The sequence below is a fragment of the Methylobacterium brachiatum genome, assembly GCF_020523825.1.
Lineage (GTDB): Bacteria > Pseudomonadota > Alphaproteobacteria > Rhizobiales > Beijerinckiaceae > Methylobacterium > Methylobacterium brachiatum.
In genome coordinates, this window is sequence record NZ_JAJALK010000004.1 from 1 (window position 1) to 110528 (window position 110528).

Sequence of the window (110528 nt, forward strand, 5' to 3'; positions counted from 1 at the left end):
GGCGTTCCGCATGCGCAACCGCGACCTCGTCTACGTCTCCAACGCGCCCTTCACCGAAGTCTCGAAGGTGCTGTCCGCCTTCAGCGGCGTCACCGGACCGCTCAGCTCCGCCGCCACGGCTTACGCCTACGCGAAATAGAGAGGCCGACCCGCCGGTCTCAGGATCGGCGGTTTCGAGATCCCGGAAACGCAAACAGGGCGCGGATGCCATCCGCGCCCTGTTTGCGTTTTGAGCCCTGGACCGCGCCGGACCTCGGCGCAGTCCGAAAAGACCTCAGCCGCGCTTGGCCAGCAGCTGCTCGATCAGCGAGCCGCCCTTGTCGATCGCCGCCATCTCCTCGGCCACCGCGCTCACGGTGTCGCGGATCTGGTCGGCGGTATGCTCGGAGGTCAGGAAGAAGCGCAGGCGCGAGGCCCGCTCCGGCACCGCCGGGTGGATGATCGGCTGGACGTTGATGCCCCGGCGGAAGAGCCGGTCCGACAGGGTCACGGCCTTGAGCGAGTCGCCGACGATGATCGGCACCACGGCCAGGCCGAGGCTGAAGCCGGTATCGAGGCCGAGCTTCTTGGCGGTGGCGAGGAACAGGGTGCCGTTCTGGCGTAGGCGCTCGACCCGCTCCGGCTCGGCATGCATCACCGCCAGGGCCGCCTCGGCGGCGGCGGCGAGCGGCGGCGACATGCCGACGCTGTACACGAAGCCGCCGGCCGTGTGCTTGAGGTACTCGATCAGCGCGATCGGGCCGCAGATGTAGCCGCCGCAGGTCGAGAGCGTCTTGGACAGGGTGCCCATCCAGATGTCGACCTCGTTCGGGTCGACACCGCAATGCTCGAACAGGCCGGCGCCGGTCCGGCCGGTGACGCCGAGGCCGTGGGCCTCGTCGACCATCAGCCAGGCGTCGTAGCGCTTCTTGAGGGCGATGAGCCCGGCCAGGTCCGGCGCGTCGCCGTCCATGCTGTACAGCCCCTCGACCACGATCAGCGCCCGGCGGTGCTCGTGGCGGGTGTTCTGGAGCAGGCTCTCCAGGGCGTCGAGGTCGTTATGCGCGAAGGAGCGCCGCTGGGCGCCCGAGAGCTGCGCGCCGGTGACGATGCTGTTGTGGGACAGGGCGTCGTGGAAGATCACGTCGCCGGCTTCCAGCAGGGCGCCGATGGTCGTGACGTTGGTGGCGTGCCCGCTCACCATCACGATGCAGCCCTCGGTCCGGTAGTGCTTGGCCAGCGCCTGTTCGAGGCTGATATGGCCGGGCCGCTCGCCCGCCACCACGCGGCTCGCCGAGGCCGAGGTGCCGTAGGCCTCGATCGCCTCCCGGGCCGCGTTGCTCACCCGCGGATGGCCGTTCAGGCCGAGATAATCGTAGGACGAGAAGTTGGTGAAGCTCTTCTGGTCGATCCGCGTGGTCGCGCCGGCCTTGGCGTCGTGGACGCGGAAGAACGGGTTGCCCAAGCCGATCAGCTGCGCCGCCTGGCGCTGCAGCTGCAGCTCGCGGTAGCCGGGCAGGTTCTCGAAGTTCTGCGCGGCCGATTTCCCGGCCGGGGAGGCCGCCTTGACGGGGGCCGGGCGCGGGGTCGCGCGCCCGAGTCGGTTCGTCACGAAGCCGGCGAGCGCCGCGCGCCCGCCGTCAGGCCGTGCCGTATCGGTCATGAGTTGGTCTCTTTGATCTCGCTGGAGGTCTGCTCGATGAGTTCCCTGAGCGGCGCCATCATCTGGGCATCGATCTCACCGCCGATATGCTTCGAGACGAGGCTCATCGCGACACCGGCCGCCTCATCCATGGGGGCCGAAACCGCCTGAATTAAGGACTCCGACAGCTCGTTGACCGTCATGCCGGACGACAGGCCGGCGGGCGGCGCGTCGAGGGCGAAGCGCTCCTGCAGGCTGGCGCCCAGCTCGACGCCCATCAGCGAGTCGAGGCCGATCTCGGAGAGCTGGCGCACGCGGCTGATATCGTCCTTGGGCAGGCGCAGGATGCGGGCGATGTCCTCGACGATCGCGTCGGACACGGTCTTGCGGACCGCGTCGACGTCGCCCCCCTTAAGGAGCGCGCCGATATTGATCGCCTGGACGCCGCCGGCCTCCACCTGCTGGTCCGACCCGAGATCGGCGTAGCTCGGGGAGCGCATGGTGGCGAGCCGCTCGCGCGCCTTGCCCCAATGCATCGCCGCGATGGCGATCACCGCCTCGTCCGGCGAGGTCCCCTGGCCCTCCAGGGCGTCGGCCATCAGTTCGAGGCAGCGACGGGCCTCCATCGGGGTGACGCCGACGCGGCCGGCGAGACCTTCCATGACCGCCTTGTTGCGGGCGAGCATGCCGACATCGCCGATCGCACCCCAGGCGACCGCCAGAGCCGGCAGGCCGCGGCGGCGGCGCTGGCGCGCCAGGCCTTCCATGAAGCCGTTGGCGGCCACGTAGGAGCCCTGGCCGGGATTGCCGATGAACGTCGTCGCCGACGAGAACATCACGAAATAGTCGAGCGTCCGGTCCCGGGTGGCGGCGTCCAGGTGCTGGGCGCCGATCACCTTCGGGCCGATCACCGTGTCGAGCGCCGCGGCGTCGATGTTGGCGATCAGGCCGTCCTGCAGGACCGCGGCGGCATGGAGCACGCCGGCGAGCTTCTTGCCGCCCTGCTCGATCTCCGCCAGCAGCCGGTCGACCGCCGAGCGGCTGGTGATGTCCACCGCCTTGGCCTCGACCTTCACGCCGCGCCCGGTGAGCTCGGCGACGATCGCCTTGGCCTCGTCGGTGGTCGCGCCCTTGCGGCCGGCGAGCACGAGGTGCTTGGCCCCCTTGTCGACGAGCCAGCGCGCCGCCTCCAAGCCGAAGCCGCCGAGCCCGCCGGTGACGAGGTGGACGCCGCTCTCCGAGACCGTGAACGGACGGCGCGTATCCTTGATGATCGTGCCGGCCTTGGGCGGGCTAATCACGATCTTCCCGATATGCCCGGATTGCTGCATCAGCCGGAAGGCGTCCGAAGTCTCGGCCGCCGTGAACGGCTGGTAGGGCAGGGGCTTGAGGCCGCCGTCGTTGAACAGCGCCATCACCTCGCGGAACATCCGCGCACCGTCGTCGCCCTGGTGCTGGATCACCTGGTCGAGATCGACGCCGAAGTAGCTGAGGTTCCGCCGGAACGGGCGCAGGCCGATATGGGTGTTGGCGACGTAGTCGCGCTTGCCCAGCTCGACGAAGCGGCCGAACGGCCGCAGCGCGTTGAGCGAGCGCTCCATCGCCTCGCCGAACAGGCTGTTCAGCACGATGTCGACGCCGTCGCCGGTGATCGCGCGGACCTCGTCCACGAAGGCGAGGGAGCGGGAATCGAGCACGTGCTCGGCACCGAGCGCCTTCACCAGGGCCCGCTTCTCGCGGGAACCGGCGGTGGCGATGACCCGTGCGCCCTTCAGCTTGGCGATCTGCAGCGCGGCCAGGCCGACGCCGCCCGCGCCGCCATGGACCAGCACCCACTCGCCGCGCCGCATCCGGGCGCAGGAGACGAGGCCGTAATAGGCGGTGAGGAAGGCCACCGGCACGGTCGCCGCCGCCATCGGGTCGAGACCCTGCGGGCTCGGCGCGACCACGAGCTCGGGCACCACGATGTGGGTCGCGAAGCCCGACTGGGCGAAGGCGACGACGGGGTCGCCGACCTTGAAGCCCTTCACGCCCGGACCGACGGCCGTGACCCGGCCGGCGCATTCGAGGCCGAGCCGCGGGCCGGCGAAGCCGTCCTCCAGGATCTCCTCGGGCAGCATCGAGAGCGCCCACAGAACGTCGCGGAAGTTGAGGCCGGTGGCCTCGACCGCGATCTCCATCTCGCCCTTGCCGGGGGTGCGGCGCTCGGCCGGACCCCAGACCATCTCGTTAAGGCCGCCGGTGTTGCTGCGCTCCAGGCGCGCGGCCTCGGCCGGGACGGCATCCGCCGGATCCCGGTGCTTCGGCCGGCCGGCATGGAAGCGCACGACCTGCGTCCGCTCGTCGTCGAGCACGATCTCGGTCTCCGGCGTGCCGGACAGGATGAGGTCGCGCAGGCGCTCGGAGGCGCGCTTCGACGACATCTCGGGGGAGAGGTCGATCCGGCGCACGTCGAGGTTCGGCGCCTCGTTGGCCAGGGTGCGGGAGAAAGCCCAAACACCGGCCTCGATGTTGGTGGTCTGGGCGCCGCGATCACGGGTGGCACCGGGCGCCACGACCCAGAGGCGGGTCGGGCGGGCGCCGAGATGCTCGGCGCAGCGCTTCAGGCTGAGGCAGCGGTCGCGCAGCCGCTCGGCCGCCTCGCCGCCGCGGGTGAAGGCGCCGGCCAGGAACACCACCGTATCGGGGGTCTCCTTCTCCAGCTCCATCAGCGAGGTCTCGGAGTCGAGAATGATCGAGACATGCACGCCGCCCGCGACCAGCAGGGTCGCCAGGGAGGAGGCGGTCTCGGCCGCGAACTCGTCGTCCGACCCGATCACGAAGGCGAAGGTCTGGGCCGGGGCGGGGCCAGGACGGACCGGAGCCTCGGCGACCAGCAGCAGGTCGTCGCCGTTGGCGGAGGCCGCCCGCTCGACCGCGACCTTGACCAGGCCGTGGGCGCTGAGCGTGCGCTGCCAACCCTCGATATCCTCGAGGCGCCCGACCGGCATGCCGCCGACGGCTTCCTCGAACCAGCCGTTGGTGAGGCCGAATACGAGGTCGCGGAACAGGGACGCGCCCGGCTCCACGGCCACCAGCAGGCCGCCGGTGGCGAGCGCCCCGGCGAGCTGGCCCGGCAGGGCGCGCTCGCCGCGATGCAGGCTCCCGGCCGCCAGGATCAGGTCGAAGCTGCCGGGGGCGAGCTCGTCGGCCGCCTCGACCACGGCGGCGCCGTTGGTGAGCGACAGGCGGGCGCGCTCGGCGAGCCGGCGGTCGGCCTCGAACACGGTGAGACGGGCCTCGGCGGCAGCGACGAAGGCCGCGGCCTGGGCGGAGAGCGGGCCGAAACCGACCTGCAGGACCCGCAGCGCGCGCTCCTTCGGGAGCTGGCCGCGGCTCTTCTCGATCAGCTCGGCGACCACGTCGGCGGTGTGGCGCGCGGTGGCCGAGCGCATCACGAAGGCGTCGATCGCGCCCTGCGGCAGGGCCGGGGCCTCGGTCAGCTTGCCCGCGAGCAGGCGGTCGACCATGGCGCCGACATCGGCGATCAGCACCAGCTCGGCGGAGAGATCCGGATGGTCGCCGGCGATCCAGCGCATGATCTCGTCCGGCGCCGGCAGCGCCGAGCCGTCACCCAGGGTCCAGTTCTGGCCGGCACGCTCGGCCAGGCCGCTGCTCTCCAGGGCGTAAAGGGCGTTCAGCAGCCAGGGGCGAAGGGCCTCCGGCACGCGCCGGTCGGTGACCGAGACGGTCTCGCCTTCCGCCAGCCCGGAGGCGAGGCGGTAGGCCAGCGACGTCGCCCAGCCTTCGAGCAGCAGGTGACCCGGCGACAGGGCGGCATCGGCCGGCCCCTTCGCCTCGGCGGTGAGCGGACGCAGGCGCGCGGCCACGCTCGGACGGCGCTCCATCGGGATCGCGGTCGGCTCGGTGGCGAGTTCCGGCACCTGCGAGATCGCGAAGGCCGAGAGGTCGCCGCCGCCCTTGGCACGCAGGGCCTGGAAGCGGCCCTCGCGGATGGTCGCGACCACCGCGCCGTCGGCGTCGAGCAGGGTGAAGTCGGCCAGGATCGACCGCTCGTTGCAGCGGCGCGTCCGGATGATCGAGCGGGCGATCACGGCGCCGGGGCGCAGCAGACGCACCTCGCCGAAGCGCACCGGGATGTAGGCCTTGCCGGCATTCTCACCGAGCAGGTCGGCGAAGAGCAGGATCAGCCCGTGGAAGCAGGCGTCAAGCCGCTGCGGGACCAGGGCGAAGCGGGTGTCGGGCTCGGCCGGCAGGAGGTCGGAGACGATGGTGGCGTCATCCAGCCGGGCGCTCATCGCGACCTGCTGGAAGCTCGGGCCGAAGCCGAGGCCCGAAGCGCGGGCCCGGGCGTAGAGCGCCTCGCCGCTCAGCACCTGCTCGCCGGCGCTGTCGAAGTCGAACCCGTCCAGGTCGGGCGCCTTCGGGGCCGTGAACGTGCCGTCGACGATCTTGGCCTGGGCGTGGAGCTGCCAGGGGGTCTGGGTCAGGCGCGGGCGGCTGAGGACCTGGATGCCGTTGCCGGTGCCGGACAGGCGTACCGCGACCTCGCGCAGGGCCTCCTCGGCGAAGACCATCGGCGAGAGGATCTCGAAATCGGCCAGCACCACCTCGTCGTGGCGCATCGCCTCGCGAACGCAGGCCAGCGCCATCTCGACGAAGCCGGCGCCGGGCATGATCACTTGGCCGTCGACCCGGTGATCCTCCAGCTCGGGCAGGGTGGCCGGATCGACGAAGCCGTTCCACTCCAGGCCGTCGAAGGTGGTCCGCGAGCCGATTAGCGGGTGATAGGGGCGGGCGCTCATGGCGCCGACGCTCTCGGGGGTGTCGGCCAGGCGGAACGGGCGCCGCTGCCACGGATAGGTGGGCAGGCGGACATCGCCCCGGGGCGCGTCACCGAAGATCAGCGACTCGTCGACCTGTGCGCCCTGGACCAGGGCAGCGCTGACCGCCTTGGCGATCGGGTCGCCGCCCGACGCCTTGCGGTGCATCACGCCGACCGTGGCGGTCTCGATGCCGAGCGGCTCGACCGCGTCGCCGACATGGGACATCAGGGTCGCGCGCGGGCCGACCTCGACAAAGACGCGAGCGCCGCGACGGGTGGCGTCCTGCACGGCCTCGCTGAAGCGCACCGGCTCGCGGATGTTGCGCCACCAGTAGCCGGCGCCGAAATTGTCGCCCTCCAGCACGCTGCCGGTGACGGTGGAGACCATCGCGGTGGTGCCGGCGCGGGCCTTCAGCCCGGCGAGGTCGCGCAGCAGCGGCTTCTCGGTCGGGTCCATCAGCCTGCCGTGGAAGGCGTAGGCGAGGTCGAGCTTGCGGCCGCGGCGGCGCTTGCGCGACAGGGCCTTGAGGGCGGCCTCGATATCGGCGACCGGCCCGGCGACCGTGACGGCCTTGGGGCTGTTGTAGGCGGCGATGTCGAGCGACGGGTAATCCTTGAGGAAGGACTCGACCTCCTCGGCCGGCATCAGCAGCACCGCCATGGTGCCCTGGCCGTGCGTCGTCTCCTGATGGTGGCTGCGGTAGTAGATAACCCGGACCGCGTCCTCGAGGCTGAGGATGCCGGCGGCCTCGGCGGCAGCGATCTCGCCGACGCTGTGGCCGAGCACGTAGGAGGGGATCAGCCCCTTGGCCTTGAGGGCCGCCGTCGAGGCGCTCTCGATGGCGAAGATCAGCGGCTGCGAGACGCTGGTGAGCGCCAGGCGCTCGTCCAGATCCTCGGCGTAGAGGGCCTGCTTCAGCGACCAGTCGGCATAGGTCTGGAACAGGGTGTCGACCCGGTCGAAGGCGGCCCGGAAGGTCGGGTTCTCCTCGTAGGCCTCGCGGCCCATGCCGGCCCACTGGCTGCCGTTGCCGGAATAGACGAACGCCACCTCGGCGGCGCGGTCGACCGCGGTGCCGGTGAAGGCGTCCTGGGCGTCCTCGCCCTCGCCGACCGCGCGGAGAGCCGCGGCGACGTCGATCTTCCCGTCCAGCGCGATCGCCAGGCGGGCGGGCATGCGCTCGCGGCGATGCGCCACGGCGGCGGCCACCGTGGCGACCCGGTCGGGCTCGGCTTCGAGGCGCTCGGCGTAATCGAGGGCGAGCTCGTTCAGGGCGGCGCGGCTTTGGGCCGAAAGCAGCAGCACCTGCGCGGACGGCGCCGGCGCACCGGCCTCCGCCTGCGCGCCCGAATTTCCGTCGGTGATCACGACGTGCGCGTTGGTGCCGCCGAAGCCGAAGGAGTTCACGCCCGCATAGCGCTCGCGCGGACCGCGGGTGATCGGCAGTGCCTCGCGGACGACGCTCAGGTTAAGCTCGTCGAACGGGATGTCGGGATTGAGCTCGGCCGCGTGCAGCGACGGCGGCACGAGATCGTGCTCCAGCGCCAGCGTCGCCTTCATCAGGCCGGCGAGGCCGGAGACCGGCTCGGTATGGCCGATATTGGTCTTGATCGAGCCGATCGGCAGCGGCGCCTGGCGGCCGCGCCCGAGCTTGGTCCCGATGGCCGAGGCCTCGATCGGATCGCCCACCGGCGTGCCGGTGCCGTGCGCCTCCATGAAGGCGAGGTCGTCGAGACGGATGCCCGCGTCGCGGTACACGCGCTCCAGCAGGGCGCCCTGGGCGTAGCCCGACGGCAGCGAGATGCCGGTGGTGCGGCCGTCGGAATTGATGCCCGACGCCACGATGCGGGCGCGCACGGTGGCGCCGTTGCGCCGCGCGGCCTCGGCCGATTGCAGCACGAACACCACGCCGCCCTCCGAGCGCACGTAGCCGTCGGCATTCTTCGAGAACGCCTGGCACAGGCCGGTGCGCGAGAGCATCTGCGCGGTGGAGAAGCAGATGAAGTTGAACGGGCTCGCCAGCACGTTAACGCCGGCCACGACCGCGGTGTCCACGCGGCCGGACTGGATCGCCTGCACGGCGTTGTCGAAGGCGACGAGCGAGGACGAGCAGGCCGTGTCGACCGTGAAGCTCGGGCCCTTCAGGTCGAAGATGTACGAGATGCGGTTCGAGATGATCGAGAGCGTGTTGCCGGTGGCCGCGTAGGCGTCGCCCGAGGCCGCATCGAGGATGCGCAGGTTGCCGTAATCGAGCGAGGAGGCGCCGACGAATACGCCGATGTTGCTGCCGGCCACGCTCGACGGGCGCAGGCCCGCATCCTCGAGCGCTTCCCAGGTCAGCTCCAGCAGCATCCGCTGCTGCGGATCCATCTGCTCGGCCTCGCGGGGCGAGATGCCGAACACGGCCGGGTCGAACGACCAGATGTCGTCGATGATGCCGGCGGCCCAGGTGTAGCTCTTCCCGCGCTCCTGGGCGCGCGGATGCGCGAACCGGTCGAGGGAGAAGCGGTCACTCGGGACCTTGCTGACGGCGCAGCGGCCCTCGGACAGGAGTTGCCACAGCCCGTCGACGTTGGGGGCCCCGGGCAGTCGGCATGCGCGTCCGACGATCGCAATATCTGTACGTTGTGTCACGTTCGGTTCGCACACGCTCGTTATCGGAAGTCGGCTCGGCTCGCGACGAGTGAGTACCCTCTCACCCCTTACTGTGGCACCATTGCGGTGTCCAACCTGCCCCCAGGCAACGTCATCCCTGCTCGGGCAGATTGCGGTGGCCTGTGACATGTATTCATCAGAATGCAGTCCAGTGCCGACGCCCGAAATGCCAAGTTTGCATCGCTTCACCGCCTGTTGAGACGGTCACGCGACCATCGAAATGCCACAGTTGCGCGCCGGCAGGCGGGCCCCGTCTAGCGGTGCCGCCGGGGTTTTCCAAAGACATCTTTGCAGCAGCCTGCAGATCAGGCGCCGCAATGCGACGGCTCGACGCCGTCGGGCCGACGCTCAAGACGGGTCCGGACCGGCCTTATCCTTGGCGCTATCCTTGGATCGTCCGACGCCGCGATAGGTGAAACCGTGGCGCTCGGCCGTTTCGGGGTCGTAGATGTTGCGCAGGTCGACCAGCACCGGGGCGGGGCCGGCGGATGCCATGATCTGGCGCAGCCGGTCGAGGTCGAGCGCCCGGAAGGCGTTCCACTCGGTGACGATCACCAGCGCGTCCGCCCCCTCCGCGCAGGCATAGGCGTTCTCGGCATAATCCACATCCGGCATCAGGGCGCGCGCCTGCTCCATCCCTTCCGGATCGTAGGCGCGGACCTTGGCGCCGGCATCCTGCAGGCCCGCCACGATCGACAGGGACGGCGCCTCGCGCATGTCGTCGGTGTCGGGCTTGAAGGTCAGGCCGAGCAGCGACACGGTCTTGCCCCGGACGCTGCCGCCGCAGGCCTTGATCACCTTGCGGGCCATGGCGCGCTTGCGCTGGTCGTTGACCGCCACGACGGTCTCGACCAGCCGCAGGGGCGTGCCCGCATCCTGGGCGGTCTTGACCAGGGCGAGCGTGTCCTTGGGAAAGCACGAGCCGCCGTAGCCGGGGCCGGCATGCAGGAACTTGCCGCCGATCCGGTTGTCGAGCCCGATGCCGCGGGCGACCTGCTGGACGTCGGCACCGACCTCCTCGCACAGGTCCGCGATCTCGTTGATGAAGGTGATCTTGGCCGCCAGGAACGCGTTGGCGGCGTATTTCGTCAGCTCCGCGGTGCGCCGGCTCGTCACCACGATCGGCGCGGCGTTGAGGTAGAGCGGCCGGTAGACCTCGCGCATCACCGCCTCGGCCCGGGGATCCTCGGTGCCGACCACGATGCGGTCCGGGCGCTTGAAGTCGGAGATCGCCGCGCCTTCGCGCAGGAATTCCGGGTTCGACGCCACGGCGACGTCCGCCTCGGGCCGGATCTCGCGGATGATGCGCTCGACCTCGTCGCCGGTGCCCACCGGCACGGTCGACTTGGTCACCACCACGGTGAAGCCCGACAGAGCCGCGGCGATCTCGCGGGCGGCATCGAACACGAAGGAGAGGTCGGCGAAGCCGTCGCCCCGGCGCGAGGGCGTCCCCACGGCAATGAACACCGCATCCGCTTCAGCGACCGCCTCGCGCAGGCTCGTCCCGAAGGCGAGCCGGCCCTGGCGGACGTTCTCGGCGACCAGCGCATCGAGGCCGGGCTCGTAGATCGGCATGCGGCCGGCGTTCAGGCTGGCGATCTTGTCCGGGTCGCGGTCGATGCAGACCACGCTGTGGCCGAAATCGGCCAGGCACGCCCCGGATACCAGGCCGACATACCCGGCCCCAATCATCGCAATCCGCATCCGGCCCTCCCGGCAGCCCGCCGCGCGGCTTGCTGCAATGCAGCATGATCCGGGACCAGCGGCGATGCAACCCGGGCCGCGCGGCAGCGCCCGTTTCTGTCGCGACGATGCAACACCGCGGAAACACGACTGTTTTTTGACAGTGGACCCGAAGCCGGCTTGACGCCGGCCGGAGCTTGTCGCCGCCGCGGCCCCCGAACATATGTGTTCGCGGGTTCGCAGCGCGGGCGGTTTCCTGTAGAAGCGCGCCCGCCGGCCGGGCGAGGCCGGGCGCCGCCAAGCCCCCCTCCCAAGCCCCCTCCCAAGCCCCCTCCGAGGCTCATTCAAAGGATCGGCGAAGGACCGCGATGACCGAATTGCCGAACGTGCACGTGCGCGCCGAAGTCCTGTCTCAGGCGCTGCCCCATATGCAGCGCTACGACCAGGAGATCGTGGTCATCAAGTATGGCGGCCACGCCATGGGCGACCGCGCGGCGGCCGAGGATTTCGCCGAGGACATCGTCCTCTTGGAGCAATCCGGCGTGAAGCCGATCGTGGTGCATGGCGGCGGCCCGCAGATCGGCAAGATGCTTGATCGGCTCGGCATCCAGTCCGAGTTCCGCGGCGGCCTGCGGGTCACCGACGAGGCCACCGTCGAGGTGGTCGAGATGGTCCTGGCCGGCTCGATCAACAAGCAGATCGTCGGCTGGATCTCGGCCGAGGGCGGCCGGGCCATCGGCCTGTGCGGCAAGGACGGCAACATGGTCCGCGCCAAGCGGGCGATGAAGACCGTGATCGATCCCGAGAATCACACCGAGCAGGCCATCGATCTCGGCCTCGTCGGCGAGCCGGACCATGTCGAGCGCGGCGTGCTCGACGCGGTGCTGAAGGCGGAGCTGATCCCGGTCCTCGCCCCGGTGGCCTACGGGGCCGACGGGCTGACCTACAACGTCAACGCCGACACTTTCGCGGGCGCCATCGCGGGCGCGCTGCGGGCCAAGCGCCTGCTGCTGCTCACTGATGTCCCGGGCGTGCTCGACAAGAACAAGAAGCTGATTCCCGAGCTGACCGTGGAGGATTGCCGGCGCCTGATCGCCGACGGCACCATCACGGGCGGCATGATCCCCAAGATCGAGACCTGCATGTACGCGATCGAGCGCGGCGTGGAGGCGGTCGTGATCCTGGACGGGAAGGTCAACCACGCGGTGCTGCTGGAGCTGTTCACCGATTACGGTGCCGGCACGCTGATCCGGCGGGGCTGAGCCCGAGCCGCCGCGAAGCGGACGGCGATGGGCCAATCGGACGCGGAAACGCCCGCTCCGCCCGCGCATTGTCGTTGTCCGGGCTCAGGCTGGCGCAAGCCTGCGCTGCGAGCCTGACCATTCCCAGGCCGCCGATTCCGCGAGGAACGGCGGCCGGGTCCGCGCCGCACCGAGGGGTGAGGACCGCATCCGATTGCAACGCGATCGGGCATGGCCCTAGAATCCCGCCGGATCAGGATTTCAAAGGGACACGGTGCACCACCCGGAGAAAGCCCAGTTCACCACTCCCGCCGCCCGGGGGTTTTCCGATGTCGACACTTGGGTGTTCGACCTCGACAACACGCTGTATCCGAGCGACGCGCAGGTCTGGCCGCAGGTGGACGAGCGCATCACGCTCTACGTCATGCGTCTCTACGGGCTCGACGGGATCTCGGCCCGCGCCCTGCAGAAATACTTCTACCACCGCTACGGCACGACCCTGACGGCCCTGCTGACCGAGGACGGGGTCGATCCCCACGACTTCCTCGATTTCGCCCACGACATCGACCACTCGACGATCAAGCTCGACCAGAATCTCGGTGACGCGATCGAGCGGCTGCCCGGCCGCAAGCTGATCCTGACCAACGGCTCGCGCCGGCACGCCGAGAACGTCGCGGCCAAGCTCGGCATCCTCGACCATTTCGAGGACGTGTTCGACATCGCGGCCGCCAATTTCGTCCCCAAGCCCGAGCGCTCGACCTACGAGCGGTTCCTCGAGGCCCACGGGGTCGAGCCGACCCGGGCGGTGCTGTTCGAGGACATCGCCCGCAACCTCGCGGTGCCGCACGATCTCGGCATGGCCACCGTGCTGGTGGTGCCCAAGATTGTCGACCCCTACCGCGAAGCCTTCGAGCAGGAGGCGGTGCGCGAGCCGCATATCGACCACATCACCGACGATCTCGCGGCCTTCCTGTCCGCCTGCGTGCTGCCCGAGGTGACACGCACGTCGCTGGGGGCGGATCGCGCCTGACGCGGCGCCGCGCATCCCCAATCGACAAGCCGGCGGCGATCCTGTAGAGAGCCGCCCAACTCACAACAGGATCGCCGAAATCCTGGTGCCGGTTGCCCATGAGGGGCGGCACGGCGCAACGGCTGGAGCTATGCCATGAACATCATCGAGCAGCTGGAGCGCGAGGAAGTCGCGCGCCTCGCGAAGACCATTCCCGATTTCGAGCCGGGCGACACGCTCATCGTCAACGTCCGCGTCAAGGAAGGCGAGCGCACCCGCGTTCAGGCCTACGAGGGCGTCTGCATCGGTCGCCAGGGCGGCGGCCTCAACGAGAGCTTCACGGTTCGCAAGATCTCCTACGGCGAGGGCGTGGAGCGCGTCTTCCCGGTCCACTCGCCGATGATCGATTCGATCAAGGTCGCCCGCCGCGGCAAGGTCCGTCGCGCCAAGCTGTACTACCTGCGCGACCGTCGCGGGAAGTCGGCCCGCATCGTCGAGCGCACCGACCGCTACAAGGCCAAGGACGCCGCCAAGGAGGCTTCGGCCGCCGCGCCGGCTGCCGCCGAGTAAGATGTGGGACGCCCCCGGCGCGCAGCCGGGGGATTTCCGAAGGTTTCAACCGGTCCGGCTCTGCCGGGCCGGTTTTTTTTAGGCCCGCCGCTCAGGCGGCCCGGACCCGGTCGAGGAAGTGGGTGATCTCCGCGGAGAGCCGCCCGGATTTCTGCGCGAGCTCGGAGGCGGCGCCCAGAACCTGCTCGGCCGCCTTCCCGGATTCCTGGGCGGCGGTCGAGACGTCGGCGATGTTGCCCGTCACCGTGCTGGTGCCGTCGGCCGCCTGCGCGACGCTGCGCACGATCTCGCCGGTCGTCGCCTCCTGCTCCTCGATGGCGGCCGCGACGCTGGTGGCCAGCGTGTTGACCTCGGTGACCGTGCGGCCGATCTCCTGGATCGCCTCCACGGCCTGCCGTGTCGAGGCCTGCACCGCGCCGACCCGGGTCGCGATCTCCGCGGTCGCCTGCGCGGTCTGGCCGGCGAGTTCCTTCACCTCGGAGGCGACCACCGCGAAGCCGCGGCCGGCCTCGCCGGCCCGCGCCGCCTCGATCGTGGCGTTGAGCGCGAGCAGGTTCGTCTGGCTGGCGATCGCCGCGATCATGCTGGCGACGGCGCCGATCTTCTCCGCGCCCTCGGCGAGATCGCGCACGATCGCGTCGGTGCGCTGCGCCTCCGTCGCGGCCTGCCCGATCATGGCCGACGAGCGGGCCATCTGGCCGGAGATCTCCCGGATCGTCGTGGACATCTCTTCGGTCGCCGCAGCCACGGTCTGCACGCTGGCGGAGGTCTCCTGCGCGGCCTCGGCCACCTGCGCCGAGCGGGTGCTCGTCCGCGCCGCACTCTGCGCCATCGTGGCGGCGCTGGCCTGCATCTCCGTGGCGGCCGAGGTCAGGCCCTGCATCAGGGTCCCGGCATTGCCCTCGAACTGACGGGTCAGGGCGTCGAGGGCCTGCGCCCGCTCGATCTTGGCCTCGGCATCCCGCGCGGCGGCCACGTCCATCTCGCCCTTGGCGACCATGGCCTGACGGAACACCTCCACGGCCTCGGCCATCCGGCCGATCTCGTCGCCGCGCTCCGTATCGGAGACAGGGCTCGTGATGTCGCCCTCCGCGAGGGTCCGCATCCGCCGGTGCAGGCGCCCGAGCGGCCGGGTGATGCTGCGCCCGATCAGCAGGGAGCCGAGCACCGAGACCCCGACGATACCGACCAGCAGGGCCAGCACCGTGAAGGCCAGCGAGCGGAACGCCGCGGCGATGTCGTCGATATAGGCGCCGGTGACGATGAAGATGTCCCAGGGCGCGAACCGGGTCGCCACGGACACCTTCGGGAAGACCCCCTCCCGTCCGGGGCGGAGATATTCGTATTCCAGCATCGCCGTATCGGACGCTCTCAGGCGCTCGATGAACGCACGGATGATCGGCACGCCGTTGACGACGAGGTCCATCTGGTTCTTGCCGATATCCTTACGGTTCATCGCGGCGAGGGCGACGCCGTCCATCGTGTAGATCGCGATGTAGTTCGTCCCGCCGCTGTAGCGCATCGTCATGGTGGACTCGGCCAGCTCGGACAGGGCTGCATCCTTGGTCAGGGTCCCGGCCTTCACCCGTTCGTCGAGGGCCTGGGCGCGCGACTGCACCAGCTCGACGATGGTCCGCAGCGATTGCACGCGCTCGTCGCGCATTTCGCGATCGTATAGTTTCAATCCCACGCCGCCGATCAGCGCGATGATCAGACATGTCAGGAGCGTTTGAAGCGAAAGCTTGTGCGACAATGACAAATTTGCGAGCGAGATGTTCATTTTAATCTCAATTTAACGCGCGTCGGGAATAATATATCCCAGCAGACGCACGCAACTCAAGATTTAGATCTGAAAAAACGTATTGGTATTATAAATTTATTTAATATTTGACACCGCCGATATCTATAGTTCCAATCTCATACTATTTTTGCGTGCCGCACCTTTAACGGCATCGATGGATTTTGCGTATACATATATTGATGAATACGACAGTTCGGCTACAGAGCCGCCGATCCATCTCTTGATTGCATGGCAGATCCGCGATCGGGGACGGATTAATGCTCCGTCGCGCAGAAGCGCCTGCCGCCCACCCAGACCATCGCGGTCGCCGAGGTCCCGTCTCGGACCGGGTGGGCGGGTGCAAGCTGGAAGCGGGATCGGGATCAGCGTCCCGCGATCGCTGCGCCCGGCGGCCAGGTGCGCCGCCGGCCGCCGGATCACACCCATGCGCGACCGGGATCGGGCTCAGCTTCCGCGCAGGGCCTCGAGAACCTTGCCGCCGGGGCGGCCGGTGGGCGTCATGCCGAGCTTGCGCTCCACATCCTTGATCGCGTCGCGGGTCTTCTGGCCGACCTTGCCGTCGGGCTCGCCGACATCGTAGCCGCGGGCGGCCAGCCGGGTCTGGAGGTCGCGCCGCTCGGCCCGCGACAGGGGCGGATCGTCGGTGGGCCAGGCGGCCTGGACGCCGGCCCTGCCGCGGAGGCGGTCGGACAGGACCGCGATGGCAAGCCCGTAGGATTCGGCCGCGTTGTACGAATAGATCGCGTCGAAGTTCTTGGTCACCAAGAAGGCCGGCCCGTCGATGCCGGCGGGTGCGATGATGCCGGCCGGTCCCTCGCCCGAGAGCGGGCGGCCGTCGACCCGGGTCACGCCGAGGGAGGCCCAATGCGCGATCGGCTTCTTGTTCTTGCGCCCGGCCGCGCCGACGCTGAAGCCGCGGGGCAGCTTCACCTCGTAGCCCCAGACCTGGCCGTTCTGCCACTTGGCGACGCGCAGGAAGTTCGCCGTGGAGCCGACCGCATCGGCGACCGAATCGACGACGTCGCGCCGGCCGTCGCCGTCGCCATCGACCGCGAGCCGGTGATAGGTGGTCGGCATGAACTGGGTCTGGCCGAAGGCGCCGGCCCAGGAGCCGGTGAGCCGCTCCGGCGCGATGTCGCCGCGCTCGATGATCCGCAGGGTCGCGATCAGCTCGCCGCGGAAGAAGTCCCGGCGGCGGTTGTTCGAGCAGGCGAGCGTCGCCAGCGACTGCACCAGCGGCATCTTGCCGAGGTTCTTGCCGAAATTCGATTCGACGCCCCAGACCGCCGCGATCGTGTAGCGGTCGACCCCGTAGCGCGATTCGGCCTGGGCCAGGGCGGATGCGTGCTGCCGCATGGCCGCGCGCCCGTCCTCGACCCGCTCGTCGTCGACGAGCGCCGCCATGTAGTCCCAAATCGGCGTCTTGAACTCGGGCTGCGCTTGCGAGAGCTCGATCACCTTGTCGTCGAAGCTGATGCCGCGGGTGGCCGCCTGGAAGGTCTGGGCCGACACACCGGCCGAAGCCGCCTGACCCTGGAGGCCGGCGAGACAGGAGTCGAAATCGGCGCGCGCGGGCATCGAAGCCAGGCCTGCGAGCAGACCGAACCCGAGCGCGACGCCCGATCCGAGGGTGTGAATCCGCATCCTGGCGTTCCCGTTCGACGTCCGTTGTATGGTGTTCGAATCAGGCAATACGAGGGTTAAGGACCGGTTAGGTCGCGCATGATCGGCCGTCCGGCTTGGCGGCTCGCCGGCGTCCGGACGCCCGGCACCGGCAGGGCGGCATGCGCCCCCGGCTTCACGCAGCCGCATGACGGTCGATCCCTGCGCCGAGGCACAACCGCCCTCGGCAATGCGGCCCGCCCCCGTCGCGGGCGTTCGCCGGGCGCGCTGCAACGCACTGCAGTCTCGGGCGTGCGTGAAGCGTGATGATGGCCGGATAGTCCGGTATTCTCGCCTTTATGCGCCGAACGACAGACTTAGCCGCACACGCACTTTGCAATGCCTACAAATTCTAATATGAATATCGAAGACATGAGATGAATAGCTTTGTTTAATCATAAGCGGAAACAAGCTTCGCTGCGGCGCAGGATTTGCCGTCTCAAGCAAATTGTGGATATTCTTGACGGCAATTGATTCATTCTCGACCGTCCATAGAGTCGGAAATCGTCGCCGCCGCATCGGGAGAAACATCAGTCATGCGCCTGTCGGACCTCTCGATCGCGAAGAAAGTCGTGGGCGCATTCGCGATACTGATCTTTATCGCCATCGGCACCGGGCTCATCAATTTTCGGAAACTATCCTTCATCCAGACCTCGATCGGCTGGTCCGAGCACACCTACGACGTGCTGAACGTGAACGCGTCGCTGATCACCACGCTGATCGATCGCGAGACCGGTTTGCGCGGCTATCTGGTGGCGGGCGACCCGGTCTTCCTGGCGCCCTACCAGAGCGGCGCGAAGGCCTTCGACGCCGCCCTCCAGCGGCTGCGGACGCTGACGAGCGACAACCCTGAGCAGCAGACCCGCATCGCCGCGATCGAGACCCTGGCCAAGCGGTGGCAGGCCGACATCGCGGAGCCCGAGATCGCGCTGATGGGTCAGCCGGGCACGCAGGCCGAGGCGCGGGCGCGGGAGGCCAGCGGCGCCGGCAAGACGCTCATGGACGGGATCCGGGCCAAGGTCGCGGAGATCGATGCGCGCGAGCGCACGCTGCTGGCGAGCCGCCAAGCCGACGCCGCCGAAGCCTTCGCGACATCCTATCTGACGACGCTGATCTCCCTGGTCGCCCTGCTAGCCGCGGCCATCGCGGGCGCCGTCCTGCTGACCCGCCTGATCGCCGTCCCGACGCGCGCCATGACGCTGGTGATGGGTGAATTGTCCCGCAACAACCTCGACGTCGCCGTTCCGAGCAGCGACCGGCGCGACGAGATCGGCCGGATGGCCGCGGCGGTCGAGGTGTTCAAGCAGGCGTTGATCGCCAAGCGGGCCGGCGATGCGGCGGCGGCGCAGGAAGCCGACGCCAAGGCCCGCCGCGCCGCCCATCTCGACGCCGTGGTGCACCGTTTCGAGACCGAGGTCTCCGGCCTGACGCAGGCCCTGGCCGGCGCGGCCACCGAACTCGAGGCGACGGCGCAGTCGATGACCGGCATCGCCGAGGAGACCGACGCGCAGGCGCAGACGGTGGCCAGCGCCGCCGAGCAGGCCTCCTCGAACGTGAACACCGTGGCCGCGGCCACGGAGGAGCTGTCGATCTCGATCCGGGAGATCAACAGTCAGGTGACCCGGGCGGCCCAGGCCGCGAGCGCGGCCTCGGACGAGGCGATCCAGACCGACGGCGCCGTGCAGGTGCTGGCCGAGAGCGCGGAAAAGATCGGCAGCGTGATCGCCCTGATCTCGCAGATCGCCGGGCAGACCAACCTGCTGGCGCTCAACGCCACGATCGAGGCGGCCCGCGCCGGCGATGCGGGGCGCGGCTTCGCCGTCGTCGCGAGCGAGGTCAAGGAGCTGGCCGGGCAGACGACCCGCGCCACCGAGGAGATCGGGGCGCAGATCGGCGCGATCCAGACGGCGACCGGCGACGCGGTCTCGGCCATCCGGTCGATCGCCCGCATCGTCGGCGAGATCGCCACCAGCTCGACCGCGATCGCGGCGGCGATCGAGGAGCAGGGCGCGGCGACCCAGGAGATCGCCCGCAACGTCCAGCAGGCCGCCTCGGGGACGGATCGGGTGACCGGCAACATCGTCGAGGTCAAGCGCGCCGCCGGCGAGACCGGCTCGGCGGCGTCCCAGGTCCTCGGCGCAGCCCAGGGCCTCTCGCAGAACTCGAACGACCTCAGCCGCGCCGTCGCCACCTTCCTGGCGGACGTGAAGGCGGCCTGAGCGGAGGGCTCGTCACGACCTCAAGGCTGCGCCCGATCCCGTTGCGATCGGGCGCAGATCCGGCATTCCAGGAGCTGACCGATCAGGCCCATTCCCGCGCGGCGAGCTTCTGCTCGTAGGCGTCGATCGCGGCGCCGCGCTGCAGGGTGAGGCCGATCTCGTCGAGGCCGTTCAGCAGGCTGTGCTTGCGGCCGCTGTCGATGTCGAAATGCAGGGTGCCGCCGTCCGGCCCCTTGATGGTCTGGGCCTCGAGGTCCACCGACAGGGTCGCGTTCGAGCCGCGCTCGGCGTCTTCGAAGAGTTTCTCCAGATCCTCCGGCGAGACCGTGATCGCCAGGATGCCGTTCTTCGCGCAATTGTTGAAGAAGATGTCGGCGAAGCTCGTGGAGATCACGCAGCGGATGCCGAAATCGGCGAGCGCCCAGGGGGCGTGCTCCCGGGAGGAGCCGCAGCCGAAATTGTCGCCGCAGACCAGGATCTTGGCGTTCCGGTAGGCCGGCTTGTTGAGCACGAAATCCGGGTTCTCGGAGCCGTCGTCCTTGTAGCGCATCTCGGCGAACAGGCCCTTGCCGAGACCGGTGCGCTTGATCGTCTTCAGGTACTGCTTCGGGATGATCCGGTCGGTGTCGACGTTGATGATCCGCATGGGCGCCGCGACGCCCTCCAGCGTGGTGAATTTTTCCATCGTCTGCACGCTCTTGAAGGCTGGGTCTGGGGGCGGTTTAGCAGCCTCGGGGGCCGCCCGGAAGCGTCAGGCCAGGTCCCCGGCCTCGGCGTACCGCAGGGTGCCGTCGTGGAACGCGGAGGCGACCAGAGCTCCGGCGATCCCGGCCTTCCGCAACGCCCACAGATCGTCCGGCCCGCGCACGCCGCCGGCAGCGTAGACCCGGCGGCCCGGCGCACGCAGGGCCTGGAGGGCTTCGAGATCGGGACCGGCCCCGGCACCGACCCGGGCGAGGGTCATCGCGATCACGTCGGGCGGCCAGAGCGCAGGATCGTCGTGCAGCGCCGCCGGGCCGAGACGCTCGATCCCCCGGGTGTCGAGGGACAGCACGGCGCAATCGCCGAGGCGCGCCACGAGCCCGGCATCCGACTGGCTCTCGCTGCCGATCACCGGCCGTCCCAGGCCGGCGGCCAGGAACGCCGCAACGCCCTCGAACGCGGCGAAGCCCGCATCAACCCACAGGCCGATCCCCGGGCAGGCCCGGGCGATGGCGTCCAGGGCGCCGAGATCCGGGGCGGCGCCGTCGATGATCGCGTCGAGATCGGCCACGTAGAGGGTCCGGGCCGGCCACGCATCGAGCAGCCCGTGCGCCACGGCGGCGGGTTCGGAGCCCTTTGCCAAGGGCGTCTCGATCGGGGCATAGGAGGAGCGCTCGCCCCGGCGCGCCCGCACCACGCGGCCGCCGCGCAGGTCGAGCACCGGGATCACCGCGAAGCCGGGATGCCCGAATCCATCATCCGTTGAGGCGCGCGTCGCGGTCATATGCCCATGCCAGTCGCAAAGCAGATCGGGTGGGACCTCGGCGGGGTCCACGTCAAGGCCGCCCTGGTCGAGGCGGGCCGGGTGGTCGCGGCGTCCCAGGTCCCGTGCCCGCTCTGGCAGGGCGTCGCGGCCCTCGACGGCTCCCTGGCGGCCTTGCCCGACTGGGCCCGCGGCGAGGCGCGTCACGCCGTGACCATGACCGGGGAGCTGACGGATTGCTTCGCCGACCGGCGCGAGGGCGTCGCGGCGCTGTCGAACTGGGCGGGCAAGCACCTGTCCGGCCGCGTGCGGATCTATGCCGGGCGCTCCGGCCTGGTCGCCCCGGAGGCGGCGGCCGACCTGTTCGCCGACGTGGCCTCGGCCAATTGGCACGCCACCGCGGCCTTGGCCGGGCGGCACGCCCCGGACGCGCTCCTCGTCGATATCGGCTCCACCACCGCCGACCTGATCCCCATCGTCGGCGGCCGCCCGGCCGCCGCCGGCTACAGCGACGCCGAGCGGCTGGAGACGGGGGAACTCGTCTATACCGGGATCGTCCGCACCCCGGTGATCGCGCTCGCCCACGATGCCCCGTTCGCGGGCCGCCGCACCCGGCTGATGACCGAGACCTTCGCCCATATGGCGGACGTGTACCGGATCCTCGGCCTGCTCCCCGAAGGCGCCGACCAGCAGGCCAGCGGCGACCGCAAGGGCAAGTCCATCCCCGAGAGCGAGACCCGGCTCGCCCGGATCGTCGGGCGCGACCGGGGGGAGGGCACGCCCGAGGCCTGGGCGCTGCTGGCGGCGCATTTCGCCGAGGCGCAGCTGCGGCTGCTGCACGATGCGGCCGCGACCCTGCTCTCCCGGCCGGACCTGCCGGCGGATGCACCCCTGATCGTCTGCGGCGCCGGTGCGTTCCTCGGACCACGCCTGGCCGAGCGGCTCGCGCGGCCGGCCCGCCTGCTGGTGGACCTGCTGCGCGAGCGCGTCGCCGGCGAGCCCGACTGGATCTCGACCTGCGGGCCGGCCGTCGCGGTCGGCCTCATCGCCTCGGAGGATACATTCGCATGAGCGCCATCAAGATCCTAGCCCGGGTCCTGACGACCCGGGTCGGGCCGCATATCGAGCTGGCCGTGGAGACCGAATCCGGCGAGGTCCTGAAGGTGCTCGCCACCGAGGATCAGATCGACCGGCTGGTGGACGAGCTGGAGGATATCTTGAATTCGCCGGCCGTGCCGGACGATGGGGAGCCGCCGGACGCGGCGTGAGCGGGGCGGGCGCCGGGAGCCCGCGATGAGCCTGATCGCCGCCAAGATCGCCATCACCCCGACGCTGATGTGGGCCGTGTCGGCGGCGTCACGCCGCTGGGGCAGCCTGGTCGGCGGGTTGCTGTCCGGCCTGCCGCTCACCTCGGCGCCGATCTCGATCTACCTCGCGCTCGAGCAGGGCGCGGGCTTCGCCGCCGAGGCCGCGATCGGCTCGGTGGAGGGGCTCGGGGCGGTGACGCTCTGCTATCTCGCCTACGCCGTGTGCGCCCCGCGGATGGGGCCGGTCGCCTCCCTCTGCGCCGCCCTGTCGGCCTTCATACTCGGCGGCCTCCTGCTGCACGGGCTGATCCGGCCCGGTCTATGGCTCGCAACCGCGATCGACGTGCCGATCATGGCGCTCGTGGTGGCGCTGTGCCCGCAGGCGGCAGGGCCAGATGCGCCGACCTGCCGTCCGCGGCCGCCGCGCTGGGACATGCCGGCGCGCTTGGCTGCGGCGACCGCGCTGGTGCTGCTTGTCTCGACGCTCGCGCCCTATCTCGGCTCCGGCCTGAGCGGCCTGCTGGCGCCGATCCCGATCATCTCCTGGCCGCTCATCGCCTTCGCCCGCTTTCAGGACGGCGTGCGCGCCTCCCTCGACGTGGTCCGCGGCAGCGCCCAGGGGGCGTTCGGAGTGCTGGCCTTCTACGTCTGCATCCACCTGCTGCTCGGCCGGACCGACATGGTCACCGCCTACGCGGTCTCGATCGCCCTGTCGGCGGCCTGCGTGCTGCCGTGGCTGTTCGTCGGACGCCGCATTCGGGCGGCAGGCTGAGGCCAGCGGGGGCAGGGCGATTCCCCCCGCTGCGTCCCCCGCTCACCACTGATAGCGCAGGCCCACCGTCACGCCGTGGCCGATACCGGCGCGCGTGCCGACCGAGGCGAGGTAGTCGACGCGCCAGCCCAGCTGCTCGGTCAGGCTGCCCTGCAGGCCGGCCCCGGCACTCACGAAATCGTCGCGCAGGAACGGCACCGGGATCGAGGCCCCGGCCAGCGGGTTCTGGACGCTGGCGAGCCGGGCGAAGCCGGTGCTGCCCTGCGGGCCGGTGGCGAGGTTGTAGGCGACCCGCAGCGACGGGATCACGTCGCCGAAGCCGTAGAAGGCCAGTTCGGCCCCGAGCCGGGTGGTGGTCTGGAAGACGTTGAGGCCGCGATAGGCGACGTTGTTGCCGGCCGCGCCGGTCTCGGTGAAGCCGTCGACGTGACCGGCCAGATGGGTCAGCCCGACGAACGGCGTCAGGCCGAAATCGCCGATCCGGAACGGGCGTCCCGCCTCGATGTCGAGCGCGAGGGCGCTGGCGGAGGTCCGGGCGCTGGCGGTCAGCCCGTAAGCCGCCGGGCGGGTGATCCGGTCGAGGGCGATATCGGGGGCGCCGCCGACGATGCCCTGCACGTAGAAGTCGGGCTCGTAATAGCCGGCATAGCCCGAGACCGTGAAGGCGCTGTGCTCCTGCCGGAACCCGCCCGGACGGCTGAGCGTGCCGCCGCCGCCGCCCAGGGCGACGCCCGCCCGCCAGGGGCCGTCGAGGGGCAGGTCGAGACCGGCGCTGCCCTGGAGGATCGTCCGGTCGAGGGTGAGATCGCCGTTCCGCGGCTGATCGGCGAACAGGAAGTTGCCGCCGACCCAGACGCCGCCGGCCTGGCTCCACGGGCCGGCGAGGCCGGTGCCCCGGCGCAGGGCGGAGAGATGGTCCTGGACGCCCTGCGTCGCCGACGCCGCGTAGCCCAGCGTCGCGCTGCCCAGCCCCTGCAGGACGATCGGTGCGGTCCGCTTCATCACCGCGAGGGAGTAGGGATCCACATAGGTCGGGAGCGTCAGCCGGTAGGCGAGGAGGATCGAATCGTTCTCGATCCCGGCATCGTAGGCTTCGCCGTTCACGACGCCCCGGCGGGTGAGGAAGTCGTTGTCGTTGCCGACCAGCAGGAAGTAATCGTTGGGGGCCAGCTCGCTGAGGACCGGGACGAGGCCCATCGCCTCGATCTTCTCCGACAGGGTCGTGCGCGTCGCCGGGTTGCTGTTAAGGTTCATGCCGAACCGGCCGAGCTCGACCGGGTTCAGCATGTTCACCAGCTCGGTCGCCTGGGCCGGCCGGATGTCGGAGCGCAGGACGCCGCCGGGCGCCATCGGGGTCGTCCCGTCGAAGACCGTGCCCGTGAGGTTGGTCGCCCCGCCGATATCGACGAGCAGCACGCTCTTGAACACGATCGGCGTGGTGTTGCCGGTGCCGAGGCCGTTCGCGTCGCGCGAGAGGACGAGGAACTGGGTGTCGTTGAGGGCGAGCATCTCGCTCTGCGCCGCCGTGCGGTTCGGCGCGCCGCCATCGCCGTTGTCCCGATAGACCGGCAATTGCAGGGCGTAGCCCCGCACCGGCGCCGCCGGGGTCGGATTGGTCGAGATGTCGTAGACCAGGATCCGGGTGTTGGCGCGCTGCTGCTGGCCCGGCCCCGAATCCTGCAGCGTGGCGCTCTGCAGGATGGTGACGAGGCTGCGGCCGTCCGGCGTCAGCGAGAGCGCCTCGAATCCCTGGTTGTTGCGCCGCCCCGTATCGGGCGGGGTCACGGAATTGAAGTTCACCTGACCGTTCGTGACCGGCCGGAACGCGTCGGGAATGCCGAGCACGCCCTGAAGCCGGCCGCTCGCGTTGAAATAGTAGATGTTCGGGCCGTACTCGTCGCTGACGTAGAACGATCCGTCGAGCCGCCGGGCCAGGCCCTCGGCGTCCAGGCTGATCCGGCCGGCGCTCGGACCGGTGGCGGCCGAAGGCAGGACCCGGCCGAGCTGCACGGTGGTGCCCGTGCTCGGGTCGAGCCCGCTGAAGCGCTGACCGTTGGCGTCGGTCAGCACGATCCCACCGCTCGGCGTCAGCGTGATCTGCCGTTGGGAGGCCGTCGATTGCGGGAGATTCACGCCCGGCTCGGGCACGAGGGTGAGCGTGAACCGGTTCAGGCGGCCGGCATAGTCGGAGAACAGGCCACCGCTCGGGTCGTTGTAGCCCCGGTCCGGCAATGTGTAGAGCGTGCCGCTATAGCCGGCGCCGGTGCGCCGCCACGTGCTCGGATCGATCGCGAGCGACGAGAACGAGCCGAGCGTGTCGCCCAGGAAGTCGCGCGTCGAGGCGGAGATCCGCCCGACACCCTGAAGACCGTGATTGACGAAGGTCGAACCGTTGAGATCGACCGCGACCGGGCCGTCGGCATAGATCAAGTTCGGCGTCCTGACCGCCTGCGACTGAGCGGCGGCTGAACTGGCCGCTGCCACGAACAGTCCGATCGCCTCCGCAACCTGCGCCGCGCGCGTTCCTCGTGCCATCATCTCGCCCCCAAGCTTGGCCGCAGCTAGGAAACTCGGATGACACCTGTATGTCTGCTTTGACCGGTCATTCCGCTGGTGGGCGGCACGAACGAAAAAGGCCGCCGCGGAACCCCGCGGCGGCCTCTTGAACGCGATAGTGCGTGCCGATCAGGCGGCCGTGCGCTTGCGGGCTTCCTGCTTGGTGTCCACGCCGGCCGCTTTGATCTCGGAGAGCTTCTGGGCGACGTTGCGCGAGAACACGAACTCGGCGGGGCGCTGGTTCTCCAGGCTGACCTCCGGCGCCATGGCGCCGTCGGTCTTGATGCCGCGGATCGCGTGCACCAGCGGCTTCCAGGGCTTGCGGACCGAATCGACCACCGAGGAGGCCTCGTAGCCCGAATGGACCATGCAGTCGGCGCACTTCTCGTAGTTGCCGGTGCCGTAGGCGTCCCAGTCGGTCTCTTCCATCAGCTCCTTGAAGGTCGCCGCGTAGCCCTCGCCGAGCAGGTAGCAGGGCTTCTGCCAGCCGAACACGGTGCGGGTCGGGTTACCCCAGGGGGTGCAATGGTAGGTCTGGTTGCCGGCCAGGAAGTCGAGGAACAGGCCCGACTGCTGGAAGGTCCACTTCTCGCGGCCCTTCTCCTTGCCGTGCCGGAACACGCCGCGGAACAGCTCCTTGGTCGCCTTGCGGTTCAGGAAGTGCTTCTGGTCGGGGGCGCGCTCGTAGGCGTAGCCGGGGGAGACGGTGATGCCGTCGATACCCATCCGGGTCACGCTGTCGAAGAAGTCGGCGATCTTCTCGGGCGAGGAATTGTTGAAGAAGGTGCAGTTGATGGTGACCCGGAAGCCCATCTCCTTCGCCTTGGCGATGGCCGAGACCGCCTTGTCGTAGACGCCGCGCTGGCACACCGACTGGTCGTGCATCTCCTTGTCGCCATCCAGATGGATCGACCAGGTGAAGTACGGGCTCGGCTTGTAGTCCTTGATCTTCTTCTCGAGCAGAAGCGCGTTCGTGCAGACGATCGCGAACTTCTTCTGATCGATGATGCCCTGGACGATCTGCGGCAGATCCTTGTGCAGCAGCGGCTCGCCACCGGCGATCACCACCACGGGGGCGCCGCACTCACGCACGGATTCGAGCGCGTCGGCGACCGGAAGCCGCTTGTTCAGAATCTCGTCCGGGTAATCGATCTTACCGCAGCCGGCGCAGGCGAGATTGCAGCGGAACAGGGGTTCCATCATCATCACCAGCGGGTAGCGCTTGCGGCCCGTGAGGTGCTGCTTGAGGATGTAGCCGCCGATCTTCGCGACGTACCGGAGGGGGATACCCAAGATTGCGGCTCCTTACTGCGTCGGCCCCGGGGCGTCGGGGTGCTTACCGCGAAAAAAACTCGAATTCCAGCGATGTAGCTTGGAACTAATCTGAAACGACCCCGTTTCGGCGAGGCCATAACGACTTATTCTGCTCCTGACGCAACCGAGCCACACGCGCTTGACGCGGTGGCATCGGCGGGTCGGGTCGCCTGACGGTTGAGGACAGCACGTGCATTGCGTCGGCAATGCGACCGTAATCCCAAGATTCTTGTCCCCATCCCAGGATTGCAGTGCGCTACCGCACATCGGCCGAGGCAAGGACCGCGCCGCGGCGATCGCGTTGCAATCTGGGGACGCCCTCTTTACTGAGCCCTGTGGCCGCGTTGCAAGGGGTGGCCCGCGGCGAGCGGCTGCGCAGCGTCCCGTCCGGGACAGGCCCGGCTTGCACCCGCGCGTCGCGCGACCAGATTGGGCGGTGCGGCGTCCCCCGAATGCGAAGGGCGTTCGCGCGGATCGCGCGGCGGCCTTCATGTGGGCGCTCGAACCCGGCAGGGCCGGTCGCGCCGATCCGGCCGGGACGGTTGTGAATAGCCGGTCGCGCATGGGGCGCGTCCGGGGCGAACAGGCAGGGTGCTCGTGATCGAAGGTCTCGTCGCGTTCTCGGTGCGGTATCGGTGGATCGTGATCGCCCTGATGGCGTTGATCACGGTCGCGAGCCTGGGAGTCGCGGCGCATCTGTTCCGCATCAACACCGATGTCGAGCGGCTGATCGACCCGAAGGAGCCCTGGCGCCAGGACGAGATCAATTTCGAGAAGGCGTTCCCGCAGCGCGGCAACACCATCGTGGCGGTCATCAACGGCGAGACGCCCGAGGAGACCGAAGAGGCGGCCGCCAACCTGGCCAAGGCGCTGACCGCCCACAAAAACCTGATCGAGACCGTGTACCGGCCCGATGGCGGCCCGTTCTTCGACAAGAACGGCCTGCTGCTGATGCCCCAGGCCCAGCTCGACAAGACGCTGGAGGAGCTGACCCAGCAGCAGGGGCTGCTCGGGCCGCTGGCTGCCGACCCGTCCCTACGCGGCGTCATGCGGGTGCTGTCGCTCGGCGCGCGCGGCGTGAAGTCCGGCGACGCCAAGCTCGAAGACCTCGACAAGCCCATGGGCCAGATCGACGCCACCCTGCAGAAGGTGCTGGCGGGCAAGCCCGCGCGGATGTCGTGGCAGGAGCTGCTGGCCAACGGCCAGAGCAGCGTCACGGACAAGATGAAGTTCGTGATCATCCAGCCGGTGCTGGACTTCAACGCCCTGGAGCCCGGCTACCAGGCGACCAAGCTGATCCGCAACGTCGCGCAGGATCTCAAGATCGATTCCGAGCACGGCCTGCGCATGCGGCTGACCGGCACGGTCGCGGTGGCGGACGAGGAATTCGCCACGCTCTCGGAGGATGCGGCCCTCAACAACAGCATCATCGTCGGCGCGATCGTCCTGTTCCTGTGGCTCGCGCTGCGCTCCGGCAAGCTCGTCGGCGCGGTGCTGATCACCACCTTCGCGGGCCTCATTGTCACCGCCGCCCTCGGCCTGATCATGGTCAAGGAGCTGAACCCGATCTCGGTGGCCTTCGCGGCCCTGTTCGTCGGTCTCGGCATCGATTTCGGCATCCAGTTCTCGGTGCGCTACCGGGCGGACCGCTACGAGCAGCCCACACTCCAGAGCGCGATCCGGGCCGCCGCCCGCGGGGTCGGCTGGTCGCTGACGCTGGCCGCCGTGTCGCTGGTCGCCGGCTTCTTCGCCTTCCTGCCCACCGCCTTCCGGGGCGTCTCGGAGCTGGGCCTGATCGCCGGCGTCGGCATGGTCGTGGCCTACCTGTTCTCCCTGACCTTGCTGCCGGCGCTGATCGCGGTGTTCGAGCCCAAGGGCGAGAAGGAAGCGGTGCAGACCGCGTGGCTGGTCGGCGTCGACCCGTGGATCATCCGCAAGCGCAAGCCGATCCTGATCGCGGTCGGCGTCGTGACCCTGGCCGGGGCGCCGCTGCTCTGGCACCTGCCCTTCGATTCCAACCCGATGCACCTGCGCAGCGCGAAGACGGAATCGATCGCGACCTATCTCGACCTGATCAAGAACCCCGAGACCAGCCCGAACCTGATCGACGTGCTGGCCCCGAACGTCGACGCGGTCCCGGCCCTGTCGAAGACGCTGGCGGCGCTGCCGGTGACCTCGTCGGTCAACAGCATCGACACCTTCGTGCCGCGGGACCAGGACAAGAAGCTCGCGGCGATCGCCGACACGGCGCAGCTCCTGGATCCGGTGCTCAATCCCGGCCGCAAGCCGCCGCCGCCGACCGATGCCGAGAACGTCAAGGCGCTCAAGGACGCCGCCGCGGCGCTCAACGGCGTCGCAGGCGACGGCAAGGAGGCCGCGGGCGCCCAGAATGCCAAGCAGCTCGCCGGCACCCTCGACACGCTCGCCGGCAGCCCGGTGCAGATGCGGGAGGCGGCCTCGGTCGCCCTGACCAAGGATCTCGTGCCGCTGCTCCAGCGCCTGCGCGACCTGCTCCATCCGGAGAAGATCACGCTGGACAACCTGCCGCCGCAGCTGAAGGCCGATTGGGTCGCGGCGGACGGACGCGCGCGCATCGAGGTTCACCCCAAGGGTGATTCGAACGACGACGAGGTGCTGCGCACCTTCTCGGACGAGGTGCTGAAGGTCGCCCCCCACGCCACCGGCGCCCCGGTGGCCACGACGCGGTCGACTTACACGATCCTGGGCGCCTTCGTGCAGGCCGCCATCACGGCGTTCGTGCTGATCTTCGTCATCCTGTCGGTGGCCCTGCGCAAGCCCTGGGACGTGGCGATGACCCTGGGCCCGCTGGTCATCGCGACCCTGTGGACCCTGATGGCCCTGCGCCTGATCGACATGCCGCTGAACTTCGCCAACATCATCGCCCTGCCGCTGATGCTCGCGGTCGGCGTCGCGTTCCACATCTATTACGTGATCGCGTGGCGGGCGGGCGTGACCGACATGCTGGCTTCCAGCCTGACCCGGGCGATCTTCTTCTCGGCGCTAACCACCGGCAGCGCCTTCGGCTCCCTGGTCCTGTCGAGCCATCCGGGCACGGCCAGCATGGGCAAGTTGCTGGCGCTGTCGCTGTTCTTCACCCTGATCGCGGCGTTCTTCGTGGTGCCGGCGACCCTGGGCGAGCCGCCCGCGCAGGGCGACGACGACCGCCCGGAGGGCGAGAAGGCCGCCGCAGCCGCGCTGCGCAAGAGCACCGCCCCGTCGGATCCGGTCCCGGCCAAGTAGGCCGGCACCGGAGCGCTCAGAGCGTCTTCTCGAAGAAGTGGTCGGGGTAGGGGTCGTCGTTGAAGCGATCGATCGCGACCCAGCCGGTCTTGCGGTAGAGCGCCAGGGCTTCCGGCAGCGCGCTGTTGGTGTCGAGGCGCAGCACCGCGACCGAGAGCTCGCGGGCTGCCGTCTCGACGGCCTGCATCAGCCGGCGGGCGAGGCCGAAGCCCCGGGCTGCGGGGTCGATCCAGAGCCGCTTGACCTCGGCGACCGGGCCGCCGCTGCCCTTCAGCCCGACGCATCCGACCGGCAGGTCGTCCGCCATCGCGAGCAGGAATGCCCCGCGCGGCCGGACCATCGCCTCGGCCTCGGGATCGCACGACAGCTTGACGTCGAACCCGGTCTCCAGCCGGCGCGCCAATTCGGCATAATACGCCTCCAGACAGGACCGGGCGGCCTCGCTGCGCGCGTCGGCTTCCGCGATGGTGATCCGGTCGCGGCCGAGCGTCAGGGCGACCAGATCCATCGCGCGCAGGAGCTCCTCGGCGCGCGGCGCGCGCTCCAGCAGGGCCGAGGCGCGCGCATCGGACAGGCCCTCGTAGGCCGAAAACTCGCGCCGCCCCGCCTCCGTCAGGCGCGCGACCCGGCGGCGGGCGTCGTCCGGATGCGGCTCGGTGGTGACCAGGCCCTCGTCCTCGAGGCTGCGCAGCAGGCGGCTCATCAGCCCGGAATCGAGATTCAGGTAGGCGCGGATCTCGGCCACGTCCATGCGCCCGGCGCCGATCGCGTTCACCACCCGGGCCGCCCCGAGGGGCCGGCCCCGGCCGAGGAACGAGCTGTCGAGGGCGCCGACCTCCGCGGTGACGGCACGGGCGAAGCGGCGAAAGCGGGCGATCGAATCGGACGTCATAATAGCTGACCTTAGTCAGACATTATAGTCCGTCAATCAGAGAGGGGCGAGCTGGCAGCACCGGAACGCGTCTGCGCGTCCGTTGAGGGCACGTTTAAACGAGCATCTTCCCAGCGAATGCGACGCGCTCTAACCTCGCTGCATGACGACGATCGCGTTGGAGAAAGCAGCAACGGCCCTGGTGGAGCTCGCCGCGCGCGTCGAAGGCGGCGAGACCATCGTCGTGACGCGGAACGGCAAGCCGGTGTTCGACCTGGTGCCCCATCGCCGGGGACGTGGGCTCGACATTGAGGCTGGCGAGGCGTTCTTGCGCGCCCACGGAATTGCACGCGGTCCAGGTTTCATCGCGGACGATTTCGACGATCCCTTGGCCGAGGATTTCCTCATCCAGCCCTCGTCCGGCTCGTGAGGCTGCTGCTCGATAGCCACATCCTTCTTGCCATCGCGCTGAAGCGGCTCGATGCAGTGAGTCCGTCGATCGCGGGCGCTTGCTCGACCTAATATGGATCTTGCGGCCAGCGCCGCGAGCCTCTGAGAGATCGCAATCAAGGCGCGTCTCGGTAAACTGGATCCCGGCATGCCGCTCGGGATGTTGGCAGAGTTCTTCGAGGCGGTCGGCATCGGTATGCTGCCAATCACGGCTTCGCACGCCGTCGCGGCCATCGAACCGATGCCGCCGACGCGTGACCCGTTCGACAGGATGTTGCTGGCGCAGTGCCTCATAGAAGGCCGACGCCTCGTTACGGTTGACCACGCCTTGCGCGACCACCCTCTAGCGGCTCGCTTCGCAGCAACTTCGGACGCCCCTAACCCGAAAAGTCCGAAAACCCGCCCCTGACCGCACCCGACGCATCCGCCGCCGCCCGGGAGGCGGGGGCGATCAGCGCGTCGCGCTCGGCGGCGTAGAGGTAGCCCGGCGCCTCGCCGGGGAAGCCGCCGGCCGTGGCCGGGTGCGTGTAGAGCTCGGTGAGGCCGTCCGGAAGCTGCGCCAGGAGCGCCGCCACGCGCAGCGGGGTCATGGCGCCGGACCAGGCGAGCCCGAGGGTCCGGTCGGGAATCAGCAGGCCGGCCTGACGGGCGCGCACGGCGAGCAGGGCCGACCAGGGGGCGATGTCGAGGGCCGGCCGGGGCCGGGCGCTGGCCTCGGCCCGACGGAGCAGCTGGCGCGGCTCCCGGGGGACGCGGATCGCCCGCATGTTGTAGTCGCGGCCGATGCGCAGCACCGCGCCGGCGATCAGCGGGTGGACGTGGAAGTGCTTGTGGGCGTTGACGTGGTCGAGGGGCAGGCCGGTCGCCCGGTAGGCCTCGAACTGCGCCGTGATCTCGGCGGCGAGCTGGCGCCGGGCGGCGGGCTTGCGGGCGAGGTCGAGGCCGACCCGGGCCATATCGGCGCGCATCAGGCCGTCGGCATCGGTCAGGTCGGGCAGCTGCGCCGCCGGCAGGGTCGGCCAAGCTTCGACGAGCACGAGGTGGAGGCCGACCCGCAGGGACGGCATCCGCTTCGCCCGGGCCACGGCATCGGCGGCGGCAGGCGCCGAGACCATCAGGCTCGCCGCGGTGAGGATCCCCTCCCGGTGAGCCTGCTCGACGGCCTCGTTGACCTCGAGACTCAGCCCGAAATCATCGGCCGTAACGACAAGACGCTTCACAACGACCTCGTAAGGGGTGTCGAGAGGGCGAGCCCTCTCGCGGGTCCAGGGCGGAGCCCTGGGTAGGGGCGGGGCTCCGCCCCGCTCCCCGCCGGGGCCGCAGGCCCCGGATCCCTGACTTACGCCGCCTTGGCGGTGCCCTGACGCTCCTTGAGGAAGCGGTAGAACTCCACGCCCTCGCGCAGGCGACGCTTCATCATGTCGGGGGAGCGCACCATCTCGCCGACGATCGAGGCGATCTTCGGGGCCCGGAAGTAGAACTTCTTGTAGAACTCCTCCACCGAGGTGAAGATCTCGGTGTGCGACAGGTGCGGGTAGTGCAGCGGCGCGACCTGCACGCCGTTCTCGTCGACGAGCTCGGCGTTCTCGATGTCGAGCCAGCCGTTCTCCACCGCCTGCTTGTACAGGAAGGTGCCCGGATAGGGCGCCGCCAGCGAGACCTGGATCGTGTGCGGGTTGATCCGCTTGGCGAAGGCGATCGTCTCCTGGATCGTCTCCTTGGTCTCGCCCGGCAGGCCGAGGATGAAGGTGCCGTGGATGGCGATGCCCAGCTCGTGGCAATCCTTGGTGAACTTCTCGGCGACCTCGACCCGCATGCCCTTCTTGATGTTGTGCAGGATGGTCTGGTTGCCGGACTCGTAACCGACCAGCAGCAGGCGCAGGCCGTTCTCCTTGAGCACCTTCAGGGTCTCACGCGGCACGTTCGCCTTGGCGTTGCACGACCAGGTGACGCCGAGCTTGCCGAGCTCGCGGGCGATCTCCTCCGCGCGCGGCAGGTTGTCGGTGAAGGTGTCGTCGTCGAAGAAGAACTCCTTGGTCTGGGGGAACTCCTTCAGGCAGTACTTGATCTCCTCGATCACGTGGGCGACCGAGCGGGTGCGGTAGGTGTGCCCGCCGACCGTCTGGGGCCACAGGCAGAAGGTGCAGCGGCTCTTGCAGCCGCGGCCCGAGTAGAACGAGATGTAGGGGTGCTTCAGGTAGCCGATGAAGTACTTCTCCATCTCCAGGTCGCGCTTGTAGACGCTGGTGACGAAGGGCAGCTGGTCCATGTCGGTCATGATCTCGCGGTCCTCGTTATGGACCACGACGCCGTTCGCATCGCGATAGGACAGACCCTTGATCTGAGCCATCGGGACGCCGTCGGCGACTTCCTTGACGGTGAAGTCGAACTCGTTGCGGGCGCAGAAATCGACCACCGGGGCCTGAGCCATCGCGCCGGCGGCGTCGACCGCGACCTTGGCGCCGATCAGGCCGGCGATCAGCTTCGGGTTCGCGGCCTTGAGCGCCTCGATCGTCTTCACGTCGGACTTGAACGACGGCACCGAGGTGTGGAGCACCACGAGGTCGAAATCCTTGGCCTGGGCCACGATCTCGGGAAGCTTGATGTTGTGCGGGGGGGCGTCGATCAGCTTCGAGTTCGGCACCAGGGCGGCCGGCTGGGCCAGCCAGGTCGGGTACCAGAACGACTTGATCTCGCGCTTGGCCTGGTAACGGGAGCCGGCACCGCCGTCGAAACCGTCGAAGGTGGGGGCCTGGAGGAAGAGCGTGCGCATGGGGTTCAAGGCCTCAGGGCGTTGCCGGGGGAGGGGTGAGGAAGCGAAAGCCGGGATCAGCGGGTGGGCGCGCCGGCGTCGTGACCGAGTTCGGCGTCCGGGATCAGAGTACCGTCCGCAACCACGTGATAATCATGACCTTTCCATGTCACCGCCCCCGACACGAAGGCCCAGGAGAAGTTCAGGAACGAGAGGATGTCGCGGATCGGCAACAGTCCGTAGGGGTGCGGGGCGAGGCCGAAGGCCCGCTCGAGTTGCCGGCATAGGACGATCCGGCCGGCGAGCGCCAAGCCCGCCACCACCAGCGCGCCGGTGCCGGCGCCGGGCAGCAGCGCGCCCACCAGGGCCAGCGGGAAGGCGTGGGTGACGATCGAGCCGGCATAGCCTGCCGGGTCGACGTTGCGGATCGTGCGGTTCCAGCGCAGCTCGTGCCGCCACAGGCCGGAGAGGTCGGTGTCGACGCTGGTATGGCCGATGGTGAAGCTCGGGATCACCACCCGGCCGCCGAGGCCGCGCAGGGCGGCGCCGATCGCGTAATCGTCGGCGAGGTCGTTGCGGAAGCGGCGGAAGCCGCCCACCGCTTCAAGGTTCTCCCGGGTGAACGCGATGGTCGAGCCGAAGCACGGCTTGGCGAGCCCGAGGCTCAGGCCCATCACCACGTTGGGCAGGAACTGGACGTCGATCGCCAGCGCCGAGAGCTGGTCGTAGAGGCCCCGGAAGGCCGGGACGCCGTGATACAGGCAGGTGACGCCGGAGACGCCGTCCTGCGACAGCTCGGCGACCAGCCGCTCGAGGTAGTCCGGCCGGACCACCATGTCGCTGTCGGCCAGAACGATCACGTCGTGGGCGATCCGCTCGGCCATGTTGATCAAGTTCGAGACCTTGCGGTTCGAGCCGTGCTGCCGGCCGTCGATCACCAGGTCGATGCGGGCGGCCGGATAGGCCTGCTTGAGCCGCTCGACCACGCCGATGGCCGGGTCCGCAGCCTTCTGCACACCGAACACCACCTGGACCGGGCCGGCATAATCCTGGCGCAGCACGGTCTCGAGATTCTCGTACAGGTTGGGCTCCAGGCCACAGAGCGGCTTGAGCACCGTCACGGACGGGCGGGGCGCGTCCGCCGCCAGCGCCGGCACGGGCCGGGCGGCGAAGCGGCCGGCCAGGTAGGCGGCCGCCAGAGCATAGAGGCAGCCCGCGATCGCCAACAGGAGGCAGAGCAGCGAGAGCCACGACAATGCGGTGAGCGCCAGGGCGGTGAAATCCATCCGGTCGGGTCCGTGCGGTCGTCCGGCCGCCTCAGGCGGCGATGGCCGCGTGCGGCCCGATCAGGGCGGCACGCACGGCGTCGGTAGTCACGGTGTCGGTTTTGCGGCGAGCATGCCGTCGGCGCGCTGACGGAGGAACTTCACCACCGCGTCGGCGCCGCCCGATTTCAACGGGGCGGACAGCGCGTTGCGCTGCGCGGCGATCTCGCTGACATCGCCGTTGAGCAGCACGTCCTGGATGCGGTTCTCGGCATTCACCACGAAATCGACCGCGGAATCGTCGCCGTCGGCCGCGGTGACCCGGGTCGGCACGACGCGCTGGCTGCCGCGTTCCTCGACCTTCGGGGTCACCTCGAACTTGCCACCGGCGGCCCGGGCGAGGCGATTGGCATAGGTGACGGTCAGGCTGCGCTTGAATGCGTCGGTGACCGCCGCCTGCTGTTCCGGGGTGAAGCCCGACCATTTCGAGCCGACCGCGACGCGGGTCATGGCCGGGAAGTCGAACGCCTTCTCGAGCGCCGGCCCCACGGCCGCGACCCGGGCGGGCAGGGGGCTCGGGCCGTCCTTCAAGGCGTCGGTGAAGGCGGCGTAGAGATCGCGCACGGTCTGCACCGCGGGATCGTCCGCGGCCCAGGCGCAGACGGGAGCGAGGAGGGGGGCGGCCAGCAAGGCAGCGGCCGCGAGCCGACGGGTCAGGCGCACTTCTTCAACTCCTCGCCATCGCCGATCCGCGAACCCATGCGGGGCGGGGCGTAGCTGTAGAACGGGCCGAGCGTCGCCGGCTGCGGCACCAGCTTGGCCGTGCGGCCGATGGCGACGTCCGGCTCGCGATCGGTCTCCACCGCGGTCTCGGCCGCGAGCTTGGCCTCGATCCGGTGCCAGAGCAGGAGGCCCGGCACGCCGACGCCGAGATCGGCGAAGCGCTTGACCAGCGACAGGGCCAGGGCCGCCTCGGCGGGAATGTTGAACAGGCCGCACAGGGCGATCAGGCCGCCCTCCTGGGCGCCGAGCGCGCCCGGCACCGCGAAGGCGGCGCCGCGGACCGCCTGAGCCAGGCTCTCGATCACCAGGGCCTGGGCGAAATCCACCGGGTAGCCCATGAAATGCAGGCAGACATAGACTTCGAGGGTGCCGATGACCCAGCCCACGAGGTGGATCGCCAGCGCGGCGACGAAGCGGCCGTGATTGCCGTACATCCGGCGCAGGCTGTCGTAGAGCTGGTCGATAGCGCCGAAGGCGCGCCACTCGCGGCCCGAGGCGAAGCGGCTCATCAGGCCCTGGATGATCCGGTGCCCGGCCCGCCGCTGGATGAGATAGAAGGCGCCCAGCGCCGGCACGGCCACGGCCAGGCCGCCCGCCACCGTCCGGGCGATCGGGCCGTCACCGGCGATCAGGACCAGCAGGCCGAGGCCGATGACGGTGAACAAGAGCTGCGTCAGCGCCTGCGTCATCAGGTCCACGAACATGCTGGCGCCGGCCATCGCGCCCGGGACGCCGCGCTTGGACATCAGCCGTGCGCCGACGAAATCGCCGCCCACGGTCGCCACCGGCAGCAGCGTGTTGATTCCCTCACGCACGAACCGCAGCGAGACGCAGTCGACCAGCCGGGCCGCGCCCGCCGGGAACACCACGTGCCAGCCGAGCCCCGCCCAGGCGACGGCCGCAAGGCGGGCGACCACCACGAGGGCGGCGCCCCAGCCGGCGCTCATGACCGCGGCCGACACGTCCTCCAGGCCGGAAGACATGAACAGGCCGACGACTGTGCAGAGACCGGCGATCGAGGCCAAGGTCGTCAGGCGCTTCATAATGGTCTTTCAAGCTCGCAAATGGCTTGATGCGGGAAATCGGTCACGGTCGCGGCAGAAATAGGTCCGGGCGACCAAGAACGTTTCTGCCACGTTGCAGCACGGATTACCGGTGTCTATCACCCGTTTGACACACCGGGAGCCAAAGCGGTGGCGGGGCGAAGGCGCCTACGCAGAAGACCGCGGCACGTCGCAGAAGGGGCACACGTCATGGAGCGCGAATCACCGATCACGGCCGTCGAGGCCGTGAGCGACGACACGCATGCCGGCGGTCCCCAGGGCGGAATGGCGCCGGGCGTGCCGGCGCCTCACTCCCCGGTCATGGCCTGGAACGAGTGGGACCCGCTGGAGGAGGTGATCGTCGGATCCCTCGACGGCGCCACCATCCCGACTCACCATCTCACGGTGATCTTCAACCTGCCGCGGGCGGCCCAGCCGTTCTACCGCTTCGCCAGCGGCTGGAAATATCCGAAGTTCATGAAGAAGCTGGCGCAGCAGGAGCTCGACAACTTCATCAAGATCCTGGCCGGCGAGGGCGTGAAGATCCGCCGCCCCGACGCGGTGGATTTCTCGCGCAAGTTCAAGGCGCCGCGCTGGACCTCCCGGGGCTTCTGCGTCGCCTGCCCGCGCGACCCGTATCTGGTCATCGGCGACGAGATCATCGAGAGCCCGATGTGCTGGCGCTCGCGCTACTTCGAGGGCGACGCCTACCGGTCGCTGTTCAAGGAATATTTCCGCGCCGGCGCCCGCTGGACCTCGGCCCCGCGGCCGCAGCTCACCGACGACCTCTACAATTACGATTACCGGGTGCCGAACCTGAAGGCCGGCGAGCCGATGCAGTTCACGGTCAACGAATTCGAGCCGGTCTTCGACGCCGCCGATTTCGTCCGCTGCGGCCGCGACCTGTTCGTGACCCGCTCGAACGTGACCAACCTAATGGGCATCGAGTGGCTGCGCCGCCATCTCGGCCCGGGCTTCCGCATCCACGAGATCGAGAGCCGCTGCCCGCAGCCGATGCACATCGACTCGTCGTTCATGCCGCTGGCGCCCGGCAAGGTGCTGGTGAACCCGGACTACATCGACGTCGAGAAGCTGCCCGCCGTGCTTAAGAAGTGGGACGTGCTGATCGCCCCGCGCCCCGACCCGGTCGAGGGCTTCATGAGCAAGATCTCGATGTGCTCGCCCTGGACCTCGATCAACGTGCTCGCGATCACCGAGAAGAAGATCGTCGTCGACCAGAGCCAGCCGACCCTGATCAAGGCTCTGAAGGATTGGGGCTTCGACCCGATCCCGGCGCCGTTCCTCAGCTACGGCCCGTTCGGCGGCTCGTTCCACTGCGCCACCCTCGACGTCCGCCGCCGCGGCGTGCTGAAGTCGTATTTCTAGGGTTAGGACCTGCTCGCTCCGACGACCGCCATCGCGGGTCGTCGGCGAACACCGGACATCCAAACCTCTCCCCTCATCCTGAGGTGCCGGGCGATCGAAGATCGCTCGGCCTCGGAAGGAGCCGTCCAGGATCCACCACGACTTCTGGAGGGCTCCTTCGAGGTCGACGCTGCGCGTCGCCACCTCAGGATGACGCCGAGGATGGGATAGACAAGTCGAGCACGCCTTCCGATGCGTCCGCTCCGGAAAGCAGACGACCGAACATTCACGGCACCGAAATCCCCGCGATCAGCGCCCTGTTGAACCCCTCGGGGTCGGACATCTGCGGCGCGTGGCCGAGCGCCGGGAACTCCATGAGCTTGGCGCCTGGAATCGCCTTCGCGGCCGCCTTGCCCAGCTCCGGGTAGTTCCCGAGCGAGGCCCGCATCTCCGGCGGGGCGAGGTCCTTGCCAATCGCCGTGTTGTCCTTCTGGCCGATCATCAGCAGGGTCGGCACCGCGATCTGCGGCAGCCGGTAGACCACCGGCTGGGTCAGGATCATGTCGTAGAGGAGCGCCGAGTCCCAGGCGACCGCCTCCTTGCCGGGGCCGGCGTTGAGCCCGGCCAGCATCGTCACCCAGGGCTCGTAGCGGGGCTCCCACTGGCCGGCGTAATAGGTCGCGGTCTCGTAGGCGCGGATCGACTCCGCCGAGACCTTCAGCTCGCGTTGGTACCATTGCTCCACCGAGGTCGGGGGCACGCCCTTGGCGCTCCAATCTTCCAGACCGATCGGGTTGACCAGCACCAGCTGGGCCACGTCCTTCGGGTAGAGCAGGGCGTAATGCGCGGCCAGCATGCCGCCGGTGGAGTGCCCGACCAGGATCGGCCGCGCGATCCCCAGCTTGTCCAGCAGGGCGCGGGTGTTCTCGGCGAGCTGGCGGAACGTGAACTGATAGGCGGCCGGCTTGCTCGATTTGCAGAACCCGACCTGATCCGGGGCGATCACCCGGTAGCCGGCCCCCGTGAGCGCCCGGATCTGGCTCTCCCAGGTCGCCGCGCAGAAGTTCTTGCCGTGGAGCAGCACGACGGTGCGCCCGTTCGGCTTTTCCGGTGCGACGTCGAGATAGGCCATCTGCAGGGGTTGGCGCTGCGACGTGAAGGCATAGCGCTCCACCGGGAACGGGTAGTCGAACCCTTCAAGTTCGGGCCCGTAGGCGGGCGCGGCCAGAGCGGCGCCGGGGAGCATCAAAGCCAAAAGGGCGGCGAGGACGGATCGGAGCATGGGCTGCCTGGATCTGCGACGGCGGGAGCGCGCGTTCGCCCGCCCAAATCGGGCATCGACGCCGTCCTGTCCAATCGCCGGCCCAGCGGATCTTCGCGGTTGCATGCGCCCGCGCTATCTCTCGGAGCGTCCCGCCGGCTCCTAGCCCGGCGCGCAGGAGCCCACACCGATGCGCCTCCCCATCCTGGCCGCCCTCGCCGGCGCCCTGGTCCTTGCCGCGGCGCCGGCCCTCGCCGCGGATGCCTGCGACGCTCTCGCGGCCAAGGTGATCCGGATCACGGGCGCCTCGCTCGCCGGGCGGGAAGGCCCGTTCGCGGTGTTCCGCGCGCAGGATGCCGAGCGGATGAGCCTCGATTGCCGGGCGCCGGCCCGGATCACGATCGCCTCCCGCGACCGGGAGCCGCCGCGCGCCTATTTCACCCTGGTGGGGCTCGCCGCCCGAGCCCTCACCGGGACGGACGTCCCCGGCGCCGAGGTGCTGGCGCTCAACCTCCATCAGGACAGCCTGCTCGCCGACGCGCCACAGCGGGGCGGCACCGCCCGGGCGGTGATGCTGTGCGAGCCCGGACCGCGGACGGACGGGCTCCGGGACGACCTCACGGTCTGCCGCGTCGCACCCCGGGCCGGGGTTTCGCGAATCCGCGGCGCGGGGTAGAGCGCAGCCCATGTCGACACGCGAAACACCCGGCCCCGTCGTCCAGGTCGGCGAAGCACGCTTCGCCAACCACCTGCCGCTCACGCTGATCGCCGGGCCCTGCCAGCTCGAAGGGCGCAACCACGCCCTGGAGATCGCCGCTGCGCTCAAGGAGATGGCGGCGGGCCTCGGGATCGGCCTCGTGTTCAAGACCTCGTTCGACAAGGCCAACCGGACCTCCGGCACCGCGGCAAGGGGCATCGGCCTCGAAGGCGCCCTGCCGGTCTTCGCTGAGATCCGCGAGACCTTGGGCCTGCCGGTCCTCACCGATGTGCACGCCGCCGAGCAATGCGCGCCGGCCGCCGAGGCGGTGGACGTTCTGCAGATCCCGGCCTTCCTGTGCCGCCAGACCGACCTGCTCCTGGCCGCCGCCTCCACCGGCCGGGCGGTCAACATCAAGAAGGGCCAGTTCCTGGCGCCCTGGGACATGAAGCACGTCGCCGCCAAGGTGACCGAGGCCGGCAACCCGAACGTCATCGTCACCGAGCGCGGCGCCTCCTTCGGCTACAACACCCTGGTCTCGGACATGCGCAGCCTGCCGATCATGGCGCAGGTGACCCACGGGGCGCCGGTGGTGTTCGACGCCACCCATTCTGTGCAGCAGCCGGGCGGGCAGGGCGCCAGCTCCGGCGGCCAGCGGGAATTCGTCGCCGTGCTGGCCCGGGCCGCGGTGGCGGTCGGCGTCGCCGGCGTGTTCATCGAGACCCACCCCGATCCGGACCGGGCCCCCTCGGACGGCCCCAACATGGTGGCCCTTCGGGACATGCCGGCGCTGCTCGAAGAGCTGATCGCCTTCGACCGGCTCGCCAAGAAGCGCCACGCCTGATCCGGCGTCAGGCCGGCTGGAGGACGTGGATGCGCAGGGGCTGGACCAGGGCGTAGCGCCCGTCGGCCTCACGCTCGGCCGCCTCGTGGAACGCCGCCTCCACCACCGGGCGCCGCGCCTCGATCGTCGCGAGCCGGGCCGGATCGACCGCGCTGACCCGCGCCAGGAAAGCGTCGAGGGAGACAAAGCTCTCGCGGCGCATCACCGTTACGTCCTGCCGGCACAGCAAGGCGCCGGCATCTAGCGCCGCCGCGATGGCGTCCTGCGCGGCGGCCCGGACTGCGGTCTCGTCCTCGATGGGGCGCAGGGCGTCGAAGAAGCTGCCCTCCGCCAGGGGCTCGACCACAACCAGCAGGCCGCCCGGCACCAGCACCCGCGCCGCCTCGGCAAGCGCCGCGGCCGGGTCCGGGACATGGTGCAGGGCGTTGAACATCACGGCCCCGTCGAAGTGCGCCACGGGAAAGGGCAGCGCCTCGGCCGAGGCGGCCTCGAACCGCGCCCCAGGCACGGCGGCCCGCGCCGTCTCCAGAGCCGCGGCGCCCGGATCGATGCCGGTCACCGCCGCACCGTCCGCGACGAGCCGTTTCGCCAGGGTCCCGGGCCCGCAGCCGATATCGAGGAGGCGCTTACCCGGGAGCGGCGCGAAGGTCTCGCGGATCAGCGTCAGGGCATCCATGGCGGGGCTCTCCGGACCGGCGCCGGTTAGGGGCGCGCATGCAGCTAAGCACAGTCCCGGTTGGAACGGGATGCGTCGCGCGGCGTCATTCCCGCTGGAAGACCGTCCGGCCCCACCAGCCCGCCCGAGGCGCGGCGACTCTGGGGGCGGGCGCCGCAACAGTGCGGAAACTATTCACAAGATCAGCGACGGACAGTTCTGCAAACCCGACCCTCGGAAACCGTCTCTGCCGCGGACCGCGCAGATGAACCGCTGTTCAGGCAGTCGACCTCCCTCTGAAATCGGTTCTGAAAACTTGGAACCGACCGCCGAGCGGCCACGTTAATGGGCATGTTCGATCGCGGATCGAGAAGGAACATTATGCGCAAGATTGGTATCATCGCCACCGCCGCCGCTCTGGCTCTCGGCAGCGTCGCTGCCACGACCAGCGCCGAAGCCCGTCCGTACGGCTTCCACGGCGGCTACGGCCATGGCTATGGTCACGGCTACGGCTACCGCGGCGGCCGTCGCGGCATCGGCACCGGTGCGGCCATCGGTCTCGGCATCGCCGGCCTCGCTGCCGGTGCGGTCGCCGCCGGTGCGGCCAACAACTACTACAACGGTGGCTACGGCGGCGGTTACGGCTACGCCCCGGCCTACGGCGCTCCGGCTTACGGCTACGGCGCCCCGGCCTATGGCTATTACGGCTCGCCCTACTAAGGGCAGCGATCCCACGGATCAGAGGGCGACCGGCGCGAGCCGGTCGCCCTTTTCGTATGCGCTTCAGCGCCCCCGATAGGGCGCGACGCCGGTCTCCGGCAGCCAGATGGTCTTGGGCGGCTCGCCGGTCTGCCAGAACACGTCGATCGGGATGCCGCCGCGCGGGTACCAGTAGCCGCCGATGCGCAGGTAGCGCGGCTCGAGCAGGTCGCGCAGCCGCTTGCCGATCGCCACCGTGCAATCCTCGTGGAACGCCCCGTGATTGCGGAACGCGCCGAGGTAGAGCTTCAGCGACTTCGACTCGACGAGCCAGTCGCCGGGCACGTAATCGATCACCAGGATCGCGAAATCCGGTTGGCCCGTGACCGGACAGATCGAAGTGAACTCGGGCGCGGTGAAGCGCGCCACGTAGTCGGTATCGGCATGGGGGTTCGGCACGCGGTCGAGGCGGGCGTCGCCCGGTGAAGCGGGCAGGGACGTGGCTTGGCCGAGTTGAAGCGTCTCAGATGCGGTCATGCGCGCACTATAAAGGCGCGCGCCGCGTAGCGCACCCGTCGCCGGCGCGACCAAATCTTTACCGTCCCCAGCCAGGATCCGGGTGATTGTCGGCACCGTCCGACCGAGGCCCGGCAACATGCGTCTCATCGCCGTCGCGTTCATCGGCTTGGTCACGGTCGCGACCGTACCGGCCCGGGCAAGCGGCGGCGACGCGGCCCAGCGCATGCTCGACGCCATGACCCGCCACGACCTCTGCGCGCGCGACGACGCACAGTTGCGCAAGCTGAACCGGTCCCTCGCCGCGACGCCGATCCGCCATCCGGCCGCCGGGACGCGAGCACGGTAGGGTTGAGGCTCGGACTGTCACGACACGTGCACAGGCGCGACCTACGCCGGTGCTTGCCGCCGAACGCGGCTTGACGGATAAGCCGCCGCGATGCGCCGCACCCCGGATCGGGGCTGCCGCCGCCGACAAGCGGCCCCGCGAGAGGACGTTCCATGACCGCGATCACCAATATCAGCGCCCGCGAGATCCTCGATAGCCGCGGCAACCCCACGGTCGAGGTCGATGTCCTGCTGGAGGACGGCTCCTTCGGCCGCGCCGCGGTCCCGTCGGGAGCGTCCACGGGCGCCCACGAGGCGGTCGAGTTGCGCGACGGCGACCAGAGCCGCTTCCTCGGCAAGGGCGTGCTGAAGGCGGTCGAGGCCGCGCAGACCGAGATCCTCGACGCGATCGGCGGCATGGAGGCCGAGGATCAGGTTGCCGTCGACGAGGCGATGATCGAGCTCGACGGCACGCCCAACAAGGCGCGCCTCGGGGCGAACGCGATCCTGGGCGTGTCGCTGGCGGTCGCCAAGGCGGCGGCCGAGGCCTCGGGCCTGCCGCTTTACCGCTATGTCGGCGGCGTTCAGGGCCGGGTCCTGCCGGTGCCGATGATGAACATCATCAACGGCGGGGCGCACGCCGACAACCCGATCGACTTCCAGGAATTCATGATCATGCCGGTGGGCGCGGACTCGCTCGCCGACGCCGTGCGCATGGGCTCCGAGGTGTTCCACACCCTCAAGGGCAAGCTGAAGAAGGCCGGCCACAACACCAATGTCGGCGACGAGGGCGGCTTCGCCCCGAACCTGCCCTCGGCCGAGGCCGCGCTCGACTTCGTGATGGACGCGATCAGCGCCGCGGGTTTCAAGCCGGGCCAGGAGATCGCGCTGGCGCTCGACTGCGCCGCCACCGAGTTCTTCAAGGACGGCGCCTACGCCTACGAGGGCGAGGGCACGAACCGGTCGATCGAGGCCCAGGTGGATTACCTGGCGCAGCTGGTGGCGAACTACCCGATCCTGTCGATCGAGGACGGCATGTCCGAGGACGATTGGGCCGGCTGGAAGCTGCTGACCGACAAGATCGGCGATCGCTGCCAGCTCGTGGGCGACGACCTGTTCGTCACCAATGTCGAGCGCCTGTCCCGGGGCATCGCCGAGCGCACCGCCAACTCGATCCTGATCAAGGTCAACCAGATCGGCTCGCTCACCGAGACCCTGGCGGCGGTCGATATGGCCCAGCGCGCCGGCTACACCGCGGTGATGTCCCACCGCTCCGGCGAGACCGAGGACTCGACCATCGCGGACCTCGCGGTCGCCACCAATTGCGGGCAGATCAAGACCGGCTCCCTCGCCCGCTCGGACAGACTGGCCAAGTACAACCAGCTGATCCGCATCGAGGAGGGTCTCGGCCCGCAGGCGCTCTACGCCGGCCCCTCGGCGATCAAGCACCTGGCTCGGGGCTGAGCCCCGTTTGCTCTCGCAAGGAAGACGATCGGTCAGAGGAGTCCGCGTGACGCCGCTGACCAATCCTTGGATCGGTACGGCGATTAGATAAATCGCCGTGTCATTCCGGGGCCGCGCAGCGGCGCCCCGGAATGACGGGGTGGGTATCCCGGCGCTCCTGCCCCAGCGCTTACCCCGCCGGCAGCGTCCAGACCTTCTGCGGTCGCGCCAGCCCGCGCAGCTCGATGACGCCCACCGGGTCCAGCGTCCGGCTGCATCGCTGGGCGAAGGAATCCGAGACCAGCAGCGTGTGGCCGAGGGCCTCGCACTGGCTCTCGATCCGGCTGGCCTCGTTCACCGCCCGCCCGATCACCGTGAAGTCGAGGCGGCGCTCGGTGCCGACATTGCCGTAGACCACCGTGCCGAAATGCACGACGCAATCGGCCGTCAGCTCCGGCAGCCCCGCCTCGCGGCGCCGGCGATTGAGCGCAGCGTTGGCCGCCAGCCCGTCCGCGGCTGCCTCGAGGGCGCTGCTGCAGACGGGGCAGGGCAGGGTGCCGGCATCGGCCACCGGGAAGATCGCCAGGAAGCCATCGCCCAAAAATTTCAGGATCTCGCCGCCGTGTCGCGCCACGGGATCGCCCAGCGCGTCGAAATGCTCATTGAGCCAAGTGACCATGTCGTAGGGGTCGGCCCGGTCGGACAGGGCCGTGAAGCCGCGCAGGTCGGTCAACAGGATCGCGGCCGGGATGGCCCGTCCCTGGCCGCGCCGGATCTGGCCGTCGAGGATCCGCTCGGCGGTGGAACGCCCGAGATAGGTCGCCGAGACCTCGCGCAGGGTGTGCCCGAGACCGAGCTTGGCCACCGCGAGCGCGAGGACCGGCAGGACCGCCGCGACCGCCGCGAGGTCTGTCCGGGAGAAGCCGGACCGGGCCCGGGTGCAGAACGAGATCGCGACGCCGCGCAGTGCGGTACCGGGCGCGAAGCCGACGATATGGACCGCATATTCGGTCCCGCCCTCGGCGCGCAGGTCGTGCAGGACCGGGTAGTCGGTCTCCGGGCCGGGGCGGTCGAGGCGCCAGCGCCCGAAAACCTCCTCCCGCTCCAGCATCGCGAAGATCGGGCTGCGCAGCCAATCCGCCTCCTGCTCGGCGCCATGCGGATTGGGCACGAAGCTGAGCCCCTGGCCGAGATGCCAGTTCAGGCTGACCCCGCGCACGAGCGGATCGATGGCCGGCGTCATGACGCTGACCCGCCAGAGCGGGACGCCGGCATCGCACAGGGCCTCGCAGACCCGCGCGAGCATCGTGTCGTGGTCATCGGTCGCGGTGGCGTGCTCGGCGATCCAGCGTGTCAGGTCGGTCATATCCATCTGCGCGGTTTCGCTCCACCTGTCCGGCCTGCCCACAATCATAATCGGCGGGCGCGATCCGCCAGCTCCGAAAAGCTCCGTTAACCTTTCCGCGCGAGGCTCCCGCCATGGTCGTCCGCCGCCGCGTCAGAATGGTCCTCTTGCCCCTGGGTCTCTGGACCCTGTCGGCGCTCGTGGTCGGCTTCTTCGTGTGGCAGGCCGAGAGCGGCAATCGCGGCCTCGAAGCCAAGAAGGTGCTCAAGATCCGCGCCTACGGCCTCACCCAGGAACTCGCCGCCGTGCGGGCGGAGCGCGCCACCTGGGAGCACCGGGTCGCGCTGCTAAAGAGCGACCAGATCGACCGCGACCTCCTCGAGGAGCGCGCCCGGATCGTGCTCGGCCGCGTCCACGCCAACGACGTGGTCATCATCACGCCCTGAGGTCACCGGGGGACCGGCGCGGCCGCGACCTGAGATCACCATCGTCGCATCCCGAAAGCCGGCAGCCACCGTTCGGGACGATGCCTGAGATCCCCTCTGACAAGAGCGGCGACCTGTCAGAGCGTCCACCCTCGCTTTCCAAACGGTGCTGTCCTACACCCCGTTCCAGTCGCGTGGAATCACGGGGAGAGCGCCGATGGACGCCGCCAAGGAGCCTGCGAAGGACGCTTCGTCCTCGCAACCGCAGGTCGCGAGCCCGGAGGCTGGAAGCTCCCAGGCCGTCGAGGCGCACAAGCCCGCGCCGAACATGCCGCAATTCACCCGCGAGGAAGACCTCCACGCCTATCACGAGATGCTGCTGATCCGGCGTTTCGAGGAGAAGGCCGGCCAGCTCTACGGCATGGGCCTGATCGGCGGCTTCTGCCACCTCTATATCGGCCAGGAAGCCGTGGTGATCGGCATGCAGATGGCCTCGATCGAGGGCGATCAGGTCATCACCGGCTACCGCGACCACGGCCACATGCTGGCCTGCGGCATGGACCCGAAGGGCGTCATGGCCGAGCTGACCGGCCGCCGGGGTGGCTACAGCCGCGGCAAGGGCGGCTCCATGCACATGTTCAGCCGCGAGAAGCAGTTCTTCGGCGGCCACGGCATCGTCGGCGCCCAGGTCTCGCTGGGCACCGGCCTCGCCTTCGCAGACCGTTACCGGGAGAACGGGAAGGTCAGCCTCACCTATATGGGCGACGGCGCGGCCAACCAGGGCCAGGTCTACGAGAGCTTCAACATGGCCGCGCTCTGGAAGCTGCCGGTCGTCTACGTCATCGAGAACAACCGCTACGCCATGGGCACCTCGGTGGCCCGGGCCTCGGCGCAGACCGACTTCTCCAAGCGCGGCCTCTCCTTCGGCATCCCGGGCGAGCAGGTCGACGGCATGGATGTCCGCACCGTGCGCGAGGCGGCGACCCGGGCGGTCGAGCACGCCCGCTCCGGCCAGGGCCCCTACATCCTCGAGATGCAGACCTACCGCTATCGCGGCCACTCCATGTCCGATCCGGCCAAGTACCGGACCAAGGACGAGGTCTCGAAGATGCGCGACGAGCACGACCCGATCGAGATGGTGCGCAAGCGCCTGCTCGAGCTGCACGGGGTGCCGGAGGCGGAGATCAAGGCGACCGACGCCAAGGTCCGCGAGACCGTGAACGCGGCGGCCGAGTTCGCCACCAACGATCCCGAGCCGGATCCCGCCGAGCTCTGGACCGACATCCTGCTGGATGCGCACGCCTAGCGCGTCCCCGAACCCCTGGCCGCCCCGACCGAAAAGACGACCGCAGAGCTGAGCATGGCGACCGACATCCTGATGCCCGCCCTCTCCCCGACCATGGAGGAGGGCAAGCTCGCCAAGTGGCTGAAGAAAGAGGGCGATCCGGTCAAATCCGGCGACGTTCTGGCCGAGATCGAGACCGACAAGGCGACCATGGAGGTCGAGGCGATCGACGAGGGCGTGCTCGCCAAGATCCTGATCGAGGAAGGCACCGAGGGCGTCGCGGTCAATACCCCGATCGCGATCATCGCCGGCGAGGGCGAGGACGTGTCGGAGGCCGCGGCCAGCGGCGGCAAGCCGAAGCCCAACGGCGCCGGCGGCCACCCGGCCCCGACCCCGGACATGCAGGCCGAGGGCATGGCCGAGAAGCCGGCCCCCGCCGCGAAGACCGGCTCCGATGCCCCGAAGGCGCCCGCGGCGCCGGCGATCATCACCAACAAGGCCGACGAGCCGGTGATGGAGGAGTTCCCCGCCAACACCCCGATGGTCACCACCACGGTGCGCGAGGCCCTGCGCGACGCCATGGCCGAGGAGATGCGCCGGGACGGCGACGTCTTCGTCATGGGCGAGGAGGTCGCCGAGTACCAGGGCGCCTACAAGATCACCCAGGGGCTGCTGCAGGAATTCGGCGCCAAGCGCGTGGTCGACACCCCGATCACCGAGCACGGCTTCGCCGGCATCGGCGTCGGCGCGGCGCTGTCCGGCCTGAAGCCGATCGTCGAGTTCATGACCTTTAACTTCGCCATGCAGGCGATCGACCACATCATCAACTCGGCGGCCAAGACCCTCTACATGTCCGGCGGCCAGCTCGGCTGCCCGATCGTGTTCCGCGGCCCCAACGGCGCCGCCGCCCGGGTCGGCGCCCAGCACAGCCACGATTACGCCGCCTGGTACTCGAACGTGCCGGGCCTGAAGGTGATCGCCCCCTACACGGCCTCGGACGCCAAGGGCCTGCTCAAGGCCGCGATCCGCGACCCGAACCCGACCATCTTCCTCGAGAACGAGATCCTCTACGGTCAGTCCTTCCCGGTACCGCAGCTCGACGACTTCGTGCTGCCGATCGGCAAGGCGCGGGTCCACCGCACCGGCAAGGACGTGACCATCGTGTCCTTCGCGATCGGCATGACCTACGCGCTCAAGGCCGCGCAGATCCTGGCCGAGGAGGGCATCGAGGCCGAGGTGATCGACTTGCGCACGATCCGGCCGATGGATTCGGAGACGGTGGTGCGCTCGGTCAAGAAGACCGGCCGCTGCATCACCGTGGAGGAGGGGTTCCCGCAATCCGGTATCGGCGCCGAGATCGTGGCCCGCCTGATGGTCGACGCCTTCGATTATCTCGACGCCCCGGTCCTGCGCATCACCGGCAAGGATGTGCCGATGCCCTACGCGGCGAACCTCGAGAAGCTCGCCCTGCCGAACGTGGCCGAGGTCGTCGAGGCGGCCAAGAGCGTCTGCTACAAGTGACGGGATTCGCGGGCGGCCCCGCAGCCCCGTCCCTCCGCCCCGTCCGGGTTCGGAAACCAGCCGGCGCGCCATGAGCCAGGATCCCAAACAGGACTTCGTCGAACTCGCCATCCCGCCGGACGCCCGCGCGCAGGGCGGCATCGAGGTGCTGCGCGCGGCCGTGGTGGACGGCGCCGTGAGCGTCGCCCTGCGCCGCTCCTTCGACGACCCCGCGACCTGGGGCCGGCTGCTGATCGATCTCGGCCGGCAGGCGGCCCGCGCCTACGCGCTGGAGACCGACATGTCGGAGGAGGAGGCGTTCGAGCGCATCCGCGCCGGCTGGGAGGCCGAGGGGCTCGACCCCGGCGGCTTCAACTAGCGATGGCGGCTTCCGACCATGGCTGAAGCGGCTGTCCGGCAGGCGACCTACGCGGATCTCGAAGCGGTCCCGGACCATCTCGTGGCCGAGATCATCGATGGGATTGTAGAGACGCACGGGCCCCTGCCACCCGTGCAGGGCGCAGCGGCCTTCTCGCTGGCGGCGATCCTGGGTTCGCACACGCCCCGCAGACGCGACGATCCGGATGCCTGGATTGACATGAGCAAGCCTGAGCTTCGCTTCGGCCCTCAGGTGGTGGTGCCCGATCTCGCCGGCTGGCGTCGCGAGCGAATGCCGACCGAACCCGCGGACGCCTTCATCGAGACGTCGCCGGACTGGGTGTGCGAGATCCTCTCGCCCTCCACAATCCGCCTCGATCGCGGCCGCAAGCGCCGCATCTATGGGGAGGCCGGGGTCAAGTTTCTCTGGCTGCTCGATTCGGCCGCGGGCGTCCTGGAAGGCTTCGCCCTCACGGACGGGCGCTGGCTGCTGCTGGACACCGTCCTGCGCGGGGAGACGGTAGCCATCCCGCCGTTCGACGCCGTCCCGTTCCCCCTCGACGACCTGTTTCCCTTCGCCGATCCGGCCGCCCCGGCCTTGCCCGAGACCTGATGCCATGCCGATCAACGTGCTCATGCCCGCCCTCTCGCCGACCATGGAGAAAGGCAACCTCGCCAAGTGGCTGAAGAAGGAGGGCGACGCCGTGAAATCCGGCGACGTGCTCGCCGAGATCGAGACCGACAAGGCGACCATGGAGGTCGAGGCCATCGACGAGGGCGTGCTCGCCAAGATCGTCGTGCCCGAGGGGACCGCGGACGTGCCGGTCAACGACCTGATCGCGGTGATCGCCGCGGAGGGCGAGGACCCGTCGAGCGTCCAGGCCGCGGGCGGCGGCGGCAAGGCTGCGCCGGAGGCCAAGGCCGAGGCGAAGTCCGAGCCGACATCCGCCGCGGCGCCGGCCCCGGCCGATCAGAACACCACGCCCGGCGGCGGGCACATGTCCTACGAGCGGGTGAACGAGGCGCCGGAGGGCGCCCAGCCCGGCGGGACCGCGCCGCAGCAGCAGGCCGGTGCGGGCGGCCGGGTGTTCGCCTCGCCGCTCGCGCGCCGGATCGCCAAGCAGGAGGGCGTCGACCTCGCCGCCGTAGAAGGCAGCGGGCCGCACGGCCGCATCATCGCCCGGGACGTCCAGGCCGCCAAGGCCTCCGGCGGCACCAAGGCGCCGGCGCCGCAGGCCGCCGCCGAGGCCCCCAAGGCGGCCGCCCCCGCGCCGAAGGCCGCGCCCGCCGGCGGCGCGCCGGCCGGCCTCACCCTCGATCAGGTCCGGGGCTTCTACGCCAAGGATTCCTACGAGGAGGTGCCGCTCGACGGCATGCGCAAGACCATCGCCAAGCGCCTCACCGAGGCGATGCAGGTGGCCCCCCACTTCTATCTCACGGTCGATTGCGAGCTCGACGCGCTGATGAAGCTGCGCGAGACGCTCAATGCCTCCGCGGGCAAGGACAAGGACGGCAAGCCGGCCTTCAAGCTCTCGGTGAACGACTTCGTCATCAAGGCGATGGGCCTGGCGCTCACCCGCGTGCCCGCCGCCAACGCGGTCTGGGCCGAGGACCGGGTGCTGCGCTTCAAGCAGGCCGAGGTCGGCGTCGCGGTGGCGATCGACGGCGGGCTGTTCACCCCGGTGATCCGCCGGGCCGACGAGAAGACGCTCTCCACCATCTCCAAGGAGATGAAGGACTTCGCGGCCCGCGCCCGGGCCAAGAAGCTAAAGCCCGAGGAGTACCAGGGCGGCGTCACCTCGGTGTCGAATCTCGGCATGTTCGGGATCAAGCACTTCACGGCGGTGATCAACCCGCCGCAATCGAGCATCCTGGCGGTGGGCGCCGGCGAGAAGCGCGTGGTCGTGAAGGACGGCGCGCCGGCCGTGGTCCAGGTGATGACCTGCACCCTGTCCTGCGACCACCGCGTCCTCGACGGCGCGCTCGGCGCGGAGCTGATCGCGGCCTTCAAGGGGCTGATCGAGAACCCGATGGGCATGTTGGTCTGAGCCGGAGCACGCAATGTCCGACACCTACGACATCCTCATCATCGGCGCCGGGCCCGGCGGCTACGTCACGGCGATCCGGGCGGCGCAGCTCGGCTACAAGACCGCCGTGGTCGATCGGGAACACCTGGGCGGCATCTGCCTGAACTGGGGCTGCATCCCCACCAAGGCGCTGCTGCGCTCGGCCGAAATCTATCACTACATGCAGCACGCCTCCGATTACGGCCTGTCGGCCAAGGAGGTGTCGTTCGACACCGCCGCCATCGTGAAGCGCTCGCGGGGCGTCTCGGGCCGGCTCAACGGCGGCGTCGGCATGCTGCTCAAGAAGAACAAGGTCGATGTGATCTGGGGCGAGGCCGCGGTCGACAGCGTGGCCAAGGGCAACCAGCCCGGTCAGGTCACCGTTAAGGAGTCCAAGCGCGCCGAGCCGCCCAAGGGCGCCAAGGGCGCCGGGACCTACCAGGCCAAGCACATCATCGTGGCCACCGGCGCCCGGCCCCGGGCGATCCCCGGGATCGAGCCCGACAAGAAGCAGATCTGGACCTATTACGAGGCCATGGTCCCCGAGACGATGCCCAAGAGCCTGCTCGTCATGGGCTCGGGCGCGATCGGGATCGAGTTCGCCTCGTTCTACCGGACCATGGGCGCCGAGGTGACCGTGGTGGAGCTGCTGCCGCAGATCCTGCCGGTGGAGGATGGCGAGATCGCCGGCATCGCCCGCAAGCGCTTCGAGAAACAGGGCATCAAGATCCTCACCGGCGCCAAGGTGACCAAGGTCGAGAAGGGCGCGGATTCGGTCACCGCCACGATCGAGGGCGGCGACGGCAAGACCCAGCAGATCACCGCGGAGAAGCTGATCTCGGCGGTGGGCGTGGTCGGCAACATCGAGAATATCGGCCTCGAAAAGCTCGGGGTGAAGATCGACCGGGGCATCGTCGTCACCGACGGGCTCGGCCGGACCAACGTGCCCGGCCTCTACGCGATCGGCGACGTCGCCGGCCCGCCGATGCTCGCCCACAAGGCCGAGCACGAGGGCGTCATCTGCGTCGAGACCATCAAGGGCCTGGACACCCACCCGATGGACAAAGCCAAGATCCCGGGCTGCACCTATTGCCAGCCGCAGATCGCCAGCGTCGGGCTCACCGAGGCCAAGGCCAAGGAGCTGGGCTTCGCCGTGAAGGTCGGCCGCTTCCCGTTCGCGGGCAACGGCAAGGCGATCGCGCTCGGCGAGCCGGACGGTCTGGTCAAGACCGTGTTCGACGCCAAGACCGGCCAGCTGCTCGGCGCCCACATGGTCGGCGCCGAGGTGACCGAGCTGATCCAGGGCTACGTTGTGGCGATGAACCTAGAGAGCACCGAGGAGGAGCTGATGCACACGGTGTTCCCGCACCCGACGCTCAGCGAGATGATGCACGAGAGCGTGCTCGACGCCTACGGCAAGGTGATCCACACCTGAGCGGGCATAAGGCGCGAGGCGGCCCGGGGATCGGCTTCAGGACGGGACTTGGGTCCGCTCCCCGGGTGGGCGGGCGGATTCAGACATCGTCGACTCAGTGAGGCACGGGTTCCCGCTCCCGTACGGGAGAAAAGGCATGTCGCGGCCTTCAGGCGCCGACGTGCGAACATGGTAGCGCGCAAGGGAAGAAGCGGTTTCGGCTCGTTCGGGGCCGGTTCTCCGGACGCTGCATCGTCCATCGGGGGGCGAGAACCCGGAAAACGTGCCGCTTTCGCCTTGCGAAAGCCCGTCACAAGAGCGCGGAAACGCCCCTATGTCGGCGACTCGGAATTCCCGTTCGACCGGGCGGTCAGGGCGAGGCTGATACCCTGGAACAGGGCGATCACGAACACGGTCGCCAGGCTGCCGCCGATGGGGATCAGCACGAGGGCCCAAAGGTCGAAGCCCCGGACCACGAGCAACGTCACACCGCTTCCGATCACGGACGCGATGATCATGCGAAAGATGCAGCATTCCGACGGTTGCATGAAACCTCCCGGTCGGCAGCCCCCCTGACCTATAATCGAAATCTTAAGGATTTTTGCAACCGTTAATAGTACGCACCGCGGGCATTCGCGGGATACGGGTAGTGCGACCGCTCGCGGTGACGCTATCCTCAAGGGGAGCGCGTTTTCCGCCCTCGCTTCGCATGCGATGCCGGCGGCCCCGTCGGCCGAGGCTGCGATCGCGGAAACGGGTTCTGCTCGCACAGCAAGGGGTCCCTGAACGCCGTAGTCCGCGATGCGATCCGGAGACGGACCGGGCCCACGCGCCCCGCACGGCTCAGCCGTTCCCGCGCTCCACCGGCTCGGCCTGGTCCTGCGACGGCACGTAGGCGCACCACTCGCAGATACCGCGCTCGGCGCCGCGGCTGGCATTGCGCTGCGAGCAGAGCGGGCAGACGAGCAGGATCAGCCGGCCGCCGGAGCGCAGGGCGAGCCCGCGGCCCCGGAACGTGACCTCTGTGGCCTCATCGCCGGCGCGTCGGTCGCGCGTCCTGTCGCTCATCGGACCTCCGCGAAAGCGCGCTTCAGGCCGGCCGGAGGGGCGATTCGGATCCTCGATTCCACGATCATGGCAACGCTACTCCCGAACCGGTCCGGAGATACAAGTGGCGGGCCAGCGAATGGCTCCGCTTGGCCTGTGAATCCGGCGGATGCGCCGGGCGCAAATCCTGCCTATGACTCGCCTCGGCTCGGAGCGCGGTGGCGACGGGAATCCCGGTTTCGGCAGGGGCGCATGTCCGGTCGGGACAGCGCAACCGCGCCCGATCGCGGCGCGGACGAGCCCAGGAGCGATGCAGGATACGATGCCCGAGCAAGCAGAGACGACCAAGGCGGCCCGGAGCGGCGCGCCGACCTTCGCGGATGTCGCCCGGGCGGCGGAACGCATCGCCGGCATCGCCCATCGCACCCCCGTGCTGACGTCGCGCACCGCCGATGCGCGGACCGGCGCGAAACTGTTCTTCAAGGCCGAGAACCTGCAGCGGGGCGGGGCCTTCAAGTTCCGCGGGGCCTACAACGCGATCAGCGCCCTGCCGGAGGCGGTCCGCGCCCGCGGGGTGCTGTCGTTCTCCTCGGGCAACCACGCCCAGGCGATCGCCCTGGCGAGCCAGCTGCTCGGCATCCCGGCGACCATCGTCATGCCGGGCGACGCACCGGCGGCCAAGATCGCCGCGACGAGGGGCTACGGCGCCGAGGTCGTGCTGTACGACCGCTACACCCAGGATCGCGAGGCGCTGGGCCGCGAGCTCGCCGAGCCCAAGGGCATGACCCTGATCCCGCCGTTCAACCACCGCGACGTGATCGCGGGGCAGGGGACGCTGGCGCAGGAGCTGATCGAGGAGGCCGGGCCGCTCGACGTGCTGGTCGCCTGCCTCGGCGGCGGCGGCCAGCTTGCGGGCTGCGCGCTCGCCGCCGCCGCCCTGTCGCCCGGCTGCCGGGTGATCGGCGTCGAGCCGGAGGCCGGCAATGACGGGCAGCAATCGTTCCGCACGGGCCGGATCGTGACCATCCCGGTGCCCCGGACCATCGCGGACGGGGCGCAATCGACGGCGCTGGGCGACCTGACCTTCGCGATCATCCAGCGCGAGGTCGCCGACATCCTCACCGTCTCGGACCCACAGCTCGTCGAGACCATGCGGTTCTTCGCCGAGCGGATGAAGCTTCTGGTCGAGCCGACCGGCTGCCTGGCGGCGGCGGCCGTGCTGCACGGGCTGGTGGACGTGAAGGACAAGCGCGTCGGCGTGGTGATCAGCGGCGGCAACGTCGACCTCGCCACCTTCGCGCGGCTCGTGGGCGAAACCGCCTGACGCGCCGAATGCCGCGGCCCTGTGTCTCCGCCCCGGTGGACCGGGCGGGGGCGGATGCTTATCTTATGTCCGTCAGAATGCGCGCTCCCGGGCCTTGAACCCGGATGGGCGGGAGGGTGACGATGTTTTCAGGGTTCAAGGTTCTGTCGCTGACCGATCGGGCGGCCGAGCGGATCAAGGCGATCATGGCGGATGCCGACCGGCCGATCGCCGGCCTGCGGGTCGGCGTGCGGAACGGCGGCTGCGCCGGCATGTCCTACACGATGGAATACGCCGAGGCGCCCAAGCCCGGCGAGGACGTGGTCGAGGATCGCGGCGTCCGGGTGTTCGTCGATCCGAAGGCGGTGCTGTTCCTGCTCGGCACCGAGATGGACTTCACCACCACCAAGCTCGCCTCGCAGTTCGTGTTCAACAACCCGAACCAGACCTCCGCCTGCGGCTGCGGCGAATCGGTGGCGATCACGCCGGTCTCCGAGGACCGGATCCCGGCGCGGGCCTGAAGCCGGCTCTCAGGCGACCTGAGAAAGCGAGTCGGCCGCGTCGTCCACGACGCGGTTGCGGCCGGCGCGCTTGGCCGCGAACATGCACAGATCGGCCCGCTCGAGCAGCGAGGCCGGCGTGTCCTCGGCATGCAGCACCGCGATGCCGAGCGAGATCGTGACCTTGCCGAGCGATTCGCCGGTGGAGCGCTTCACCAGCTCCCGGCCCATGACGCTGGCCCGGACCTGCTCGGCCACCTGGCGGGCCAGGGTCCGGTCGGCGCCCGGCAGCACGATGCCGAACTCCTCGCCTCCGAACCGGGCGAGCAGCGCCTGCTTGCCGGCATTCTCGCGCATGACGATCGCCACGAGGCGCAGCACCTGATCGCCGGTGAGATGGCCGTAGAGGTCGTTGAACCGCTTGAAGAAGTCGATGTCGAGGACGATCAGGCTCATCGGGGTGGCCCCCAGCCGCGCGGCCTCGAGGGACGCCTTCAGGGTCTCCTCGAAATGCTTGCGGTTCGACAGGCCAGTCAGCGCGTCGGTGAGGCTCTCCAGCCGGCTGGCCTCGAGCTTCTCGCGCAGGGTCTCGATCTCGCTGCGGGTCTCGCGCATCCGCGCTTCCAGCACCCGGTTGTTCACCGCGACCTCGCGGGTGGTGGAGACCAGGGTCGAGACGATCTCGCCGAGCCGGGCCCGGGTCGGCATGCCCTGGGCCAGATCCTGGGCGAGCCCACGCAGGGCCTCGCCGTATTGCGCTGTCGAGCCGAGCGACAGGTCGAGGATCTCGGTCACCGCCGCGATCTCATCGAGCATGCCGCGGCTGACATCGCCGGTGGTGCTCGTGAGCTGGCGGCCGTCGAGATAGGTCTCGTGCAGGTCGTCGATATCGGATTCGGTCAGGCTGCCGTTCTGCGTAGTCAGGCGCTTGATCGAATCGCCGAGCAGCGGCAGCTCGCCCGAGACGTAGGCGTACCAGACCGCGTAGGCCCGCGGCGTGGCCGAGGGACCGTAATCGCGGATCAGATCGTGCGCGCGCTTCGCCAGCGCGAAGCTGCGATCACGATCCGAATAGGACTCCTGGCTCATCCGCATCCCGCCGTACGAGGCCGCCGGTGAAGTGCGACATCACGGCCCGAATCCCAATCTAGGGCGGGTTGGTAGCAGGAACGTTAAGCTAGGATGTCCGGACGTTACTTATCTTTCTTTGCCAAGACTGGTCGAAGCAAGAAGGCCGGAACATGTGACCCGAGACCGATCGGCGTATCGCCGTCGGGATCGTTACGGCGTCCACGCTCCTCGCGCGACCGCTCCTCGCGCACCGGCTCGGGACGCGGGGCCGGACGCCCCTCGCCGCGCCGGCTGGACGAATCTCCGCGCGAGCGCTGACGACCGCCGGCCTCGCCGCGCCCGTTGGACTTGGCCTCCGCCCGCGCGGGTTCGGCCCGAACCTCGGGCTTCTCCTCAACCGCCTTGGCCTCGGAGGAGCGGCCCTCGGAGCCGCGCTTCTCGGACGATCGGCCCTCGGACTTGCCCGAACGCCGCCCGCCGCGACCCTCGCCCGACCGGCCGCGATGGCGCGTGCCGGTATCGGCCGACGGATCAGCCACGGTGGACAGGTCGCCGTCGAACCACGGGATCGGCTGCCCGATCAGCGCCTCGATGGCGCCGAGGGAGCGGTCGTCCCCGGGGGCGACCAGGGTGTAGGCGGTGCCGCTGCGGCCCGCGCGGCCGGTGCGGCCGATCCGGTGGACGTAATCCTCCGGGTGGTGCGGGATGTCGAAGTTGAAGACGTGGCTGACCGCCGGGATGTCGAGGCCGCGGGCCGCCACGTCGCTGGCGACCAAGAGCGCAGTCTCGCCGTTGCGGAAGGCGTCGAGCGCCGTGGTGCGGGCGCGCTGGTCCATGTCGCCGTGCAAAGCCGCGGCGTCGAAGCCGTGGCTCACCAGCGACTTCTGCAGCAGCGCGACGTCGCGCTTGCGGTTGCAGAAGATGATGCCGTTGTTGAGCTCGGCCTCGCCCCGGATCAGGCTGCGCAGGCGCTCACGCTTGGCATGGCCGTCGGAGCCCACCGCCACCAGCCGTTGCGTGATGGTCGAGGCCGTGGAGGCCGGCCGCGCCACCTCGATCCGCTGCGGGTTGTGCAGGAACATGTCGGCCAGCCGCTCGATCTCCGGCGGCATGGTCGCCGAGAAGAACAGCGTCTGCCGGGTGAACGGCACCATCTTCACGATGCGCTCGATATCGGGGATGAACCCCATGTCGAGCATCCGGTCGGCCTCGTCGATCACCAGCAGCTCGACCCCGGTGAGCAGCAGCTTGCCACGCTCGAAATGGTCGAGGAGCCGGCCCGGCGTGGCGATCAGCACGTCGGTGCCGCGGGTGAGCTTGGCATCCTGGTCGGCGAAGGAGACGCCGCCGATGATCAAGGCGACGTTGAGCTTGTGGTTGGTGCCGTAGCGGTCGAAATTCTCGACCACCTGGGCCGCCAGCTCGCGGGTCGGCTCCAGGATCAGCGTGCGGGGCATCCGGGCCCGGGCGCGGCCATTCTCCAGCAGCGTCAGCATCGGCAGCGTGAACGCTGCGGTCTTGCCGGTGCCGGTCTGGGCGATGCCGAGGACGTCCCGGCGCGCCAGCACATGGGGAATAGCCTGAGCCTGGATCGGCGTCGGCTCGGTGTAACCCGCCGCTTCGACGGCGTTGAGGACTTTCTCGCTCAGTCCCAGGTCGGAAAAAGGCATCTGCGTTCAGGAACCGTTGCGCGCCCGGCCGGCGCGGTGGACACCGTCGCGGCAACGGCTCGGAAAGGCTCTGATAGGGCGCACGAACGCTCCCGTGGCCGCGGGGCGCATGGGCCAGTCAGTTAGGGCCTTGGCGCTGCTTGTCAATCTCGCAATGCGCGCATCCGGGTCCCACGCACAGCCGATCAGGGGTGCGGGCGGTCCAGGGCGGGCAACAGGCAGGGGTCGAGGCGTGTCGCGCGAGCGGCACCGGCGGCGGTGATCGAGCCGGTCGTCTCGGGATCGGCTGGAACGGCGCGCCCGCCGAGGGCGAGCTGAGTGGGCGCCGGGATGGTCTGACCGAGCCGGGCGAGCTGATGGGTCGCCACGAGGGCGAGCAGCCCGACCAGACCCGAGATGCGCAGCGCCCAGGCCAGGGACCCCGCGGGCCGGGCCGCGCCGCCCGCCCTGGGCTCCGGCGTCGCGCCCGGTGCCGCGTCGAACGCGGCCGGCCGGCGGGTCCCGAACGGTTTCGTCGGCCGTTCGACGGGCGGCAGCATGGGCATTCCTCTCCGCCGCCTGAGAAGCCGGCGACGGCTGAAGCGGATACTAAAGCCGGCAGGGTTAACCGCCTGTTGACACAAGACCGCGCTTTGGAGCGCCGGGCGGACCGCAATAAAACAGCGTCGCCGAACGCGGTTTGTGCCACCCGGATCAATGACGGCCCACAGACTGCCTAGATACCATCGCCACCCGATCCGACCGACCGACTAATGTTCAGGGTTTGCCGGGGCGTCGATGCAGCTTCTGATACACAGTTTCACGCCAGGACGGGGAATCTGTGCGCGTAACCTTCACCTTTCGTTGACGAGACCACGCTAGTCTGGCCAAGCTTGTTGCAGGAAAGCGACAGACCCGCTGACCGAGAGCGCCTAGAAGGCAGCCGGCTCAAGCCAACCCCAGGACCAATGGCACCATGAAAAAAGTTCTTCTTGCATCGACCGTTCTCGCCGGCATGACCGTCGCCGCTTCCGCGGCCGACCTGCCGCGTCGCGCTGCGCCGCCGCCGGTGTTCACGCCGGTGCCGGTGTTCACCTGGACCGGCTTCTACGTGGGTGTGAACGCGGGCTACGGCTTCGACGCCAGCAGCAGCCGTCGCACCAACTACGTCCTGCGGAACGGCTCGGTCGTCGGATCCGAGAACACCGCGGCCGTCATCAGCGTGAACAATCGCTCGAACAACGACGGCTTCACCGGCGGCGCGCAGATTGGTTACAATTATCAGTTCACGCCGGGCTCGGGTGTGGTAGTCGGCCTCGAGGCTGATGCCCAGTACGTCGACTTCGCCCGTCGCGCCAAAATTACCCAGAACTACATCGGCCTCGGGTTCGGTGGCACCGCCTTCTCGGCGCCCCGTGCGTTCGTCGCCACCAGCGGCAACGGCCTCGACTACTTCGGCACCGTCCGCGGCCGCCTCGGCTACGCCTTCGACCGGACCCTCGTGTACGCCACCGGCGGTTACGCCTACGGTTCCGGCCAGGACGACCAGAACTTCGCTGGCAACCGCTTCCGCGACAGCTTCCGCTCCGGCTACGCCGTCGGTGGCGGCCTCGAGTACGCCCTGCCCACCGACTCGTTCCTGAACTTCTTCAAGTCCTCGGCCGTCACGCTGAAGGTCGAAGGCCTGTACGTGAACCTCGACCGCCAGAAGAACGCTGCCAGCGGCGTGTTCTATGGCAACCTGCTGCCCCCGAACGGCGTCGCCTACCTCAACGGCGCAGCTGCCAAGACCGAGTTCGCCGTCGTCCGCGCCGGCGTGAACTACAAGTTCGGCTCGTACTAAGATCGACGATCGGCGCCGGCCTAACCGGCGCCGTCTCAACGGGGGCCCGGCCGCAAGGTCGGGCCCTTCGTTGTTTCCGGAAGCGCGCTGCGACAGGGACGACGGGAACAGCCGCCGCCGCGACCGCTTTTCACCGACGGCGCGCGGATGGCTCGGCTGCGCCGGAGCGATCCCGATGCGCAAATCCCTTCTCCTGCTACCGCTGGCTCTCCTCAGCCTCGCCGGGCTCCCGGCTCGAGCCCAGGATGCCAGCGTGATCGGCAACAAGACGGTGCTGCCGGGCACCGGGCCGGGAACATCGACTGGCGGCGCTGGCGGCGGCCCATTGACGATTGCGGCCAGCGCGGAGGCGGCGGTCAAGCGGCAGGGCGTCAAGCCGGCCACCGTCCTGGCCTCTCACCTGATCGGCGTCACGGTGCGCAACGCGGCCGGCGACAAGGTCGGGACGGTCGACGACCTGCTGATCGCCGATGGCGGGGCCCTCAAGGCGGTGGTGCTGGATGTCGGCGGCCCCCTGGGGCTCGGCAGCAAGCGCATCGCCGTGGAGCCCGGCGCCCTGGTGCTGCGCCCGGGCGGGGAGCGATTCTCGGCCGTGCTCCACATGAGCACCGACACGGTCGCGGCCGCCCAACCCTTCGACCCGGTCAAGGCGACGGCGGCGGAGTAGCTTGACCGGCACCGGACTGGATGCGGTTGCGATTCAGGCGCGCCGCTTCAAAGTCAATCCGCGATTCCCTCGCCGTCATGGCGAGCGGAGCGAAGCAACCCAGCGCGGCGCTACGTTTTTCCAGGTCACGCGACCCTGGGTTGCTTCACTGTGCGCGCAGTGACGGGGCGCCGTCCCGTGGGCGCCCCGTCGCTTCAGATATCCAGATCGACGCCGTCGGCGAAGGCCGCGCGCTCGCTGATGAAGGCGAAGCGGGCCTCGGGCTTGTTGCCCATCAGGCGCTCCACCGTGTCGCCGGTGGATTCCCGTGCCTCGTCGAGCACCGCGACCCGCAGGAGCGTGCGCTTCTTCGGGTCCATGGTGGTCTCCTTGAGCTGGGCCGGCATCATCTCGCCCAGGCCCTTGAAGCGCCCGATCTCGACCTTGCCGCCCTTGAACACCGTCTTGGTGATCCGCTCCCGGTCGGCATCGTCCCGGGCATAGGCGACCTTGGAGCCCTGCTGCAGCCGGTAGAGCGGCGGGATCGCCAGGTAGAGGTGCCCGCGGTCGATCAGCTTCGGCATCTGTCGGTAGAAGAACGTGATCAGCAGCGACGCGATGTGGGCGCCGTCCACATCGGCGTCCGTCATGATGATCACCTTGTCGTAGCGCAGATCCGTCTCGCGGAAGGCCGCGCCGGTGCCGCAGCCGAGCGCCAGGGTCAGGTCCGAGATCAGCTGGTTGGCGCCGAGCTTGTCCCGGGAGGCCGAGGCGACGTTGAGGATCTTGCCGCGCAGGGGCAGGATCGCCTGGGTGGTCCGGTCCCGGGCCTGCTTGGCCGAGCCGCCGGCCGAATCGCCCTCGACGATGAAGATCTCGGAGCCCGCCGTGCCGGCGGCCGAGCAATCCGCCAGCTTGCCGGGCAGGCGCAGCTTGCGGGTCGCGCTCTTGCGGGCGACCTCCTTCTCCTGGCGCCGGCGCAGCCGCTCCTCGGCCCGGTCGATCACCCAGTCGAGCAGCTTGTTGGCCTGGGCCGGGGAGGCGGCCAGCCAATGGTCGAAGGCGTCGCGCACCGCCGTCTCGACGATGCGCTGCGCCTCGACGGTGGCGAGCTTGTCCTTGGTCTGGCCCTGGAATTCCGGCTCGCGGATGAACACCGAGAGCATGGACGCGCAGGTCGCCATGACGTCGTCGGTGGTCACCGCCGTCATGCGCTTGGCCTGGTTCACCCGCTCGGCATGCTCGCGCAGGCCCCGCAGCAGCGCGACCCTTAAGCCCGCCTCGTGGGTGCCGCCCTCCGGGGTGGGAATCGTGTTGCAGTAGGAATGCGAGAAGCCGTCCTCGGCGACCATCCAGGCCACCGCCCATTCGAGCGAGCCGTGCGAGCCGGGCTTTGTCACCTTGCCGGTGAACATCGCCTCGGTGACCAGCTCCTTGCCCTCGATGTCCCGGGCAAGATAGTCGCGCAGCCCGGCCGGGAACCGGTGCACCGCCTCGGCCGGCACGTCCTCCAGGCCCTCGAGCAGGGCAGGGGCGCAGCGCCAGCGGATCTCGACGCCGCCGAACAGGTAGGCCTTCGAGCGCGCCATCTTGAACAGGCGGCGCGGGTCGAACTTCAGCGAGCCGAAGATCTCGGCATCGGGGTGGAAGCGCACCCGGGTGCCGCGCCGGTTCTGCACCCGACCGACCAGCTCCAGCGCCCCCTGCGCGTGGCCGCGGGAGAAGGTCTGGCGGTAGAGGGTCTGGTTGCGGGCGACCTCGACCTCGAGGAGGTCGGACAGGGCGTTAACCACCGAGATGCCGACGCCGTGCAGGCCGCCGGAGGTCTCGTAGACCTTCGAGTCGAACTTACCGCCCGCGTGCAGCGTCGTCATGATGACTTCGAGCGCCGACTTGCCCGGGAACTTCGGATGCGGGTCCACCGGGATGCCGCGGCCGTTGTCGGTGATCACCAGCGAGCCGGTTTCCTCGAGCTCGACCTCGATGAAGCTGGCATGGCCGGCCACCGCCTCATCCATGGAATTGTCGATCACCTCGGCGAAGAGGTGGTGCAGCGCCCGCTCGTCGGTGCCGCCGATATACATGCCGGGCCGACGCCGGACCGGCTCCAACCCCTCCAGCACCTCGATGTCGGAGGCAGTGTAGCCGGCCTCGGGCTCAGCCGCCGCGATGGTCGGCACCGAGGCGGATTCCGCGAGCCGCCGCCGCGGCTCCGCCGGACGCGGGACCGAGGGCTTGCCACCGGGCCCGAACAGGTCGCGCGCCGGATCGCTCACGCGCGGCCTCCGCGAACGCGGCGCATCGGCCGGCTCGGTGTTGGGCAGACGGGCGTCGGATCGTGCAGCATGCGCCTTCATCCCCGCATCATAGCGGAACAAAACAGAAACATCCAGAGCGTTCGGTGCGTCGCCGAACGGCCTTACCATCGCATGCTGCGCCGCCGCGAGCGAGGGGCGCGGCCGGCCCGGCGCGACGGAGCCGTCATCGCGACGTTGCACAATCGTGGGTTAAGGCTTCCTCAGCTGCCGCCCGGATCGGAACCGCGCGGCTCCGGCCGCGTTTGTCTGGGAAAGAGCTTGACCGTGGTCAGGGAGCCGCCGTCGATGAGCAACGCCGCGATCGAGGCCCGCCGCCTCACCCTGATCCGTTTTGAGCGCGCCGCCGGCACCGTCTTCGGGTGCGACGAGGAGACGGCCTCCGTGCCGCCCGCTCGCTTCCTGATGAACGGCCTGACCATCGCGCTGGCGACGGTCGCCACCGCCCTGGCCGCGACCATCACCTATCTGGCTTAGCCCGAAGCGTTCGCGCCAAGTCCTCAAAGGGATCGGGCGCGGCTCTCAGCCGGCACCCGATTTCTTCGCCGGGCTCTTCTTGGCCGCCGGCTTCTTCGCGGGGGCCTTCTTGGCCGCCGGCTTCTTGTCCGCGGCCGCCGCCCGAGCCGGCGCCTTCCGGGCCGATGTCCGCTTGGCCGGCTTGCCGCCGCCCGACGCCCGCTTGGCATTCACCAGCGCGATCGCCTCGTCGAGGGTCAGCGCCTCGGCATTCATGGTCTTCGGCAGCGTCGCGTTGACCTCGCCGTCGGTGACGTAGGGGCCGTATTTGCCGGCCTTGACCACGAGGTCGCGCCCGCTCGTCTCGTCCTTGCCCAGCGGCCGGCCCGGATCGGCCGCCGGCCGGCCCCGGCCGCCGCCCTGCTCCTTGGCGACGATCAGGTCGATGGCGCGGTTGGCCCCGACCTCCAGCACGTCGTCGTCCTTGCCGAGATTGGCGTAGGTCTTCCCGTGCTGCACGTAGGGTCCGAACCGGCCGAGATTGGCCAGGATCGGTTCGCCGGTCTCGGGATGGCGCGCCACCTCGCGCGGCAGCGACAGCAGCGCCAGGGCCTTGTCCAGATCGACCGAGGAGGGGGAGAGCCCCTTCGGCAGCGAGGAACGCTTCGGCTTCGCCGCATCCTTCTCGGTGGAGGCCTCGCCGAGCTGGACGAAGGGCCCGAACCGCCCGTCCCGGATCGTCACCGGCATCCCGGTCACGGGATCGTTGCCCAGCACCCGGACGCCCGGCTGGCCGCCCTCGGCCGAGGAACCGTCACCGTCGCCGTCGACCCCGGAGGCCGAGAGCTGGCGGGTGTACTTGCACTCGGGATAGTTCGAGCAGCCGATGAAGGCGCCGAACTTGCCAAGCTTCAGCGAGAGCTGGCCGGTGCCGCAGACCGTGCAGGTGCGCGGGTTCGAGCCGTCGCCCTTGTCGGGGAAGATGTGCGGGCCGAGCAGGCCGTTGAGCGCCTCCAGCACGTCGGTGACGCGCAGCTCCTTGGTCTCGCCGATCGCCGCGGAAAAGTCCTTCCAGAAGTCGCGCAGCACCGCCCGCCAGTCGATCTCGGCGTTGGACACCCGGTCGAGCTGACCTTCGAGGTCGGCGGTGAAATCGTACTCGACGTAGCGCCGGAAGAAGCTTTCCAGAAAGCCGGTGACGAGGCGTCCCTTGTCCTCCGGCTGAAGCCGCTTTTTTTCGATTTTCACGTATTCGCGGTCGCGCAGCGTTTGAAGAACGGCCGCGTAGGTCGAGGGCCGGCCGATGCCGAGCTCCTCCATGCGCTTGACCAGGCTCGCCTCGGAATAGCGGGGCGGCGGCTCGGTGAAGTGCTGGGTCGCGGTGATGCGCTCGCGGGTGAGCGGGTCGCCGGCCTTCATCGGCGGAAGCCGCTTGCTCTCCTCGTCCTCCTCGTCGTCCTTGCCCTCTTGGTAGAGAGCCAGGAAGCCGTCGAACTTCACGACCTGGCCGGTGGCGCGCAGGTCGATCCGGCGCGGGCCGACATTGGCCGTGACGTCCACGGTGGTGCGCTCCAGCTCGGCCGATTCCATCTGGCTCGCCATCGTGCGGGTCCAGATCAGGTCGTAGAGCTTGGCCTGCTCCGGCTCGAGGTGGCGGGCCACCATCTTGGGCAGGCGGCTCATGTCGGTCGGGCGCACGGCCTCGTGGGCCTCCTGCGCGTTCTTGGCCTTGACGCTGTACTTGCGCGGCACGTCCGGCACGTAGCGGTCGCCGAACTCCTTGCCGATCACCTTGCGGGTGTCCTGGATCGCCTCCGGCGCCATGTCGACGCCGTCGGTCCGCATGTAGGTGATGATGCCCACCGTCTCGCCGCCGACATCGACGCCCTCGTAGAGGCGCTGCGCGACCCGCATGGTCTGCGCCGGCGCCATCCCGAGCTTGCGCGAGGCCTCCTGCTGCAACGTGGAGGTGGTGAAGGGCGGCTGCGGGTGGCGCTTGGCCGGCTTCGCCTCGACGCTCGCCACCTGGAAGGTCGCGAGTTCGAGGTCGCGCTTGAACGCGGCCGCCGCGTCGCCGGTGCCGACATCGAGGCGCTGGATCCGCTTGCCGTCGGCCCCGACCAGGCGCGCCTCGAAGGTCGCGCCGTCCGTGGTCGTCAGGGTCGCGACGATCGACCAGTACTCGCGCGGCTTGAAGCTCTCGATCTCCATCTCGCGCTCGACCACGAGCCGGAGTGCCACCGACTGCACGCGGCCGGCCGAGCGGGCGCCGGGGAGCTTGCGCCACAGCACCGGCGAGAGGTTGAAGCCGACGAGGTAATCGAGCGCCCGGCGCGCCAGATACGCGTCGACGAGAGCCTGGTCGATCTCGCGCGGCTTGCGCATCGCGGCCTCGACCGAGGCCTTGGTGATGGCGTTGAAGGTCACGCGCTCGACCGGGATGCCCTTGAGCGCCTTGCGGGCGTTCAGCGCCTCCAGGACGTGCCAGGAGATCGCCTCGCCCTCGCGATCCGGGTCGGTGGCCAGGATCAGCTTGTCCGCGCCCTTGACCGCCTTGGCGATCTCGCTGACCCGGCTGGCGCCCCGGTCCGCGAGTTCCCAGACCATGTGGAAATCCTGCTCGGGATCGACCGAGCCGTCCTTGGCCGGCAGGTCGCGGATGTGCCCGAAGGAGGCGATCACCTCATAGTCGCGGCCAAGATACTTATTGATCGTCTTGGCTTTGGCCGGCGACTCGACGACGACGACTTTCATTCAGACCTCTGCCCCTCGACGGAGCCTGGGCGCGACGGACGAATTCTGTTCGAAATTCGCGTGGGACGAGTGCCCGCCGTCGGGCCGGGGCCGCGCGCCGGGGACAAGTGGGTTACGGGCGGCGGGTTGTCAAATGGCAGTCGCGGCCGAGCGGCCAACTGGGGCCATCGTACGCAGCACGCGAATCCGATATGATAGCCGATCGATGGCGATCACCTTCGATCCGGCCAAACGCGACCGAACCTTGGCCGAGCGAGGGCTCGATTTCGAGGACGCGGAGCTCGTTTTCGCAGGGCCGGGCTTCACGTTCGACGACATCCGCCGCGATTACGGCGAGCATCGCATCGTCACAGTCGGCTTCCTGGCGGGCCGGATGGTGATCGTAATCTGGACCCCACGCGGCCGGGACCGCCACGTCTTTTCGATGAGGAAGGCCAATGTCAGAGAGCAGAAGCGCTACGCACCGCTCATCCGCTGAGGCCTCCATCAAGAGCGATCTGGCGAAGGTGGACGCGCACGAGATCACGGCGGAGGAATACGATGAGATCCCCGAGCTGACCGACGAGATGCTGCAGCGTGCCGAGTTTCACGTCGGCGACCGGTTCGTGCGGCGCGGGCCTTCGGAGGGCTCCGACGCGGCAGTTTCGGTCCATCTCCTTCCGTCCATCGCCGAGCATTTCCAGGCCCAGGGCCCGGGCTGGCAGGCCCGCGTCAACGCCCTTCTGATGGAGGTGGTCGAGCGCGAGCGCGCACTCAAGCGTCGCTGAAGCCTCAGATCCCCGCGTACCACTCGTAGCCGCGATCCTCCCAGTAACCGCCCTTGCCCTGGCCGAAGCCCGACAGCGACTCCACCAGCTCGACCCGCATCACGTATTTGGCCTGCTTGTAGCCGAGCTGGCGCTCGACGCGCAGGCGCAAGGGGGCGCCGTTCGAGACCGGCAGCGGCTTGCCGTTGAGGTCGTAGGCCAGGATCGTCTGCGGGTTGAAGGCGTCGAACAGGTCGATGCTCTCGTAGTAGCGGATCGGCGTGCGCTTATCCTCGGGCGGCTCGGGCTCCGGGGCGCCCTGGCCCCAATCGTCCTTGGGCGCATCGGTGGCGGTCGGTGCGCCGCCCCAATCCTCGGCGGCGGCGAGCTGAATATAGCCGTCGCGGACCGAGCCCGGATGTTCGGGCCGCCACAGGGAGGCGCCGTCACCGCCTTCGAGGCCGCCGCCGGCATATTCCAGCGTGTCGGCGCAGTGGAACACGGCGTAGCGCGCCTGGGGCTTCAGCCCGGCCCGGTTCAGGAGTTCGGCCAGCGGTACGCCGGACCATTGGCCGATGCAGGACCAGCCCTCGACGCAATCGTGGCGGGTCACCTGGGTGCGGCCCGGCAACCCGCGCAGATCCGCCAGGCTGAGCGACAGCGGCGTCTGCACCAGTCCGTCGACCGTGAGCTTGAACTCCGAAAACTTCTTCGCCGCCAGGGCGCGGAACGCCCGGTCCGGCGGGTCGATGGTGCCGTTCGGCTTGAACCAGGGCGAGATCATCGCGGCCGGGTATTCCCGGGCGAGCGTTGCGGGCGACATCAGCAGGCGCTGGACGAACAGGTTGGCGTCCTCGCCGGCCTTGAGGGTCCGGCGCCCGGCCTCCGTCCCGGCGAAGCGGTCGCAGCCGCCGAGCAGGGCGGTCCCGGCGAGGCCGGCGCCGGCGGTGAGCAGCTTGCGGCGGTGCAGGATCATCGCGCGGTTTCCTTCTCGGGACGGCCGAGGCTGAACCAGCCGGTGAGCATGCCGCGCATGTTGTTGACGAAGCCGGAGACCAGAACCAGCACCACGTGGACCACCACGAACAGCACCAGCAGCCCGGCGGCGATGAAGTGAATGGTGCGGGCCGATTGGCGGCCGCCGAACAGCTCCGGCAGCCAGTGCCAGGCCGCGTCGACGCCCGGCGACATGGCGAGGCCGGCCAGGACCATGGCGGGCAGGAGAACCAGCACGACGACGAGATAGGTGAGCTTCTGGATCACGTTGTAGCGCTTGGCCTCCTCGCCCTCGGGGAAGCGCAGCAGCAGGTGCTCCTTCACGGAGCCGCCGAAGTCGCGGATCTGGTCGCCGTCCGGGATCAGGCGGCGGCGGAGCTGGCCGCTGAACAGCCCGTAGAGGAGATAGACCGCGCCGTTGATCACCAGGAACCACGCGAACAGGAAGTGCCAGCGCCGCCCCGTGGTGAGGTCCTGGTCCGCCGGGAGGGTCGCCCAGGCCGGGAAGGCCCGGTCCACCGCGGTGCCGCCCTCGCGGGACAGGCCGAGCACGCCGGTCGTCTCGAAGCTGTGCGCGCCGATCGTCACGACGCCGCGATTCGTGCCGTCGCGCCCCTGCTCGCTGGTGATCGCCAGAGCGGGATCGTCGAAGGTCGAGACCGCCCCCCAGTACAAAGCCGGGTGGGCGTTGAAGATCTGCAGGCCGCTCATCAGCAGCACCAGCAGCACCCCGGCGTTGATCCAGTGCGCCACCCGGATCACCACGGGATGCCGGTAGAACCAGCGGCGCCCGGAGGCGTCGACGGTCTCGGGCGCTGCGAGCGCGGGGGCGCCGGCCAAAGGTTCGGCTCTCAGGCTTTCGGGTCTCAAGCGTGCGTCTCGCGGGGGTGGCGACGGTGCGGGTTCCGTCCGATCCGGCTGATACGTGGCGCGGACGCTCAAGTTACCAACCGATGAAAAAAGGCCGCAGGGGCTGGCGCGCCTTGCCGGGAGAGCGAGCCGGACCTACACCCCGGACTCATCATGACGACCTCCGCGCCCCCGGCCTTTCCGCACCGGCACCTCCTCGGCATCGAGGGGCTGACCCGGCCCGATATCGAGGCGCTGCTCGACGCGGCCGATGCCGCCGTCGACATCTCAAGGCAGGTCGAGAAGAAGCGCACGACGCTGCGAGGCCGCACACAGATCAACCTGTTCTTCGAGCCCTCGACCCGGACGCAATCCTCGTTCGAGCTCGCCGGCAAACGGCTCGGCGCCGACGTGATGAACATGTCGGTGGCCTCGTCCTCGGTGAAGAAGGGCGAGACCCTGATCGACACCGCTGCGACCCTCAACGCGATGCGGCCGGACATCATCGTGGTGCGCCACGAATCGGCCGGTGCGGTCCATCTGCTCGCCCGCAAGGTCGATTGCGCGGTGGTCAATGCCGGGGACGGCGCCCACGAGCACCCGACCCAGGCGCTGCTCGACGCGCTGACGATCCGCCGCAACAAGGGCCGGATCGAGGGCCTTCAGGTGGCGATCTGCGGCGACGTCCTGCACTCGCGGGTGGCGCGCTCGAACATCATCCTGCTGCAGGCGATGGGCGCGCGCGTGCGCCTGATCGCGCCCTCAACCCTGCTGCCCGCCGGGATCGAGCGTTTCGGCGTCGAGACCTTCACGAATATGCGCAAGGGCCTGGAGGGCTGCGACATCGTCATGATGCTGCGCCTCCAGCGCGAGCGCATGAACGGCTCGTTCGTGCCCTCCGTGAAGGAGTATTTCCACTATTTCGGCCTCGACGGCGAGAAGCTGGCGCTCGCCAAGCCCGACGCCCTGGTGATGCATCCCGGCCCGATGAATCGCGGCGTCGAGATTTCTTCCGAGATCGCCGACGGCGCGCAGTCGCTGATCCGCGAGCAGGTCGAGATGGGGGTGGCCGTGCGCATGGCCGTGCTGGAAGCGCTGGCCCGGCACCTGCCGAACAGCTGAGCCCGCCGTCCGACCCGATCGAAATCAAGCTTAAGTCGGACAAAGCCGGGACGCCTTCACCCGCGTGGCTTGCCCACAGGGCGGCCGTAGCGCAGTTTCCTGCCGAATACGGCCTCGGCCGAACCCGCAAGGCCGACCTCACATGCAGATCGCTTCATGACCGCCTACACGCTCGCCGACCTCGCCAAGCTCGTCGCGAGCCGCGCCGGGACCGATCCCGAGACGTCCTACACGGCCAAGCTGCTGTCCGAGGGGCCCGCCAAGGCGGCGAAGAAGCTCGGCGAGGAGGCCGTGGAGGCGGCCATCGCGGCGGTGCAGGGCGACAAGACCGGGCTCCGGAACGAGGCAGCGGACGTGCTCTATCACTTGGTCGTGCTGCTGAGGGCGGGCGGCGTCGAGCTCGACGCCGTCATGGCGGAGCTGGAGCGCCGCACCGCCCAGAGCGGGCTCGCCGAGAAGGCCGCGAGGCGCCCCGCGTGAACGCGGCCGCGCTGCCGGGCTCGGTCGAGGCGATCCTCGACGAATCGGATCGGCTCTCGCCCTATCGTCGCTTTAGCCGCGAGGAATGGGCGCAGCTGCGCGCCGACACGCCGCTGACCCTCAAGGCCGAGGATATCGAGCGGCTGCAATCGATCAACGACCCGATCTCGGTCGAGGAGGTGGTGGCGATCTACCTGCCATTGTCCCGGCTGCTCTCGCTCTACGTCGCGGCCACGCAGGGGCTGTTCAAGGCGACCCAGCGCTTCCTGCTGGCCGAGCGCGAGACCAAGGCGCCCTACATCATCGGCCTGGCCGGCTCGGTGGCGGTGGGCAAGTCGACCACCGCGCGCATCCTGGCCGCGCTGCTCGCGCGCTGGCCCAACACCCCGAAGGTCGACCTCGTCACCACCGACGGCTTCCTGCTGCCCAATGCCGAGCTGGCCCAGCACGGCCTGATGGAGCGCAAGGGCTTCCCGGAGAGCTACGACACCGCCTCGCTGCTGCGCTTCCTCCACGACGTGAAGGCTGGCCACAAGCGGGTGACGGCACCGCTCTACTCCCACCTAGTCTACGACCGGGTGCCCGGCGAGGAGCGGGTGGTGGAGAGCCCCGACATCCTGATCGTCGAGGGCCTGAACGTGCTCCAGCCCGCCCGCCTGCCGCGGGACGGCACCGCGATCCCGTTCGTCTCCGACTTCTTCGACTTCTCGATCTATCTCGACGGCCACGAGGACGATCTGCACCGCTGGTACGTCACCCGGTTCATGCGCCTGCGCCAGACCGCCTTCCGCGACCCGCGCTCCTACTTCCGCAAATACGCCGAGGTGCCCGAGCACGAGGCGCTCGACATCGCCGACCGGCTCTGGACCTCGATCAACCTGCCGAACCTGCGCGAGAACATTTTACCCACCCGCCAGCGCGCGAGCCTGATCCTGACCAAGGGCGCGAGCCACCGGATCGAGAGCGTGGCTTTGCGGCGGTTGTAACCGCTCACACGAATGGGAATTCGGCCTCCGCCAGGTAGGGTCCGCCCCCGGTCGATTCCTTCGCCGAGAACAGCGTCACCCGGTCGGCGGTGAAGGTCAGCGACGCGAAGGCCGGTCCTTGCGAGAGGTACATCGCCACCGCCTCCGGGCTGGCGTCGCGCCGCAGGCGGGCCAGCGTCACGTGTGGGGTGAACTTTCGGCGCTCCGGCTCGACGCCGGCCCGGCGCACCAGCCGCTCCTGTTCGGCCTGGAGGTCGATCAGGTCCGGGCTCGGCGCCACCGAGGCGTAGAGCGCCCGCGGCCGGTCGCCGCCGAAGATGCCGAGCCCGTCGAGCGTCACCGTCAGGGCGGCGCGCAGGCGCATCTCGGCCAGCGCCTCGAGCACGTCCTCGGCCACGGGGATCTCGACATCGCCGAGGAACCGCAGGGTGACGTGGTAATCGCCGGGTTCGATCCAGCGCGCACCCGGCAGGCCGCCCCGGAAGACCCGGAGCGCGTCCGCGATCTCGGGCGGCACGGCGAGCCCGGTGAACAGCCGCGGCATCAGCGCGACGCCCCCTGCCGGAGGCCCCGGAGAAAAGTCTCGACCGTGGGGAGGATCTGGGCCGCGATGGTCTCGACGCCCCGGGCGTTCGGGTGCAGCCCGTCATCGAGGTGCTGGGCGCGATCGCCGATGATCCCGTCCAGGAAGAACGGGTAGAGGATCAGGTCGTAGCGCTTGGCCAGCGTCGGGTAGATCGCGTCGAACCGCGCCTTGTAATCCGGCCCGAGATTGGGCGCGGCCTGCATGCCGGCCAGCAGAACCGGGATCCCGCGGGCCTTCAGCCGCTCGATGATCGCAGCGAGCGCCCCCTCGGTGACCTTCGGGTCGGTGCCGCGCAGCATGTCGTTGGCGCCGAGTTCCAGGATCACCCCGGCGGTCCCGTCCGGAACCGACCAGTCGACCCGGTCGAGCCCACCCGTTGCGGTGTCGCCGGAGACGCCGGCATTGGCCACCGTCACATCCGCGCCCTTGGCCTTGAGCAGGCGCTCCAGCACGGTCGGGAAGGCGGCGTCCGACGGCAGGCGGTAGCCGGCGGTGAGGCTGTCGCCGAGCGCCACGAGCTTGATCGGATCGGCTGATGCCGCGTGACTCTCTGTCATGAAAGGGAACACCAGACCCGCTAGCGCTGCGACAAACAGGGCGACCCGCCGGGCGCGGCGGGCGCCGTCATGGCGCGGCCCCAATGCGCCCCCCATATCGCGGTGCATCAACGGCCCGTGCAGCCAAGTTCGCAGCCAAGTTCGAAGCCAAGTCAGGACCTCGCGCGCCATGCTCGTCATCGCCCACAGATCGGCCGCCTCGTGAGCCACGACAAGGTGCTGCGCGAGCCGGCGATCGCGTTGTCCGACATCGATCTCAGCCTCGGCCGCGGCGCCGCGCGGGTCCACGTCCTGCGCGGCATCTCGCTCAGCGTCGATCGCGGCGAGGCGGTGGGGCTGGTCGGCCCCTCGGGCTCGGGCAAGTCGACCCTGCTGATGGTCATGGCCGGGCTGGAGCGGCCCGATTCCGGCGGCGTCGTGATCGAGGAGACCGACCTCGCCCGCCTCGACGAGGACGCGCTCGCCCGCTTCCGGGGCCGGCGCATCGGCATCGTGTTCCAGGCCTTCCACCTGGTCCCGACCATGACGGCCCTCGAGAATGTCGCGCTGCCGCTGGAACTCGCGGACCGGCCCGGCGCGCTGGAGCGGGCCCGCGCCGAGCTGGAGGCGGTCGGCCTCGGCCACCGGCTGCACCATTACCCGGCCCAGCTCTCGGGCGGCGAGCAGCAGCGCGTCGCCATTGCCCGGGCCGTCGCCCCCGATCCGGCGATCCTGGTGGCGGACGAGCCCACCGGCAATCTCGACGAGGCCACCGGCCGCCAGATCGTCGACCTGCTGTTCCGGCTCAAGCGCGACCGCGGCGCCACCCTCGTCCTCGTCACCCACGACAACGGCCTCGCGCGCCTGTGCGACCGCACCGTGCGCCTGCGCTCGGGCCGGATCGAGGAGGCGGTGACCGCCTGATGCACGGCACGATCCCGCGTCCCGAACCCGCGCCCCGGCGCATCCCGCTGACCCTGCGCCTCGCCCTCCGCGAGCTGCGCGCCGGCCTGTCCGGCTTCGGCGTGTTCCTGGCCTGCATCGCGCTGGGCGTCGCGGCGATCGCCGGCGTGGCCTCGATCTCGCGCTCGCTCTCCGACGGTCTCGGCCGGGAGGGGCGCCGGATCCTCGGCGGCGATCTCGCCTACAACCTCATCAACCGCGAGGCGACCGACCCGGAGCGGCAGGCCCTGGCCCGGGAGGGCCGGATCGACGCGGTGGCCTCCCTGCGGGCCATGGCGGTGGCGGGCAGCGGCGACGCCGCGCTGGTCGAGCTGAAGGCGGTCGACCCCGCGACCTACCCGGCGGCGGGCGAGCTCATCACCGACCCGCCGGGCCGGCTCGTCGATCTGCTGGCGGAGCGAGACGGTGCGCCGGGCGCCGTGGCGGACCCGGCCCTGCTCACCCGCCTCGACGTGAAGGTCGGCGACCGGATCACCCTGGCCGGCCACCCGGTGACGATCCGCGGCACGCTGACATCCGAGCCCGACAAGATCGCCGGCGGCATCGGCTTCGGCCCGCGGCTACTAATCTCGGAGCCGGCGCTGCGGGCGACCGGCCTCGTCCAGCCGGGCAGCCTCAACCGCTGGAGCTACCGCATCGTCCTGCCCAAGGACGCCGCCCGGGATTCGGACATCGACGCCGCGCAGACGCGGATCCGCGCCGCGACCCCGGAGGCGGGCTGGGAGATCCGGTCGCGCACCAACGCCGATCCCCGCTTCGCCAAGAGCATCGAGCGCTTCACCCAGTTCCTGACCCTGGTCGGTCTGACCGCGCTGATCGTCGGCGGGGTGGGCGTCGGCAACGCCGTCCACGCCTTCGTGGAGCGCAAGCGGCCGTCGATCGCCACGCTCAAGAGCGTCGGTGCGCCGGGCTCGCAGGTGGTCGCCCTCTACCTGACCCAGGTGATGCTGATCGCCGGGATCGGCACGCTGATCGGGCTCACCATCGGGGCGAGCCTGCCGTTCGTGCTGGACGCTCTGTTCTCCGCCGACCTGCCCCTGCCGCTGAACCCAACCCTGGCGCCGGCCGAGCTCGCGCTCGCCGCCGCCTACGGGCTGCTCACCGCCTTCGCGTTCGCGATCACGCCCCTGGGCCGCGCCCATGACGTGCCGGTCTCCGGCCTGTTCCGCGACACGGTCGACCCGGCCCGGGTCAGCCCGCGCTGGCGCTACCGGGTGTGGCTCGCCCTGAGTCTGGCGGCGCTCGTCGGCCTGTCGGTCGCCACGGCCTTCGACCGGCGGGTGGCACTGATCTTCATCGCCGCCGCGGCGATCGCCTTCGCGCTGCTGCACGGGGTGGCGCTCGGCCTGATGGCGCTCGCCCGCCGCCTGCCGCATCCGCGCTGGCCGGCGCCCCGGATGGCGCTGGCCAATCTCCATCGGCCCGGCGCCCTGACCCCGGCCATCGTGCTGTCGCTGGGTCTCGGGGTGACGCTGCTGGTCACCCTCAGCCTGATCGACGCCAATGTCCGCCGGACGATCAGCGCGACGCTACCGGCGCGGGCGCCGAACCTGTTCTTCCTCGACATCCCGTCCCGCGACGCGGCCGAGTTCCGGGCGTTCCTGGCGCGCTCGGCCCCCAACGGCAAGATCGAGGACGTGCCAATGATGCGCGGCCGGATCGTCGCCCTGAACGGCGTGCCGGCCAACAAGATCCGGCCCCCGGAGGACGCCGCCTGGGTCCTCGACGGCGACCGAGGCATCACCTACGCCGACACCGTGCCGGAGGGCTCGGCCCTCACCGAAGGCGCCTGGTGGAGCGCCGAGCAGGGCGCCAAGCCCCTGGTCTCGTTCGAGGCCGAGCTCGCGCGCCAGCTCGGGCTGAAGGTCGGCGACAGTGTCACCGTCAACGTGCTCGGCCGCGACCTGACCGCGACGATCTTCAACCTGCGCCGGGTGGAGTGGCGCAATCTCGGCATCAACTTCGTGATGGTGTTCTCGCCCGGCACCTTCCGCGGCGCACCGCATTCGGACCTCGCCACCCTGTCGCTTCCGGGGGGCACCGATGCGGGGGCCGAGAACCACATCCTGCGCGACGTCGCCAAGGCGTTTCCGTCGGTGAGCGCCGTACGGGTGAAGGACGCGCTGGACGCGATCGGCGACCTCGTCGGCCGCCTGGTCCTGGCGATCCGCGGGGCCAGCGCGGTGGCGGTACTGGCGAGCCTGTTCGTGCTGGCGGGCGCCATCGCGGCGGGCCATCGGGCCCGCCTCTACGACGCTGTGGTGCTCAAGGTGCTCGGCGCCAGCCGGGCCCGGCTGCTCACCGCCTACGCCATCGAATACGCGGCGCTGGGCCTCGCCACCGCCCTGTTCGGCCTCGCCGCCGGCAGCGTCGCCGGCTGGGTCATCGTCGCGAAGGTCATGCATCTCGACTTCCGCCTCGACCTGTGGGGCGCGCTGGTCGCCGCAACGGCCGCGGTGGCACTGGCGATCCTTCTCGGCCTGGCCGGCACCTGGCGCATCCTCGGCCAGAAGCCGGCGCCCTATCTTCGGCAGATCTAGGAGCCGGTTTTCATGGCCGGCCAGCCGGTCGCGGCGGGTGGTTAAGACTTCACCGCGAGTCATCGAAACGGTGTGACCCGGGCAACCGTCAGTCGAACCGACGACCGTGATCACGGGAATCCATTTTAATCCCTGCGATCATGGACAAAAATACATCGTCCGGGACCTGAAAAGCGGCCCGGCAACCGTGGCCGGGGACTTGTGCGGGGGACGGCCGCGCAACATATTCCTGTCCGAGGCGCCAGCCTGGCGCCAGAGGTCCTGCGTGGGCCTCGCCCGAAACACCACGCTGAGAGAGCCTCCGCAAGGAAACTCCCATGGCATTCGAGAACTCTCCCTTCCGGTACGGCGCCCAGCAGCCGTCCGGCTACGCTGGCGCGGGCAGCCAGGTCCAGGTCGATCAGGGCCTGCGGACCTTCATGCTCGGCGTCTACAACAACATGGTCGTCGGGCTCGGGATCTCCGGTCTCGTTGCCCTCGGCCTGAACATGGCGTCGGTCGCGGCCTACCAGGGTACGCGCCCGATCCTGACCCCCTTCGGTCAGACCCTCTACAACAGCCCGCTCAAGTGGGTCCTGATGCTCGCTCCGCTCGCGTTCATCTTCGTCTTCTCGATGCGGATGGACCGGATGTCGGCCTCGTCGGCCCGGACGATGTTCTGGGCCTTCGCGGCGGTGATGGGCGCCTCGATGTCCTCGCTTCTCCTGGTCTTCACCGGGGCGAGCGTGATCCAGGTGTTCTTTATCACGGCGGCGGCCTTCGGCTCGCTGAGCCTGTACGGCTACACGACTCAGCGTAGCCTGTCGGGCATGGGCTCGTTCCTGATGATGGGCCTGATCGGCATCATCCTGGCGTCGCTCGTGAACATCTTCTTCGCGTCGTCGGCCCTGCAGTTCGCCATCTCGGTGCTCGGCGTGCTGATCTTCGCGGGCCTCACCGCCTACGACACACAGAAGCTCAAGGAGATGTATCTCTACGGCGGCTTCGACGGAGAGATGGCGGCCAAGATGTCGGTGAACGGCGCCCTGACCCTCTATCTCGACTTCATCAACATGTTCCAGTTCCTGCTGAGCCTGATCGGCGACCGCCGCTAGGCCCTGATAGAGACCGGACTTGATCGGAAGCCCCGGCGGGAAACCGCCGGGGCTTCTTTTTGTCTGTACTGCCATTCGCCAGCCGCTAACGTGCCGGCATGCTGTCGATCTCCGGCCTCTCCGCCTTCCCGATCACCCCCAGCGACGCCGAGGGCCGCGTCGATGAAACGGGCCTGCGCCGGCTTTTAGAGCGGCTCGCGGAGGCGCAGGTCGATTCGATCGGGCTGCTCGGCAGCACCGGCACTTACGCCTACCTGTCCCGGGACGAGCGCCGCCGCGCCGTGACCATCGCCGCCGAGGTGGTCGGCGGCCGGGTGCCGATCCTGGTCGGAATCGGGGCGCTGCGCACCGACGAGGCGATCCGCTTGGCCCGGGACGCCCGGGCAGCCGGCGCCGATGCCGGGCTGCTGGCCCCGGTCTCCTACACGCCGCTCACCGACGATGAGGTGTTCCGGCATTTCGAGGCCGTGGCAGGCGAGGGCGGCCTGCCTCTGGTGATCTACGACAACCCGGCGACCACGCATTTCCGTTTCTCCCCGGACCTGATCGGCCGGATCGCGCGCCTGCCCGGTTTCGTGGCGGCCAAATGTCCCGCGCCGGCGCCGGAGGCTGCCGTGGCCGGGGTTTCGGCTCTCAGGGACGCGGTTCCCGCCGGTTTTCCCCTCGGGGTTAGCGGCGACTGGAATGCGACCGCGGCTCTGATCGCCGGCGGCACGGCCTGGTTCAGCGTGGCGGGCGGCCTGTTCCCGAAGACCTGCCTGGCGATCACGCGCGCCGTCCAGGCCGGCGACATCGCGCAGGCCCGGAGGCTGAATGCGGAACTCGCACCGCTCTGGGCGCTGTTCCAGACCTATTCGAGCCTGCGGGTGGTCTATGCGCTCGCCGAGTCCCTCGGCCTGTGCCGGGCCGAGCCGCCGCGGCCGATCCTGCCGCTGGCGCCCGCGATCCGGGACGAGATCGTCGCCACCGTCCGGACCTTGAACCTCGCCTGAGACCTCAGACGGCGCGCGGCGGCGGCTCCAGCACGGCGAGAACCCGGGCCAGCTCGGTCCCGCGCTTCATCACGAGGCCGCTGGCGGCGATGACCGCGTAGGCGCCCTGGCGGCGGGCGAGCTTCGGATCCTTCTCGATCCGGTAGAGCGGCATCTCGGAGCTGCGGCGGTAGATCGAGAACACCGCCTTGTCCCGGCGGAAATCCATCGCGTAGTCGCGCCACTCGCCGGCGGCGACCTGCCGGCCGTAGAGGTTGAAGATCGTGCGCAGCTCGTCCCGGTTGAAGGCGATCTGCGGGGGTTCCGCACGGGCGGGAAACGGAATGACATGGCCCGCCGCATCGTCGGGCCGCGACCCCGCGCTCGTCCGCTCCGTCATCATCACTCCGTGGCGCTCATGCTTTGCCGGATGATGGCCCCCGCCGCCGCGCCCCGCAAGGGTGGTCGCGGCGGGTCTCCGTGTCGCGTGAGACACAGGCCAGCGGCAAAAAACACGGTTCCGCCCGATTTGTGCCTTTTGCGAGCCGCGTTGCGGTGGCACAACAATCGCTGAACCTCGCCGGGTTTTGCCTGGCCGGCGACCGTAACCCAGCTCCCCAGCCTTCGGTCACCGGTCGGGATCCCAGGATTCGGCACTCCGAGGTTTCGAGACCCAATGACTTCAGGCCGCCCCTCCGGGCGGCCTTTTTTATGATTCTCCCGGCCGCCGGACCGGATGGCCGTCTTTCCGTCTCCCGTTGACCGCGGGATACAGGTATGGCGAGCCGCATCATGGGTCCGCCCGCCTTCGACGACGCCTTCATCCAGACGCTCGACACGCTGTTCGCGTGGCGCCGCGACGTGCGCCGCTTCCGGCCGGACGCGGTCGATCCGGATCATCTGCGCGCCTGCCTGGCCGCCGCCCATCGGGCGCCCTCGGTGGGCAACAGCCGGCCCTGGCGCTTCGTCCGCGTGTCGGACCCGGCCCGGCGCGCCGCCGTCGCGCAGGACTTCTCCCGCTGCAACGCCGCCGCCGCCACGGTTTACGACGCCGCGCGGGCGGCGCGCTACCGGACGCTCAAGCTCGCCGGGCTGAACGAGGCACCGGAGCACCTCGCGGTGTTCTGCGACGATTCCACCGAGACCGGCCTCGGTCTCGGCCGGGCCAGCATGCCGGAGACCCTGGCCTATTCGGTGGTCGGGGCGGTGCAGTGCTTCTGGCTGGCGGCGCGGGCGCGCGGGCTCGGCGTCGGCTGGGTCTCGATCCTGGAGCCCGCTTGCGTCACCGAGATCCTGGCCGTGCCGGCGACCTGGCGGCTCGTCGCCTATCTCTGCGTCGGCCACCCGGTCGAGGAGCATCTGGATCCGGAACTGGAGCGGCACGGCTGGCAGGTCGAAGACCCGCGCGGCGCAGCGTTGATCGAGCGCTGATCCGTCGAGATCCCGGATTTACGCTACTCCTTTACCCTCCCCAAGACTTCCCGGGATCAATGCCGCATCAACCATAGCTTTTCGTGGAACGGCAAGCGCGGCCGTGGATTACTGGCCCGCATGATCTCTTGCTTGTCGAGGAAGTCGGTGATGTCGGGTCGGGTGGCGGCTTTATTCGGGATGGCCGGCGCGATGCTGGCGGGGTGCTTCGGGACGGCCCAGGCCCGGGAGGTGGTGCCGTTCCAGAACGGCGTCGCACCGGGCTCGGTGGTGATCAGCGTGTCCCAGCGCAAGCTCTACCTGGTGAACGGCGACGGCACCGCGATCCGCTATCCCGTCGCGGTGGGCCGGCCCGGCAAGCAATGGTTCGGCACGGCGTCCATCGACGGCAAGTACGTCGCCCCGGCCTGGTCGCCGCCGGCCGAAGTGAAGCGCGACAACCCGCGGCTGCCGAACCTCATCGCCGGCGGCTCGCCGAACAACCCGATGGGCGCCGCCGCGATGACGCTGGCCGGCGGCGAATACGCCATCCACGGCACCAACCGGCCGAGCTCGGTCGGCACCTACGCCTCCTACGGCTGCATCCGCATGTACAATCAGGACGTGGTCGATCTCTACGCCCGGGTCGATGTCGGCGCCCAGGTCTACGTGACCCAGTGAGGATCGGAGCAACGGCGTGATCAGGTCGCCGTGGTGACATGGCGCGTCACGGCTTCCACGCGAGCCTCCGCACCGTCAAGATGGCGTTCGAGGTCTGCCTTGGAGGTTAGCGGCTCGGCCGTGAGGGGATCATCCGTCGGGTAACGGAAGGCGGTCGCCCACGGCGTCAGACCCGCGAGCGGCCTCGCCTGTTCACGGAACGGATTGGCGATCGGTATCAGCCTGGTCAGAGCGTCGAGATCAGGGCCGGCCCCACGGCCGCGCGGATACCGAATGCCCTCCGCCACAAGACCGCTTCGGCGGCCTTCCCGACGGCCTGATGGACGTGGAACGCGACATCCTCGAGTTCGGGCGGATCGAGCAGCAGGCGTCGCGCCGAGCGCGTATCCTGCTGGGCCTTCCGGATTGATGCGCCCGGATCCGACGCGCTCACGGCGCACTCTCCAACGCCTTGTCGTACAGGACGAGACCGTCCTGCGCGGCGTCATAGGCGAGCGCGTTGACGTCGCGACGGGTGCCCTCGAATACGCTCCTGCGCATCGGCACCACCTGGATCGACGCGCCGAAGTCGCGCACGGCCGCCCACAGGAAGCCCGGCGTATAGTTGCCCGGCGGGATGTCGTCGTTCAGCAGGATGCACAGATCCCAGTCGCTGCCGCGTCGTGGTCCCCGCGCGCCCGGCTTCCGAACAGGATCACGCGCTCGCCGCGGCGAGCGGCGTCGACAGCCTGTCCCGGGCAAGCGCGTGGCTCATGATGCATGATGAACAACATGCCGCGCCGATGCGCAGGCGCGCGCCGACGCCCGAGCCACGGCGCGCGCAGATCGGGCGGCCGCTGTGCCCTACTTGGCCGGCGGCGCAGTCGCCTCCACGGCCGTGAAGGTCTCCAAAATCCGATAGGTGTGCTCCGCGCCGGCCGGCACGCAGTAGGAATCGCCCGCCGCGAGCGCGACCGTCTCGCCGCCGACCACCAGCTCGGCCCGGCCGCTGATGACGTAGCCCACAGTCTCGTGCGGCGAGGACGTCATCGGCTTGTCGGCGTTCGGCTCCTCGGCCCGCCACATCCGCATCCCGAGCCGCTCGCCGCGGGCAAGCGCGATCTCGCCACGCGGTCCCGCGGCCGCGCCGTGAGCCGATACCTTCGTCGCCATCTGAGCCTCCTGGTGATGAACGAGCCCAACGGCGCCCGCCGCGCGACGTTCCGCGCCTGGTGTCGCGGCCACGGCCCGGACCGCCGCTTGACGGCCCGCGGCTCGCAGCAACAGGATGTCGCACCGGTCCAAACAGGCGCCCGACAGAGGCGTGGGCCGGCACGACGCCCGGGATCCGGCGCGTCGGCGAACCAACCGGAGGGAACGCGCCATGCAGATCAAGGCGGCGATCGACAGGATTCCCGGCGGCCTGATGCTGGTCCCACTCCTGCTCGGCGCCCTGTGCAAGACGTTCACGCCGGGTGCCCCGGCCTATTTCAAGGGCTTCACGCAGGGCATCATGACCGGCGTGATCCCGATCCTGGCGGTCTGGTTCTTCTGCATGGGCGCGTCGGTCAGCCTGAAGGCCACCGGCACGGTCCTGCGCAAATCCGGCACCCTGGTGGTGACCAAGCTGCTCTCCGCCTGGGTGATCGTGCTGGTCGCGTCGCTGTTCATCCCGCCCGAGGGCATCCAGACCGGGTTCTTCGCGGGCCTGTCGATCCTCGCGATCGTGTGCGCGATGGATATGACCAATGGCGGCCTCTACGCCTCGCTGATGCAGACCTATGGCAGCCGCGAGGAGGCCGGCGCCTTCATCCTGACCTCGATCGAGTCCGGGCCGCTGATGAGCATGATCATCCTCGGCGCCTCCGGGGCGGCGCATTTCGAGCCGCAGATCTTCATCGGCGCGGTGCTGCCGTTCCTCGTCGGCTTCCTGCTGGGCAATCTCGATCCGAAGCTGCGCGCCTTCCTCGCGCCGGGCAGCCAGCTGATGATCCCGTTCTTCGCTTTCGCGCTCGGCAACACGGTCGATCTCAACAACCTGCTCTCGCCGCTGGCCGGGCTCGGGATCGTCCTGGCGCTGGCCGTCATCGTGCTCACCGGGATCCCGCTGATCCTGGCCGACAAGGCCATCGGCGGCGGCACCGGGACGGCGGGGCTCGCGGCCTCGTCCACCGCGGGCGCGGCCGCCGCCAACCCGCTGGCGATCGCGGCCGTGGCACCGCAATTCGCTCCGGTGGCGCAGACCGCCACCGTGCTGGTGACGATCTGCATCATCGTCACCTCGATCCTCGTGCCGATCCTGACCGGGCTCTGGTACCGACGGTTCGGGGCGGGCGCCGCGGAGGCCCGGCCCGAACCGCCGCCGGTGGTCTATGGCGGCGTCGCGGCCGAGTAGGGCGGCCGCCGGGCTCAGAAATCGACCGCGAGGCCCTTCACTTCCCAATCCTGGTAGCGGACCGGCTCCAGGCCGCCGCGACCCAGGCGCTCCGGGGTCGCGCGGATCTCGGCCGCGCGGGCGTCGATCGCGGCGCGGCGCTCGGCCGCCTCGGCCAGCGCACGCTCCGCCGCGGGGCTGAGCGTGCGCGGGGTGGCCGCGTCTTCGGTCACGTCATGTCCGTTCGGGTCTTGCATCGCGGTCGCTCGGGTGTGAGGGCGTGAGTCTGAAGGCAATCGGGTCAGGAGTAGAAGTGGCATCGCGGGACACAGGTCGCAACACGCGGGGCGAGACATCGACGGGCACGAGCGCGCCCGACACGGCGGGCCTCGGCGCGCGCCGGGCCGCCCTGCAGGCGGTGGCCGAGATCATCGGCCAGGAGCGCCCCCCGGCCCTGGAGGAGACCCTGGCGCTGGCGATCCGGGCGGAGACCCTGAACCCGGCCGACGCGGCCCTGGCCCGGGCGATCGCGGTGGCGACCTTCCGGCGCTACGGGCTGATCCGCGCCGCCCTGGCGGCCCGGCTGGAGCGTGGCCTGCCGGTCGAGAAGCCGCGGCTCACGGCGCTGCTCGCCACCGCCACCGCTCAGATCCTCGACCTCGCGGTCCCCGATCATGCCGCCGTCGATTGCGCCGTGCGGCTCGCCAAGGGGGACAATCGCACCGCCCATCTCGCCGGACTGGTCAACGCGGTCCTGCGCCGGATCGCCCGGGAGCGCGACGCGATCCTGGCCGATTCCGCCGACGCGCTCGCCGTCAACACGCCCGACTGGCTCGCCCGCCGCTGGGCCGCGGCCTACGGGCCGGAGCGGGCTGCCGCCATCGCGCGGGCGCATCTCGCGGGCGCGGCGATCGACCTGACCCCGCGCGGGGACGCCGCCGCCTGGGTCGAGCCGCTCGGCGCGGTGCGTCTGCCGACCGGCTCCCTGCGGCTGCCGGAGAACGGCCCGGCAATCCCCGACCTGCCGGGATTCCAGGAGGGCGCCTGGTGGGTGCAGGACGCCGCCGCGGCGATCCCGGCCCGGTTGCTCGCCCCGCAGCCCGGCACCCGCGTCCTCGACCTCTGCGCCGCCCCCGGCGGCAAGACGATGCAGCTCGCCGCCACCGGCGCACAGGTCACGGCCGTCGACCGCTCGGCGCCCCGGCTGGAGCGCCTGCGCGAGAACGTCGCCCGGCTCGGCCTCGACGTCACCATCGCGGTGGCCGACGCCCTGGCCCTGGAGGCGCAGGACCACGACGCCGTGCTGCTCGACGCGCCCTGCTCGGCCACCGGCACGATCCGGCGCCACCCGGACGTGGCCTGGACCAAATCCGAGGCCGATATTGCCCGGCTGGCGACGCTCCAGGCGAAGCTCCTCGACCACGCGGCCGGGCTGGTCCGCCCGGGCGGACGGCTGGTCTACTGCACCTGCTCGCTGGAGCCCGAGGAGGGCGAGGCCCAGATCGCGGCCTTCCTGACCCGCGACGCCCGATACCGGCGTGTGCCGGTCCAGCCGGAGGAGGTCGGCGGCGCGGCCGAGATGATCGACGGTAACGGCGACCTGCGCACCCTGCCGTGCCACCTACCGGACGTCCCGGGCGCCCGCGGCGGCCTGGACGGCTTCTTCGCGAGCCGGCTCGAACGCGTGGGGTGAGGCGGGCCGGCCATTTGGAAAGTCGAGGGGCGTTACCGAAGCCGGCGTTGCCGCGCTCCATCGCCGATCTGCGCTGTCACGGTCGCAGGACAAAACGCCGTGTCAGTTCGAGGTGCAGCAGGCCCGCCCGCACTTCAATGCCACAGGGCGTCCAAGATTTTGATACGTGGGCGCTTTCGGGTTCCCGAGCTTTGCTGGGCGGCCGCAATATCGGCGGGCCGGGATCCGGATGTTCGCGCAAATCCCCCACGCCCAACCTGGACAAGGTTCCGGATTTGTCCTTGCCCGCCATCATCCGGTTATCGATGCCGCACGGGTCATCACGCGAGACGATGGTCCCGCGCCGGCCCGTCCAGGACGATGCGGCGGCCGATTGTAAGAGCACGGCGCTGACTGGGGCTTTGGAGCCGTCTCGGCCGCGAGCCGGCTTGGCCCGCCCCGGACGGCGCCGGAGGATGGCGTCCACAGGGGTAGCTGCACTGCGCGCCATTCCCTCGCCAAGGAAAAAAATTCGGTCTACACGGCCGCTCCCCGAAGACGGACCCTGACAACGCTTACCTGCTGCGTATGCAGGACTGAGCCTGGAGAGCCTGAGCCATGCCGATTCTTACCTTCCCCGACGGCAACACGCGGGAGGTCGCCGCCGGCACCACCGGCCGCAGCGTGGTCGAGGGCATCGCCAAGTCGCTGGCCAAGCGCACCGTCGCGATGGCGCTCGACGGCACCGTCACCGACCTCGACGATCCGATCGCCCAGGACGCCCGCATCGAGTTCCTGGACCGGACCGACCCGCGCAGCCTGGAACTGATCCGCCACGATTGCGCGCACGTGCTGGCCGAGGCCGTTCAGAGCCTGTGGCCGGAGACGCAGGTGACGATCGGCCCGGTGATCGAGAACGGCTTCTACTACGATTTCTATCGCGAGACCCCGTTCACGCCGGAGGACTTCCCGAAGATCGAGGCGAAGATGCGGGAGATCATTTCTCGCGACGCACCCTTCACCAAGGAGGTCTGGACGCGCGAGGACGTGCGCGGGCTGTTCGAGGGCAAGCAGGAGAAGTTCAAGGTCGAGCTGGTCGACGCGATCCCGCCCGGCGAGGATCTCAAGATCTACCGGCAGGGCGAATGGTTCGACCTGTGCCGTGGCCCGCACATGACCTCCACCGGGAAGGTCGGCACCGCCTTCAAGCTCATGAAGGTCGCGGGCGCCTATTGGCGGGGTGATTCGAACAACCCGATGCTCACCCGCATCTACGGCACGGCCTGGGCGAACCAGGCCGATCTCGACGGCTACCTGCACCGGCTCGAGGAGGCCGAGCGCCGGGACCACCGCCGGCTCGGCCGGGAGATGGACCTGTTCCACTTCCAGGAGGAGGGGCCGGGCGTCGTCTTCTGGCACGCCAAGGGCTGGACGATCTTCCAGGAGCTGATCGCCTATATGCGGCGGCGGCTCCGGGGGGACTACGCCGAGGTCAACGCCCCGCAGATCCTCGACAAGGCCCTGTGGGAGACTTCCGGCCACTGGGGCTGGTACCGCGAGAACATGTTCGCCGCGCAATCGGCGGGCGACGAGGCCGAGGACAAGCGCTGGTTCGCCCTCAAGCCGATGAACTGTCCGGGCCACGTGCAGATCTTCAAGCACGGCCTGAAGTCCTACCGGGACCTGCCCCTGCGGCTCGCCGAGTTCGGCGTGGTCCACCGCTACGAGCCGTCCGGCGCCATGCACGGGCTGATGCGCGTGCGCGGCTTCACGCAGGACGACGCCCACGTCTTCTGCACCGAGGACCAGCTCGCGGACGAGTGCCTGAAGATCAACGACCTAATCCTCTCGACCTACGCGGATTTCGGCTTCGACCAGATCGTCGTGAAGCTCTCGACGCGGCCGGAGAAGCGCGTCGGCTCGGACGCGCTCTGGGACCACGCCGAAGACGTGATGACCCGGGTGCTGACGCAGATCGAGGCGCAGTCGGCCGGCCGGATCCGCACGGAGGTCAATCCGGGGGAGGGCGCGTTCTACGGGCCCAAATTCGAGTACGTCCTGCGCGACGCCATCGGCCGCGACTGGCAATGCGGGACCACGCAGGTGGATTTCAACCTGCCCGAGCGGTTCGGCGCGTTCTACATCGATGCCGACGGCGCCCGGAAGCCGCCCGTGATGGTGCACCGGGCGATCTGCGGCTCGATGGAGCGGTTCACCGGCATCCTGATCGAGCATTTCGCCGGGCATTTCCCGCTCTGGCTGTCGCCGGTCCAGGTGGTGGTGGCGACGATCACCGGCGAGGCCGATGCCTATGCCCGGGATGTCGTGCGTGCCCTGGAACGGGCCGGCCTGCGGGTCGAGGCCGATCTGCGCAACGAGAAGATCAACTACAAGGTCCGGGAGCACTCCCTCGCCAAGGTGCCGGTGCTGCTGGCGCTGGGCCGCCGCGAGGCCGAGGAGCGCACGGTCTCGATCCGTCGGCTCGGGAGCCAGCAGACCCGGACGTTGCCGCTCACGGAGGCGGTGGCAGCCTTCGTCGACGAGGCCACCGCCCCGGATCGCCGCCGGGCGGAAGCCGTGGCCGACACGGTCCCGACCAGCGACACCGTCCTCGACGGGCATCACGGCGTCCACGACGCCCCTTGAGGCTTCGACGCCGACGATCGCCGCCGCACCGAGAGGAGGCGGCGCGCCAATAGAGACGACCCCAGCCCCGCGGTGCCGAACCGCGGGGTTTTTTGTTGGAGCGAACCTGCGCGTGGCCGAGGCCGGCAGGAATTCGTGCCGCGATGGACGCGGCTGCCTCGATGACCGAGCTTCCTTGAGCGAAACATAATCTCGTCAAGGTTGGCGAAAGGAATCCCATTCTATGACCGCGCAGGGACAGTCTTCGGCGGGGCGTTCGGCCGTGAGCGGGGCTTGGGCTCGGCCGGGCGCCTGAAGGGGGTTCGCCATCATGGCGCGAGCGAACGGGTTTCGGCGCGGCTGCCACGGCGCGAGCGGGAGGCGATCGTCATCCCCCGTCCCTACGGGCTCTGCCGGGACCGGCGGCTCGGCACCCGGATCATGCGGGCCCTGGACAGCCTGCCGCACGGCTTCTGCCTGTTCGATGCCGGAGACCGCCTGCTCTTCGCCAATGCCGGCTACCGGCGCATCTTCGGCCAGCCCGCCGGGCAACTCCGTCCCGGCATGCACGCCCGGACGCTCATCGCGCTCAACGCCGCCAAGGGCCTGAAGGCCGAGCGGGATCCGGCGCAGATCTGGGCGGAGCGGTCCCGGGCCCTGGCCCGGCGCGACCCTGGCACAGAGTTGCAGACGCTCACGGACGGGCGCCAGATCGCCCTGGCGCTTCAGCCGCAACCGGGCGGGGGCTGGCTCGCCCTCTACGAGGACGTCACCGAGCGCCGAAAAGCGGAGTCGCTGCTGCGCCACAGGGCCCATCACGACCCCCTGACCGGCCTGCCCAACCGCTACCTGTTCGAGGCGCGGCTCGACCAGGCCACGGCCGAGCCCACCGGCCGGGGCTGCGCCCTGCTGTGCATCGACCTCGACGGGTTCAAGCCGGTCAACGACCTCTACGGCCACGCCGCCGGCGACGCGCTGCTCCGGCAGATGGCCGGGCGGCTCCAGGAGGGTCTCGGCGACCGGGATACCGCCGCACGGCTCGGCGGCGACGAGTTCGTCCTGCTCCTAGACGAGGCTCCGGCCTCCACCGTGCTCGATCGGGCGCAGCGTCTCCACGCACGTCTCACCGAACCCTACGATGTCGGCGCCGGGCAGCCGGTGCTGATCGGGGCCGCGATCGGCATTGCCCGCGCGCCGCAGCACGCCTGCCAGGCGCAGGCGCTGTTCGAGCAGGCCGACGCGGCGATGTACCGGGCCAAGCGGCTCGGCCATCCCTGCCTGTGGAGCGACGCGCTGTCCTCCGGCCCGGTCCGGGTTGCCGAAGGGGTGGTGTGAACGCCGGCGATGCGGCTCAGCGGGCCTTGTCGTGCTCCGCGAGGCCCACCGCCTTGTAATCGTAGGTCGGGTAGAACTCGGTCCGGTAGGCGCCCCAGGCGGTGTCCTCCAGGACGCGGTTGATCTCGCGCAGCCGGGTGGCGGGCAGCCGCAGGGTGATGATCTGCCCGATCCCCATGACGACGTTCCACGAGACGATCTCGATGCCGGGCGGCGGGAAGGCCTTGTAGAAGCCCTGCTTGGCGAGCTGCTCGTTCAGCTCGGCCAGGGGCCGCGACTGGTCGTGCCGGAGGAAGACCGTCAGCAGGATCGCGTTGTCGGGCGTCGCCACGGCCGAGCCGGCCTGCGGTGGCGGCGTCGTCTGGGTCGCGGCCGGCCCGGCGGCGGACACCAGCAGGACGAGGGCCGCCAGGGCCGATCCAGTCGTGATCCTCGAGCGTCCCATACAGCCTCCTGATCGTGAGCGAACCGACACGGCACCAACGCGCGCAGGATTGCTTCCGTCGCGACCCGGCGCCCCGGCTTTCAGCCGGGCTCGACATCGTAAGACAGGCGCAGCCGCAGGCGGACGGTTCCCTGCTCGTCCCGGACGGCGATCACGTAATCCTGGCGCACCTGCGGATCCGAGAGCCCCTGCGCGATCCGAGTCATCATGCGGACCGCCTGGTCCCGCGCGGCGGCGAGATCGGGCAGATCGACACCCGTCTGATCACGAACCAGATTGGTGCCGTCATGGAGATCGATAAAGTATCGGGGCACGGATTGTGGCTCTGGACGCGCGTTCGCTCGCCAGCTTCGTGCTACGTTGTTTCTACGTAGTGTCCAGCCGGCGTCGCCTGTGTCGCACCCGGGCGCGAGCGCCCGATCGCCTCAGCCGCCCTGGAGACTCTCGGCGAAGTCTTCCGGCACCTCGCCGAACTGGCCCAGGATCGTCACGCCCTCGAGCTCGCCGGTCTCGTCGTCGGCGACCACCTTCAAGGCCGCCGCGCCCGGCATGCGTCCGGCCAAGGCCTCGGCCTTCTTGAGGGCGCCGAACTCGCTCTGGGCGGGCTCCTGTCGAGCCGGCCGCAGCCGCTTCCGGTGCAGCTCGAACGGCTGCACCACGAATGTCGTCTTCATCGCCATACCGCCACCTTTGAAGCACGCCGCACGGTTGCGATAGAGCATCACCGCAAGAGGTGGTGGCCGGCATTCGGAAACCGATGCCGTGCGATCAAAGGCCGCCGGCATCTCGAAGGTGAACCGGCTTCACGGCGCCGCGTCGGTCACAGGCTGCGCGTCGTGACCCCGAGCGCCAGCAGCGCGTAGGCGCCGATGAAGAACCATTGCCGGTGCGCCACCACGGTCCGTCCGACCATGGGGATGCGGGTGTAGAGGCTCGCGATGGCCAGGCCGATGAGGACGGCCGAGACCAGGAAGGTGAGCAGGCGCGGGGCTGACAGCGTGGGCATGGCCCATGCTCGCGCCGGGACGGTTACCGGCGCGTTACCGGTCGAGCCCCGGGACACGGGGCCGGTCCGGCGTCAGCGGTCCGGTGGAGCCCGGCAACAGCCCGACCTGGGCGAGCCACAGCGCCATGATCGCCCCCGCGATCAAGGTGGCGAGCGAGGCCAGCCGGCCGGTCCAGCGCCGCGTGATGATCATGACGGCCAGGACGACCAGAAGGGCGAGAAGGAGAGCGAGCAGCAGCATCCGCGCGCAATGCCATGGCCGCGCCCGCGCGTCACCGCGCGCGGTGCACGACCCGCCCAAGCTATTCGCTCGAAAGTTGAGAACTTGGGGACAGCCCCGTCACCCGGTTACGCATGTTCCGGGTTCGGGCAGGATCGAGATCCGCTGACGGATCAAAGTCTTGATTGGGCAGCGGATCGCGATCGCAGCCTCCGACGGCGTATCAGGATTCGGTTTTCCGCGGCACGCTCGACGACGACCGCCCGGCCTCCGCCGTGGCTCTCGGTCGAGGACTGGAACAACACGAAACAGATTTGTCGCACCGTCGGCGAGATCTGTCTTAAACCGAACGAACACACTATTTCACGTCGAAGAACGGCGCATGCGTCGCCAAATTATGCGATGCTCCGCCAGATCGTCGCCGCGTGTACGTACCCGCGCACGGGCCGAATCACCCGCCGTGCCGGCGTCTGGTTCGATCCACGAACCGGCGAGCCCGCGGCCACGATCTGGAAACACTGGCGCAGTGGTTATCAAAACCTCCGCCTATCAGGACAGTTCACCTGGCGGTTGTGCCAGAATTTCCCGACTCGGCGCTTGAGCATGCGCAGCGATCATGACCGAGATGCACCCCGTTGTAGGGTTTTGTAACTTGCATTCGGCCCTGAGAGGTAGCAAATCGCGCGTGAGGGGCACATTGGGAACCATGAAGTGACAGAAGAAACGATTGTGCACACGCCAGATCTGATCGGGCTGGCCGGCGACGTCGTCGCCGCTTACGTGTCGAACAACCCCGTTCCGGCCTCCGAGCTGCCGGCACTGATCGCCCGCGTGCACGGTGCGATCGCCGGTCTCGCCTCCGGTACGGGCACGGCTCCGGCCGGTACGGCGCCGCGCGAGGCGGTCGACAAGCCGAGCCCGGCCCAGATCCGCAAGTCGGTGCAGCAGGACGGGATCGTCAGCTTCATCGACGGCAAGACTTACAAGACCTTGAAGCGGCACCTGACTGCGAACGGTCTGAGCCCGCAGAGCTACCGCGAGCGCTACGGCCTGCCGGCCGACTATCCGATGGTCGCACCGAGCTATGCCGAGCAGCGCTCCGCCCTCGCCAAGGCGATCGGGTTGGGTCAGCCCGGTGCCATGGCCGAGCGCGAGCGCAAGGGCCGCAAGGCCGCTTGAACCACCTGAACGCCTCCGGCGGCAGGCGCCGCCGAGGTCGTTCCGCCGCGCGCTTGGACCGGCGCGCACGCAATCCGGCCCCCTCATTCGTCGACCGCGTGCCGCCGTCCCTGCCGATGAACCGCCGCGGTGGATAACCCGGCCCTGCCGACGCCCCCGAACGTTGCCGCACGGCCACACACGTCCGGCACGTGGCGTGACACGGACAAGCTGCCACACTCTGCACAAAGCAGATGCCCACGCCGGATCCCGAGAGTGACAGGCGCGGGATCGAAGCATGATGAAGCGTGAGCAGACGAACCCGAACTCCGTCGTGGCCTTCCCGGCGCATATCGCCCCGACCGTGGCCGACGAGGACACCGCATCGGTGATCGCGGTGCTGCAGGAGCAACTGGCCCTCGCCCGCGAGGGGCGTCTGCGCTCGGTGGCCGTCGTCTCGGTTTCCGCGGATGGCGAGGCGATCGGCACGCAATGGTCCTGCAAGGGCGCCGACATCACCAGCCTGATCGGCAAGCTGACCGTGCTCACCCACGACATGATGTCGGCCCGCAAGTAAGCGGCCGCCGATTAAGATCGCCCCCGCGGGCCGTGGCCACGGTCGGGCGCGACGGGCCTCGCGCGGCGCAGCGGCCGAACCGCGATCCGATGTCGCTTCGCCGGGCCCTCGACCGGGGCGGCATCCGGGGCTGTCGGCCCTATCTCTCTGTCGCGGACCGGTGCCGGCAGGCGCGGGTCCGGCCCCAGCACAGAGGATCCGCCCGCCCATGAGACGCGCCCTGCTCGCCGCCGCGCTGGCCGCCTCGATCCTGGTTCCGGGAGCTGCGACCGCGCAGGACGCGAAGCGGACCGAGACGATCAACGGGCTGGTCCGGATCGTCGGCGCCCAGGCCGGCATCGTCCTCTATTGCCGCAAGCTCTACACCGTGGACGACACGGTCTCCGAAGGCCTGTCGCGGACCGTCCGCCGGGCGCTCGATTCCGCCATCGGCCGTCGTCAGGCGAAGGCCGCCATCGCCGAGGAAGGCCAGCGCGTCGCCAGGACGATCGCTGAGGTCGGCGCGGACCAATGGTGCGCGGACCAGCGGGACATCCTCAACACCGACGGCGTCCGGGTGTTCGTCGATTGAGGCGCCCAATGCTCTCCGGCCGTCGCAACGCACGGTTCGAGATATCCGAGACAGGCTCTAGACAGAGTTGCGCCGAAGACGAGATATCGGTGCCGGCCTCAACATCCGTTCTGCAGTGCAGAACAGATTATCTCCTTGTTCGCACTGGGAACGTCTGTCATGTTTCGAGCGTGGACGAGTGAAAGCAGATCACGCCGGCTGTGATCGTTCCGACAAGAGCCCCAAGGGCCAGAAGACCGGCGTCGGAGGATTGCGCCATGTCGACACCGATCACCATCGCCGTCGCGCTCGTCGTGTGCGGTGCTGCGCTCACGGCCTTCGCCTTCACCCGCGCCCCCCGGTCGAAGGACTTCGCGGGCTGGGACGTGATGTTCATGAGCGGGATCGGCGCCGTCGCGCTCGGCTTTCTCGCGACCTTGGTCGAGGTGGTCACCGGATAGCGCGCCGGCCTGCAGGCCCGGATTGCGGACAATCCGATGGGTTTCCGACACGTCATCTGAACCCGCAACGCCGAAGCTGTGCGCTTCGAGGTTCACGAGACGGCGATGCTTGATCGACGGAATGCGCCGCGCACGGTCCTGAACGAGACCGGCAGCATCTCGATCGACGAGCATCGCAGCCTGCCCTGTATCGTCTACGATCGCTCCCTGGGCGGCATTCGGGTCGCCCTGCCGGAGGCCGAGATCGTGCCGGACAGGTTTGTCCTCAGCCTCGATGCGAGCAACGAGATCCTGGTCTGCCGCTCGGTCTGGCGCAAGGCGGAGGAGATCGGCGCAGCGACGAACGAGCCGGAGGCCGACCGGTCGGCCCGATCGCGGATCCGGCGCGGCATCACCTCGGTCTGACGCGCGCCCCGCGACTCAGCTCGAGCGCCGCGCGCTCCACCGGCCGCTGCAGCTGATCGCGCCGCCGGTCGTCCGCCAGGTGCCGCTGCCGGCGCCCTGGGTGTCGAGGCTGCCGGCGATCGGAACCGTGTTCGAGCCGCTGGTGATCGTGGCCTGCACGCTGCCGCTCGACGACACGCCGCCGTCGATATCGACCTCGTCCCCGGGGATCGAGGCGTCACTGTCCTTGATCTGGACCTGATAGCTCGTCTGCGCCGCGCAGGGCCCCTCGGACGTGGTGGCCACGATGGTCCAGGCGCCGTCGTAGCGGTTCGGCACCTTCACCTTCCGGGTGACCGCAGCGGCTGGCGAGAGGACACCCACGATCAGGGTGGCGGTCAGGAACGGAACGAGGCAGCGGGTCACGGGGGCTCTCATGCTGGCGTAGCCGGGATCGGCCACGTGGGGACAGAACCGCGTAGCCGTCGAACGGTTGCCGCGGCCGATGGGGCACCTTCGACCGCACCGTGTGTTCACTCCGTGCCGGGCCCGCTCCATCCCGGTTGCGGCGCCGCTGCGAGGGACATCCATGCCGGATCAACGATCGCCCAGCGCCGACGACGCGCCCGTGCCCGATCTGCCCCAGGGCCTGCCGACGCCGCCGAACACCGGCGAGATGCCGCCACCCAGGCTCCCGTCCCCGCCCGAGGACGATTCCGGGTCGCTGCAGCCCGACCCCGCACCGGACATCGACGCGGTACCGGGACCGTGAAGGCCATGCGCTGGAGCCTCGGTTTCGCGCTCCCCCTGGGCGCGGTCCTGGCGGCCTCCGCCGCCGAGCCGCTCACCATCGAACGGCTGAGCGCCGATGGCTGGGAGATCGCCGGCTATACCGGCACGTTCGACAATCGGTCTTCCCTGATCCTGTTTCGGAAGAAGGACACCAAATACCTCGTCCAGTGCTCGATCCTGTACGACGTGACGCGCAACCCGCGCGTCATCACGAATTGCTACGCACTGCACTGAGCTCGTTCGCGGCCGTGCCGCCGTGAACTTCGCCGGCTCGCATCCGTTGGGGTCCGAAACCCGACAACGGACGGATCCATGACACGCATGACGCTGGCGCTCTCGGGCGCCCTGACCCTCCTGCTGGCCGGCCCGGCCGCCGCGCAGGTGACCACCGGCGGTGCCGGCAATACCGGCGTGACCGCACCGCCCACCACGGGCGGCGTCGGAGCCGGCACCGTGGGCAACGGCCCGAACGCCCAGATCACCACGGGCACGACGGCCAACCCCAGCAACTCCTCCGTCCCGGGGACGACGCCGGGGGTCAATATCGGCGGCACCCCGACGAGCGGGCCGCCCGGCACCGGCGGCACCGCGGGCGGTCCGGCGCTCGGCAACCGCTAAAGCGCACGCTGCGGGCGCGAATACCGATTCGGCGTGGGCGAGGGCGCCGAATCATCAGTGGACTGCGACGAACCCGGCTGCAGCTCACTCGCCCCAATCGATGTCCAGCGACCGCTCGAACGCGGCCGCGGACATCTCCTTGCCCTTGGGATCGGCCACCATGATCTCCCGGAACCCGCGGCGGGCGAGCTCCCAGGTCTTCTCCATGGCCTGCTCGTCGGTCCCGCACGCGAAGGTCATGACGCGGCCGGACGGATCGATCCCCTTAACGGTGAACACGACGCTCTCCTTAGCTTTCACGTCCGCATATAGCGCGGCGCACGCGATCGCGCTCTACCGATACTGAACCCCCGGGACCCGCGGGGCCGGCGCCGCGTTGCTCTGGGACAGGGAGGCCTCGAATGACAGAGTCGCGCGAGCCCAGGACTGTTCCGGAACCGCCCCCTGCTCCGATCGATCGGGTTTCGGAGGCCGGGCTGTCGGACATCGCGTCGAGACCCTCCACCAAGCCACTGCCGACCGGAGAGGACGAGCCGGAGGTCGGCCTGTCGCAAAAGGGCAGCGATGAGGATGCGATCATCCGGCGCGAGACCGAGATCTGACAGAGACGGGTTCCCGTCACCCGTCGATCCCTGGACCTTCTCGCTTGTGCAGTGCACAACGGCGATGGCCGCGGCCAGACGTGCGGCCGAAGGAGACCAGTCATGGCGAATATTCCCAGCTTCGAGGTCCCGCCGCAAATGCGCGATCTGGCCGAAACCAGCGTCGAGCAGGCCCGCAAGGCGTTCGGAACCTTCATCGGCTCCGCCCGGCGCGCGACCGATACCCTCCAGGGCTCGACGGACGTGGCCCGGACCAACGCGCAGGACATCTACGCGCGCAGCCTGGACTATGCGGAGCAGAACGTCCGCGCGGCGTTCGACTTGGCGCAGAAGCTCGCTGCGGCCAAGTCCTTCCCGGAGGCGATGCAGCTTCAGGCCGAATACGTGCGCGAGCGCTTCGCCGCCATGCAGGCGCAGGCCAAGGATCTCGGCGGCCTCACCCAGGGCGCGTTCCAGCAGGGTGCCGAGCGCGCCAAGGCTGCGATGCAGCAGGGTGTCGAGGAGACCCGCAAGGCGGTAAAACAGGGCCAGGACGCGGCCCAGCAGATGGGTCAGGAGACGCAGCACGCCGCCGATCAGGCGTCGCACTGAGCGCACGGACCTGAGGCGCCGGTTCTTCGGAGCCGGTGCTTCCGGTCCTGGGCCGGCGACGTGTCCTGGTGCCGCCGGCCCATCCAGGATGTGGAGTTGCCGATGATGTACGGCGAGGTGGGCCGTCTGATGGACGAGACCATCCGGCTGAGCATCCGCCAGGCGGAGAATGCCGCCCTTCTCGCAGTCGCGGTGCAATACGCCTGGCTGGACCTGTACCTTGAAGGCTATCGCGCGACGGGCGCTGCGGTGAGCAGCGAACTCGGGCACCAGGCCCGGACCCGCCGCCTGATCCGGCGCGGCGTCTCCCCGAGCGTCGCCGCCCAGGAATTGCACATCGTCTGAAACGGCCCCGACAGAGGGGGCCGAACGTAGCGCCGCGAGCGGCTTCAGCGGGTCGTGTCGGCGGATGCTTGGACGATCGAGCGCGGAAGGGCCGCAACCGGGCGGCTGCCGGGACGGGCGGCCGAGACCGGCTGGGGCGTGGTCGTCAGGTCGCCGACGGCGCGGGCCTGCGTGGCCGCGCGGGCCTGCTCCCGGTACAGCGGCGGCGTCAGGTGCAGGCTGTCGTCGGCGGCGGCGGGGCCGGTGAAGATGGCGGCGGAGGTGAGCGCCGCCGACGCGAGGATGAGGATCGTGCGCATGGTGCGACTCCGGTTCGATCGCGGGATGCAATCGCTGAGCGCATGAGACCACGGATTTGTGCGATGCGGCATGCTGATTGCGCATTGCAACATACCGCTACGTCGGCAAAGTTTTGCAGTTCTCGCGGTTGCTGCGCAGGGGAAAAAACAGTCCCGCCACGATTTGCGCTATGCGTTCCCAGCAAATGAACTAAATTTCATCCGATGAACTCTCAAATATAAATTGAGCTGCATCAAGATTTAATTTTCCACCCCGGCGGTAAAACCGGCACGACGACCGCGCCGAAGGTCCGTAGCCGCCTCTATGCGATCGCACTGGCGTCGTCCGCCTCGCCGAAGTGGCCGACGCCCCGGGATCGAGCGCGCGAGCCCGCTGACACGAATCAGCAACACGATCGCCAGCCCCACGTCACATAGGTGGTTTAGACGGAATCCAATCTTCAAATGCCCGGAGCGCGACCATGACGCCCGCCGACCTCGACAAGCGTGCCGAGTTGACCGTGTGGCCGAGCCGCTCGCTCGGTCGATCCGCCCAGGGACGTCCGTTCGCGACGCTGCGGGAGGCGCTCGCCGCCGCAGCCGAGGCGATCGCCGCCGACGACGCACAGCCCTGGATCATCACCGAGGCGGGCGACGTGCTGTCGCCGCGCTGGATCCGGGCGAACACCGAGTCCCACGCGCTGCAGTGATCGGAAGCTCCAGCCTGCCCGCGGCTCCGGGGCGGCCCGCTCAGCACCCGATGCAGATGTCGTGCACCACATGCTCCCGGCGGGGACCGGTCCGCTGGTTCGGCAGCCGGCCATCGGTCGACGGGAAGCCGCTGCCGAGCGCCTGATACCGACGCCGACCGCCGGCGGGATCGACGACCGGAGGCGGCGGCGCGGGCGGGGCCGCTTCGGGCTCCTGAGCCGGACTAGGCGCGCTGTTCGCCATGCCGGGATCGGGGAGGGGCATCACCATCCCCTGGGCCGGCGGGACGTGAGCGAACTCGCCCGCCTGAGCCTGCAGGGGCATGCAGATCAGGGCTAAGACGATCGGCCGACACCGCACCGGCATGACGCTCTCTCCGCGGCTCTCCGCTCGATGGCAGCCGGCGCGCCGTCCCGCGCCGACCGTGTGGGCTTTCAAAGTGACGTGCCCGCTTCCGTCGGACCAGTACCGACTTCGGCGGCAAGCGCTCTAGTAGGCCCGGCCGTAGAACGGCTTCGATACCGGGTGATAGCGGTCGCTCACCGGCCAGGTATAGGGCTGGTCCTTGCCGGTCCGGATATCGGCGCCGAATTTCGGCGCGTTGAACCCGATGCCGTGAAGGCTCCCCGCGCGGCCCTTGGCGCCCTGCGCCGGTGCGCCCACATCGCGCGCCAGAGCCGCGCTCGACAGCCCCACGAACAGAACAGCCGCGAGCGAAACGCGGCCCAGCATGACGGGTCTCATGGCTCTCTGCATCGTCGCCTCCTGCTCCGGCCGAGGTGCCGGAACACAAGGAACGGCACCGCTCCAACCCGGTTCCGCCCGCTTCGGCAGGGCCGTCAGAAGGTGTTCGCCCCGCCGAGACAGGCCAATGCCAGGGGCCCGTTGCAGGCCGTATCGACCTGCCCGGAACCGGCCGCGATCCCGGCGCCTCCGACCGCCCCGCCGCCACCGCGGGCCACCCCGGCGGCGTCGACCGCGTCGAGATCCCGGCCAATCGCCGCGCTCGCGCTGCCGGCGATGCCGGCGCCGCCGCCAGCAGCTCCGCCCGCGCCGGCGGTGGCCGTCGCGGTCGCAGCCGGATCGACGTTGAGGCCCGTCGCGCTGGCACCGATCCCGGCGCCGCTGGCGAAGCCGAAGCCGCCCGTCCCGGACGACGCCACCGACGCGGCCGCATTGCCGTTCGTGTTCAGACCGGTGGCGATGGCCGCCCCCCCGCCGATCCCGCCCAGACCGAAAGACGAGACGGCATTGCCCGAGATCGACCCGGAGGCCGAACGCGAGGCGGTGTTGAAGCCGCTGCGCGCCCCGGTCGCCCCGATCGTGCTCGCGGTCCCGCCCGACCGGGACGTCGTACCGGTGATGCCGGCGCCACCGGTCGTTCCGGACCCCGTGAGGCCGAGCTGACGCGTGCTGGTGCTCGCGCTGGTCGGCGGCGCGATGCTGCCGCCCCCGGAGCCGCCACCGCCGAAGCTGAGCTGTCCGGCATTCGCCAGGCCGCCGCCCTGCGCCGAGAGCCTCGGGAACGGGCCTGTGGTCGATCCGCCGCCGAGGCTGAGCTGCCCCGGATTGGCAATCGCCGTGACCGGCTCCAGCGAGGCCGCCGAGGGTGCGGTCGCGGTGGCGGACAGGTTCTGCGCCCAGGCCGACGTGGCGAACGGGAGCAGCATGGCGGCGGTGAGGAGGGCGCGCATGGCTGACGGCTTCCACGAGACGGTGTGTCCGTGGCCAACCCTGGCGCCTCTGGCGGGTTCCGGCGGTTCAGGCCGCCCGAACCCACACCGCGGTGTCGTGGAAGGTGGCGCCGTCGTTGGGGGCGGCCGGGGTGTCACCGATCAGCGCGTTGATGCCGCGCCCGCCCGAGAAGGCGGCGGCCGGCCACAGGCTCTCCACGACGACGATCCCGGGCGGCTGCCCCTCGGCGAGGCGGGCATGCAGCCGGACCCGGCCGCGGGCATTGCCGATCTCCACCGCGTCCCCGGAGGCGATCCCGAGGCGGGCGCCGTCCGCCGGATGGAGCAGGCAGGTCGGGCGGCCCTCGCGCCGGATCGATTCCGGGCTGTTGGTGAAGGTGGTGTTGAGGAACTGGCGGGCCGGCGGCGCCACCATCCGGAACGGACGCTCGGCATCGCCGGGCTCGGACACCGCCCAATGGTCGGGCAGGGCCGGCATGCCGGCGGCGCGCGGCCCCAGTGCCGACCAGTCCGGGCTGAACCGGAAGCGCCCGTCCGGATGGCCGAACCCGGTGAGGAAGTGGCTCTCGGCGAAGCTCGGCTGCGCGTCGATCCAGCGCTCCTGCTCCAGCCGGTCGAGGCCGCCCCAGCCGGATCGGGCCAGGGTCGCGTCGGCGAGGCCCCGGGCGTTCAAGGCGAAGCCCGCATGGGCGGCCCCGAGCCGGCCGGCGAGGGCGGCGATCAGGTCGTGGTTGGAGCGGCATTCCCCCGGCGGCTCCAGCAGCGCCGGCCCGGACTGGATGTGGCTGTGGCCGCCGGCCCCGTAGATGTCGTCGTGCTCCAGGAAGGTCGTGGCCGGCAGCACGAGGTCGGCGAGCGCCGCCGTCTCGGTCATGAACTGCTCGTGCACGGCCACGAACACGTCGGGCCGCATCAGGCCGGCGCGCACGCGGTTGCTGTCCGGGGCGGAAGCCGCCGGATTGGCCGACTGGATCAGCATGGCCCGCACCGGCGGGCCGCCCTGGAGGGCGTCCGGATCGTCGGCCAGGATCGCGCCGATCCGGCTCATGTCGAGCTCGCGCACCCCCGGGGCCTTGACGTCGAGACCCTCGGTCAGGGTCTTGTCCCAGTTGAAGATCGCGGCGTTCTGCCAGAGGGCGCCGCCGCCCTCGTGCTGCCAGGCGCCGGTCACCGTCGGCAGGCAGGTCACCGCGTGGAGGTTGACCGCGCCGTTGCGCGTCCGGGTGAAGCCGAAGCCGCAGCGGATGTAGCTGCGCGGCGTCGCGCCGTAGAGCGCCGCGAAGGCCTCGATCTCGGCGACCGTGAGGCCGGTGATCGCCGCCGCCCAGTCCGGGGTTCGGGTCGCGACATGGGCCTCCAGCGCCGCCGTGTCCTCGGCATGGGCCGCGAGATAGGCCCGGTCCGCGTAGCCATCGCGGAACAGCACGTGGAGCACCGCGCAGGCCAGGGCGCCGTCGGTGCCGGGGCGCGGCGCGAGGTGGAGGTCGGCCGCCGCCGCGGTGCCGGTGCGGTAGGGATCGATCACCACCAGCTTGGCGCCGCGCGTCTTGCGGGCCCGGCTGATGTGGCTCATCGCGTTGACCTGGGTGCTCACCGGGTTGCCGCCCCAGACCACGATCAGGTCGGAGACCGCCATTTCCCGCGGGTCCGGGCCGGCGACGCGGCCGACACCGGCGCTCCAGCCAGCGATGGCGATCGATGTGCAGATGGTGCGCTTGCGGCGGGAATAGCCCATCACATGGGTCAACCGGTGGATGCTGTCGCGCTGGACGAGCCCCATCGTGCCGCCGGAATTGTACGGCCAGACCGCCTCCGGACCGTGGCGTTCGGCGGTCTCCGTGAAGGCGCCGGCCAGGCGGTCGAGGGCGGCGTCCCATGCGATCGGGCGCCACCGGCCGCTGCCCTTGGGGCCAACCCGTTCCAGCGGCTGCAGAATCCGATCCGGATGGTGGACCCGCTCGCCGTAGCGGCTGACCTTCGCGCAGATCACCCCGGCGGTGTAGGGATTGTCGCCGCCCTTCACCGAGACGACGCGGCCGTCCGCCACCTGCACGTCGAGGCTGCAGGCGGAGGGGCAATCATGCGGGCAGACGGTCCGGGCCAAGCGACGAACTCCGTGGCGTAGTCTCGCGGTGGTTGCGGGGATGATGCAAGCGCCGTGCATTTTTGAGGCGGATCCCGCGAAGGCAGCGGCTTTTTCGGCGACCGGATCGGCGTTCCGGCGAAGAATTCGGCCCCGTCCCGCCGAAGAATCGGCCTTCATCCTGCCGGATTGACGGTATGGTCTCGCGGTCCGGATCCGCTTTAACCAACGATTGTGCCCTTGCCAGATGTGTTCGCTCAAGGCTTGCGCAGCGCCGGCTGGCTCGCCGGGCTGCCGGCGCTCGCGCTGATCTGGGCGAGCGCGACCCTCTACGCCGCCCCGCAGATCGCCGAGACCCTCGAGGCTGCCGGCGCGCGCGTTGCCGCCGGCACTGCCACCGCCACCGGCGAGCCCTGGCTGCGGCTGGAGGCGCGGGGGCGCGACCTGGCGGCGGAGGGCGAGGCGCCGGATGTCGGCGAGCGCGAGACCGTGCTGGCGAAGCTCGCCGCCCTGGAGGGGCCCCGGCGGATCGTCTCGGAGGTCGGGCTGGTGGAGACGGCCACGCCGTTCCAATGGGCGGCGATCCGCACCGGGACCGCCCGGGTGGCGCTGGAGGGCAGCCGCCCGGTGGAGATCGGACGGCGGGCCCTGGAGGCGCGGATCACCGGGGCGCTGGCGCCCGGGACCTATCTCGACGACACCGCCCGGGCGGCGCGGGGCGCGCCCCCGGACTTCGCCAGCGCGGCGGCGTTCCTGGCCGCCCGGCTGTCAGGGCTCGCCAAGGGCGGCCGGGCGGCGGTCAGCGACACCGTGCTCAACCTGTCCGGCGAGGCCCTGGACGTGCCGGCCTACGAGGCGTTGCGGTCCGCCCTGGCGAACCCGCCCGCGGGGTTCAGCATCGGGCGGATCGAGATCGTGCCGCCCGCGGTGGCGCAGTTCCGGTTCGCGGTAGAGAAATCGGCCCGGGGGATCGTGCTCGACGGCTTCGCGCCCTCCGCGGCGGACCGGGAGGCGGCCCTGCGCGCCGCCGCGGAGGCCGTGCCCGGCGGCACCGTGCAGGACCGGCTGCTCACCGCACGGGGGCTCGACCCGGCGATCGACCCGAAGGCCTTGATCGGCTTCGCGTTCAAGCTGGCCGAGCTGATCCAGGCGGGCACCGTCACCTTCGCGGAGGACACCATCGCGGTCACCGGCGACGCCATCGACGCCCAGGCGATTCCCGACGCCGCCGCGCTGATGCGCGAGGCCCGGCCCGCCGGGGTGAAGGCCGGGCGGGTGGCGCTGGCGGCCCGGCCGCTCTCGCCCTACCGGGTGGCGATCCGCCGGACCCCGGAGGCGGTGACGCTGACCGGCCACCTGCCCGACGACGCGACCCGGGAGCGGGTGCTCGCTGCCTTACGGCCGCGCCTGTTCCGCGAGCCGGTGGTGGACCGCACCCGGCTGGCCGACGGCGCCCCGCCGGATCTCGGCACGGCGCTGGCCGCGGCCGCCCCCCTGGTGGTGAACCTCGCCATCGGGGAGGTCACGGTGTCCGACCGGGCGCTGACGCTCACCGGCGAGAGCCTCTACCGCGAGGCCGCCGCCCGGCTGCCGGACAGGCTGGCCGAGGCGCTGCCCGCCGGCTGGACCGGGCAGGCCGCGGTTTCCGCGCGCCAGCCCGCCGAGACCCGCGACCCGGCCGCCTGCCGGGCCGAGGCCGCCGCGACGCTGGACCGGGCGTCCCTCCGCTTCCCGGCCGGCAGCGCGACGCTGGCGCCGACCTTCTACCCCGTTCTCGATGCCCTGGCGGCCCTGGCCAAGGCCTGCCCGACCTTGCGCATCGCGGTCTCGGCCCCCGCCGATCCGGCCAAGCCGAAGCCGGCCCCGGGGGAGGGCGCCGCGCCCACGGAGACGCCGACCGCGATGGCCGCCCCGCACGAGGCGCCCGCCGCCACCGGCTCGGCCCCGAAGCCCAACCCCAAGCCCGATCCCCAGGAATCGTCCGCCAAGCCCGCCGCGAAGCTGCCTCCGGCCCCCGAGCCCCACGCCGCGGCGAAGAAGGCCGAGCCTGCCAAGCCCGCGGCCGCGAAACCCGCCGGCACCAAGACGCCCCCCACCCAAAAAGCCGAAAAAAAGCCGAAGGAGGCCGCCGACGACCCGCCCCTCGACCTGCCGCGCCTGCGCGCGCAGGCGGTCATCGAGTATCTGCTCCAGGCCGGGGTCCGGCCGGACCAGGTCAGCGCCGGGCCGGACGCGCCGGCCGGCCCCGTCGCCTTCGCGCTGCTGCCGTGAGGCCCGGGCCGCGCGCCCGCGCCGTTTTGGGCCTATGATCGCGGCCCTCCCGTCATTGCGCGCGCAGCGCAGCGACCCAGGGCAGCGCACGATCGCGGAACGCGGCGGATCCCCGGGTCGCTGCGCTGCGCGCGCGATCACGGCGCGGGGTGACAGGCCGGGTCAAGCAAACGGAACCCGTATGAAACCGACACAGACCCCGATCCGTCCAGCGCCGCTCAGGATGAGGGCGCAGGTGGGACAGCACCGCCGAAGCGCCGCCGGGGAGGCGGGACGGTCGTGATGCTGCTGCTCACCGCATTCTGGCCGGGGCTCGCCGGGGCGGGGGCGCTGGGCCTGGTGGTCGGAGGGCTCGTCGGCTGGCCGGCCCGGCCGGCCGTGCCGCTGGCCCTGTGCGGGCTCGCGGCCCTGCTGGCGGCCCTCGCCTTGGCCGGGATCGTGCCGGGCCTGCTTGGCCTCTGGCTGGAGGGCGCCGGCCTGCTCCTGCCGGCCTATCTCCTGGGCTGCGCGCTCGGCGCCCTGGCGCGCCATCGGGTCGCCCGTCCCTAAAGCTGCGGCCCGCATCCGGACGGGAACCGATCCTCCCCCCGGCGACGTTGCTTCTGCGAGAATGGCCCCCGCGGCCTACAACCAGAAGAGGCGATCCGATGCCGAACCTGACGCGCTCCGCCCGCCGCTACGCCCTCCGCCTGCCGCGCCCGCGGGCCGGCGCCGCCGCCACCGGCCTGTTCCTGGCCGCCCTGGCGCTCTCGGCCGCGACGGTCCCGCTGGTCGAGCCGACCACCGCCAGCACCGCCCAGGCCTCGCTGGAACGCTGAGGCTCGGCGGGGGAGGGCGGGCCGGACATTGGACCGCCCGTCATGCCACCCCGACGCGCTCTCCTTCCCCGTGCGGGAGGGCGTTGGGGTGAGGGAGGCGACCTTTCCGGAAGACCCTGGTCCCTCACCCTGCCCCTCTCCCGTGCGGGAGAGGGGACCCGCGCCGCATCCGGCAAGGGATGAAGCCGCGCGCCCGACGGCGTCACATCACCCGCTGCAACCCCCATCCCCCACCCGCCGTTGTCACGCCGGGCGGCGTCCGCCCCGGAGGGATGCGCATGGGTTTGCTCGAATCGGCGATCGGCGGCGTGCTCGGTCAGGTGTTCGGCGGCCAGAAGCAGGGATCCGGAGGGATGTCGCCCCTGGTGAAGGCCCTGCTGATGCTGCTGCTGGCCAAGGGCGCGAGCGGCGGCTTCGGCGACATCTTCGGGCAGGGACGCGGGCGTGAGCCCGGCCCGGAAGCCGACCGGTCCGGCGGCGCCGGCCCCTACGGGCGCGATCCGGGGCACCATCCGGCCGATGCCGGTGGGCGCGGCGATCCGGGCGATATCGGCGGCTGGGACCAGTCCGGCCAGCGCCGCGAGGCCGGCCCGTCCGACCCGACCCTGCCGCCCGGCGATTTTTCGGACCTGTCCGGCATGCTCGACGGCCCGGGCGAGTCCGGCCCGGCCCGGAGCCGCGCCGCCCCCGAGCGCCAGAACGATCCGGGGGAGGGCGATCTCGGCGGCCTCGACGGCCTGGTCGACCGCTTCCGCCAGGGGGGCCTCGGCGACGTGATCGAATCCTGGATCGGCCATGGCAGCAACCGCCCCGTGGCCCCAGCCCAGCTCGCCCAGGCGCTGGGCCCCGACACGCTCGACACCCTCCAGAGCCAGACCGGCATGGACCGCGCGGCGCTGCTCTCGCAACTGGCCCAGGCCCTGCCGGAGGTGGTGCACGCGCTTACGCCTCAGGGGCGGCTGCCGGGGGCAGAGGAGCGGCGGGGATGGTGAACCGCGGCTTCCAAGCGCCGTAACTCAAAGGCTGAAAGCTCTTCGATCTGGTATCATGATCGAAATCAGTTCTTATCAATCGACTTCCTATCTCTCCCTTATCCTGAGGTGCTGCGCAGCAGCCTCGAAGGAGCCCTCCAGAGGTCACAGTAGATCCCTGGAGGGCTCCTTCGAGGCCTCCGCTACGCTTCGGCACCTCAGGATGAGGGGGAGGGCAGGAGCATTGTTCAACGTATTTGCTGCGTGCTCGGCAGTCATTGTCCTGCAAGAGCCGCATCGCCCATCAGGATTTCCAAGGGTAAGCGGTCAGGAACCGTAACTGGGTGTCGCTGGTGGCCTCCCAAACACTGCGAAGCGACATGACGCGTCGATCCGGCGCTTCGACGGGTCCTTCGAACACGCGACGCGGCAGACCGAGCGGAAGCACCACGGCACGCCCCGGCCAATGATCGACCGCGTGTTTCACCAGATCACCGGCGAGCCGTTCCGGCTCCGCCGCCGCATACCCGAAGGCCAGCAGATACTTGGCTTTCGATGCGCCATCCGTATGCGCCGGATTGAGCAGGTAGCTGACGATCTTGGGCCACGCGACGGTCCAGACGATCGCTTCGACATCGTCGGTCACACCGGCGCGCGCTCGACCAGTCTGATGTCCCCGGGCCGAACCGTCGCCAGCGCGCCGACGGGTGTCGGAAACTCGACCACGTAGGCCTCACCGCCGCGATAGACGCTGACGATCGTCCCTTCCGTGCCAGGCGCCAGCACATCGCCATCATCGCTGGTCGCAGCCGTCATCAATGCGACCCGGTCGAGATCCCGCAGATCCGACCGCGCTGCGTCCTGCCGAAACTGGTAGGCGAATTCCAGCGTCATGGCGGCATGATAGGCGCGCAGCGGGATTGCGCAACCGCCCGGTGGCTCCGGCCGAGCTCGTCCAGGCGCTTGGCCCCGACACGCTCGACGCCCTCCAGCGCCAAACGGGGATGGACCGCGAGGCGTCGCTCTCGCAACTAGCGCAGGCCCTGCCGGAGGTGGTGCACGTGCTTTCACCGCAGGGGTGGCCGCCAGGGCTTGAGGAGCGGCGGGGATGGTAAATAAATATCTTTTTACTAAACCTTAAGTTGCCCAGGACAATAACAGGACCGAGTTAAAAATAACAATTCCCGGTTTTGAGAGGAAAAGATGCATCGCGTCGTGAAGTCTCACGTCCAGGCATTCCGTGATGAGTTTGCGTTAAAGCTCGACGAGTCGAAGTTGTTCGAAGCATTCTGTGCTTACTGCATCGCCAAGCAGTTTACATTCGAAAACGTCAATCCGGATTTGTTGACTTATGAGGGAGCAGATCCGGGCATTGACTCAGCGTTCTACGCCATCAACGACCAAATAATAACAACACTATCCGAGGCTGAGAAGATATTTTCCAGTCGCAAAACAGATAATGCCGTCCGTCTCGTCTTTGTACAGTCGAAAACCTCTGAAGGCTGGCAGAAGCAAGAACTCGACGTTTTTTCAGCGGCGATTCAGGACTTTATATCGGAAAGTCCAAGCCATACATATTCAGAATATCTTGATGAGCAGAGAGAAATATTTAATCTTGTGATAAACAACGTTGGAAAAGTAAAATCGGGCAGACCCGATATTGATTGTTATTATGTTACGTCCGGGCCGCGTCTTGTAGCTGCGGAAATTCTTGCCGCGAAAAACGCCTTACAAGCCCGGCTTTGCGATGCGGGGCTCTTTGACGATTGCCGAGTGGTAGCCTTAGACAGAGACGAACTAATTAAATATTGGGTTGCGTCACGCGGCGCTTACAAAGCCCAATTCCGAGTTATCGGGTCAGCCTCTTTTCCTAAGAGCGCTGGCATCGAAGAAAGTTATGCAGTAACCGTCTCTGCCCGCGATTTTGTGCAAGCTGTACTGGAAGACGATCGCGGCAGCTTACGGCGTAGTATCTTCGATGAAAATGTCCGCGATTTTATTTCTTTCGATGACAGCGCCATAAACTCTGAGATAGTCGGCTCGCTGATTTCACCTTCCTCATCATCACGATTTGGAATTTTGAACAACGGAATTACAATCATTTCTCCGGAAGTTCGGCTTCAAAGCAATGAGATGTATATTGAGGACTATCAGATAGTGAACGGCTGCCAAACATCTAACGTTTTGTTTGAAGCTCGCAAAGACATCCCCCAAGACGCCACGTTGATGGTCAAAATCATTGAAACGCGAGATCAAGCAATCGTCGATTAGATTGTAAGATCTACAAATAGACAAAACAAAATTGAGGATCATCAATTTTTAGCTACAATGGACAGCGTCAAAAGCATAGAAAAATATTTTAACGTGAGGAGTGAAGATGATGAACGTCGCCTATTTTTCGAAAGAAGGCCGCATCAATACAGCAAAGACAATATCCCGAGCATAAGAGTATTTGATATTAAGGAAATCGCTCGATGCTGCGGCGCAATGTTTTTTGATAGGCCCGACCTATCTAGTCGGTATCCAAACCAACTTGTAGAAGACCTCAGGGAAATTGTCTTCTCCGCCACAAACAAAGAGGAAATTTTCTACACGTCGTCTTTTGCACATTATCGACTGAAACTTCATCTAAGCAATAATCGTATTGACCCCATATTCAATCAACTCCGCTGGTATGCCCTGATGGGAGTAAAATATTACATATGCGGCCCGAATACGGCGGACGTGCGAAGTTCTAAAGTCGAAAAACAATGTGAAAAAATCAATGATTTTTTTACGGCGAATGACCCGTCAACATTGAGTCAATGGGAACGTCTTGCCGGGGCTTTTAAAGCACTCGGCCCCTTCGATCGAGACCGCATCAAAGCGTCAAGGTTCGTGCAAGAGGTCAGAGAAGCCGCCTTATCGATCAGAGCCTCCTGACGTACGTCTCTGGGTGATGCGGTACCTTTCAAACCCGCCGCATCACCAGCGAGGCATTCGTCCCACCAAACCCGAACGAATTCGACAGCACCACGTCCACCTGCTTGCGCTTCGCCTCGAAGGGCACGAGGTCGATCTTGGTCTGGACTGAGGGGTTGTCGAGGTTGAGGGTCGGCGGGATCACGCCGTCGCGCAGGACGAGGATCGAAAAGATCGCCTCGACCGAGCCGGCGGCGCCGAGCAGGTGGCCGATCGAGCTCTTGGTCGACGACATGGTCGCGTTGGCGGCGGCGTCGCCCAGCAGGCGCTCCACGGCCTTCAGCTCCAGCTCGTCGCCCATGGGCGTCGAGGTGCCGTGGGCGTTGATGTAGCCGATCTCGGCCGGGGAGATGCCGGCGCGCTTCACCGCGGCGCTCATGCAGCGGAAGGCGCCGTCGCCGTCCGGGGACGGGGAGGTGATGTGGTAGGCGTCGCCCGAGAGGCCGTAGCCGACCACCTCGGCGTAGATCTTGGCGCCGCGGGCCTTGGCGTGCTCGTATTCCTCGAGCACGACGATGCCGGCACCCTCGCCCATGAGGAAGCCGTCGCGGTCGCGGTCGTAGGGGCGGGAGGCCTTTTCCGGGGTGTCGTTGAAGCCGGTGGTCAGCGCCCGGCAGGCGGAGAAGCCGGCGATCGAGAGGCGGTTGACCGGCGATTCGGCCCCGCCCGCCACCATCACGTCGGCATCGCCCAGTGCCACGAGGCGGCTCGCGTCGCCGATGGCGTGGGCACCGGTGGAGCAGGCCGTGACCACGGCGTTGTTCGGGCCCTTGAGCCCGTACGCGATCGAGACCTGTCCGGAGGCGAGGTTGATGATCCGGCCCGGGATGAAGAACGGCGAGATCCGGCGCGGGCCCTTCTCGTGGAGGGTGACCGAGGCGTCGTAGATGCCGCCGATGCCGCCGATGCCGGAGCCGATCAGCACGCCGGTGGCGCACTGATCCTCGTGGCTCTTGGGCAGCCAGTTCGCGTCCTTCAGGGCCTCGTCGGCCGCCGCCATCGCGTAGACGATGAACGGATCGACCTTGCGCTGCTCCTTGGGCTCCATCACCGCGTCGGGGTTGAAAGTGCCGCCGGTGCCGTCGCCGAACGGGACCTGCGCGGCGACCCGGCAGGGCAGGTCGGCGGATTCGAAGCCGCGGATCGGGCCGGCGCCGCTGTCGCCCGCGATCAGCCGGCTCCAGGTGTGCTGCACCCCGCTGCCGAGCGGCGTGACCATCCCCAGACCCGTGACCACCACCCGCCGCATGCTACCTGTCCCGTCTCAAGACCGTCTTGGGAAGCGCGCCCCGCCGCCATCGACGCCGGCTTGCCACCGGAGCGCATCTTGAACAACCGATTGCGGCCGGATCCGTGCCCGCCCGACCGCGAAACGCAGAACGGCGCGGGGGCTGCTTCGCCTCACCCGCGCCGCGTGAAACCGAATCCGGCGCCTCAGGCGGCCGAGTTCTTCTCCAGGAACTTCACCGCGTCGCCGACCGTCTGGATGGTCTCGGCGGCGTCGTCCGGGATCTCGACGTTGAATTCCTCCTCGAAGGCCATGACCAGCTCGACCGTGTCGAGGCTGTCGGCACCGAGGTCGTCGATGAAGTTGGCGCTCTCGACCACCTTCTCGGGCTCGACGCCCAGGTGCTCGACGACGATCTTCTTCACGCGCTCAGCGATATCGCTCATCGGTCTTCCGTCCTCGTCCTTTTGGTCTGTCAGTCGTCTCGGGGTGGTGCCGTGGCCGCGCCGCGCCCCTTCGGGCTTGTTGGCGGGCCGGTGTCGATCGCGCGTGTTTCGAGGTGAACCGGGACGGCCCCGCCGGGGGGCCTTGGACTGAAAACCCGCTGAACCGTCAACCCCCTGTACGGCTGCGGGGCGTGGTAGCACAGGGTTCCCGCCCTGGCGAGAGCCGTTCAGATTCCCTTCACGGGTGTGGCACGCGCGTGTCGGACGGGGGTGTCGGGGCCTAGAACATCGCCATGCCGCCGTTCACGTGCAGGGTGTGGCCGGTGACGTAGGCGGCCTCCGCCGACGACAGGTAGATGCAGGCGGCGGCGACCTCCGCGCCCTCGCCGAGCCGCCCGGCCGGCACCCGGGCCAGGATGCCCTCGCGCTGCTTCTCGTTGAGC

At 69.5% G+C, this 110528-nt stretch carries 111 protein-coding genes and 2 pseudogenes (1 of these 113 running past the window's edge); 62 read left to right on the top strand and 51 right to left on the bottom strand.

The features are described from left to right. A pseudogene (locus LGR69_RS10040) lies at nucleotides 1-139 on the top strand (polysaccharide biosynthesis/export family protein); the annotation flags it as partial. A gap of 135 nt (nucleotides 140-274) precedes the next feature. Here the strand turns inward: LGR69_RS10040 and LGR69_RS10045 are convergent. The 3 genes from LGR69_RS10045 to LGR69_RS10055 all read right to left on the bottom strand — a co-directional run bounded on the left by LGR69_RS10045 (nucleotide 275) and on the right by LGR69_RS10055 (nucleotide 10806). After that, nucleotides 275-1642 carry an aminotransferase class I/II-fold pyridoxal phosphate-dependent enzyme gene (locus LGR69_RS10045; protein ID WP_007566264.1) on the bottom strand — a complete coding sequence of 456 codons (1368 nt, stop codon included), beginning with the start codon at nucleotides 1640-1642 and terminating at the stop codon, nucleotides 275-277. Further along, on the bottom strand, nucleotides 1639-9081 hold the full coding sequence (locus tag LGR69_RS10050; protein ID WP_230365929.1) for an SDR family NAD(P)-dependent oxidoreductase: 7443 nt from the start codon (nucleotides 9079-9081) through the stop codon (nucleotides 1639-1641). The genes LGR69_RS10045 and LGR69_RS10050 overlap by 4 nt, the downstream gene beginning before the upstream one ends. A gap of 369 nt (nucleotides 9082-9450) precedes the next feature. Continuing rightward, a complete protein-coding gene (locus LGR69_RS10055; protein ID WP_230365930.1) occupies nucleotides 9451-10806 on the bottom strand; it encodes a UDP-glucose dehydrogenase family protein in 1356 nt (451 codons plus the stop codon). A 347-nt stretch (nucleotides 10807-11153) separates the two neighbouring features. On the opposite strand from LGR69_RS10055, the gene argB reads away from it, so the two are divergent. The 3 genes from argB to rplS all read left to right on the top strand — a co-directional run bounded on the left by argB (nucleotide 11154) and on the right by rplS (nucleotide 13605). Further along, nucleotides 11154-12047, top strand: a complete 894-nt coding sequence (gene argB, locus LGR69_RS10060) for an acetylglutamate kinase (RefSeq protein ID WP_007566258.1) — start codon at nucleotides 11154-11156, stop codon at nucleotides 12045-12047. A gap of 253 nt (nucleotides 12048-12300) precedes the next feature. Beyond that, nucleotides 12301-13056: a pyrimidine 5'-nucleotidase gene (locus tag LGR69_RS10065; RefSeq protein WP_230365931.1), complete on the top strand. Its 756-nt coding sequence runs from the start codon at nucleotides 12301-12303 to the stop codon at nucleotides 13054-13056. 135 nt (nucleotides 13057-13191) lie between these two features. Next, the gene (gene rplS / locus LGR69_RS10070; RefSeq protein ID WP_007566254.1) at nucleotides 13192-13605 is read left to right on the top strand and encodes a 50S ribosomal protein L19; all 414 of its coding nucleotides are present in this window, start codon (nucleotides 13192-13194) and stop codon (nucleotides 13603-13605) included. 91 nt (nucleotides 13606-13696) lie between these two features. Here rplS and LGR69_RS10075 read toward each other — a convergent pair whose 3' ends face one another. Next, nucleotides 13697-15268, bottom strand: coding sequence for a methyl-accepting chemotaxis protein (locus LGR69_RS10075; RefSeq protein ID WP_230365932.1), 1572 nt, complete (start codon nucleotides 15266-15268; stop codon nucleotides 13697-13699). A gap of 582 nt (nucleotides 15269-15850) precedes the next feature. Further along, nucleotides 15851-17050: a lytic murein transglycosylase gene (locus tag LGR69_RS10080; RefSeq protein WP_230365933.1), complete on the bottom strand. Its 1200-nt coding sequence runs from the start codon at nucleotides 17048-17050 to the stop codon at nucleotides 15851-15853. A 554-nt stretch (nucleotides 17051-17604) separates the two neighbouring features. Here LGR69_RS10080 and LGR69_RS10085 point away from each other — a divergent pair. Then, the gene (locus LGR69_RS10085; protein WP_230365934.1) at nucleotides 17605-19287 is read left to right on the top strand and encodes a methyl-accepting chemotaxis protein; all 1683 of its coding nucleotides are present in this window, start codon (nucleotides 17605-17607) and stop codon (nucleotides 19285-19287) included. Nucleotides 19288-19369: 82 nt separating this feature from the next. On the opposite strand, the gene leuD is transcribed toward LGR69_RS10085, so the two are convergent. Continuing rightward, nucleotides 19370-19972 carry a 3-isopropylmalate dehydratase small subunit gene (gene leuD / locus LGR69_RS10090; RefSeq protein WP_007566245.1) on the bottom strand — a complete coding sequence of 201 codons (603 nt, stop codon included), beginning with the start codon at nucleotides 19970-19972 and terminating at the stop codon, nucleotides 19370-19372. A gap of 66 nt (nucleotides 19973-20038) precedes the next feature. Then, the gene (locus tag LGR69_RS10095) at nucleotides 20039-20773 is read right to left on the bottom strand and encodes a HisA/HisF-related TIM barrel protein (protein ID WP_230365935.1); all 735 of its coding nucleotides are present in this window, start codon (nucleotides 20771-20773) and stop codon (nucleotides 20039-20041) included. A gap of 6 nt (nucleotides 20774-20779) precedes the next feature. Between LGR69_RS10095 and LGR69_RS10100 the strand changes: the two genes are divergently transcribed. The 3 genes from LGR69_RS10100 to LGR69_RS10110 are packed head-to-tail and all read left to right on the top strand — an operon-like array spanning nucleotide 20780 to nucleotide 22831. Further along, the gene (locus tag LGR69_RS10100; RefSeq protein WP_230365936.1) at nucleotides 20780-21823 is read left to right on the top strand and encodes a hydantoinase/oxoprolinase family protein; all 1044 of its coding nucleotides are present in this window, start codon (nucleotides 20780-20782) and stop codon (nucleotides 21821-21823) included. Beyond that, nucleotides 21820-22020, top strand: coding sequence for a hypothetical protein (locus LGR69_RS10105; protein ID WP_007566240.1), 201 nt, complete (start codon nucleotides 21820-21822; stop codon nucleotides 22018-22020). Before LGR69_RS10100 ends, LGR69_RS10105 begins: the two co-directional genes overlap by 4 nt. Nucleotides 22021-22045: 25 nt before the next feature. Continuing rightward, nucleotides 22046-22831: a hypothetical protein gene (locus LGR69_RS10110; RefSeq protein WP_230365937.1), complete on the top strand. Its 786-nt coding sequence runs from the start codon at nucleotides 22046-22048 to the stop codon at nucleotides 22829-22831. A gap of 42 nt (nucleotides 22832-22873) precedes the next feature. Here the strand turns inward: LGR69_RS10110 and LGR69_RS10115 are convergent, their stop codons facing one another. Continuing rightward, nucleotides 22874-25261, bottom strand: a complete 2388-nt coding sequence (locus tag LGR69_RS10115) for an esterase-like activity of phytase family protein (RefSeq protein WP_230365938.1) — start codon at nucleotides 25259-25261, stop codon at nucleotides 22874-22876. 255 nt (nucleotides 25262-25516) lie between these two features. After that, nucleotides 25517-26680: an adenosyl-hopene transferase HpnH gene (gene hpnH / locus LGR69_RS10120; RefSeq protein WP_007566232.1), complete on the bottom strand. Its 1164-nt coding sequence runs from the start codon at nucleotides 26678-26680 to the stop codon at nucleotides 25517-25519. A gap of 618 nt (nucleotides 26681-27298) precedes the next feature. On the opposite strand from hpnH, the gene LGR69_RS10125 reads away from it, so the two are divergent. Continuing rightward, on the top strand, nucleotides 27299-29962 hold the full coding sequence (locus LGR69_RS10125) for an MMPL family transporter (protein WP_230365939.1): 2664 nt from the start codon (nucleotides 27299-27301) through the stop codon (nucleotides 29960-29962). A 16-nt stretch (nucleotides 29963-29978) separates the two neighbouring features. Here the strand turns inward: LGR69_RS10125 and LGR69_RS10130 are convergent, their stop codons facing one another. Continuing rightward, nucleotides 29979-30854 carry a helix-turn-helix domain-containing GNAT family N-acetyltransferase gene (locus LGR69_RS10130; RefSeq protein ID WP_230365940.1) on the bottom strand — a complete coding sequence of 292 codons (876 nt, stop codon included), beginning with the start codon at nucleotides 30852-30854 and terminating at the stop codon, nucleotides 29979-29981. A 142-nt stretch (nucleotides 30855-30996) separates the two neighbouring features. Here LGR69_RS10130 and LGR69_RS10135 point away from each other — a divergent pair, with 142 nt between their 5' ends. Continuing rightward, complete coding sequence (locus tag LGR69_RS10135; protein ID WP_230365941.1) at nucleotides 30997-31263, top strand: type II toxin-antitoxin system Phd/YefM family antitoxin; 267 nt, start codon at nucleotides 30997-30999, stop codon at nucleotides 31261-31263. Nucleotides 31264-31431: 168 nt separating this feature from the next. Then, nucleotides 31432-31692, top strand: coding sequence for a PIN domain-containing protein (locus tag LGR69_RS10140; RefSeq protein WP_230365942.1), 261 nt, complete (start codon nucleotides 31432-31434; stop codon nucleotides 31690-31692). Here the strand turns inward: LGR69_RS10140 and hpnK are convergent. The 5 genes from hpnK to LGR69_RS10165 all read right to left on the bottom strand — a co-directional run bounded on the left by hpnK (nucleotide 31661) and on the right by LGR69_RS10165 (nucleotide 37126). After that, nucleotides 31661-32503 carry a hopanoid biosynthesis-associated protein HpnK gene (gene hpnK / locus LGR69_RS10145; protein ID WP_230365943.1) on the bottom strand — a complete coding sequence of 281 codons (843 nt, stop codon included), beginning with the start codon at nucleotides 32501-32503 and terminating at the stop codon, nucleotides 31661-31663. The two genes, LGR69_RS10140 and hpnK, sit on opposite strands and share 32 nt — an antisense overlap. A 119-nt stretch (nucleotides 32504-32622) precedes the next feature. Further along, nucleotides 32623-34056, bottom strand: a complete 1434-nt coding sequence (hpnJ, locus tag LGR69_RS10150; RefSeq protein ID WP_007566224.1) for a hopanoid biosynthesis associated radical SAM protein HpnJ — start codon at nucleotides 34054-34056, stop codon at nucleotides 32623-32625. Nucleotides 34057-34112: 56 nt separating this feature from the next. Next, nucleotides 34113-35321: a bacteriohopanetetrol glucosamine biosynthesis glycosyltransferase HpnI gene (gene hpnI, locus LGR69_RS10155; RefSeq protein ID WP_230365944.1), complete on the bottom strand. Its 1209-nt coding sequence runs from the start codon at nucleotides 35319-35321 to the stop codon at nucleotides 34113-34115. A gap of 87 nt (nucleotides 35322-35408) precedes the next feature. Then, entirely contained in the window at nucleotides 35409-36023 is a 615-nt protein-coding gene (locus tag LGR69_RS10160; RefSeq protein ID WP_230365945.1) for an MlaC/ttg2D family ABC transporter substrate-binding protein, read from the bottom strand. After that, on the bottom strand, nucleotides 36014-37126 hold the full coding sequence (locus LGR69_RS10165) for a flippase-like domain-containing protein (protein WP_091863840.1): 1113 nt from the start codon (nucleotides 37124-37126) through the stop codon (nucleotides 36014-36016). Before LGR69_RS10165 ends, LGR69_RS10160 begins: the two co-directional genes overlap by 10 nt. Before the next feature lie 210 nt (nucleotides 37127-37336). Between LGR69_RS10165 and LGR69_RS10170 the strand changes: the two genes are divergently transcribed. Beyond that, nucleotides 37337-38512, top strand: coding sequence for a hypothetical protein (locus LGR69_RS10170; RefSeq protein ID WP_007566217.1), 1176 nt, complete (start codon nucleotides 37337-37339; stop codon nucleotides 38510-38512). 265 nt (nucleotides 38513-38777) lie between these two features. Here LGR69_RS10170 and LGR69_RS10175 read toward each other — a convergent pair whose 3' ends face one another. Then, nucleotides 38778-39773, bottom strand: coding sequence for an alpha/beta fold hydrolase (locus LGR69_RS10175; protein ID WP_230365946.1), 996 nt, complete (start codon nucleotides 39771-39773; stop codon nucleotides 38778-38780). A gap of 169 nt (nucleotides 39774-39942) precedes the next feature. Here LGR69_RS10175 and LGR69_RS10180 point away from each other — a divergent pair, with 169 nt between their 5' ends. Continuing rightward, nucleotides 39943-40428, top strand: a complete 486-nt coding sequence (locus LGR69_RS10180; protein WP_230365947.1) for a hypothetical protein — start codon at nucleotides 39943-39945, stop codon at nucleotides 40426-40428. 10 nt (nucleotides 40429-40438) lie between these two features. Then, nucleotides 40439-41293, top strand: a complete 855-nt coding sequence (gene kdsA / locus LGR69_RS10185) for a 3-deoxy-8-phosphooctulonate synthase (protein ID WP_230365948.1) — start codon at nucleotides 40439-40441, stop codon at nucleotides 41291-41293. Nucleotides 41294-41300: 7 nt separating this feature from the next. Here the strand turns inward: kdsA and LGR69_RS10190 are convergent, their stop codons facing one another. Continuing rightward, nucleotides 41301-41969 (bottom strand): class I SAM-dependent methyltransferase, encoded by a 669-nt coding sequence (locus LGR69_RS10190; protein ID WP_230365949.1) that lies wholly within the window; start codon nucleotides 41967-41969, stop codon nucleotides 41301-41303. Nucleotides 41970-42329: 360 nt separating this feature from the next. Here LGR69_RS10190 and LGR69_RS10195 point away from each other — a divergent pair, with 360 nt between their 5' ends. Then, nucleotides 42330-42668, top strand: a complete 339-nt coding sequence (locus tag LGR69_RS10195; RefSeq protein WP_230365950.1) for a hypothetical protein — start codon at nucleotides 42330-42332, stop codon at nucleotides 42666-42668. A gap of 63 nt (nucleotides 42669-42731) precedes the next feature. Here the strand turns inward: LGR69_RS10195 and queF are convergent, their stop codons facing one another. Beyond that, on the bottom strand, nucleotides 42732-43184 hold the full coding sequence (gene queF / locus LGR69_RS10200) for a preQ(1) synthase (RefSeq protein ID WP_230365951.1): 453 nt from the start codon (nucleotides 43182-43184) through the stop codon (nucleotides 42732-42734). A 118-nt stretch (nucleotides 43185-43302) separates the two neighbouring features. Here queF and LGR69_RS10205 point away from each other — a divergent pair, with 118 nt between their 5' ends. Then, nucleotides 43303-43512, top strand: a complete 210-nt coding sequence (locus LGR69_RS10205; RefSeq protein WP_230365952.1) for a hypothetical protein — start codon at nucleotides 43303-43305, stop codon at nucleotides 43510-43512. A gap of 152 nt (nucleotides 43513-43664) precedes the next feature. Beyond that, nucleotides 43665-44954: a phosphopyruvate hydratase gene (gene eno, locus LGR69_RS10210; RefSeq protein ID WP_230365953.1), complete on the top strand. Its 1290-nt coding sequence runs from the start codon at nucleotides 43665-43667 to the stop codon at nucleotides 44952-44954. Between the two features lie 169 nt (nucleotides 44955-45123). On the opposite strand, the gene LGR69_RS10215 is transcribed toward eno, so the two are convergent. Further along, a complete protein-coding gene (locus LGR69_RS10215) occupies nucleotides 45124-46305 on the bottom strand; it encodes an adenylate/guanylate cyclase domain-containing protein (RefSeq protein ID WP_091863836.1) in 1182 nt (393 codons plus the stop codon). A gap of 107 nt (nucleotides 46306-46412) precedes the next feature. Here LGR69_RS10215 and LGR69_RS10220 point away from each other — a divergent pair, with 107 nt between their 5' ends. From LGR69_RS10220 to lpdA, 7 genes are all read left to right on the top strand, one after another. Beyond that, nucleotides 46413-46724 carry an FtsB family cell division protein gene (locus LGR69_RS10220; RefSeq protein WP_007566199.1) on the top strand — a complete coding sequence of 104 codons (312 nt, stop codon included), beginning with the start codon at nucleotides 46413-46415 and terminating at the stop codon, nucleotides 46722-46724. Between the two features lie 196 nt (nucleotides 46725-46920). Continuing rightward, nucleotides 46921-48009, top strand: coding sequence for a pyruvate dehydrogenase (acetyl-transferring) E1 component subunit alpha (gene pdhA / locus LGR69_RS10225; protein ID WP_007566197.1), 1089 nt, complete (start codon nucleotides 46921-46923; stop codon nucleotides 48007-48009). Nucleotides 48010-48063: 54 nt separating this feature from the next. Further along, nucleotides 48064-49509 (top strand): pyruvate dehydrogenase complex E1 component subunit beta, encoded by a 1446-nt coding sequence (locus LGR69_RS10230; RefSeq protein ID WP_230365954.1) that lies wholly within the window; start codon nucleotides 48064-48066, stop codon nucleotides 49507-49509. Nucleotides 49510-49579: 70 nt separating this feature from the next. Beyond that, complete coding sequence (locus LGR69_RS10235) at nucleotides 49580-49867, top strand: DUF5076 domain-containing protein (protein ID WP_122159436.1); 288 nt, start codon at nucleotides 49580-49582, stop codon at nucleotides 49865-49867. A gap of 18 nt (nucleotides 49868-49885) precedes the next feature. Further along, nucleotides 49886-50479, top strand: a complete 594-nt coding sequence (locus LGR69_RS10240; protein WP_268868489.1) for a Uma2 family endonuclease — start codon at nucleotides 49886-49888, stop codon at nucleotides 50477-50479. Between the two features lie 4 nt (nucleotides 50480-50483). Continuing rightward, a complete protein-coding gene (locus tag LGR69_RS10245; protein ID WP_091863832.1) occupies nucleotides 50484-51914 on the top strand; it encodes a pyruvate dehydrogenase complex dihydrolipoamide acetyltransferase in 1431 nt (476 codons plus the stop codon). Nucleotides 51915-51927: 13 nt separating this feature from the next. After that, nucleotides 51928-53367 (top strand): dihydrolipoyl dehydrogenase, encoded by a 1440-nt coding sequence (gene lpdA / locus LGR69_RS10250; protein WP_230365956.1) that lies wholly within the window; start codon nucleotides 51928-51930, stop codon nucleotides 53365-53367. Between the two features lie 311 nt (nucleotides 53368-53678). Here lpdA and LGR69_RS10255 read toward each other — a convergent pair whose 3' ends face one another. Together LGR69_RS10255 and LGR69_RS10260 are read right to left on the bottom strand one after the other, a co-directional pair. Continuing rightward, on the bottom strand, nucleotides 53679-53834 hold the full coding sequence (locus LGR69_RS10255) for a hypothetical protein (protein ID WP_230365957.1): 156 nt from the start codon (nucleotides 53832-53834) through the stop codon (nucleotides 53679-53681). A 355-nt stretch (nucleotides 53835-54189) separates the two neighbouring features. Beyond that, complete coding sequence (locus LGR69_RS10260; protein ID WP_007566185.1) at nucleotides 54190-54414, bottom strand: hypothetical protein; 225 nt, start codon at nucleotides 54412-54414, stop codon at nucleotides 54190-54192. A gap of 289 nt (nucleotides 54415-54703) precedes the next feature. Here LGR69_RS10260 and LGR69_RS10265 point away from each other — a divergent pair, with 289 nt between their 5' ends. Both LGR69_RS10265 and LGR69_RS10270 read left to right on the top strand, forming a co-directional pair. Continuing rightward, nucleotides 54704-55717: a threo-3-hydroxy-L-aspartate ammonia-lyase gene (locus tag LGR69_RS10265; protein WP_230365958.1), complete on the top strand. Its 1014-nt coding sequence runs from the start codon at nucleotides 54704-54706 to the stop codon at nucleotides 55715-55717. 122 nt (nucleotides 55718-55839) lie between these two features. After that, complete coding sequence (locus LGR69_RS10270) at nucleotides 55840-56217, top strand: HesB/IscA family protein (protein WP_007566183.1); 378 nt, start codon at nucleotides 55840-55842, stop codon at nucleotides 56215-56217. 9 nt (nucleotides 56218-56226) lie between these two features. On the opposite strand, the gene LGR69_RS10275 is transcribed toward LGR69_RS10270, so the two are convergent. From LGR69_RS10275 to LGR69_RS10285, 3 genes are all read right to left on the bottom strand, one after another. Then, on the bottom strand, nucleotides 56227-57285 hold the full coding sequence (locus LGR69_RS10275; protein ID WP_230365959.1) for a GGDEF domain-containing protein: 1059 nt from the start codon (nucleotides 57283-57285) through the stop codon (nucleotides 56227-56229). Between the two features lie 104 nt (nucleotides 57286-57389). Then, nucleotides 57390-58937, bottom strand: coding sequence for a DEAD/DEAH box helicase (locus tag LGR69_RS10280; RefSeq protein ID WP_230365960.1), 1548 nt, complete (start codon nucleotides 58935-58937; stop codon nucleotides 57390-57392). 185 nt (nucleotides 58938-59122) lie between these two features. Continuing rightward, the gene (locus LGR69_RS10285; RefSeq protein ID WP_230365961.1) at nucleotides 59123-59476 is read right to left on the bottom strand and encodes a hypothetical protein; all 354 of its coding nucleotides are present in this window, start codon (nucleotides 59474-59476) and stop codon (nucleotides 59123-59125) included. 416 nt (nucleotides 59477-59892) lie between these two features. Here LGR69_RS10285 and LGR69_RS10290 point away from each other — a divergent pair, with 416 nt between their 5' ends. Further along, nucleotides 59893-60759: an outer membrane protein gene (locus LGR69_RS10290; RefSeq protein ID WP_122159456.1), complete on the top strand. Its 867-nt coding sequence runs from the start codon at nucleotides 59893-59895 to the stop codon at nucleotides 60757-60759. A 175-nt stretch (nucleotides 60760-60934) separates the two neighbouring features. Beyond that, nucleotides 60935-61426, top strand: a complete 492-nt coding sequence (locus tag LGR69_RS10295; RefSeq protein ID WP_230365962.1) for a PRC-barrel domain-containing protein — start codon at nucleotides 60935-60937, stop codon at nucleotides 61424-61426. A 194-nt stretch (nucleotides 61427-61620) separates the two neighbouring features. Here the strand turns inward: LGR69_RS10295 and parE are convergent, their stop codons facing one another. Beyond that, entirely contained in the window at nucleotides 61621-63681 is a 2061-nt protein-coding gene (gene parE, locus LGR69_RS10300; protein WP_230365963.1) for a DNA topoisomerase IV subunit B, read from the bottom strand. A 327-nt stretch (nucleotides 63682-64008) separates the two neighbouring features. Here parE and LGR69_RS10305 point away from each other — a divergent pair, with 327 nt between their 5' ends. After that, nucleotides 64009-64197: a hypothetical protein gene (locus LGR69_RS10305; protein WP_007566176.1), complete on the top strand. Its 189-nt coding sequence runs from the start codon at nucleotides 64009-64011 to the stop codon at nucleotides 64195-64197. Between the two features lie 45 nt (nucleotides 64198-64242). Here LGR69_RS10305 and topA read toward each other — a convergent pair whose 3' ends face one another. Next, complete coding sequence (topA, locus tag LGR69_RS10310; protein ID WP_230365964.1) at nucleotides 64243-66930, bottom strand: type I DNA topoisomerase; 2688 nt, start codon at nucleotides 66928-66930, stop codon at nucleotides 64243-64245. 205 nt (nucleotides 66931-67135) lie between these two features. On the opposite strand from topA, the gene LGR69_RS10315 reads away from it, so the two are divergent. Together LGR69_RS10315 and LGR69_RS10320 are read left to right on the top strand one after the other, a co-directional pair. Beyond that, a complete protein-coding gene (locus LGR69_RS10315; RefSeq protein ID WP_230365965.1) occupies nucleotides 67136-67408 on the top strand; it encodes a BrnT family toxin in 273 nt (90 codons plus the stop codon). 28 nt (nucleotides 67409-67436) lie between these two features. Further along, complete coding sequence (locus tag LGR69_RS10320) at nucleotides 67437-67697, top strand: BrnA antitoxin family protein (RefSeq protein WP_230365966.1); 261 nt, start codon at nucleotides 67437-67439, stop codon at nucleotides 67695-67697. A gap of 4 nt (nucleotides 67698-67701) precedes the next feature. On the opposite strand, the gene LGR69_RS10325 is transcribed toward LGR69_RS10320, so the two are convergent. Further along, nucleotides 67702-68652: a molybdopterin-dependent oxidoreductase gene (locus LGR69_RS10325; RefSeq protein WP_230365967.1), complete on the bottom strand. Its 951-nt coding sequence runs from the start codon at nucleotides 68650-68652 to the stop codon at nucleotides 67702-67704. Continuing rightward, on the bottom strand, nucleotides 68649-69512 hold the full coding sequence (locus LGR69_RS10330) for a cytochrome b/b6 domain-containing protein (protein WP_122159604.1): 864 nt from the start codon (nucleotides 69510-69512) through the stop codon (nucleotides 68649-68651). Before LGR69_RS10330 ends, LGR69_RS10325 begins: the two co-directional genes overlap by 4 nt. Nucleotides 69513-69695: 183 nt before the next feature. Here LGR69_RS10330 and LGR69_RS10335 point away from each other — a divergent pair, with 183 nt between their 5' ends. From LGR69_RS10335 to coaA, 3 genes are all read left to right on the top strand, one after another. Next, complete coding sequence (locus LGR69_RS10335) at nucleotides 69696-70643, top strand: aspartate carbamoyltransferase catalytic subunit (RefSeq protein WP_007566162.1); 948 nt, start codon at nucleotides 69696-69698, stop codon at nucleotides 70641-70643. 156 nt (nucleotides 70644-70799) lie between these two features. After that, nucleotides 70800-71123: a phosphoribosyl-ATP diphosphatase gene (locus tag LGR69_RS10340; RefSeq protein ID WP_007566161.1), complete on the top strand. Its 324-nt coding sequence runs from the start codon at nucleotides 70800-70802 to the stop codon at nucleotides 71121-71123. After that, complete coding sequence (gene coaA, locus LGR69_RS10345) at nucleotides 71120-72109, top strand: type I pantothenate kinase (protein ID WP_007566159.1); 990 nt, start codon at nucleotides 71120-71122, stop codon at nucleotides 72107-72109. Before LGR69_RS10340 ends, coaA begins: the two co-directional genes overlap by 4 nt. A 4-nt stretch (nucleotides 72110-72113) precedes the next feature. Here the strand turns inward: coaA and thpR are convergent, their stop codons facing one another. Both thpR and LGR69_RS10355 read right to left on the bottom strand, forming a co-directional pair. Then, the gene (gene thpR / locus LGR69_RS10350) at nucleotides 72114-72653 is read right to left on the bottom strand and encodes an RNA 2',3'-cyclic phosphodiesterase (RefSeq protein ID WP_230365968.1); all 540 of its coding nucleotides are present in this window, start codon (nucleotides 72651-72653) and stop codon (nucleotides 72114-72116) included. Continuing rightward, nucleotides 72653-73252: an arylesterase gene (locus LGR69_RS10355; protein WP_230365969.1), complete on the bottom strand. Its 600-nt coding sequence runs from the start codon at nucleotides 73250-73252 to the stop codon at nucleotides 72653-72655. Before LGR69_RS10355 ends, thpR begins: the two co-directional genes overlap by 1 nt. Nucleotides 73253-73453: 201 nt before the next feature. Here LGR69_RS10355 and LGR69_RS10360 point away from each other — a divergent pair, with 201 nt between their 5' ends. The 4 genes from LGR69_RS10360 to LGR69_RS10375 all read left to right on the top strand — a co-directional run bounded on the left by LGR69_RS10360 (nucleotide 73454) and on the right by LGR69_RS10375 (nucleotide 78820). Continuing rightward, complete coding sequence (locus LGR69_RS10360; RefSeq protein ID WP_370881357.1) at nucleotides 73454-74155, top strand: ABC transporter ATP-binding protein; 702 nt, start codon at nucleotides 73454-73456, stop codon at nucleotides 74153-74155. After that, nucleotides 74155-76734: an ABC transporter permease gene (locus LGR69_RS10365; RefSeq protein WP_230365970.1), complete on the top strand. Its 2580-nt coding sequence runs from the start codon at nucleotides 74155-74157 to the stop codon at nucleotides 76732-76734. The genes LGR69_RS10360 and LGR69_RS10365 overlap by 1 nt, the downstream gene beginning before the upstream one ends. Before the next feature lie 317 nt (nucleotides 76735-77051). After that, nucleotides 77052-77828 carry a Bax inhibitor-1/YccA family protein gene (locus LGR69_RS10370; protein WP_050731812.1) on the top strand — a complete coding sequence of 259 codons (777 nt, stop codon included), beginning with the start codon at nucleotides 77052-77054 and terminating at the stop codon, nucleotides 77826-77828. Nucleotides 77829-77926: 98 nt separating this feature from the next. Beyond that, complete coding sequence (locus LGR69_RS10375) at nucleotides 77927-78820, top strand: dihydrodipicolinate synthase family protein (RefSeq protein WP_230365971.1); 894 nt, start codon at nucleotides 77927-77929, stop codon at nucleotides 78818-78820. A 4-nt stretch (nucleotides 78821-78824) separates the two neighbouring features. On the opposite strand, the gene LGR69_RS10380 is transcribed toward LGR69_RS10375, so the two are convergent. Further along, nucleotides 78825-79199 carry a DUF2794 domain-containing protein gene (locus LGR69_RS10380; RefSeq protein ID WP_007566144.1) on the bottom strand — a complete coding sequence of 125 codons (375 nt, stop codon included), beginning with the start codon at nucleotides 79197-79199 and terminating at the stop codon, nucleotides 78825-78827. 377 nt (nucleotides 79200-79576) lie between these two features. Here LGR69_RS10380 and bluB point away from each other — a divergent pair, with 377 nt between their 5' ends. Then, a complete protein-coding gene (gene bluB, locus LGR69_RS10385; protein WP_007566143.1) occupies nucleotides 79577-80230 on the top strand; it encodes a 5,6-dimethylbenzimidazole synthase in 654 nt (217 codons plus the stop codon). Between the two features lie 150 nt (nucleotides 80231-80380). Then, nucleotides 80381-80890, top strand: coding sequence for a L,D-transpeptidase (locus LGR69_RS10390; protein WP_007566141.1), 510 nt, complete (start codon nucleotides 80381-80383; stop codon nucleotides 80888-80890). Between the two features lie 226 nt (nucleotides 80891-81116). Here the strand turns inward: LGR69_RS10390 and LGR69_RS10395 are convergent, their stop codons facing one another. The 3 genes from LGR69_RS10395 to LGR69_RS10405 all read right to left on the bottom strand — a co-directional run bounded on the left by LGR69_RS10395 (nucleotide 81117) and on the right by LGR69_RS10405 (nucleotide 82042). After that, on the bottom strand, nucleotides 81117-81323 hold the full coding sequence (locus LGR69_RS10395; RefSeq protein WP_230365972.1) for a HEPN domain-containing protein: 207 nt from the start codon (nucleotides 81321-81323) through the stop codon (nucleotides 81117-81119). After that, nucleotides 81320-81631, bottom strand: a complete 312-nt coding sequence (locus LGR69_RS10400) for a nucleotidyltransferase family protein (protein ID WP_230365973.1) — start codon at nucleotides 81629-81631, stop codon at nucleotides 81320-81322. The genes LGR69_RS10395 and LGR69_RS10400 overlap by 4 nt, the downstream gene beginning before the upstream one ends. Before the next feature lie 102 nt (nucleotides 81632-81733). Further along, nucleotides 81734-82042 (bottom strand): cupin domain-containing protein, encoded by a 309-nt coding sequence (locus LGR69_RS10405; RefSeq protein WP_230365974.1) that lies wholly within the window; start codon nucleotides 82040-82042, stop codon nucleotides 81734-81736. 211 nt (nucleotides 82043-82253) lie between these two features. On the opposite strand from LGR69_RS10405, the gene LGR69_RS10410 reads away from it, so the two are divergent. Beyond that, nucleotides 82254-83264: a 2-keto-3-deoxygluconate permease gene (locus tag LGR69_RS10410; RefSeq protein WP_230365975.1), complete on the top strand. Its 1011-nt coding sequence runs from the start codon at nucleotides 82254-82256 to the stop codon at nucleotides 83262-83264. A 14-nt stretch (nucleotides 83265-83278) separates the two neighbouring features. On the opposite strand, the gene LGR69_RS10415 is transcribed toward LGR69_RS10410, so the two are convergent. Further along, nucleotides 83279-83500 carry a DUF1674 domain-containing protein gene (locus tag LGR69_RS10415; protein ID WP_007566133.1) on the bottom strand — a complete coding sequence of 74 codons (222 nt, stop codon included), beginning with the start codon at nucleotides 83498-83500 and terminating at the stop codon, nucleotides 83279-83281. A gap of 56 nt (nucleotides 83501-83556) precedes the next feature. Between LGR69_RS10415 and LGR69_RS10420 the strand changes: the two genes are divergently transcribed. From LGR69_RS10420 to LGR69_RS32030, 3 genes are all read left to right on the top strand, one after another. Further along, on the top strand, nucleotides 83557-84936 hold the full coding sequence (locus tag LGR69_RS10420; RefSeq protein ID WP_307354631.1) for an RsmB/NOP family class I SAM-dependent RNA methyltransferase: 1380 nt from the start codon (nucleotides 83557-83559) through the stop codon (nucleotides 84934-84936). 597 nt (nucleotides 84937-85533) lie between these two features. Continuing rightward, nucleotides 85534-87561 (top strand): threonine--tRNA ligase, encoded by a 2028-nt coding sequence (gene thrS / locus LGR69_RS10425; protein ID WP_007566129.1) that lies wholly within the window; start codon nucleotides 85534-85536, stop codon nucleotides 87559-87561. 273 nt (nucleotides 87562-87834) lie between these two features. Further along, entirely contained in the window at nucleotides 87835-88875 is a 1041-nt protein-coding gene (locus LGR69_RS32030; RefSeq protein WP_307354632.1) for a diguanylate cyclase domain-containing protein, read from the top strand. Between the two features lie 16 nt (nucleotides 88876-88891). Here LGR69_RS32030 and LGR69_RS10440 read toward each other — a convergent pair whose 3' ends face one another. The 5 genes from LGR69_RS10440 to LGR69_RS10460 all read right to left on the bottom strand — a co-directional run bounded on the left by LGR69_RS10440 (nucleotide 88892) and on the right by LGR69_RS10460 (nucleotide 90567). After that, the gene (locus tag LGR69_RS10440; protein ID WP_230365976.1) at nucleotides 88892-89320 is read right to left on the bottom strand and encodes a hypothetical protein; all 429 of its coding nucleotides are present in this window, start codon (nucleotides 89318-89320) and stop codon (nucleotides 88892-88894) included. Between the two features lie 80 nt (nucleotides 89321-89400). After that, complete coding sequence (locus LGR69_RS10445) at nucleotides 89401-89634, bottom strand: DUF6894 family protein (protein WP_007566123.1); 234 nt, start codon at nucleotides 89632-89634, stop codon at nucleotides 89401-89403. A gap of 111 nt (nucleotides 89635-89745) precedes the next feature. Then, nucleotides 89746-90000, bottom strand: coding sequence for a hypothetical protein (locus LGR69_RS10450; protein ID WP_007566121.1), 255 nt, complete (start codon nucleotides 89998-90000; stop codon nucleotides 89746-89748). Nucleotides 90001-90140: 140 nt separating this feature from the next. Further along, nucleotides 90141-90326, bottom strand: coding sequence for a hypothetical protein (locus tag LGR69_RS10455; RefSeq protein ID WP_007566119.1), 186 nt, complete (start codon nucleotides 90324-90326; stop codon nucleotides 90141-90143). Nucleotides 90327-90360: 34 nt separating this feature from the next. After that, nucleotides 90361-90567 (bottom strand): hypothetical protein, encoded by a 207-nt coding sequence (locus LGR69_RS10460; RefSeq protein WP_007566117.1) that lies wholly within the window; start codon nucleotides 90565-90567, stop codon nucleotides 90361-90363. A 690-nt stretch (nucleotides 90568-91257) separates the two neighbouring features. Here LGR69_RS10460 and LGR69_RS10465 point away from each other — a divergent pair. The 5 genes from LGR69_RS10465 (at nucleotide 91258) to LGR69_RS10485 (ending at nucleotide 93697) form a co-directional block, all read left to right on the top strand. After that, nucleotides 91258-91725 (top strand): Ros/MucR family transcriptional regulator, encoded by a 468-nt coding sequence (locus LGR69_RS10465; protein WP_230365977.1) that lies wholly within the window; start codon nucleotides 91258-91260, stop codon nucleotides 91723-91725. A gap of 280 nt (nucleotides 91726-92005) precedes the next feature. Further along, complete coding sequence (locus tag LGR69_RS10470) at nucleotides 92006-92281, top strand: hypothetical protein (RefSeq protein ID WP_370881360.1); 276 nt, start codon at nucleotides 92006-92008, stop codon at nucleotides 92279-92281. 208 nt (nucleotides 92282-92489) lie between these two features. Continuing rightward, nucleotides 92490-92852 (top strand): hypothetical protein, encoded by a 363-nt coding sequence (locus tag LGR69_RS10475; protein ID WP_230365979.1) that lies wholly within the window; start codon nucleotides 92490-92492, stop codon nucleotides 92850-92852. A gap of 257 nt (nucleotides 92853-93109) precedes the next feature. Continuing rightward, nucleotides 93110-93292, top strand: a complete 183-nt coding sequence (locus LGR69_RS10480; RefSeq protein ID WP_007566108.1) for a hypothetical protein — start codon at nucleotides 93110-93112, stop codon at nucleotides 93290-93292. 105 nt (nucleotides 93293-93397) lie between these two features. Beyond that, nucleotides 93398-93697 (top strand): PilZ domain-containing protein, encoded by a 300-nt coding sequence (locus tag LGR69_RS10485; RefSeq protein ID WP_230365980.1) that lies wholly within the window; start codon nucleotides 93398-93400, stop codon nucleotides 93695-93697. A 15-nt stretch (nucleotides 93698-93712) separates the two neighbouring features. Here the strand turns inward: LGR69_RS10485 and LGR69_RS10490 are convergent, their stop codons facing one another. After that, nucleotides 93713-94102, bottom strand: coding sequence for a heme utilization protein (locus LGR69_RS10490; protein WP_230365981.1), 390 nt, complete (start codon nucleotides 94100-94102; stop codon nucleotides 93713-93715). 163 nt (nucleotides 94103-94265) lie between these two features. On the opposite strand from LGR69_RS10490, the gene LGR69_RS10495 reads away from it, so the two are divergent. The 3 genes from LGR69_RS10495 to LGR69_RS10505 all read left to right on the top strand — a co-directional run bounded on the left by LGR69_RS10495 (nucleotide 94266) and on the right by LGR69_RS10505 (nucleotide 95086). Beyond that, a complete protein-coding gene (locus tag LGR69_RS10495; protein WP_230365982.1) occupies nucleotides 94266-94448 on the top strand; it encodes a hypothetical protein in 183 nt (60 codons plus the stop codon). A gap of 5 nt (nucleotides 94449-94453) precedes the next feature. After that, nucleotides 94454-94702 carry a hypothetical protein gene (locus tag LGR69_RS10500; protein WP_091863857.1) on the top strand — a complete coding sequence of 83 codons (249 nt, stop codon included), beginning with the start codon at nucleotides 94454-94456 and terminating at the stop codon, nucleotides 94700-94702. Nucleotides 94703-94780: 78 nt separating this feature from the next. Then, a complete protein-coding gene (locus LGR69_RS10505) occupies nucleotides 94781-95086 on the top strand; it encodes a hypothetical protein (RefSeq protein ID WP_007566098.1) in 306 nt (101 codons plus the stop codon). 84 nt (nucleotides 95087-95170) lie between these two features. Here LGR69_RS10505 and LGR69_RS10510 read toward each other — a convergent pair whose 3' ends face one another. Further along, the gene (locus LGR69_RS10510) at nucleotides 95171-95365 is read right to left on the bottom strand and encodes a hypothetical protein (RefSeq protein WP_007566096.1); all 195 of its coding nucleotides are present in this window, start codon (nucleotides 95363-95365) and stop codon (nucleotides 95171-95173) included. 122 nt (nucleotides 95366-95487) lie between these two features. On the opposite strand from LGR69_RS10510, the gene LGR69_RS10515 reads away from it, so the two are divergent. The 3 genes from LGR69_RS10515 to LGR69_RS10525 all read left to right on the top strand — a co-directional run bounded on the left by LGR69_RS10515 (nucleotide 95488) and on the right by LGR69_RS10525 (nucleotide 96624). After that, nucleotides 95488-95688 carry a hypothetical protein gene (locus LGR69_RS10515; RefSeq protein ID WP_122159647.1) on the top strand — a complete coding sequence of 67 codons (201 nt, stop codon included), beginning with the start codon at nucleotides 95488-95490 and terminating at the stop codon, nucleotides 95686-95688. Between the two features lie 102 nt (nucleotides 95689-95790). Then, nucleotides 95791-96279, top strand: coding sequence for a phasin (locus LGR69_RS10520; RefSeq protein ID WP_007566092.1), 489 nt, complete (start codon nucleotides 95791-95793; stop codon nucleotides 96277-96279). 102 nt (nucleotides 96280-96381) lie between these two features. After that, nucleotides 96382-96624, top strand: a complete 243-nt coding sequence (locus tag LGR69_RS10525) for a hypothetical protein (protein WP_230366227.1) — start codon at nucleotides 96382-96384, stop codon at nucleotides 96622-96624. A gap of 44 nt (nucleotides 96625-96668) precedes the next feature. Here the strand turns inward: LGR69_RS10525 and LGR69_RS10530 are convergent, their stop codons facing one another. After that, a complete protein-coding gene (locus tag LGR69_RS10530) occupies nucleotides 96669-96923 on the bottom strand; it encodes a hypothetical protein (RefSeq protein WP_230365983.1) in 255 nt (84 codons plus the stop codon). Nucleotides 96924-97384: 461 nt separating this feature from the next. On the opposite strand from LGR69_RS10530, the gene LGR69_RS10535 reads away from it, so the two are divergent. Continuing rightward, nucleotides 97385-97612 (top strand): hypothetical protein, encoded by a 228-nt coding sequence (locus tag LGR69_RS10535; RefSeq protein WP_007566086.1) that lies wholly within the window; start codon nucleotides 97385-97387, stop codon nucleotides 97610-97612. A gap of 490 nt (nucleotides 97613-98102) precedes the next feature. Here LGR69_RS10535 and LGR69_RS10540 read toward each other — a convergent pair whose 3' ends face one another. From LGR69_RS10540 to LGR69_RS10550, 3 genes are all read right to left on the bottom strand, one after another. Further along, a complete protein-coding gene (locus LGR69_RS10540) occupies nucleotides 98103-98345 on the bottom strand; it encodes a hypothetical protein (RefSeq protein ID WP_230365984.1) in 243 nt (80 codons plus the stop codon). Nucleotides 98346-98452: 107 nt separating this feature from the next. Then, nucleotides 98453-99307, bottom strand: coding sequence for a hypothetical protein (locus LGR69_RS10545; protein ID WP_230365985.1), 855 nt, complete (start codon nucleotides 99305-99307; stop codon nucleotides 98453-98455). A 67-nt stretch (nucleotides 99308-99374) separates the two neighbouring features. Then, a complete protein-coding gene (locus LGR69_RS10550) occupies nucleotides 99375-101411 on the bottom strand; it encodes a molybdopterin-containing oxidoreductase family protein (protein ID WP_230365986.1) in 2037 nt (678 codons plus the stop codon). A 213-nt stretch (nucleotides 101412-101624) separates the two neighbouring features. Between LGR69_RS10550 and LGR69_RS10555 the strand changes: the two genes are divergently transcribed. From LGR69_RS10555 to LGR69_RS10570, 4 genes are all read left to right on the top strand, one after another. Further along, nucleotides 101625-103661 (top strand): hypothetical protein, encoded by a 2037-nt coding sequence (locus LGR69_RS10555; protein ID WP_230365987.1) that lies wholly within the window; start codon nucleotides 101625-101627, stop codon nucleotides 103659-103661. Between the two features lie 282 nt (nucleotides 103662-103943). Continuing rightward, complete coding sequence (locus LGR69_RS10560; protein ID WP_230365988.1) at nucleotides 103944-104210, top strand: hypothetical protein; 267 nt, start codon at nucleotides 103944-103946, stop codon at nucleotides 104208-104210. Nucleotides 104211-104308: 98 nt separating this feature from the next. Further along, nucleotides 104309-104479, top strand: a complete 171-nt coding sequence (locus LGR69_RS10565; RefSeq protein WP_007559075.1) for a hypothetical protein — start codon at nucleotides 104309-104311, stop codon at nucleotides 104477-104479. A 278-nt stretch (nucleotides 104480-104757) separates the two neighbouring features. Next, nucleotides 104758-105471: a YidB family protein gene (locus tag LGR69_RS10570; protein WP_230365989.1), complete on the top strand. Its 714-nt coding sequence runs from the start codon at nucleotides 104758-104760 to the stop codon at nucleotides 105469-105471. Nucleotides 105472-105754: 283 nt separating this feature from the next. Here the strand turns inward: LGR69_RS10570 and LGR69_RS10575 are convergent, their stop codons facing one another. Both LGR69_RS10575 and LGR69_RS10580 read right to left on the bottom strand, forming a co-directional pair. Further along, complete coding sequence (locus tag LGR69_RS10575) at nucleotides 105755-106096, bottom strand: DUF6883 domain-containing protein (protein WP_007559073.1); 342 nt, start codon at nucleotides 106094-106096, stop codon at nucleotides 105755-105757. Beyond that, nucleotides 106093-106344: a DUF4926 domain-containing protein gene (locus tag LGR69_RS10580; protein WP_091863798.1), complete on the bottom strand. Its 252-nt coding sequence runs from the start codon at nucleotides 106342-106344 to the stop codon at nucleotides 106093-106095. The genes LGR69_RS10575 and LGR69_RS10580 overlap by 4 nt, the downstream gene beginning before the upstream one ends. On the opposite strand from LGR69_RS10580, the gene LGR69_RS10585 reads away from it, so the two are divergent. Beyond that, nucleotides 106269-106565 carry a YidB family protein gene (locus tag LGR69_RS10585; protein WP_230365990.1) on the top strand — a complete coding sequence of 99 codons (297 nt, stop codon included), beginning with the start codon at nucleotides 106269-106271 and terminating at the stop codon, nucleotides 106563-106565. The two genes, LGR69_RS10580 and LGR69_RS10585, sit on opposite strands and share 76 nt — an antisense overlap. Before the next feature lie 88 nt (nucleotides 106566-106653). Then, nucleotides 106654-108372 (top strand): annotated as a pseudogene (locus LGR69_RS10590) (AIPR family protein). Nucleotides 108373-108400: 28 nt separating this feature from the next. Here LGR69_RS10590 and fabF read toward each other — a convergent pair. The 3 genes from fabF to fabG form a co-directional block, all read right to left on the bottom strand. Next, nucleotides 108401-109660, bottom strand: coding sequence for a beta-ketoacyl-ACP synthase II (fabF, locus tag LGR69_RS10595; RefSeq protein WP_230365991.1), 1260 nt, complete (start codon nucleotides 109658-109660; stop codon nucleotides 108401-108403). Nucleotides 109661-109845: 185 nt separating this feature from the next. Next, nucleotides 109846-110085 (bottom strand): acyl carrier protein, encoded by a 240-nt coding sequence (locus LGR69_RS10600; protein WP_007559070.1) that lies wholly within the window; start codon nucleotides 110083-110085, stop codon nucleotides 109846-109848. A 280-nt stretch (nucleotides 110086-110365) separates the two neighbouring features. Next, on the bottom strand, nucleotides 110366-110528 hold the end of the coding sequence (gene fabG, locus LGR69_RS10605) for a 3-oxoacyl-[acyl-carrier-protein] reductase (protein WP_007559069.1). Its footprint extends 575 nt past the window's final position; 163 of the gene's 738 nt are visible here — the last part of the coding sequence; the start codon falls outside the window, past its right edge; its stop codon occupies nucleotides 110366-110368.

Bases quoted from the DNA above. Each gene is read 5' to 3' on its own strand.
- LGR69_RS10205 (WP_230365952.1), top strand. From the start codon at position 43,303: ATGCGTCTCATCGCCGTCGCGTTCATCGGCTTGGTCACGGTCGCGACC.
- eno (WP_230365953.1), top strand. From the start codon at position 43,665: ATGACCGCGATCACCAATATCAGCGCCCGCGAGATCCTCGATAGCCGC.
- kdsA (WP_230365948.1), top strand. From the start codon at position 40,439: ATGTCGACACGCGAAACACCCGGCCCCGTCGTCCAGGTCGGCGAAGCA.
- LGR69_RS10085 (WP_230365934.1), top strand. From the start codon at position 17,605: ATGCGCCTGTCGGACCTCTCGATCGCGAAGAAAGTCGTGGGCGCATTC.
- LGR69_RS10505 (WP_007566098.1), top strand. From the start codon at position 94,781: ATGACACGCATGACGCTGGCGCTCTCGGGCGCCCTGACCCTCCTGCTG.
- LGR69_RS10565 (WP_007559075.1), top strand. From the start codon at position 104,309: ATGCCGAACCTGACGCGCTCCGCCCGCCGCTACGCCCTCCGCCTGCCG.
- LGR69_RS10315 (WP_230365965.1), top strand. From the start codon at position 67,136: ATGGCGATCACCTTCGATCCGGCCAAACGCGACCGAACCTTGGCCGAG.
- LGR69_RS10245 (WP_091863832.1), top strand. From the start codon at position 50,484: ATGCCGATCAACGTGCTCATGCCCGCCCTCTCGCCGACCATGGAGAAA.
- bluB (WP_007566143.1), top strand. From the start codon at position 79,577: ATGGCGAGCCGCATCATGGGTCCGCCCGCCTTCGACGACGCCTTCATC.
- LGR69_RS10340 (WP_007566161.1), top strand. From the start codon at position 70,800: ATGACCGCCTACACGCTCGCCGACCTCGCCAAGCTCGTCGCGAGCCGC.
- LGR69_RS10195 (WP_230365950.1), top strand. From the start codon at position 42,330: ATGCGCAAGATTGGTATCATCGCCACCGCCGCCGCTCTGGCTCTCGGC.
- fabF (WP_230365991.1), bottom strand. From the start codon at position 109,660: ATGCGGCGGGTGGTGGTCACGGGTCTGGGGATGGTCACGCCGCTCGGC.
- LGR69_RS10260 (WP_007566185.1), bottom strand. From the start codon at position 54,414: ATGAGCGACAGGACGCGCGACCGACGCGCCGGCGATGAGGCCACAGAG.
- LGR69_RS10440 (WP_230365976.1), bottom strand. From the start codon at position 89,320: ATGGGACGCTCGAGGATCACGACTGGATCGGCCCTGGCGGCCCTCGTC.
- LGR69_RS10405 (WP_230365974.1), bottom strand. From the start codon at position 82,042: ATGGCGACGAAGGTATCGGCTCACGGCGCGGCCGCGGGACCGCGTGGC.
- pdhA (WP_007566197.1), top strand. From the start codon at position 46,921: ATGGACGCCGCCAAGGAGCCTGCGAAGGACGCTTCGTCCTCGCAACCG.
- LGR69_RS10180 (WP_230365947.1), top strand. From the start codon at position 39,943: ATGCGCCTCCCCATCCTGGCCGCCCTCGCCGGCGCCCTGGTCCTTGCC.
- LGR69_RS10585 (WP_230365990.1), top strand. From the start codon at position 106,269: ATGCGACCCGGTCGAGATCCCGCAGATCCGACCGCGCTGCGTCCTGCC.
- LGR69_RS10600 (WP_007559070.1), bottom strand. From the start codon at position 110,085: ATGAGCGATATCGCTGAGCGCGTGAAGAAGATCGTCGTCGAGCACCTG.
- LGR69_RS10075 (WP_230365932.1), bottom strand. From the start codon at position 15,268: ATGCGCGACGAGCGCGTGCAATCGCTGCGGACCATCGTCGAGCTGGTG.
- LGR69_RS10475 (WP_230365979.1), top strand. From the start codon at position 92,490: ATGAGACGCGCCCTGCTCGCCGCCGCGCTGGCCGCCTCGATCCTGGTT.
- LGR69_RS10110 (WP_230365937.1), top strand. From the start codon at position 22,046: ATGAGCCTGATCGCCGCCAAGATCGCCATCACCCCGACGCTGATGTGG.
- LGR69_RS10240 (WP_268868489.1), top strand. From the start codon at position 49,886: ATGGCTGAAGCGGCTGTCCGGCAGGCGACCTACGCGGATCTCGAAGCG.
- LGR69_RS10570 (WP_230365989.1), top strand. From the start codon at position 104,758: ATGGGTTTGCTCGAATCGGCGATCGGCGGCGTGCTCGGTCAGGTGTTC.
- LGR69_RS10100 (WP_230365936.1), top strand. From the start codon at position 20,780: ATGCCAGTCGCAAAGCAGATCGGGTGGGACCTCGGCGGGGTCCACGTC.
- LGR69_RS10265 (WP_230365958.1), top strand. From the start codon at position 54,704: ATGCAGGATACGATGCCCGAGCAAGCAGAGACGACCAAGGCGGCCCGG.
- LGR69_RS10080 (WP_230365933.1), bottom strand. From the start codon at position 17,050: ATGCGGATTCACACCCTCGGATCGGGCGTCGCGCTCGGGTTCGGTCTG.
- thpR (WP_230365968.1), bottom strand. From the start codon at position 72,653: ATGCCGCGGCTGTTCACCGGGCTCGCCGTGCCGCCCGAGATCGCGGAC.
- rplS (WP_007566254.1), top strand. From the start codon at position 13,192: ATGAACATCATCGAGCAGCTGGAGCGCGAGGAAGTCGCGCGCCTCGCG.
- LGR69_RS10540 (WP_230365984.1), bottom strand. From the start codon at position 98,345: ATGCTGGGCCGCGTTTCGCTCGCGGCTGTTCTGTTCGTGGGGCTGTCG.
- LGR69_RS10460 (WP_007566117.1), bottom strand. From the start codon at position 90,567: ATGCTGCTGCTCGCTCTCCTTCTCGCCCTTCTGGTCGTCCTGGCCGTC.
- LGR69_RS10545 (WP_230365985.1), bottom strand. From the start codon at position 99,307: ATGCGCGCCCTCCTCACCGCCGCCATGCTGCTCCCGTTCGCCACGTCG.
- LGR69_RS10370 (WP_050731812.1), top strand. From the start codon at position 77,052: ATGGCATTCGAGAACTCTCCCTTCCGGTACGGCGCCCAGCAGCCGTCC.
- LGR69_RS10580 (WP_091863798.1), bottom strand. From the start codon at position 106,344: ATGACGCTGGAATTCGCCTACCAGTTTCGGCAGGACGCAGCGCGGTCG.
- LGR69_RS10235 (WP_122159436.1), top strand. From the start codon at position 49,580: ATGAGCCAGGATCCCAAACAGGACTTCGTCGAACTCGCCATCCCGCCG.
- LGR69_RS10535 (WP_007566086.1), top strand. From the start codon at position 97,385: ATGACGCCCGCCGACCTCGACAAGCGTGCCGAGTTGACCGTGTGGCCG.
- LGR69_RS10410 (WP_230365975.1), top strand. From the start codon at position 82,254: ATGCAGATCAAGGCGGCGATCGACAGGATTCCCGGCGGCCTGATGCTG.
- LGR69_RS10295 (WP_230365962.1), top strand. From the start codon at position 60,935: ATGCGCAAATCCCTTCTCCTGCTACCGCTGGCTCTCCTCAGCCTCGCC.
- LGR69_RS10280 (WP_230365960.1), bottom strand. From the start codon at position 58,937: ATGCCTTTTTCCGACCTGGGACTGAGCGAGAAAGTCCTCAACGCCGTC.
- LGR69_RS10290 (WP_122159456.1), top strand. From the start codon at position 59,893: ATGAAAAAAGTTCTTCTTGCATCGACCGTTCTCGCCGGCATGACCGTC.
- LGR69_RS10095 (WP_230365935.1), bottom strand. From the start codon at position 20,773: ATGACCGCGACGCGCGCCTCAACGGATGATGGATTCGGGCATCCCGGC.
- LGR69_RS10135 (WP_230365941.1), top strand. From the start codon at position 30,997: ATGACGACGATCGCGTTGGAGAAAGCAGCAACGGCCCTGGTGGAGCTC.
- LGR69_RS10170 (WP_007566217.1), top strand. From the start codon at position 37,337: ATGGAGCGCGAATCACCGATCACGGCCGTCGAGGCCGTGAGCGACGAC.
- queF (WP_230365951.1), bottom strand. From the start codon at position 43,184: ATGACCGCATCTGAGACGCTTCAACTCGGCCAAGCCACGTCCCTGCCC.
- LGR69_RS10380 (WP_007566144.1), bottom strand. From the start codon at position 79,199: ATGACGGAGCGGACGAGCGCGGGGTCGCGGCCCGACGATGCGGCGGGC.
- LGR69_RS10450 (WP_007566121.1), bottom strand. From the start codon at position 90,000: ATGGCGATGAAGACGACATTCGTGGTGCAGCCGTTCGAGCTGCACCGG.
- LGR69_RS10485 (WP_230365980.1), top strand. From the start codon at position 93,398: ATGCTTGATCGACGGAATGCGCCGCGCACGGTCCTGAACGAGACCGGC.
- LGR69_RS10495 (WP_230365982.1), top strand. From the start codon at position 94,266: ATGCCGGATCAACGATCGCCCAGCGCCGACGACGCGCCCGTGCCCGAT.
- LGR69_RS10165 (WP_091863840.1), bottom strand. From the start codon at position 37,126: ATGAAGCGCCTGACGACCTTGGCCTCGATCGCCGGTCTCTGCACAGTC.
- LGR69_RS10270 (WP_007566183.1), top strand. From the start codon at position 55,840: ATGTTTTCAGGGTTCAAGGTTCTGTCGCTGACCGATCGGGCGGCCGAG.
- LGR69_RS10190 (WP_230365949.1), bottom strand. From the start codon at position 41,969: ATGGATGCCCTGACGCTGATCCGCGAGACCTTCGCGCCGCTCCCGGGT.
- LGR69_RS10375 (WP_230365971.1), top strand. From the start codon at position 77,927: ATGCTGTCGATCTCCGGCCTCTCCGCCTTCCCGATCACCCCCAGCGAC.
- hpnI (WP_230365944.1), bottom strand. From the start codon at position 35,321: ATGGATTTCACCGCCCTGGCGCTCACCGCATTGTCGTGGCTCTCGCTG.
- LGR69_RS10105 (WP_007566240.1), top strand. From the start codon at position 21,820: ATGAGCGCCATCAAGATCCTAGCCCGGGTCCTGACGACCCGGGTCGGG.
- LGR69_RS10130 (WP_230365940.1), bottom strand. From the start codon at position 30,854: ATGACGTCCGATTCGATCGCCCGCTTTCGCCGCTTCGCCCGTGCCGTC.
- LGR69_RS10455 (WP_007566119.1), bottom strand. From the start codon at position 90,326: ATGCCCACGCTGTCAGCCCCGCGCCTGCTCACCTTCCTGGTCTCGGCC.
- LGR69_RS10500 (WP_091863857.1), top strand. From the start codon at position 94,454: ATGCGCTGGAGCCTCGGTTTCGCGCTCCCCCTGGGCGCGGTCCTGGCG.
- hpnJ (WP_007566224.1), bottom strand. From the start codon at position 34,056: ATGCGCACGCTCTTCCTCCAGGCCCCCACCTTCGACGGTTTCGACGGC.
- LGR69_RS10480 (WP_007566108.1), top strand. From the start codon at position 93,110: ATGTCGACACCGATCACCATCGCCGTCGCGCTCGTCGTGTGCGGTGCT.
- LGR69_RS10220 (WP_007566199.1), top strand. From the start codon at position 46,413: ATGGTCGTCCGCCGCCGCGTCAGAATGGTCCTCTTGCCCCTGGGTCTC.
- LGR69_RS10415 (WP_007566133.1), bottom strand. From the start codon at position 83,500: ATGCAAGACCCGAACGGACATGACGTGACCGAAGACGCGGCCACCCCG.
- argB (WP_007566258.1), top strand. From the start codon at position 11,154: ATGACCGAATTGCCGAACGTGCACGTGCGCGCCGAAGTCCTGTCTCAG.
- LGR69_RS10175 (WP_230365946.1), bottom strand. From the start codon at position 39,773: ATGCTCCGATCCGTCCTCGCCGCCCTTTTGGCTTTGATGCTCCCCGGC.
- LGR69_RS10335 (WP_007566162.1), top strand. From the start codon at position 69,696: ATGACGACCTCCGCGCCCCCGGCCTTTCCGCACCGGCACCTCCTCGGC.
- LGR69_RS10305 (WP_007566176.1), top strand. From the start codon at position 64,009: ATGAGCAACGCCGCGATCGAGGCCCGCCGCCTCACCCTGATCCGTTTT.
- LGR69_RS10520 (WP_007566092.1), top strand. From the start codon at position 95,791: ATGGCGAATATTCCCAGCTTCGAGGTCCCGCCGCAAATGCGCGATCTG.
- lpdA (WP_230365956.1), top strand. From the start codon at position 51,928: ATGTCCGACACCTACGACATCCTCATCATCGGCGCCGGGCCCGGCGGC.
- LGR69_RS10560 (WP_230365988.1), top strand. From the start codon at position 103,944: ATGCTGCTGCTCACCGCATTCTGGCCGGGGCTCGCCGGGGCGGGGGCG.
- LGR69_RS10325 (WP_230365967.1), bottom strand. From the start codon at position 68,652: ATGATCCTGCACCGCCGCAAGCTGCTCACCGCCGGCGCCGGCCTCGCC.
- LGR69_RS10230 (WP_230365954.1), top strand. From the start codon at position 48,064: ATGGCGACCGACATCCTGATGCCCGCCCTCTCCCCGACCATGGAGGAG.
- LGR69_RS10530 (WP_230365983.1), bottom strand. From the start codon at position 96,923: ATGCGCACGATCCTCATCCTCGCGTCGGCGGCGCTCACCTCCGCCGCC.
- LGR69_RS10055 (WP_230365930.1), bottom strand. From the start codon at position 10,806: ATGCGGATTGCGATGATTGGGGCCGGGTATGTCGGCCTGGTATCCGGG.
- thrS (WP_007566129.1), top strand. From the start codon at position 85,534: ATGCCGATTCTTACCTTCCCCGACGGCAACACGCGGGAGGTCGCCGCC.
- topA (WP_230365964.1), bottom strand. From the start codon at position 66,930: ATGAAAGTCGTCGTCGTCGAGTCGCCGGCCAAAGCCAAGACGATCAAT.
- LGR69_RS10140 (WP_230365942.1), top strand. From the start codon at position 31,432: ATGCCGCTCGGGATGTTGGCAGAGTTCTTCGAGGCGGTCGGCATCGGT.
- LGR69_RS10365 (WP_230365970.1), top strand. From the start codon at position 74,155: ATGCACGGCACGATCCCGCGTCCCGAACCCGCGCCCCGGCGCATCCCG.
- LGR69_RS10215 (WP_091863836.1), bottom strand. From the start codon at position 46,305: ATGGATATGACCGACCTGACACGCTGGATCGCCGAGCACGCCACCGCG.
- LGR69_RS10285 (WP_230365961.1), bottom strand. From the start codon at position 59,476: ATGCTGCCGCCCGTCGAACGGCCGACGAAACCGTTCGGGACCCGCCGG.
- LGR69_RS10390 (WP_007566141.1), top strand. From the start codon at position 80,381: ATGTCGGGTCGGGTGGCGGCTTTATTCGGGATGGCCGGCGCGATGCTG.
- LGR69_RS10045 (WP_007566264.1), bottom strand. From the start codon at position 1,642: ATGACCGATACGGCACGGCCTGACGGCGGGCGCGCGGCGCTCGCCGGC.
- LGR69_RS10525 (WP_230366227.1), top strand. From the start codon at position 96,382: ATGATGTACGGCGAGGTGGGCCGTCTGATGGACGAGACCATCCGGCTG.
- leuD (WP_007566245.1), bottom strand. From the start codon at position 19,972: ATGGAAAAATTCACCACGCTGGAGGGCGTCGCGGCGCCCATGCGGATC.
- LGR69_RS10515 (WP_122159647.1), top strand. From the start codon at position 95,488: ATGACAGAGTCGCGCGAGCCCAGGACTGTTCCGGAACCGCCCCCTGCT.
- LGR69_RS10355 (WP_230365969.1), bottom strand. From the start codon at position 73,252: ATGACAGAGAGTCACGCGGCATCAGCCGATCCGATCAAGCTCGTGGCG.
- LGR69_RS10470 (WP_370881360.1), top strand. From the start codon at position 92,006: ATGAAGCGTGAGCAGACGAACCCGAACTCCGTCGTGGCCTTCCCGGCG.
- LGR69_RS10275 (WP_230365959.1), bottom strand. From the start codon at position 57,285: ATGAGCCAGGAGTCCTATTCGGATCGTGATCGCAGCTTCGCGCTGGCG.